General features: G+C 38.2%; 85 protein-coding genes, 30 pseudogenes and 1 riboswitch (1 of these 116 running past the window's edge). Of the genes and pseudogenes, 66 read left to right on the top strand and 49 right to left on the bottom strand.

Translation table 11 applies throughout. The features are described 5' to 3' along the window. The 12 genes and pseudogenes from V3224_RS02940 to V3224_RS02885 form a co-directional block, all read left to right on the top strand. Window positions 1-190 carry the 3' portion of a phage holin family protein gene (locus tag V3224_RS02940; RefSeq protein ID WP_032116003.1) on the top strand. Its footprint begins 110 nt before the window's first position, so the window shows 190 of its 300 coding nt (coding positions 111-300); its start codon lies off the left edge, out of view; its stop codon occupies window positions 188-190. Between the two features lie 187 nt (window positions 191-377). Continuing rightward, entirely contained in the window at window positions 378-1,250 is an 873-nt protein-coding gene (locus V3224_RS02935) for an IS982 family transposase (protein ID WP_334467716.1), read from the top strand. A gap of 501 nt (window positions 1,251-1,751) precedes the next feature. Next, entirely contained in the window at window positions 1,752-2,813 is a 1,062-nt protein-coding gene (locus V3224_RS02930) for a hypothetical protein (protein ID WP_334468419.1), read from the top strand. Window positions 2,814-2,903: 90 nt separating this feature from the next. Beyond that, window positions 2,904-3,944: a hypothetical protein gene (locus tag V3224_RS02925; protein WP_334468418.1), complete on the top strand. Its 1,041-nt coding sequence runs from the start codon at window positions 2,904-2,906 to the stop codon at window positions 3,942-3,944. A 461-nt stretch (window positions 3,945-4,405) separates the two neighbouring features. Then, on the top strand, window positions 4,406-5,143 hold the full coding sequence (locus tag V3224_RS02920) for a DJ-1/PfpI family protein (protein WP_334468417.1): 738 nt from the start codon (window positions 4,406-4,408) through the stop codon (window positions 5,141-5,143). A gap of 82 nt (window positions 5,144-5,225) precedes the next feature. Next, window positions 5,226-5,597, top strand: a complete 372-nt coding sequence (gene aroQ, locus V3224_RS02915) for a gamma subclass chorismate mutase AroQ (RefSeq protein ID WP_334468416.1) — start codon at window positions 5,226-5,228, stop codon at window positions 5,595-5,597. A gap of 262 nt (window positions 5,598-5,859) precedes the next feature. After that, window positions 5,860-6,276, top strand: a complete 417-nt coding sequence (locus tag V3224_RS02910) for a hypothetical protein (protein ID WP_334468414.1) — start codon at window positions 5,860-5,862, stop codon at window positions 6,274-6,276. A gap of 825 nt (window positions 6,277-7,101) precedes the next feature. Further along, entirely contained in the window at window positions 7,102-7,413 is a 312-nt protein-coding gene (locus V3224_RS02905; RefSeq protein WP_334468413.1) for a PsiF family protein, read from the top strand. A gap of 423 nt (window positions 7,414-7,836) precedes the next feature. Further along, window positions 7,837-8,358: a DUF924 family protein gene (locus tag V3224_RS02900; protein WP_334468412.1), complete on the top strand. Its 522-nt coding sequence runs from the start codon at window positions 7,837-7,839 to the stop codon at window positions 8,356-8,358. A 338-nt stretch (window positions 8,359-8,696) separates the two neighbouring features. Further along, the gene (locus V3224_RS02895) at window positions 8,697-9,422 is read left to right on the top strand and encodes a hypothetical protein (protein WP_334468410.1); all 726 of its coding nucleotides are present in this window, start codon (window positions 8,697-8,699) and stop codon (window positions 9,420-9,422) included. Next, the gene (locus tag V3224_RS02890) at window positions 9,368-9,733 is read left to right on the top strand and encodes a glycosyltransferase (RefSeq protein ID WP_334468747.1); all 366 of its coding nucleotides are present in this window, start codon (window positions 9,368-9,370) and stop codon (window positions 9,731-9,733) included. Before V3224_RS02895 ends, V3224_RS02890 begins: the two co-directional genes overlap by 55 nt. A gap of 621 nt (window positions 9,734-10,354) precedes the next feature. Continuing rightward, window positions 10,355-10,729, top strand: a pseudogene (locus V3224_RS02885) (transposase); the annotation flags it as partial. Between the two features lie 66 nt (window positions 10,730-10,795). On the opposite strand, the gene istB reads toward V3224_RS02885, so the two are convergent. Both istB and istA read right to left on the bottom strand, forming a co-directional pair. Then, window positions 10,796-11,557, bottom strand: coding sequence for an IS21-like element helper ATPase IstB (istB, locus tag V3224_RS02880; RefSeq protein ID WP_334467780.1), 762 nt, complete (start codon window positions 11,555-11,557; stop codon window positions 10,796-10,798). Continuing rightward, window positions 11,544-12,584, bottom strand: a complete 1,041-nt coding sequence (gene istA / locus V3224_RS02875) for an IS21 family transposase (protein WP_334468408.1) — start codon at window positions 12,582-12,584, stop codon at window positions 11,544-11,546. The genes istB and istA overlap by 14 nt, the downstream gene beginning before the upstream one ends. A gap of 79 nt (window positions 12,585-12,663) precedes the next feature. Between istA and V3224_RS02870 the strand changes: the two are divergent. Beyond that, window positions 12,664-13,512: pseudogene (locus V3224_RS02870) on the top strand (IS256 family transposase); the annotation flags it as partial. A gap of 10 nt (window positions 13,513-13,522) precedes the next feature. Here the strand turns inward: V3224_RS02870 and V3224_RS02865 are convergent. After that, window positions 13,523-14,083, bottom strand: coding sequence for a glycosyltransferase family 25 protein (locus V3224_RS02865; protein ID WP_334468407.1), 561 nt, complete (start codon window positions 14,081-14,083; stop codon window positions 13,523-13,525). 516 nt (window positions 14,084-14,599) lie between these two features. Between V3224_RS02865 and V3224_RS02860 the strand changes: the two genes are divergently transcribed. After that, window positions 14,600-15,631 (top strand): glycosyltransferase, encoded by a 1,032-nt coding sequence (locus tag V3224_RS02860; protein WP_334468406.1) that lies wholly within the window; start codon window positions 14,600-14,602, stop codon window positions 15,629-15,631. A 100-nt stretch (window positions 15,632-15,731) separates the two neighbouring features. Here the strand turns inward: V3224_RS02860 and V3224_RS02855 are convergent. The 3 genes and pseudogenes from V3224_RS02855 to gndA form a co-directional block, all read right to left on the bottom strand. Next, window positions 15,732-16,687, bottom strand: a pseudogene (locus V3224_RS02855) (aldo/keto reductase). A gap of 144 nt (window positions 16,688-16,831) precedes the next feature. After that, window positions 16,832-18,293, bottom strand: a pseudogene (locus tag V3224_RS02850) (DASS family sodium-coupled anion symporter). A gap of 928 nt (window positions 18,294-19,221) precedes the next feature. Further along, window positions 19,222-20,634, bottom strand: a complete 1,413-nt coding sequence (gndA, locus tag V3224_RS02845; RefSeq protein ID WP_334468404.1) for an NADP-dependent phosphogluconate dehydrogenase — start codon at window positions 20,632-20,634, stop codon at window positions 19,222-19,224. Window positions 20,635-20,867: 233 nt separating this feature from the next. Here gndA and V3224_RS02840 point away from each other — a divergent pair, with 233 nt between their 5' ends. Next, entirely contained in the window at window positions 20,868-22,451 is a 1,584-nt protein-coding gene (locus tag V3224_RS02840; protein ID WP_334468402.1) for a TerC family protein, read from the top strand. 66 nt (window positions 22,452-22,517) lie between these two features. Here V3224_RS02840 and asmA read toward each other — a convergent pair whose 3' ends face one another. From asmA to apbC, 4 genes are all read right to left on the bottom strand, one after another. Then, the gene (gene asmA / locus V3224_RS02835; protein WP_334468400.1) at window positions 22,518-24,326 is read right to left on the bottom strand and encodes an outer membrane assembly protein AsmA; all 1,809 of its coding nucleotides are present in this window, start codon (window positions 24,324-24,326) and stop codon (window positions 22,518-22,520) included. A gap of 140 nt (window positions 24,327-24,466) precedes the next feature. Further along, window positions 24,467-25,069: a dCTP deaminase gene (gene dcd / locus V3224_RS02830; RefSeq protein WP_334468398.1), complete on the bottom strand. Its 603-nt coding sequence runs from the start codon at window positions 25,067-25,069 to the stop codon at window positions 24,467-24,469. 43 nt (window positions 25,070-25,112) lie between these two features. After that, window positions 25,113-25,754, bottom strand: a complete 642-nt coding sequence (gene udk, locus V3224_RS02825; RefSeq protein WP_334468397.1) for a uridine kinase — start codon at window positions 25,752-25,754, stop codon at window positions 25,113-25,115. A 187-nt stretch (window positions 25,755-25,941) separates the two neighbouring features. Continuing rightward, on the bottom strand, window positions 25,942-27,057 hold the full coding sequence (gene apbC, locus V3224_RS02820; protein ID WP_334468396.1) for an iron-sulfur cluster carrier protein ApbC: 1,116 nt from the start codon (window positions 27,055-27,057) through the stop codon (window positions 25,942-25,944). Between the two features lie 414 nt (window positions 27,058-27,471). Between apbC and metG the strand changes: the two genes are divergently transcribed. The 4 genes and pseudogenes from metG to sanA all read left to right on the top strand — a co-directional run bounded on the left by metG (window position 27,472) and on the right by sanA (window position 31,842). After that, window positions 27,472-29,499, top strand: coding sequence for a methionine--tRNA ligase (gene metG / locus V3224_RS02815; protein WP_334468394.1), 2,028 nt, complete (start codon window positions 27,472-27,474; stop codon window positions 29,497-29,499). Window positions 29,500-29,638: 139 nt separating this feature from the next. After that, window positions 29,639-30,019 (top strand): annotated as a pseudogene (locus tag V3224_RS02810) (CidA/LrgA family protein); the annotation flags it as partial. Between the two features lie 76 nt (window positions 30,020-30,095). Further along, entirely contained in the window at window positions 30,096-30,791 is a 696-nt protein-coding gene (locus V3224_RS02805; protein ID WP_334468392.1) for a CidB/LrgB family autolysis modulator, read from the top strand. A 355-nt stretch (window positions 30,792-31,146) separates the two neighbouring features. Continuing rightward, window positions 31,147-31,842, top strand: a complete 696-nt coding sequence (gene sanA, locus V3224_RS02800; RefSeq protein WP_334468745.1) for an outer membrane permeability protein SanA — start codon at window positions 31,147-31,149, stop codon at window positions 31,840-31,842. A 29-nt stretch (window positions 31,843-31,871) separates the two neighbouring features. Here sanA and yeiB read toward each other — a convergent pair whose 3' ends face one another. Next, window positions 31,872-32,996: a DUF418 domain-containing protein YeiB gene (gene yeiB / locus V3224_RS02795; RefSeq protein WP_334468390.1), complete on the bottom strand. Its 1,125-nt coding sequence runs from the start codon at window positions 32,994-32,996 to the stop codon at window positions 31,872-31,874. Between the two features lie 3 nt (window positions 32,997-32,999). Beyond that, entirely contained in the window at window positions 33,000-33,668 is a 669-nt protein-coding gene (gene folE, locus V3224_RS02790) for a GTP cyclohydrolase I FolE (protein WP_334468388.1), read from the bottom strand. 355 nt (window positions 33,669-34,023) lie between these two features. On the opposite strand from folE, the gene V3224_RS02785 reads away from it, so the two are divergent. The 3 genes and pseudogenes from V3224_RS02785 to moeB all read left to right on the top strand — a co-directional run bounded on the left by V3224_RS02785 (window position 34,024) and on the right by moeB (window position 37,807). Next, window positions 34,024-34,784, top strand: a protein-coding gene (locus tag V3224_RS02785; RefSeq protein WP_334468159.1) for an IS5 family transposase whose coding sequence is annotated in 2 segments (ribosomal slippage) — window positions 34,024-34,359 and window positions 34,362-34,784 — 759 coding nt in all. Because the reading frame shifts where the segments join, the coding sequence is not laid out codon by codon here. Between the two features lie 759 nt (window positions 34,785-35,543). Then, the gene (gene moeA, locus V3224_RS02780; RefSeq protein WP_334468386.1) at window positions 35,544-36,782 is read left to right on the top strand and encodes a molybdopterin molybdotransferase MoeA; all 1,239 of its coding nucleotides are present in this window, start codon (window positions 35,544-35,546) and stop codon (window positions 36,780-36,782) included. Window positions 36,783-37,044: 262 nt separating this feature from the next. Next, window positions 37,045-37,807, top strand: a pseudogene (gene moeB, locus V3224_RS02775) (molybdopterin-synthase adenylyltransferase MoeB). Window positions 37,808-37,895: 88 nt separating this feature from the next. On the opposite strand, the gene V3224_RS02770 reads toward moeB, so the two are convergent. Beyond that, window positions 37,896-38,477, bottom strand: coding sequence for a TIGR00730 family Rossman fold protein (locus tag V3224_RS02770; protein ID WP_334468384.1), 582 nt, complete (start codon window positions 38,475-38,477; stop codon window positions 37,896-37,898). 477 nt (window positions 38,478-38,954) lie between these two features. Continuing rightward, window positions 38,955-39,176: a hypothetical protein gene (locus V3224_RS29705; protein WP_442889756.1), complete on the bottom strand. Its 222-nt coding sequence runs from the start codon at window positions 39,174-39,176 to the stop codon at window positions 38,955-38,957. A gap of 180 nt (window positions 39,177-39,356) precedes the next feature. Between V3224_RS29705 and V3224_RS02760 the strand changes: the two are divergent. The 3 genes and pseudogenes from V3224_RS02760 to V3224_RS02750 all read left to right on the top strand — a co-directional run. After that, window positions 39,357-40,022 (top strand): annotated as a pseudogene (locus tag V3224_RS02760) (EamA family transporter); the annotation flags it as partial. A gap of 239 nt (window positions 40,023-40,261) precedes the next feature. Next, window positions 40,262-40,768 carry a DNA starvation/stationary phase protection protein Dps gene (gene dps / locus V3224_RS02755; protein WP_032115360.1) on the top strand — a complete coding sequence of 169 codons (507 nt, stop codon included), beginning with the start codon at window positions 40,262-40,264 and terminating at the stop codon, window positions 40,766-40,768. A 149-nt stretch (window positions 40,769-40,917) separates the two neighbouring features. Beyond that, complete coding sequence (locus tag V3224_RS02750; protein ID WP_334468381.1) at window positions 40,918-41,139, top strand: alkylphosphonate utilization protein; 222 nt, start codon at window positions 40,918-40,920, stop codon at window positions 41,137-41,139. Window positions 41,140-41,178: 39 nt separating this feature from the next. On the opposite strand, the gene dinG is transcribed toward V3224_RS02750, so the two are convergent. Further along, window positions 41,179-43,302: an ATP-dependent DNA helicase DinG gene (gene dinG, locus V3224_RS02745; RefSeq protein ID WP_334468379.1), complete on the bottom strand. Its 2,124-nt coding sequence runs from the start codon at window positions 43,300-43,302 to the stop codon at window positions 41,179-41,181. 188 nt (window positions 43,303-43,490) lie between these two features. Between dinG and sseA the strand changes: the two genes are divergently transcribed. Beyond that, entirely contained in the window at window positions 43,491-44,336 is an 846-nt protein-coding gene (gene sseA / locus V3224_RS02740) for a 3-mercaptopyruvate sulfurtransferase (RefSeq protein WP_334468378.1), read from the top strand. 72 nt (window positions 44,337-44,408) lie between these two features. Here sseA and V3224_RS02735 read toward each other — a convergent pair whose 3' ends face one another. The 3 genes and pseudogenes from V3224_RS02735 to V3224_RS02725 form a co-directional block, all read right to left on the bottom strand. Further along, entirely contained in the window at window positions 44,409-44,660 is a 252-nt protein-coding gene (locus V3224_RS02735; protein ID WP_334468376.1) for a GlsB/YeaQ/YmgE family stress response membrane protein, read from the bottom strand. Window positions 44,661-45,078: 418 nt separating this feature from the next. Beyond that, on the bottom strand, window positions 45,079-46,020 hold the full coding sequence (gene dusC, locus V3224_RS02730) for a tRNA dihydrouridine(16) synthase DusC (protein ID WP_334468375.1): 942 nt from the start codon (window positions 46,018-46,020) through the stop codon (window positions 45,079-45,081). A 7-nt stretch (window positions 46,021-46,027) separates the two neighbouring features. Then, window positions 46,028-47,326: pseudogene (locus V3224_RS02725) on the bottom strand (DEAD/DEAH box helicase). 248 nt (window positions 47,327-47,574) lie between these two features. On the opposite strand from V3224_RS02725, the pseudogene hlyD reads away from it, so the two are divergent. The 3 genes and pseudogenes from hlyD to V3224_RS02710 form a co-directional block, all read left to right on the top strand. Continuing rightward, a pseudogene (gene hlyD, locus V3224_RS02720) lies at window positions 47,575-48,452 on the top strand (secretion protein HlyD); the annotation flags it as partial. A 188-nt stretch (window positions 48,453-48,640) separates the two neighbouring features. Then, a complete protein-coding gene (locus V3224_RS02715; RefSeq protein ID WP_442889752.1) occupies window positions 48,641-48,763 on the top strand; it encodes a hypothetical protein in 123 nt (40 codons plus the stop codon). A 10-nt stretch (window positions 48,764-48,773) separates the two neighbouring features. After that, window positions 48,774-49,685 (top strand): annotated as a pseudogene (locus V3224_RS02710) (ABC transporter ATP-binding protein); the annotation flags it as partial. 17 nt (window positions 49,686-49,702) lie between these two features. On the opposite strand, the gene V3224_RS02705 reads toward V3224_RS02710, so the two are convergent. Further along, window positions 49,703-50,677: an IS701 family transposase gene (locus tag V3224_RS02705; protein WP_334468374.1), complete on the bottom strand. Its 975-nt coding sequence runs from the start codon at window positions 50,675-50,677 to the stop codon at window positions 49,703-49,705. Window positions 50,678-50,746: 69 nt separating this feature from the next. Between V3224_RS02705 and V3224_RS02700 the strand changes: the two are divergent. The 3 pseudogenes from V3224_RS02700 to V3224_RS02690 all read left to right on the top strand — a co-directional run. Next, window positions 50,747-51,577 (top strand): annotated as a pseudogene (locus V3224_RS02700) (ABC transporter ATP-binding protein); the annotation flags it as partial. Continuing rightward, a pseudogene (locus tag V3224_RS02695) lies at window positions 51,574-52,655 on the top strand (ABC transporter permease). The pseudogenes V3224_RS02700 and V3224_RS02695, both read left to right, overlap by 4 nt. Before the next feature lie 9 nt (window positions 52,656-52,664). Beyond that, a pseudogene (locus V3224_RS02690) lies at window positions 52,665-53,770 on the top strand (ABC transporter permease). A 61-nt stretch (window positions 53,771-53,831) separates the two neighbouring features. Here V3224_RS02690 and V3224_RS02685 read toward each other — a convergent pair. The 5 genes and pseudogenes from V3224_RS02685 to moaA all read right to left on the bottom strand — a co-directional run. Beyond that, window positions 53,832-54,497 (bottom strand): Bax inhibitor-1/YccA family protein, encoded by a 666-nt coding sequence (locus V3224_RS02685; protein WP_442889750.1) that lies wholly within the window; start codon window positions 54,495-54,497, stop codon window positions 53,832-53,834. Window positions 54,498-54,972: 475 nt separating this feature from the next. Continuing rightward, window positions 54,973-55,432 (bottom strand): annotated as a pseudogene (gene moaE, locus V3224_RS02680) (molybdopterin synthase catalytic subunit MoaE). Next, window positions 55,433-55,678 carry a molybdopterin synthase sulfur carrier subunit gene (gene moaD, locus V3224_RS02675; RefSeq protein WP_032115348.1) on the bottom strand — a complete coding sequence of 82 codons (246 nt, stop codon included), beginning with the start codon at window positions 55,676-55,678 and terminating at the stop codon, window positions 55,433-55,435. Continuing rightward, window positions 55,675-56,154 carry a cyclic pyranopterin monophosphate synthase MoaC gene (moaC, locus tag V3224_RS02670; RefSeq protein ID WP_334468371.1) on the bottom strand — a complete coding sequence of 160 codons (480 nt, stop codon included), beginning with the start codon at window positions 56,152-56,154 and terminating at the stop codon, window positions 55,675-55,677. The genes moaD and moaC overlap by 4 nt, the downstream gene beginning before the upstream one ends. 32 nt (window positions 56,155-56,186) lie before the next feature. After that, window positions 56,187-56,806: pseudogene (gene moaA / locus V3224_RS02665) on the bottom strand (GTP 3',8-cyclase MoaA); the annotation flags it as partial. Between the two features lie 24 nt (window positions 56,807-56,830). On the opposite strand from moaA, the gene V3224_RS02660 reads away from it, so the two are divergent. Next, window positions 56,831-58,039 (top strand): IS256 family transposase, encoded by a 1,209-nt coding sequence (locus tag V3224_RS02660; RefSeq protein ID WP_334468370.1) that lies wholly within the window; start codon window positions 56,831-56,833, stop codon window positions 58,037-58,039. A gap of 34 nt (window positions 58,040-58,073) precedes the next feature. Here V3224_RS02660 and V3224_RS02655 read toward each other — a convergent pair. Next, window positions 58,074-58,490 (bottom strand): annotated as a pseudogene (locus tag V3224_RS02655) (radical SAM protein); the annotation flags it as partial. Next, window positions 58,480-58,629: riboswitch (molybdenum cofactor riboswitch) on the bottom strand. (Overlaps the previous pseudogene by 11 nt.) Window positions 58,630-58,868: 239 nt before the next feature. On the opposite strand from V3224_RS02655, the gene V3224_RS02650 reads away from it, so the two are divergent. Then, window positions 58,869-59,822 (top strand): gluconeogenesis factor YvcK family protein, encoded by a 954-nt coding sequence (locus V3224_RS02650; RefSeq protein ID WP_334468369.1) that lies wholly within the window; start codon window positions 58,869-58,871, stop codon window positions 59,820-59,822. 73 nt (window positions 59,823-59,895) lie between these two features. Here the strand turns inward: V3224_RS02650 and uvrB are convergent, their stop codons facing one another. The 5 genes and pseudogenes from uvrB to bioB form a co-directional block, all read right to left on the bottom strand. Then, window positions 59,896-61,908 (bottom strand): excinuclease ABC subunit UvrB, encoded by a 2,013-nt coding sequence (uvrB, locus tag V3224_RS02645; RefSeq protein WP_334468367.1) that lies wholly within the window; start codon window positions 61,906-61,908, stop codon window positions 59,896-59,898. 559 nt (window positions 61,909-62,467) lie between these two features. Continuing rightward, entirely contained in the window at window positions 62,468-63,160 is a 693-nt protein-coding gene (gene bioD / locus V3224_RS02640; protein WP_334468366.1) for a dethiobiotin synthase, read from the bottom strand. Beyond that, complete coding sequence (gene bioC, locus V3224_RS02635; protein ID WP_334468365.1) at window positions 63,138-63,911, bottom strand: malonyl-ACP O-methyltransferase BioC; 774 nt, start codon at window positions 63,909-63,911, stop codon at window positions 63,138-63,140. Before bioC ends, bioD begins: the two co-directional genes overlap by 23 nt. Then, window positions 63,880-65,045, bottom strand: a pseudogene (gene bioF / locus V3224_RS02630) (8-amino-7-oxononanoate synthase). The gene bioC and the pseudogene bioF overlap by 32 nt, the downstream one beginning before the upstream one ends. Further along, window positions 65,045-66,076: a biotin synthase BioB gene (bioB, locus tag V3224_RS02625; protein WP_442889839.1), complete on the bottom strand. Its 1,032-nt coding sequence runs from the start codon at window positions 66,074-66,076 to the stop codon at window positions 65,045-65,047. The pseudogene bioF and the gene bioB overlap by 1 nt, the downstream one beginning before the upstream one ends. A gap of 97 nt (window positions 66,077-66,173) precedes the next feature. Here bioB and bioA point away from each other — a divergent pair, with 97 nt between their 5' ends. Further along, window positions 66,174-67,448: an adenosylmethionine--8-amino-7-oxononanoate transaminase gene (bioA, locus tag V3224_RS02620; protein ID WP_334468363.1), complete on the top strand. Its 1,275-nt coding sequence runs from the start codon at window positions 66,174-66,176 to the stop codon at window positions 67,446-67,448. A gap of 12 nt (window positions 67,449-67,460) precedes the next feature. On the opposite strand, the gene pgl is transcribed toward bioA, so the two are convergent. Then, the gene (pgl, locus tag V3224_RS02615; protein WP_334468362.1) at window positions 67,461-68,453 is read right to left on the bottom strand and encodes a 6-phosphogluconolactonase; all 993 of its coding nucleotides are present in this window, start codon (window positions 68,451-68,453) and stop codon (window positions 67,461-67,463) included. 615 nt (window positions 68,454-69,068) lie between these two features. Between pgl and V3224_RS02610 the strand changes: the two genes are divergently transcribed. Next, window positions 69,069-69,623 (top strand): 3'-5' exonuclease, encoded by a 555-nt coding sequence (locus tag V3224_RS02610; RefSeq protein WP_334468360.1) that lies wholly within the window; start codon window positions 69,069-69,071, stop codon window positions 69,621-69,623. A gap of 204 nt (window positions 69,624-69,827) precedes the next feature. Here the strand turns inward: V3224_RS02610 and V3224_RS02605 are convergent. Beyond that, window positions 69,828-70,385: pseudogene (locus V3224_RS02605) on the bottom strand (lytic polysaccharide monooxygenase). Window positions 70,386-71,439: 1,054 nt separating this feature from the next. On the opposite strand from V3224_RS02605, the gene V3224_RS02600 reads away from it, so the two are divergent. Next, window positions 71,440-72,258 carry a pyridoxal phosphatase gene (locus tag V3224_RS02600; RefSeq protein WP_334468359.1) on the top strand — a complete coding sequence of 273 codons (819 nt, stop codon included), beginning with the start codon at window positions 71,440-71,442 and terminating at the stop codon, window positions 72,256-72,258. A 67-nt stretch (window positions 72,259-72,325) separates the two neighbouring features. On the opposite strand, the gene modC is transcribed toward V3224_RS02600, so the two are convergent. The 3 genes and pseudogenes from modC to modA all read right to left on the bottom strand — a co-directional run bounded on the left by modC (window position 72,326) and on the right by modA (window position 74,866). After that, window positions 72,326-73,390: a molybdenum ABC transporter ATP-binding protein ModC gene (gene modC / locus V3224_RS02595; RefSeq protein ID WP_334468357.1), complete on the bottom strand. Its 1,065-nt coding sequence runs from the start codon at window positions 73,388-73,390 to the stop codon at window positions 72,326-72,328. Continuing rightward, a pseudogene (modB, locus tag V3224_RS02590) lies at window positions 73,384-74,075 on the bottom strand (molybdate ABC transporter permease subunit). The gene modC and the pseudogene modB overlap by 7 nt, the downstream one beginning before the upstream one ends. A gap of 17 nt (window positions 74,076-74,092) precedes the next feature. Further along, complete coding sequence (gene modA, locus V3224_RS02585; RefSeq protein ID WP_334468744.1) at window positions 74,093-74,866, bottom strand: molybdate ABC transporter substrate-binding protein; 774 nt, start codon at window positions 74,864-74,866, stop codon at window positions 74,093-74,095. A 478-nt stretch (window positions 74,867-75,344) separates the two neighbouring features. Here modA and cycA point away from each other — a divergent pair. Then, window positions 75,345-76,733 (top strand): annotated as a pseudogene (gene cycA / locus V3224_RS02580) (D-serine/D-alanine/glycine transporter). A gap of 78 nt (window positions 76,734-76,811) precedes the next feature. On the opposite strand, the gene V3224_RS02575 reads toward cycA, so the two are convergent. Further along, window positions 76,812-77,522, bottom strand: coding sequence for a hypothetical protein (locus tag V3224_RS02575; RefSeq protein ID WP_334468355.1), 711 nt, complete (start codon window positions 77,520-77,522; stop codon window positions 76,812-76,814). Between the two features lie 155 nt (window positions 77,523-77,677). Then, on the bottom strand, window positions 77,678-79,186 hold the full coding sequence (gene putP / locus V3224_RS02570) for a sodium/proline symporter PutP (RefSeq protein WP_334468354.1): 1,509 nt from the start codon (window positions 79,184-79,186) through the stop codon (window positions 77,678-77,680). A 472-nt stretch (window positions 79,187-79,658) separates the two neighbouring features. Between putP and putA the strand changes: the two are divergent. Further along, window positions 79,659-83,475 (top strand): annotated as a pseudogene (putA, locus tag V3224_RS02565) (trifunctional transcriptional regulator/proline dehydrogenase/L-glutamate gamma-semialdehyde dehydrogenase); the annotation flags it as partial. 184 nt (window positions 83,476-83,659) lie between these two features. Here the strand turns inward: putA and V3224_RS02560 are convergent. Then, window positions 83,660-84,532 carry an IS982 family transposase gene (locus V3224_RS02560; protein ID WP_334467716.1) on the bottom strand — a complete coding sequence of 291 codons (873 nt, stop codon included), beginning with the start codon at window positions 84,530-84,532 and terminating at the stop codon, window positions 83,660-83,662. Window positions 84,533-84,679: 147 nt separating this feature from the next. On the opposite strand from V3224_RS02560, the pseudogene V3224_RS02555 reads away from it, so the two are divergent. Then, window positions 84,680-84,862 (top strand): annotated as a pseudogene (locus V3224_RS02555) (hypothetical protein); the annotation flags it as partial. 92 nt (window positions 84,863-84,954) lie between these two features. Here V3224_RS02555 and fliZ read toward each other — a convergent pair. The 4 genes and pseudogenes from fliZ to V3224_RS02535 all read right to left on the bottom strand — a co-directional run bounded on the left by fliZ (window position 84,955) and on the right by V3224_RS02535 (window position 88,947). Continuing rightward, entirely contained in the window at window positions 84,955-85,470 is a 516-nt protein-coding gene (gene fliZ / locus V3224_RS02550) for a flagella biosynthesis regulatory protein FliZ (RefSeq protein WP_334468352.1), read from the bottom strand. 47 nt (window positions 85,471-85,517) lie between these two features. Continuing rightward, complete coding sequence (locus V3224_RS02545; protein ID WP_334468350.1) at window positions 85,518-86,240, bottom strand: RNA polymerase sigma factor FliA; 723 nt, start codon at window positions 86,238-86,240, stop codon at window positions 85,518-85,520. Window positions 86,241-86,355: 115 nt separating this feature from the next. Continuing rightward, window positions 86,356-87,330 (bottom strand): IS701 family transposase, encoded by a 975-nt coding sequence (locus V3224_RS02540; protein WP_334468348.1) that lies wholly within the window; start codon window positions 87,328-87,330, stop codon window positions 86,356-86,358. Between the two features lie 388 nt (window positions 87,331-87,718). After that, window positions 87,719-88,947: pseudogene (locus V3224_RS02535) on the bottom strand (flagellin N-terminal helical domain-containing protein). Between the two features lie 193 nt (window positions 88,948-89,140). Between V3224_RS02535 and V3224_RS02530 the strand changes: the two are divergent. Both V3224_RS02530 and fliD (V3224_RS02525) read left to right on the top strand, forming a co-directional pair. After that, complete coding sequence (locus V3224_RS02530) at window positions 89,141-89,734, top strand: flagellar cap protein FliD N-terminal domain-containing protein (RefSeq protein WP_334468346.1); 594 nt, start codon at window positions 89,141-89,143, stop codon at window positions 89,732-89,734. Next, complete coding sequence (gene fliD / locus V3224_RS02525; protein ID WP_334468344.1) at window positions 89,724-90,131, top strand: flagellar filament capping protein FliD; 408 nt, start codon at window positions 89,724-89,726, stop codon at window positions 90,129-90,131. The genes V3224_RS02530 and fliD (V3224_RS02525) overlap by 11 nt, the downstream gene beginning before the upstream one ends. On the opposite strand, the gene V3224_RS02520 is transcribed toward fliD (V3224_RS02525), so the two are convergent. After that, a complete protein-coding gene (locus V3224_RS02520) occupies window positions 90,122-90,994 on the bottom strand; it encodes an IS982 family transposase (RefSeq protein WP_334467716.1) in 873 nt (290 codons plus the stop codon). The two genes, fliD (V3224_RS02525) and V3224_RS02520, sit on opposite strands and share 10 nt — an antisense overlap. Before the next feature lie 62 nt (window positions 90,995-91,056). Here V3224_RS02520 and fliD (V3224_RS02515) point away from each other — a divergent pair, with 62 nt between their 5' ends. From fliD (V3224_RS02515) to fliT, 3 genes are all read left to right on the top strand, one after another. Next, window positions 91,057-91,569 (top strand): flagellar filament capping protein FliD, encoded by a 513-nt coding sequence (gene fliD, locus V3224_RS02515; protein ID WP_334468742.1) that lies wholly within the window; start codon window positions 91,057-91,059, stop codon window positions 91,567-91,569. A gap of 3 nt (window positions 91,570-91,572) precedes the next feature. Further along, entirely contained in the window at window positions 91,573-91,980 is a 408-nt protein-coding gene (fliS, locus tag V3224_RS02510; protein WP_334468342.1) for a flagellar export chaperone FliS, read from the top strand. A gap of 130 nt (window positions 91,981-92,110) precedes the next feature. After that, window positions 92,111-92,308 (top strand): flagellar protein FliT, encoded by a 198-nt coding sequence (gene fliT / locus V3224_RS02505; RefSeq protein ID WP_334468341.1) that lies wholly within the window; start codon window positions 92,111-92,113, stop codon window positions 92,306-92,308. Between the two features lie 1,244 nt (window positions 92,309-93,552). On the opposite strand, the gene fliE is transcribed toward fliT, so the two are convergent. Further along, a complete protein-coding gene (fliE, locus tag V3224_RS02500; protein ID WP_334468339.1) occupies window positions 93,553-93,864 on the bottom strand; it encodes a flagellar hook-basal body complex protein FliE in 312 nt (103 codons plus the stop codon). 471 nt (window positions 93,865-94,335) lie between these two features. On the opposite strand from fliE, the gene V3224_RS29700 reads away from it, so the two are divergent. The 4 genes and pseudogenes from V3224_RS29700 (at window position 94,336) to V3224_RS02485 (ending at window position 97,414) form a co-directional block, all read left to right on the top strand. Beyond that, complete coding sequence (locus V3224_RS29700; RefSeq protein ID WP_442889740.1) at window positions 94,336-94,482, top strand: hypothetical protein; 147 nt, start codon at window positions 94,336-94,338, stop codon at window positions 94,480-94,482. Window positions 94,483-94,497: 15 nt separating this feature from the next. Then, window positions 94,498-95,724, top strand: a pseudogene (gene fliF / locus V3224_RS02495) (flagellar basal-body MS-ring/collar protein FliF); the annotation flags it as partial. A 162-nt stretch (window positions 95,725-95,886) separates the two neighbouring features. Continuing rightward, window positions 95,887-96,341, top strand: a pseudogene (locus tag V3224_RS02490) (transposase); the annotation flags it as partial. 200 nt (window positions 96,342-96,541) lie between these two features. Continuing rightward, window positions 96,542-97,414: an IS982 family transposase gene (locus V3224_RS02485; RefSeq protein ID WP_334467716.1), complete on the top strand. Its 873-nt coding sequence runs from the start codon at window positions 96,542-96,544 to the stop codon at window positions 97,412-97,414. Between the two features lie 29 nt (window positions 97,415-97,443). On the opposite strand, the pseudogene V3224_RS29695 reads toward V3224_RS02485, so the two are convergent. After that, a pseudogene (locus tag V3224_RS29695) lies at window positions 97,444-97,817 on the bottom strand (IS701 family transposase); the annotation flags it as partial. 55 nt (window positions 97,818-97,872) lie between these two features. Between V3224_RS29695 and V3224_RS02470 the strand changes: the two are divergent. From V3224_RS02470 to V3224_RS02390, 17 genes and pseudogenes are all read left to right on the top strand, one after another. Then, window positions 97,873-98,157 carry a hypothetical protein gene (locus V3224_RS02470; RefSeq protein ID WP_334468332.1) on the top strand — a complete coding sequence of 95 codons (285 nt, stop codon included), beginning with the start codon at window positions 97,873-97,875 and terminating at the stop codon, window positions 98,155-98,157. A gap of 37 nt (window positions 98,158-98,194) precedes the next feature. Next, a pseudogene (gene fliG / locus V3224_RS02465) lies at window positions 98,195-99,188 on the top strand (flagellar motor switch protein FliG). 130 nt (window positions 99,189-99,318) lie between these two features. Further along, window positions 99,319-99,537, top strand: coding sequence for a hypothetical protein (locus V3224_RS02460; RefSeq protein ID WP_334468330.1), 219 nt, complete (start codon window positions 99,319-99,321; stop codon window positions 99,535-99,537). Further along, on the top strand, window positions 99,501-99,773 hold the full coding sequence (locus V3224_RS02455; RefSeq protein ID WP_334468329.1) for a FliH/SctL family protein: 273 nt from the start codon (window positions 99,501-99,503) through the stop codon (window positions 99,771-99,773). Before V3224_RS02460 ends, V3224_RS02455 begins: the two co-directional genes overlap by 37 nt. A gap of 20 nt (window positions 99,774-99,793) precedes the next feature. Next, window positions 99,794-99,919, top strand: coding sequence for a FliH/SctL family protein (locus V3224_RS02450; RefSeq protein WP_334468327.1), 126 nt, complete (start codon window positions 99,794-99,796; stop codon window positions 99,917-99,919). Next, window positions 99,916-101,313 (top strand): flagellar protein export ATPase FliI, encoded by a 1,398-nt coding sequence (gene fliI, locus V3224_RS02445; RefSeq protein ID WP_334468326.1) that lies wholly within the window; start codon window positions 99,916-99,918, stop codon window positions 101,311-101,313. Before V3224_RS02450 ends, fliI begins: the two co-directional genes overlap by 4 nt. Then, window positions 101,310-101,750 carry a flagellar export protein FliJ gene (fliJ, locus tag V3224_RS02440; protein WP_334468325.1) on the top strand — a complete coding sequence of 147 codons (441 nt, stop codon included), beginning with the start codon at window positions 101,310-101,312 and terminating at the stop codon, window positions 101,748-101,750. Before fliI ends, fliJ begins: the two co-directional genes overlap by 4 nt. Further along, on the top strand, window positions 101,750-102,166 hold the full coding sequence (locus V3224_RS02435) for a hypothetical protein (protein ID WP_334468324.1): 417 nt from the start codon (window positions 101,750-101,752) through the stop codon (window positions 102,164-102,166). Before fliJ ends, V3224_RS02435 begins: the two co-directional genes overlap by 1 nt. A gap of 146 nt (window positions 102,167-102,312) precedes the next feature. Continuing rightward, a complete protein-coding gene (locus tag V3224_RS02430; protein WP_334468323.1) occupies window positions 102,313-102,489 on the top strand; it encodes a hypothetical protein in 177 nt (58 codons plus the stop codon). 24 nt (window positions 102,490-102,513) lie between these two features. Further along, a complete protein-coding gene (locus tag V3224_RS02425; RefSeq protein ID WP_334468321.1) occupies window positions 102,514-103,167 on the top strand; it encodes a flagellar hook-length control protein FliK in 654 nt (217 codons plus the stop codon). A gap of 377 nt (window positions 103,168-103,544) precedes the next feature. Then, window positions 103,545-103,670 (top strand): annotated as a pseudogene (gene fliL, locus V3224_RS29690) (flagellar basal body-associated protein FliL); the annotation flags it as partial. Between the two features lie 58 nt (window positions 103,671-103,728). Continuing rightward, window positions 103,729-104,703 (top strand): IS701 family transposase, encoded by a 975-nt coding sequence (locus tag V3224_RS02415; RefSeq protein ID WP_334468317.1) that lies wholly within the window; start codon window positions 103,729-103,731, stop codon window positions 104,701-104,703. Window positions 104,704-104,722: 19 nt separating this feature from the next. Continuing rightward, window positions 104,723-104,935, top strand: a pseudogene (locus tag V3224_RS02410) (flagellar basal body-associated FliL family protein); the annotation flags it as partial. A 5-nt stretch (window positions 104,936-104,940) separates the two neighbouring features. Continuing rightward, window positions 104,941-105,958: pseudogene (fliM, locus tag V3224_RS02405) on the top strand (flagellar motor switch protein FliM). After that, window positions 105,951-106,370 carry a flagellar motor switch protein FliN gene (fliN, locus tag V3224_RS02400; protein WP_334468315.1) on the top strand — a complete coding sequence of 140 codons (420 nt, stop codon included), beginning with the start codon at window positions 105,951-105,953 and terminating at the stop codon, window positions 106,368-106,370. The pseudogene fliM and the gene fliN overlap by 8 nt, the downstream one beginning before the upstream one ends. Window positions 106,371-106,840: 470 nt before the next feature. After that, a complete protein-coding gene (locus V3224_RS02395; RefSeq protein WP_334468313.1) occupies window positions 106,841-107,641 on the top strand; it encodes a KilA-N domain-containing protein in 801 nt (266 codons plus the stop codon). Between the two features lie 281 nt (window positions 107,642-107,922). Next, on the top strand, window positions 107,923-108,681 hold the full coding sequence (locus V3224_RS02390) for a Rha family transcriptional regulator (protein WP_334468311.1): 759 nt from the start codon (window positions 107,923-107,925) through the stop codon (window positions 108,679-108,681). A gap of 83 nt (window positions 108,682-108,764) precedes the next feature. On the opposite strand, the gene V3224_RS02385 is transcribed toward V3224_RS02390, so the two are convergent. The 4 genes from V3224_RS02385 to V3224_RS02370 all read right to left on the bottom strand — a co-directional run. Then, window positions 108,765-110,384 (bottom strand): YadA-like family protein, encoded by a 1,620-nt coding sequence (locus V3224_RS02385; protein ID WP_334468309.1) that lies wholly within the window; start codon window positions 110,382-110,384, stop codon window positions 108,765-108,767. 267 nt (window positions 110,385-110,651) lie between these two features. Continuing rightward, window positions 110,652-111,767: a phage tail fiber protein gene (locus V3224_RS02380; protein WP_334468307.1), complete on the bottom strand. Its 1,116-nt coding sequence runs from the start codon at window positions 111,765-111,767 to the stop codon at window positions 110,652-110,654. 371 nt (window positions 111,768-112,138) lie between these two features. Further along, window positions 112,139-113,170 (bottom strand): DUF6453 family protein, encoded by a 1,032-nt coding sequence (locus V3224_RS02375; RefSeq protein ID WP_334468305.1) that lies wholly within the window; start codon window positions 113,168-113,170, stop codon window positions 112,139-112,141. Continuing rightward, window positions 113,170-115,343 (bottom strand): host specificity protein J (locus V3224_RS02370; RefSeq protein ID WP_334468303.1); only part of this gene is annotated, 2,174 nt, incomplete at its 5' end. The genes V3224_RS02375 and V3224_RS02370, both read right to left, overlap by 1 nt.

Genomic DNA, 115,343 nt, shown 5'->3' with positions numbered 1-115,343 from the left:
ATGGATAGCGATGATATTTGAAATGATTATATCTTGCTTTACTGGATTTATTGGAGGCTTATTAGCTATGGAATATGGCTCTAGTGACTATATTGCACTAGTAGTTGCGGGCTTACTAGGATCCATGGGTGGTACAGGATTAAAATTACTATACCAAAAAGTTTTCAATTTAAAGGTTGATAAAAAATAATTTACTTTTATAACTACCATAATTATAGACATTCAATTATAACCAGCTATGTTTTTTTTCACTTTAATTAACCTGAGTTCGGGATAAGAAATAAAGAGAAAGTCTTGATATTCAAATAGTTGAATGAGCCTGTTTTGTTAAAATACTCTAACAGTCTGGTTAAAGAGTAGAGCATTGTTAAACAATTATGGAAAATCTTACTGAACTTTATTGCCTGATGGATGATTTTTGCAAAGACTTCGAGCCAAAAATGCATGAATATTTGCTGACTAACGGTACTAAGCGTCGTAGACGGTCTACTCAGCTTTCGTTGGCGGAAATGATGACACTGGTTGTGTTGTTTCATCAACTCCGATTCAGGCAATTCAAGGTATTTTATCTCTATTATGTCCGCTTATATCTCCGGAAGGAATTTCCTAACTTGCCATCCTATTCACGCTGTGTAGAGTTACTTCCGCGTAGTGCCTTAGCGTTAACGGCACTGTTTGAGTCAATTAAGGGAAAATGCACGGGGCTATCGGTTGCCGATTCTACTCCGATAGCGGTGTGTGATAACTTACGGATCCGCAGACATAAAGTCTTCAATGGGATAGCTGAACGGGGAAAAAATTCAACAGGTTGGTTCTTTGGTTTCAAGCTTCATGTAATTATCAATCATTTGGGGGAAATACTCAGTTTTCGACTCACACCAGGAAACACCGATGATCGGAAACCATTGCCTGAGCTGACAAAGGATCTTTCTGGTTGTTTGTACGCAGATAAAGGGTATTTATCGGCTTCACTGAAACAGCAACTCAAAACGATGGGAATTAGCCTTATAACGAATATCAAGAAGAAAATGAAGCCTATTAAACAGACTTGTTTCGACAAAGCCATCTTGCGTCATCGTTCTGTCATTGAAACGGTATTTGATGAGTTAAAAAATCTTTGTCAAATAGAGCATACGCGACATCGCTCTCCGGCTAACTTTGTAGTGAATTTATTAGGCGGACTGGTTGCATATTGTTTAATGCCATCTAAACCAAAGATACCTGTTGCAGGTACGTATCTTCAAGTATAATTGATAATGCTTATCCCGAACTCAGGTTAATTACCACTAAAGGTAGTGTTGAAATAAAATTCTACTTTTAGTGGATATCTACTATATCATTCTGATAAATAAATTTTTGTATTCACAGCTTATTTACCAAATAGATAATTTTATTTAAATGCGATGTTAACTTTATTATATTATGTGTTTTAAAGATAATAATTATTAACTTATTACATTTAAATAGTAGAAAGAAATTATAATTTTTAATATTATTTCTCCTTTGCATTAATAATACATTATAAAATATAAAATTTATCACATGCATTTATTAATGCGTAATAAGCAAAAAAGATAAAATAAAAAATAACATTTATAATATAAAAAATTTATTTTTTATATATTTAATAATATTAAGCAAAATTAGTTTCATTTTATTCTGTTGAGACATTAAAATCCTTAATCATATTTTTGATAATATTAGCAAATAGTAAATAGAATGACCCAGGAAAAAAATGAATATAAAAAAATATGCAGAAAATAGCAAAAATAGCAAAAATAGCAAAAATAGCAAAAATAGCAAAAATAGCAAAAATAGCAAAAATAGCAAAAATAGCAAAAATAGCAAAAATAGCAAAAATAGCAAAAATAGCAAAAATAGCAAAAATAGCAAAAATAGCAAAAATAGCAAAAATAGCAAAAATAGCAAAAATAGCAAAAATAGCAAAAATAGCAAAAATAGCAAAAATAGCAAAAATAGCAAAAATAGCAAAAATAGTATATATCAATCATAACTTTATACAAGATAATCAAAGCTCCTTAATTAGAACTTTTGTTATTGAAGAAGTAAATGTTGAATTTATACGATTGGTATTTACTTTGGCCAATATATCATCTGGTTCATACATAGAAATTATCGATCGTAAGAGACAACATACACGTATCTTTCCACTAAATGAAGGTTCTACGCTAAATGTAACTTTTTATACTAATTGCATTGATATTAAAGTTATTTTACCAAAAAATTATCACTATAGTAATAATCAAATAATGGAACTTGCTTATTATGAAGCACTTCCGCTTGATCTAACACAAATTGTTGAAGATAGTAATGATGGGCGACAACCCTATATGTGGTATAAAAATACGCCTTTTTTTAACCCAGCTCGCGCTGTACATTTTGTCGCATTTAATGGTTATGGTGGAACTTGCGCATTTAATGGTTATGGTGGAACTTGCTCATTTATAGGTTCAGCTAATCACGTATTAACAAACCGCCATGTCGCTTTAGGTCCCAATAGTCAAATTGATCCGGAAGCGATAAAATCCAGTGAAATGTGGGTTAACAAACATAATATCGCCAACGACTTTACATCACCTGAAACTGATACTATTCATTTTGATGTCGATAAAATATTGACGCACGGAGAATCAAATGGTGGGCTTGGTGATTATGCCTTATTTACTATTGCGGATTTTGATTATCACAATGCTCACGTTAAAACTTTATTTGGTGGTTTAAAACCGCAACAAATATTAAATAAAAAACGCGAAAACATCTATATTCCGCAACATGGTGGCGCAAAGCCTTGACAAATTAGTGCCCGACTTAGGGATTCTATGGATCCTTTTGCATCAATAAATCCTGATGTACCAGAGGGAACATGACTCATTCATGGAGATATGGAAGCAGGATCCTCCGGCTCCCCCCTGGTTGGTCGAGAAACACACAATATATTAGGAATTTTATGGGGTCGTTTTATAATTTTCCAACAAGGTATTTCATCACCATATCTGCTCGATAAGCTTAAAGAATTTATTGCTGATAGTAATACTCAAGTCAAAGCACAGGATAATATTGTGTCCCACAACATTGAAGCCACCCCGGTAGATAACGCTGAAATTAAAGTGATATTTGGCGATAAAGAACAATTAATTCCTTTTGATACTGTTCTAGTTGAAAACCATGACGGCTACTCTATTATTGAAATGGCTGGCTTAGATCTAACAACCAAAACAACTTTGCCAGTAAAATATAAAGTATTGGTAATTATGTCTAATAATCAGGCGACACATCTCAATGATCCTGCCTTAACTGGTGAAGTAACTCTGCGATTTATCCCTTATCAACATCCACAAGATACTGTTATTAAAAGCTGGTTTGTTGCTCGAATAGAACGAAATGGCGAAATTGTAAATAATTATATTGCACGTATATTAAGCTATAACTACGATATTTTCGAAATACCATTCGATGTTAAAAAAGCAGATTGCATGCCATTAATATTTGATGCCAAACAAGCTAATACTGTTCTACATCCATTTACTGAAACCAATCCTAATCTATCATTTTATACTCTACGCCATGGACAAGGACCAGAAAATATCGGTGAAATTAATGATGGTTACTCAATTTTAAAAACACAAGTTATCAATGAAAAAGGTGAAAAAGAATTAGTTACTTTCCAGGCATATCGAATTAAATCCATAACAAAAAGTGAGCCCTACCCTTATATCTCTATGCCAAGCAGAATTAATGTGAAATGTAATTATAACATTGAAGGACCATCATATTTAAGAGTCTGTTATTACCCAGAGGATAATCAGAATTTAATTGGTAAAGAAACATTCAAAGACATTATTGCTCTCCATGCAAGCGATGAAAGCGGTTCTGCTGAGCGATTATGTAAAAATACTCTATTAGATATTACGATAAACGAATAATTTAATAATGTTGTAACAGCAATAAATAGTAACACTCATTTAAATTAACTGGGTATTACTTATAATAAAACCATAATAAATAATATTAGATATTCGCTCAATTTTAAGTGGCAAAAATAAGCTGTTATCAATACCGCTGAGCTCTATTTTGTTGCTGTTAATAAAACTAAATATTTAAGATTAATACACGAGTTTCGCACGGGCATATAAAATTCTAGAAATGGCTTCAGAACAATAATTAATCTGTAACTTGCTAAGACGTATAAATTTACTTAAATTACAATAAGTTATTTTTAATTTATGAGATTTTTTCTATTTATATATTATGCTGAATTAAACTTAAAAATAGAGCGTTTTTTTATTGGTGCGAAACTCGTGTAATAGTAATAAATTAAGTTAACAGCATAAAAGTATTAACTTGGCATTTAACTTTCTCTTTATAAAATTAAATAGGTCATAATATGAAAGAAGAAAAAATTACTACCGAAAAAAAAGATTTAGTTTTTGCATTTGTTCTTTTTCCAGGAATGACACCATTAGATATTATTGGTCCTGCCACACTATTACAAAATCAAGGATTTACAATAGAATATGTTTGGCATGATAAACAACCAATCTCGACAGAAATTAATTGTGTAACACTCACACCTACCACAACATTTGATGAATTAGATGCTATAGATATCTTATGCATTACAGGTTCACATCATCCTTTCCCAGCACTTAACGATACTAAAATGTTAAAATGGATACACAAAGTTGGCCAAAATGCTAGGTATATTACTAGTGTATGTAATGGCTGTATGTTTTTAGCCGCGGTAAATCTTTTAGATAACTATAGATCTTCAGTACATTGGGGTTACAATGAATTTTTAGCAAAATTAGGTGCTACTGTTTCTAACGAACGGGTTACCATTGATAAAAATAGAATTTCGGGTGGTGGCGTAACCGCTGGTATTGATTTTGGACTGCGCATATTATCAATTATAAAATCAGAAACTGATGCAAAGGTAATGCAACTACTTACCCAATATGATCCTCAACCCCCCTTTCAATCAGGAAACCCGGCAACAGCTGAACCAGAAATAGTGAATATAGCGTGTAATAAAATTAAAACATCATTTGAAACAGAAACACCTGATTATCTTGAAATACTTGAACGTGCTATTGAAAGAAAAAAAGACTTTATAAATAATTAAATTATATATTCAATAATGTTGAATATTATTTAATTTATTGATACATTTAAGTTATTTTCACAATATAGCATCCGGATGTATTATGATTAATAAGCTTAAGTGCCATAAACCCTGTGCAGTTATATTGAAGTACTCTTTATCTACGCTTTTTTTCATTTCATTTACAGCTACGGCTCATCAATACCAAGAAATTGCAGCACTTATTGAGCAACGTGTTTCTTACATGAAATATGTTGCTAAGTATAAATTTGAAAAACACCTGTCAGTCGAAGATCGTACTCAAGAAAATAAAGTTATTTTAAACTCTATTAATAAAGCAGAAATTTTAGGCCTGGATAAAAAATCAATAAAGCCTTTTATAATATCCCAAATAAATGCCGCTAAAGCTATTCAATATCGCTATAAGGCAGACTGGCTAGCTATGCCAGAAACGATCTTCAACATGATGATTTAGCAGTTATCCGTTTAAAAATTAGCAAATTAACTGATGACATCATACAATTAATTGCCAAAGAATTAAAAAATAACGGTCAAATAAAAAATCAGATCTGTTCATATATAAATAAAATCCAACTGCATAATCTTAAAGCCGCTGATAAAAAAATAATCTGCTCATCACTTGAGCAAATATCTTTAAAAAATACAAACTCAAAAGAATAATCTGGCAATCGGCAAAATTGTCTATTTAGTTAATTATACTCTTGAGAAAAATTAATATGCCTATATCACCATTAACTTCTGCTCCAGCATTTCCATCTGAACAATTAAATTATAAAGAATATAATATCGACAATTACAATAATATATTATTAGAATTTGATAAAAAAATTAATGATTCTATGAATATATCATTGAAACAAAAAATAGAATTTAACAATGAAATTATAGGATTAATTAATGAAATTAAAAAATTGCATGATAGTCATTTGGAATCAAGTGAAAAAAACAACGAAAATTTTATAGCAGAGTTACAAATATTAAAAATAAAATTTGGGATGGTCGCCATAAAATATGCTGATACTGACTGGGAAAGTTTTGGCCTTTCCGAAGAAATATTTAAAAATAATCATCAATTTTTGAACTCGCATTTATGTCGATTATCATTAGATCACGAGTTTCGCACAGGCCTATAAAATTCTAGAAATGGCTTAAAAGTAATGATTAATCTGCAAGTTACTGAAATGCATAAATTCACTTAATTTACAATAAGTTATATTTAATTTATAAGGTTTTATCTATTTACATATTATGCTGAATTAAACTTAAAAATAGAGCGTTTTTTTATTGGTGCGAAACTCGTGTAGATGAGCAACAACGGCAAAACATAACCGACAACGATATAAATCAAGTTTGGTATTGTTGTTTATATAATTTTGCCTATGAATTAGCTCACAATAAGGTTGCCCCTCCAGCTGATAAAAATCATACTGAATATTATTCCATAGTAGATAAATTAAAAGCAGAAAATTTACCAGAAGATAAGATTTTTGCGATAGCAAATGCGCGCAGTGCGTTAATTCTTTGCAGGGATTCTTTTGTTACTAAAAGTCCTAAAGACAATGCTTTATTTATAGCACTAAAGGAAGTTAATAAGTTTTATGATAATTATCTCAACATTAATGAAAATACTAATATTGAACAATTAGAGCTCGAATGCGAGGTGCTAATGAAAGAAAAATCACTTTATATAGCCGAATCAATAAAACAGGAACTCCAGGAATTCAGAAACAATTGACTCAACCAACTTAATTCTAAATAGCAAAATTCAATATACATAACTACTATATAAGTGAGTACTCCAGCTTATACAACCAAAGAAGCAAGATAGTTTAGCTCACTAAAATAGCAGAAATTATTTTATAGAGAATACTATTCTAATTATTTGATGACTATTTTCTCCAGAAATCATAATTTACTGCTATTGTTGTATTGATATCTTGTAAATTCGGAGTTCTACTATGAAATTGAAAATATTATTTATTACATTAATCAGTGTGTTATTAATAAATCCTGTTTTAGCTGCCGAAAAAATGTCAAAAAAAGATATGTCAGAGCAACAACGTAAAATGGGGAGTTGTCATTTTAAAGCTAAACAACAATCATTAACGGGTGAAAAAAGAAAATCCTTTATGCAATCCTGCCTTCGTAATAAAAAAAATCAGCAAAATGAAAGAATGAAAAATTGTAGTAAAAAAGCTAGCAACATGAAATTTAAAAAAGATGAACGGCAAGAATTTATGCAGGAATGCCTAAGTAATAAAAATAATTAATTTAATATATCAATAAGGCCACTTTCTTTTTAGTGACTTATTTTTTTATTTCTAGAATATTGCTTTATTTTAATTAAAATAGAAATGACACCATTGAATATTTAATAAAAAATAAAATAGTAAATTATTTATCAAAAACTGTCACTTTTGATATATTAAAAATAATAATTAGAATTTAAAAAAATTAACATTTTCTAAACGAAATATAATTTAAAATAATAACGTTATTCATTTTACTCATACTAATGACGTGACATAAGATTACATTATCGTCACATATCAAGCAAATTTATAAAATAATTTGCTTCATTTAACAGAATTTTTCTTATAAAGTAGCTATATTATATTTTCATCTTCATTTTACTATTCAGAATTATAGATGGTTTACAGCAGGAAAATTGCTAACCTAAAGAGATAAATATAATGCATAATGAATGGCAAAAAGTTTTAGATTTCTGGTTTAAGGAATCTACCAATAAACAATGGTTCGAAAAAAAACCACAATTTGACGCTATCATCCGGGATAGATTTAAACTTACTACTGAAAAAGCGAGTCGTGGTGAACTTGCTCATTGGCGTTGCTCAATAAAAGGGAGATTAGCTGAAATTATCGTGCTTGATCAGTTTTCTCGTAATATTTGGCGTGATACAGCAAAAGCTTTTTCACAAGATAATATGGCGCTTATGTTAGCTCAAGAAGCAATTAAACAACCAGATTATACACACTTACCAATAAAAGAACGTAAATTCATTTTAATGCCATTTATGCATTCAGAATCACCTTTCATTCATCAACAAGCTGTTCCTCTTTTTACTGCATTAAATGATAAAATAACACTTGAATTTGAAATGCGGCATAAAGAAATTATTGATCATTTTGGCCGCTATCCACACAGAAATGGAATTCTTAATAGAGTTTCTACTCCTGAAGAAATATTATTTTAAAAAAAATCGGGTTCAAGTTTTTAGCTTATAAGAAGAGCAGTAAAGTATATATTTGCAATATGTACTCTATTTTGTGAATTAACAAAACAATGATCTTTTTGCAACTTTTAAATTAAGTTATTGTTCAATTATTTTTTAAATATTACACTGAAATAACCGCAATATTTCGATAAAAAACGCGTCATAACCACCATTCAAACTATTTTATTAATGAAATAGTATTTCTTTAAAATAGATAAGATTGGCAGATATTATTTTAACCAAGAACTTGATGAGATTAGCAGACGATACCAAACAAAATATTAATAACCAGCTACAACATTAGTGGTTTTGGTGGTATGGAAACCGTTTGTCGTGAATTTATTTTGTTATTAAAACAGCGGCGACCAGATATAACTGTCAGTTTTGTCTTTTTTAATGCTAAACAAACGCAACCGAATGATGATTGGTTAGATAACATAAAATATAGTCGATTATATTCCAATATTAAAAACGGCAAGCTGCGACGTATTCATTATGCTTTGCAGCTACGACAACTACTTAGCGAGCAAAAAATTAACGCAATTATCGCCTTGGATTCTATTGCCTGTTATAACTCAAACATCAGTAGAAAACTTATCTTAGGCAGACAAATACCACTAATTTCCTGGCCACACTTTACCATTAATGGAAGTTATAAAAAAGAATATTTTTTAAAAGCAGATTACTATTACGCGATAAGCTCAGGTATAGCGAGGCAATTAGTTGCCCTCGGCGTCGATGAAAATAATATTTTTACTTTATTTAATCCAATAAAAAAACAAGACATTGTTATCCCGCGACCTAAGGACAAAACTGTTTTTCTCTATTTAGGGCGAATATTTTTTGCGGGACAAAAACAACTGGCTTTTCTATTTACTAGCTTGGCAAATATCAGCGGTGACTGGCAACTCAATATTGTCGGTAGTGGCGAAGAGCACGAAATCAATCAATTAAAACAGCTAGCTAAAAAACTAAATATTGAAAAAAAATTAACTGGCATGGCTGGCAGCCAGATCCATGGTTTTATATACGCAATAATATAAAAACAGTTTCGGCCCTATTACTAACTTCAAGCATTGAAGGCCTTGGCATGGTTCTTCTTGAAGCCATATCCTATGGCATTTATGCAATAAGTTCAAATTGCCCAGCTGGGCCGGAAGATATCATTAAAAACGATATTAATGGAGAATTATTTCCTGTTAATGATCTACCCTGTTTCGTTAATATATTGCAGAGTATTGTTGATAATAAAACCTTACCCTCACAGGTTAGCATAAAAAATTCTATCTCAGATTTTTATGAAGATAGCTATTTTGACAGAGTTAATTCATCCCTTAAGAAAATTCTAGCGTGATAGCATTTAGCGGATTAATCATTATGATTAATCCGTGCAAAAACAATATTAGATGGCAACCTCTCAAAACGACATAAACCCTATTTTTGCCAAAAAATTAAACTACGTAAAACACGCCTTATTTGTAGCAAAATATAAGCTAAAGCAGACTCAAGATTGCCCCGCGTTCTTCTTTTTTCTTTAATAACATACTTTCTTCTATCAGCCTCCAAATTGCTATTTTCAACGGAAACAATCGGATGCTTAATAATTTCGGCTAAATAATATCCACGAGTTTCGCACGGGCATATAAAATTCTAGAAATGGCTTCAGAACAATAATTAATCTGTAACTTGCTAAGACGTATAAATTTACTTAAATTACAATAAGTTATTTTTAATTTATGAGATTTTTTCTATTTATATATTATGCTGAATTAAACTTAAAAATAGAGCGTTTTTTTATTGGTGCGAAACTCGTGATATCCTTTAATTGCCTGTTTTTTATATAACAGGCCCCACGAATCAGCAACAAAAAATTGTCTTTCAAATTCAGTGATTATTCTTTTACGAGCCTGTACATAAATTTGTGTAATTGCCTGATTTTGATATGTTCAATCCAGCATCAAATGAAGGTTAATTTATGGACGAAAAACAATTGCAGGCTCTGGCTAATGAATTGGCCAAAAATCTCAAAACCCCTGACGATCTCAGCCAGTTCGATCGTCTGCTGAAGAAAATCAGCGTTGAGGCGGCTCTCAACGCCGAAATGTCCCACCATCTGGGCTACGATAAAAATCAGCCCAAACCGGGTGCCAACTCCCGCAACGGCTATTCCACAAAGACCGTTACCACCGGCGATGGTCCTCTGGAACTACGCACTCCGCGCGATCGTGACGGTTCTTTCGAACCGCAACTGGTGAAGAAAAACCAGACCCGGATCTCCGGGATGGATAACCAGATTTTATCGTTGTACGCCAAAGGGATGACCACCCGCGAGATAGCGGCTGCGTTCAAATGTCAACGATCACCGAAAACTGATCCACTTTTTAGCTAAATCCGATCAATCAAAATTGATCCACTTTTACTCAGTCATTGCTCCTGAGCGCCGCTTATCTTTCAATCGATAGCTTTCACCGCTTAATTGCAGTACATGCGAATGATGAAGTAAACGATCAAGCATAGCGGCAGTTAATGTTGCGTCATCAGCAAAAGCATTTGGCCATTGCCCAAATGATAAGTTACTCGTCAATATGACACTGCCATGCTCATAACGCTTGGCAATCACATTGAAAAACAGGTTTGCTTCTTCTCGCCCAAACGGCAGGTATCCAATCTCATCGATAATCAACAATTTCGGGGCCATCACCGAACGTGATAGATATTGTTTGAGCTTATTTTGTCGTTTGGCAGTTGAGAGTTGCAACATCAGTTCAGCTGCCGTGGTAAAGCGGGTTTTCTTCTTGGCCTGTACTGCTTTTAATCCTAACCCAATAGCTAAATGCGTTTTGCCTACACCGCTTGGGCCAAGCAACACGACATTTTCATTACGTTCAATAAACGTTAATGCGCTTAATTCCTGTATGTGTTGTTTGGGGATCCCCGTTGCAAACTTAAAATCGAACGTATTAAGTTCTTTATGTGCTGGGAATCCTGCCATCCGACTCAAAAGATTACGGGTTCGTTCATCTCGTTGTTGTTGCTCACATTTTAATAGGGACAGTAAAAACTCTCCGTAGCTTTTGTCTTGGGCAATGCATTGTTCGGCAAGTGATGACCAATGAGTCGGAATAGAATTTAATTTCAATGACTCACACAGGTGTTCAATTTGTTCATGCAATAACATGTTCACCTCCCAGCAATGCTTCGTATACGCTGATTGAGTGTTGCAAACTGACAGATTCAAGGGGCGGTACGATACGGATATTAAGCGTATCAGTCTGCGGGATAGATTGGCAAACCCTTGCTGGTAAGGGTAGAAGATACTTAACTTCCTTAGCTAGTCTATCTGCTGGCTTCTCTAACGTTGTTCCATGAATCCGCTGATGGGCAACGCGTTGTAACCAGGGCCCCACTCTTGCATTAGCTATCTCAATATCCAGTTCAAGATTATGAGCACGAAGGTCGGTATTTAATGGTACGATAAAGCTGTTTTTTAAATAGTGGTTAAAGCGCTCTACTTTCCCTTTAGTTTTTGCCCTGTAGGGCTTGCAAGCACACAATTTAAACCCGTAATCTTTCGACATTTGAAGCATTTCGACATGTAATTTATGTTCACCTTCTGCATAAGCATCCCGTTCGATGATGAGGGATTTTGCGTTATCACACAATATTTCGTGTGGTACACCACCAAAATAGTCGAAAGCTTCTCGTAAACCTTGTTGCCAGGATTCTGCTCGTTCATTATCAAAGAACTTTACATAACTCGCACGCGAATAGCCTAGCGTTGCAACAAACGCTTTTAGTGATTTTTTACCTCGCCGGATGCTGGTGAAGTCGATTTGCATTTGTTGACCTGGCTGTGTTTCAAAACGGACGACAGCTTCGGGAACAATGCTTGGTTTAAATTGACAAATAAATCGGCGTAATTGAGCAATACCTCCTTGATAGCCGCTTTCAACTACTTCATCAAATAAGACTGTTGCAGGGATCCAATCAGGTTTAGCCAGTTCAATTCGCTGAAGCAAATAAGGTTTAAAGGGTGCTAATTTAGTCGGTTGTTGACTTCTTTTAGCATAAGTTGGCATTGTCTGTTGTTGTAAATGATGTTTTACGGTGTTACGGGATATGCCCAATTCACGGGCAATTTTTCGAAGGCTTTGTCCTTGTGCAAAGCGAACATGAATATCCACAAATATCTCCTTGGTTAACATAAATTATCCGTACAAAAATGTGCGAATAATACCAAGTGGATCAGTTTTAGATGATCGTTAGTGGATCAGTTTTGCATGATCGGTGACATTCAAAAAACTGTATGACGCGGATGTCTCACCGGCGCTGGTCTCGAAGGTCACCGATTCCGTGATGGAGCAGGTTACCGAATGGCAAAATCGCCCACTGGATGCAGTCTATCCTATTGTTTATCTTGACTGTATCGTCCTGAAGGTCCGGCAGGACAGTCGCGTTATCAATAAATCCGTGTTTCTGGCCCTGGGTATCAACATCGAAGGTCAGAAAGAACTGTTGGGTATGTGGCTGGCCGAAAACGAGGGCGCGAAGTTCTGGCTCAGTGTGCTGACAGAACTAAAAAACCGTGGTCTGAACGATATCCTCATCGCCTGTGTCGACGGTCTGAAAGGCTTTCCGGACGCCATCAACACCGTGTATCCGGAAGCCCGCATTCAGCTGTGCATCGTGCATATGGTGCGTAACAGCCTGCGGTTCGTCTCCTGGAAGGACTACAAAGCCGTCACACGCGACCTGAAAGCCATCTATCAGGCTTCCACGGAAGAAGCAGGCCAGCAGGCGCTGGAAGCGTTCGCCAGCGCATGGGACAGCCGCTACCCGCAGATAAGCCGGAGCTGGCAGACAAACTGGGCCAACCTGGCGACGTTCTTCGCTTACCCGGCAGACATCCGCAAGGTGATCTACACAACGAATGCCATAGAGTCGCTGAACAGCGTGATCCGGCATGCCATCAAAAAGCGTAAGGTGTTCCCGACGGATGACGCAGTGAAAAAGGTGGTGTGGCTGGCAATCCAGGCGGCGTCACAGAAATGGACAATGCCACTGAGGGACTCGCGTATGGCGATGAGCCGCTTTATTATCGAGTTCGGTGACCGCCTGGACGGTCACTACTGAGAAAAGGCATTTACACAGAATCGTGTACAGGGTCTCTTTTACAGGTGTTACGATGAATTAAGTAACAACAAGCCCGAAAAATTTTATCCGGACTATAAGTTAATAGACGAAAGGTCACATTAGCGATGGTTATTTTATTAAAAAAACTTAACGAAATTCGCTTTCTTGAACTCAGCCCTTCTTGAGCACCTAGCAAATAAACATAATCTTTTTTTAATAAATTACTTTTACCCTGTTCCAGCGCTTTGATTAGATGGAATAATTTTTTATCAATGATAACATCGTCCTCTAGGATCAATGCCCATTCGATATCATTTTTTACAATATGTTGATAAATTGATTGATGGCTCAAGCTACAAGCAATTTCATTCATTCCGCTTGCTTTCACATCAAACTTACCTGAATTAGCGGATTCAAACCAAGGCATGTCACCCTGAGTTAACTTAGCACCTTCGATGACATCAACTATCGTGAAAGGTAAAGCTTGTGACGACAAAGCTTTACTAATTTGTCTTCTTCTATCTGTATCCTTTTTTAATGAAACAATAAAAATAGGGCAAGATTTACTCATTAACGCCACCAAAACTTTATATTCAATAATATGTTAACTAAATTATAACTAATCAATTTTATTTTACTACCTATTTTATCAGCAGAATAATATCATTTATTCTAGTATTTATTGTAATATAAGCATAATAATTGCAAAAAAAACACAAAATAATTTTTTATGTTGAAATTTAATATAAATTGTTATTTACTTTGTGTAAAAAATAATTAATTAATTTAATTACTATATTTATCCATTATGATAGATAAAAATCAAAACAGAAACTAATTCATCTTATATTTTCAAATAATGATTTAATTTAACATAAGAAAAAAACTGATTAGCAACAGATCAGAAACCATTTTAAAACATCTCATCACTAAAAAATATTATATTTACTTTCAATAAGATATAAATTTTTCTTCATTTCTAAAAAATATAATGATTATTAATCAATTTTTATAAAGTATAATGGTTATAGCAATGGTTTTTTCTTTCCACTAACGCTAGAATCAGTAACAATTTACGATAAAATTAATGCCAGCTTTGCCAAAAGGAAACTTAATGTATTTCAATAGTAAGGAGATGATACTAACAAGCTATGAATTTTCATCTGCTAAAGTAAAAAATTGCCAGTTTCATATTGCTTACGGCGCAGATATGAATTTCTCTCTTGGTACTGCGATCTCTATCTGTTCGATTCTACATTTTAATAAAGATTATACCTTCCACTTTTATATCTTCACTGATATGATTTCTGCAAATGAACTGAAAAAATATGATGAACTAACAAAAATATATAATACAAAAATAACAATATTACTTATCGACACTCTGCAGCTAAAAAAATTACCAACCAATAAATTGTGGTCTCATGCAATCTATTTTCGCTTTATCATTGCAAATTATTTTCACCAAAAAATAAATAAAATATTATATTTAGATTCAGACATTATTTGTTCGGGTGATATATCAGAATTATTCACCATCAATTTAAGCCATCATATTATTGCGGCTGTTGCTGACCGAGACCAATACCTATGGAAAAAACGGGCTGAAATGCTAGCAACACCAGCAATAGCTAATGGCTACTTTAACTCTGGCGTTATGCTGATCGATACCGATAAGTGGTATAAAAATAAAGTAACTGAGAAGACGATAAATGTATTACTTGATGATAAGACAAAAGCAAAATTTATATTTTATGATCAGGATGCATTAAATATATCTCTGGTAAATCAAGTTTTATTTTTAGAGAAAAAATTTAATACCCAATTTAGTATTAATTATGAATTAAAAAATAGAACATTATTCCCTACCATTGATAATGTAAAATTCATTCATTATATTGGCCCAACCAAGCCATGGAATCATTGGTCTGAATATCCCAGTACAGATCTGTTTATTACAATAAAAGAAAAATCTCCTTGGAAAACGACCCCTCTTATTGCGGCATCAACCTCCAACCAATATCGATATACAGCTAAACATATGTTTAATAAGAAAAAATATATTCAATGGCTATTGAATTATCTCTATTATTTTGTTATTAAAGTTTTATATAAATAGCAAATGGCATAAACCGTGAAATTGGATAATCGTCATTTGATGATAGACAATCATCCATTTTTACAGCTAAATTTTCAATCTATAGATATAAAAAAAATTTTCAATTTAATTTACTTTCATAATCTATATATTCGAATTGCGCTTTAGTCAATGTTAAATTAATGGCTTTAACAAAACTTTCAACCTGAGCAACAGTAGTTGCACTAGCAATCGGTGCGGTGATCCCATTAAAAGCCATTAACCATGCAAGGGCGACTTCGGCTAAGGTAGCTTGATGAGCATCAGCAACTACCTGCAACGCCTTAAGAATTCTTTCACCTCTTTGATTAAGATATTTATCGATATCACTTTTTCTAAGACTATTATTTAAATCACTTTGACGACGATATTTTCCGGTTAAAAAACCAGATGCCAAACTATAGTAAGTAACAACCCCAATATTTTCTTTGATACAGAGTTTCTTCAACTTATCATCAAAAGCGGCGCGATCGTAAATATTATATTCTGGTTGTAATACCTGGTATCGCGGTAAATTCTGACTATTCGCCACATCTAACGCTGTTTTCAATTGCCCTGCATCCAAATTGCTCCTATAGCGCGAATTTTGCCTGTTGTTAAAAGCTTCTGATAAGCGTTTAACGTCTCTTCATAAGGTGTATTGATGTCAGGCCAATGAGAAAAATAAAGATCAATGTAATCTGTTTGTAAACGCCGTAATGAATCTTCAACCGCGTTTATAATCCAGCGAGCAGAAAGCCCACGCTTACCAGGCGAACCTAAATCTGCGCCCACTTTGGTAAAAATAATTAATTTATCTCTGGCAATGGAATGTTTAGTTAGCCAATTTCCAATGATAGTTTCAGATTCTCCTCCACGATTACCTGCTGCCCAACTTGAATAAACATCTGCCGTATCAATTGCAACTAAACAGTTATCATAGAGAGCATCTAAGATGGTAAAACTCTCTTTTTCATTGATAGTCCAACCAAATACGTTACCACCAAAAACAAGTGGTGGGATAACAAATCCAGTTGAACCTAACCTACGCAATTGCATATTTCCTCACTTGTTTTTAAATAAAGCGAATGTAATAGCTAGAAGATTTTAGTGGTACTTTTACAGCAAGATTGCACTTATTAAATGTTAAACCCTATTTAACTTACAGATATAGTACAGCAATTTAGATATGTTAATTATAACTTACCAATAGCCCAATAACTTCCACCATAAACCACCAATGACTAACCAAATTAAAAGGTTAACCACACTTAATATAAACCCCACTTTCCACCATTCAGCTAAGGTTGTATAACCAGAACCAAAAATAATCGGCGCAGTACCTGTAGCATAATGGGTTAACGACATCATTAATGATGAAGAGAAAGCCAGAATCAAACCAAGCAAAATAGGTGGCGCGCCCAATGCTAATCCAGCAGTAAAAAATGCTGCAAACATTGCCATAATATGGGCTGTGGTGCTGGCAAAAAAGTAATGGGAATAGACATATATTAAAACAAGTAACAACATGCCACCAATCCAGCCGATCAATAGCGTTTCCAACTGTTTGAGAAAACCAATTAGTCAACCCAAGCTTACTTAGAAAAGATGCCATCATGACCAGTGCAGCAAACCAAGTAATTGTATCCTATACCCCCTTGGTTTTCAAAATATCATCCCAAGCTAATACCCCGGTACAAAGTAAAACGGAAAGACCGATAAATGCCGCAGCGGTAGGGTTAATAGTAAAAGCGCTACCAAAAATAAGCCCAGGCACACCAGCCCACATCAGCAAAAGCATGGCAAATACCGCTAAAGTAATTTTTTCTGCTACTGAAATAGGCCCTAACTTGTGTAATTTTTGTTTCGCGAAATTTGGTGCATCGGGTGTTACTTTAATTTCAGGTGGATAAATCCAATAGATAATTAATGGCATAATCAATAACGAAATAATACCTGGTATAAAAGCGGCTATTGCCCACATTCCCCAACTTATCTCAAATGGAGGTGTGGTATTTTCCATAATCAAACTAACAATCAATGGATTAGGGGCAGTTGCCGTAATAAACATCGCAGATGTAATTGGATTGATATTAAAATTAACCAATGAAAGATAACGGCCAATTTTGTGTGTGCTACCTGATTCGGGATCAGAGCCGAAACTCTTTGCAATTGAGCGCATTATAGGATGAATAATACCACCACCCCGCGCAGTATTACTTGGTGTAACTGGTGCTAATATTGTCTCTGCAATCGCCAATGAATAAGCGATGCCTAAGGTCTTTTTGCCAAATAAAGAAATAAAATAATAACCAATACGGGCACCTAAGCCGGTCTTATTTAGACTAACAGAAATCATTATTGAAATACCTATCAACCAAATAAGTTGATTTGAAAAACCGCTCAATGCATCATTAATGGCTTCCGTCGGATTATTAGAATTAGTTACCCCCGTAATAGCAATTAATGCAATTGCGATAATGGAGATTGCACCTATTGGTAAGGCTTTACCTATGATAGCTATTATAGTCCCAATAAAAAGCGCAAATAATTGCCAAGCATTTACCTCAACACCGTCAGGAATAGGAATAATAAACCAGATGATGAGAGTGATTGTAATAGCAATTATGGTTGGTAAAGGTTTGAATGGGGTCAATTTATCCATATTGTATTATCCAATTGGTGAAATATATCTACACAAAAAATAATTAATAACTTATAAATTAAAAAATCACGCTAACAAATCATACAACTACTTATTATATAAATTTATAGATTAGTAACTATATTTATTTTTATCAAGCTTAATAATAAATATTAATTTATAAATATTAATTTATAACTTTATAACTTTATAACTTTATAACTTTATAACTTTATAAGTTTATAAGTTTATAAGTTTATAAGTTTATAAGTTTATAAGTTTATAAGTTTATAAGTTTATAAGTTTATAAGTTTATAAGTTTATAAGTTTATAAGTTTATAAGTTTATAAGTTTATAAGTTTATAAGTTTATAAGTTTATAAGTTTATAAGTTTATAAGTTTATAAGTTTATAAGTTTATAAGTTTATAAGTTTATAAGTTTATAAGTTTATAAGTTTATAAGTTTATAAGTTTATAAGTTTATAAGTTTATTAAATTATCCAATTTATTCTTTTAATTTTTATCTCTTTATTGTAAGAATAAGTTATTTTCATATGTTAAAACTGTGATTTGTATTACAAAAATCACAATGAATTTTATTCATTAATTCACTAAGATAAACTATTTCTTTTAGTCTTAGTGATTTTCATAATATAGCAAATTAATCATAATTATTTATGGTTAATTTTATCAAATAACAAATAAGTTTATTTGTTTTATTAAAAAACAATAGATTTATTTGAAAATCAGAATTACTTTATAAAAAATAATATATTTTATATTACAATATAATGTGTAAATCTATTTATTTTTGAATAGATATAAAATTAAAGTCAAAAAAAGCAGCAAATCAATATGTCCATTTGTGCTAACCCAAAGCCAAGAAAGATGGTCTTTATCGTTAATGATAAAGACCATCCAATATGATTTTATATCAGTTCAGCTAGACCTATTTCTCTATCCATTCAGTATGAAAGATACCCTCTTTATCAATCCGCTTATAAGTATGAGCGCCAAAATAATCACGTTGTGCCTGAATTAAATTTGCCGGTAAAAAAGCAGAGCGATAACTATCATAATAAGAAATTGCTGCTGTAAGCGTAGGTAATGGAATACCATTTTGTATACCAAAACAGACAATATCCCGTAATGATTGCTGATATTCATCAGTAATATTCTTAAAATAAGGCGCTAACATTAAGTTTACTAAAGATGGGGTTTGGCTATAGGCATCGGTAATTTTTTGCAAAAATTGCGCCCGAATAATACAACCAGCGCGGAAAATCCTGGCAATTTCACCATAATTTAGCTGCCATTGATATTCATCCGATGCTGCTTTTAATTGCTGAAAACCCTGTGCATAGGAAACAATTTTACCTAAATAAAGTGCCCGACGAACTTTTTCAATAAATTCCTGCTTATCACCTTTAAATGAATTAACAACCGGTCCAGTCAGGATTTTTGCTGCTGCCACCCGCTGCTCTTTTAAAAAAGAGAGATAACGCGCAAATACTGATTCAGTAATAAGCGTAACAGGTACTCCCAAGTCTAAAGCACTTTGACTGGTCCATTTTCCAGTTCCTTTATTAGCGGCTTCACCCAATATGACATCAATCAAATAATTACTAGTCTGGTCTTCTTTTTTACGAAAAATATCGGCCGTAATTTCGATTAGATAACTACTTAATTCCCCTTTATTCCATTCAGTAAAAATATCAGCTAATTCTTCATTATTTAATTTTAATGCGTTTTTAAGTATTGAATATACTTCAGCAATAAGCTGCATATCACCATACTCGATGCCATTGTGCACCATTTTTACATAATGACCTGTACCATCGGGACCAATATAGCTGACACAGGGCTCACCATCGGCCTTAGCTGCAATTTGTTGCAAGATAGGCGCCACTAAATCATAAGCCTGTTTCTGTCCACCAGGCATGATAGAAGGCCCTTTTAATGCACCTTCTTCACCACCAGAAACGCCGGTTCCAATAAAGTTAAAACCTTGTGCTGAAAGTTCTTGATTACGTCGAATAGTATCCTGAAAATAAGTATTACCACCATCGATTAGGATATCACCTTTATCCAGATAGGGTGTTAAGGAAGCTATGGTTTTATCTGTCGCCTCACCCGCTTTTACCATTAATAAAATACGACGTGGTTTTTCTAATGAATCAACAAATTCTTCAATTGTATGACAGGGGATTAATTTTCTACCTGGATTTTCTGCGATCACTTCATCGGTTTTTTCTTTAGAACGATTAAAAATCGAAACAGAGTAACCTCGGCTTTCAATATTGAGCGCTAAATTACGTCCCATAACAGCCATACCAACTACACCAATTTGTTGTTTTGACATGAAAAACTCCTGTCTGACAATTCATTACCCACAATTAACGAGCAAATATATTTTTACGTATTGATATATTAACTTACTCTATAGTTTGGTGATAGTGATTTCATGCCTTCAAGGACACGATATTTCGGCTAAAAACGATTAAAAAAACGTTATTATATTGAAATTTTTGTTCAAAGTGCCCATTATTCTAAAGGTCGGCATAAGCCGTCATATTAGAAGGTAAAATAAATTTTATGGAATGGATCACTGATCCTACGATGTGGGCGGGGATTCTTACTCTTATCGTACTCGAAATCGTGCTTGGCATTGATAATTTAGTCTTTATCGCTATCTTAGCTGATAAATTACCGGCTAAATTACGTAATAAAGCAAGAATAACTGGTTTAACCTGCGCACTCTTTATGCGCATCATCTTATTGTTTAGTCTCACTTTACTCGTTTCACTAACCAACCCTATCATTAATATTTGGGGTCACCCATTTAGTGCGCGGGATATTCTGATGCTTGGTGGCGGGCTGTTTCTGCTTTTTAAAGCCACTATGGAGCTTAATGAACGATTAGAAGGTAAAGATGAACGATCTGGCAAGCAACGAAAAACGGCTAAATTTTGGGCTGTTGTCGCGCAAATTATTGTATTAGATGCTATTTTTTCACTTGATTCAGTAATCACTGCGGTAGGTATGGTTGAACATATTGGCATTATGATTGCCGCAGTCACTATTGCTATGATCTTAATGATTATCGCTAGTAGACCATTAATCCTGTTCGTTAATACCCATCCAACGATTGTTATTCTCTGTCTCAGTTTCTTACTGATGATCGGTTTTAGCTTAGTTGCTGAAGGATTTGGTTATTTGATACCGAAAGGCTACTTATACGCTGCTATTGGTTTCTCTATTATGATCGAATCACTTAACCAATTTGCATTATTTAATCGACGCCGTTTTTTAAAAGGCACCAAATCACTGCGGGAAAGAACCGCTGAAGCAGTATTGCGGGTTTTAGATGGTCAACATGAACACGCTGAATTAGATCATCGCACCTCTGATTTAATCGCTGATAATAATGGTATTTTTGATCCACAAGAACGACAAATGATTGTTCGTTTATTAGGATTCGCTCAACGTAATGTTAGTAGTATTATGACTTCGCGCCATGACGTTGAATACATTGATATCAACAAGCCTGCGGATAAACTACTTTCATTGCTAGAAAAAACACCACATACCCGTCTTATTGTTACAGATGAATCGATAAGCGATGAACCAGTCGGGGTTATACACGTTATCGACATATTAAATCAACAATTAAAAAAGCAAAAACTTAACCTACATGCCTTAATTACCCAGCCACTAATTTTCCCTGAAGGCTTATCACTACTTCAGGCATTAGAGCAGTTTCGTAAAGCTCATACCCATTTTGCCTTTATTGTTGATGAATTTGGCTCTGTCGAGGGAATTGTTACGCTGACGGATATTATGGAAACTATTGCCGGTAATATGCCAATCAGCGAAGCAGAGGTGGATTCTCGTCATGATATTCAACAATTAGAGGATAGCCGTTGGGTTGCTAATGGCTTTATGCCTTTAGAGGATCTGATCCTGTATGTGCCAATTACGCTTGATGAAAAACGTGAATATGAGACGATTGCCGGATTATTAATGGAGCATCTACAACGAATGCCTGTGGTAGGTGAACGTATCAAAATTGAAAATTGGATTTTTGAACCGTTGGAAGTCACCAGCCACCGCCTTAAAAAAGTGTTGATTACTCCCCTGCAACTGGCTAAAAATGATGTTAAACAGAATATTCCTTAACATAAAACATAACGTAATCATGGCGCGTTACATTTGTTGAATTTAAGCTAAAACTAATTTTTCGATTTAACTTCTTTTTCTAACCAACTCTAGTGCTTTTTTAGCTTGCGATTGAAACTCATCACGCAGCAATTTTTCAATATTCAATTGATATTGTAAATTTTTCCACTTACCATGAATACGCAGAGGAATGGCCAATTGATTAATTTTATTAATAAACTTATCATTTCCATGCCAGCCTTTATTGATATTAACCAGCAATTTGACGTCTGCTGATTTCCCGGCTAAATTTAGCCAACCGTTGCCATCGATACTCATAGCGTCTGAAGAAGCAACCAGATTTGAGAACGATAGCATGCCTTTATTAAGTTTTGTATCAACGGTTAAATTTTCAATTTGGGTATTATCGTCAAGATTTTGCGGGGTATCAATTTTATTAGTAAGGCGTGAAAAGGCGTGTTGGATCAGTGAAGCTATATTTAATCCTGTTAACTGTGCCTTGGATAACATTACATTAGCGTTACCGGACCAAAAATTTAGCAGCGCAAATTTATCGTATCCAGGCCCTGATAAATTTGCTGCTAACATCAATGAACCATCTAGTTTGGTCGGCATGTCAAAGGATTGCAGCAAAGGAGCCAACCTAACATGATTAAATTTGGGCTTAGCCGTGACAATAACCGGACTATTTTGATAATTTAAACTAATAGGTAATTCAAAATTTCCACCTAATAATCCACCTTCTAGCTGACTAACATTTAATAACGCTTTTTTATTGGTTATCTTAGACTTAAAGCTATCAACAACTAAACCTCGATATATAAGTTTATCGGCAGAGATTGTTGCTTGAAATGGGAATTGCTTTAAATAACTTAAATCATAACTATCGGTTTCAATCGTCGCAATAACAGGCTTAGGACTTACTTGAGGCGTTATCTTTGTCTCTGTTAAAGGTTGTAATAAAGATTGCCAACCTAAAATCTTATCTAGATCCAGTTTTGTGGAAGTAATATTTAATTGATAATCTGGTGATTTACCTAAATGAGCAACTAAATTTCCAGTTAAATTACTATCATTGACGTCAATAGCTAAATTAGACAGGGTTAATATTGGTTGCTGATCATGCAAATAATCAAACAATAAAGTTGCATTGCCGCTAATGCCATCTGTTGGTAAATTAATACCACTAATTTTATATTCTAATTGATTAATTTCCCCAGCAATCTGATGCGGATAATCTGAAATATTTAACTTACTTTTTAAAGAAAAAGTGAGATCTTGCTGATCCTTACTCACATTGCTACTAAAATTAACGCTAATGAAATGATCATCTTCCCTGCTGAGCGACAACATAATATTACGCATATTTAGCTGGGTATCATTATCCAACTGCCAAATTAACAAACTATCAGTTAGTTTTATTTTATTAATCTCAAATAACCATTTGCTATCATTATTATTTTTCCTACTAATACGGTTAAGACCTTCTGGAGCAATCGGGGCATCTGGATTTGATTTTGCTTCACTATCTGGAGTAGCGCGCAAAACTGCATTACTGATTACAATCTGTTCAACAGACAGTTTGTGGGAAATTAACGGCCATAAGGAGACATCAAGCCGCATGTTATCTGCACTAATGGCCGGCTTAGTCGCGCCCGGCGCAGTGAGTGAAATCGGCCCAGTAATAATACTTAGCCTAGGCCATACATGCCAACGCATTTCGCCTTGAAAAACTAAATGATAGCCGCTTTTTTGTTCAACTTTATCAATTAAATAGTGACGAAAATCATTGGGATTAACGAGCAACACTAGCGCCGTTAAGCCTGCTAAAATAACCACCATCAGAATAGCTAATGTGGTCAAAAATCGTTTCATCACTGTCTCCATCAATGGTATTCAAACAAACAATTAATGACTTCATCTTTAGATAGCTTATTTTCCGTGACCTGAGAAAATAAAATTATTTTGGTTATAGCATAATTTCAGCTAAATACCGAATTAATTAACTTAAAATATCACAATTTATGATTACTTTTATCATCTTCACTAATTCTACTCCCTACCGCACCTTGTTGATTTTTATATTTTGCATCCTGACGGCGATTATAGGGGCGCTCAGCTGAACCGGATAAAACTTCAAAACTTAATGCACCAATAACCATACCCGGCCGTAGTGCCAATGGTAGCTTACCTGAATTATAAAACTCTAGCACAATCTGACCGCACCAACCGGGATCAATACGGTGCGCAGTAACATGCACCATTAATCCCAAGCGAGCAAGAGAAGAACGGCCATCAAGCCAACCAACAGCATTATCAGGCAAAGTGACTGATTCTAAAGTGACCGCCAATGCTAATTCACCTGGATGCAAAAAAAACGCATCATCATGGCTTAAGGTAATTTCATCACTCATCACCCGATCTAATGCAGCATTAACTTCATTTTGGGGCCCACTAAGATCAATATAAGGTGCAGTATAGCCCTGAAATATTCGAAATTTATTGCCTAAACAAACATCAACGGTTACCCCATTGATCCGTTCGATTGATGGGCGTGGTTCAATAACCAATTTCTTTTCATCAAGCCATTTAACTATATCACGGTCACAAAGTCGCATTTTTCCATCTCCTTGCGAGAATGCCTAATCTATTTATAGATAATTATTGGCAGAACTCCCCTATTTTAGCTTTTAGAATATCAATCGCCACTCGATTTTTTCCGCCACGAGGAACAATAATATCTACATATTGTTTCGATGGCTCAATAAATTGAAGAAACATTGGACGAACAGTTTTAGTATATTGTTCAATAACAGAATCTAATGTTCTTCCTCGTTCATTGACATCCCGTTTAATTCTTCTTACTAAGCAAATATCCAGTGGCGTATCAACATAAATGGCAAAATCCATATTACTACGTAAGCGCTTATCGGTTAATAATAAAATACATTCAATAATAATCACTTTTTTAGGCTGAAAAAAAATGGTCTCTCGCTTACGTGTATGCTGAGTATAATCATATTGTGGCAGATCAATACCTTTTCCTGCCTTCAACAATTGAAGATGATGAAAAAGCAAATCATGATCCATTAAGTTGGGATGGTCGTAATTTACTTTCACTCGTTCTTCCATCGGCATGTCATGTTGATCTCGATAGTAACAATCCTCAGTAATCACACCAATATTGTGGTTACCCACTTGAGTACGTAATTCATGATAAAGCGTTTTCGCAATAAGACTTTTACCCGATGCTGAAGCACCTGATATACCGACAATAGCGCACTTATGTGCTGGATCAGCCATTTTAAATAACCTGAGTTTAAATAATAGAAATTAATATAATTAAATATTATGAGCGCCGGAATTATAAGGGGTTATTGTAGTATCTGCCAGCATTTAAAATTAGGTCTGGCTAATTTTCATAACAAGACCTAATAATAATTATCACTACATATTTATTTTCAATCAATAAGCTATGGAGTTAATCAGTTTAAATAGCTCGGAAAGCAATTTCAGTGGGAATTTTTTCTCCTGCCCAATACATCTGAGCAGAAATTGTCGATGCTATTTCTCGATAAATATCAGCGAACTCACCATCAGGATCGCGCATTACTGTCGGTTGGCCTTGATCTAAATCCTCACGCAGAGAAATATGTAATGGGATCTTACCTAACAGCTTGCACTGGTATTTTTCAGCCAATATTTCTGCTCCACCTGAACCAAAAATAGGATCTACGTGACCACAATTACTACAAATATGTAGACTCATATTTTCAACAATACCCAATACCTGCACTTTTACTTTGTCAAACATCGCGATGCCTTTCATAGCATCAAGCAAAGCAATATCTTGTGGTGTGGTAACGACAATCGCCGCGGTAACGGGTATATTCTGTGCTAAGGTTAATTGAATATCACCAGTTCCAGGTGGCATATCAATCACTAAATAATCTAAATCTGGCCATTCGGTATCCTGTAACATTTGCATCAAAGCCTTGCTAGCCATTGGACCACGCCATATCATCGCATTATCATCATTAATCAAATAACCAATTGAATTAGTCGCTAGCCCATAATAAGCCATTATAGGTACCATATGATGCCCATCAGGTGATGTGGGCCGCTGATTTTTAGTTGCCAACATAGTCGGAATAGAGGGACCATAAATATCAGCATCCAGAATACCTGCCTTCGCTCCTTCTTGCGCTAATGCCAACGCCAAATTCACTGTCGTGGTTGATTTGCCAACCCCTCCTTTACCTGAACTGACAGCGATAATATTACGCACTCCATTAATACCAGGCAAATTATTCGCTCTACGTAATGTATTGATATTATGACGTAATTCCCACTCTACTGTTTGCGCGCCAGTTATTTTTCGTAATTGCGGTGTCAGCTGCTCAATTAATAACTTAAAAGGTGTTTTCCAGGCAAAGGGCATGACTAATTCAATATGTAAAACATCATCGAGTAATACACAATGACATAATGCCTTTAATGTACTCAGATTACTTTGCAGTGTCGGATGAGAAAATGTGTCTAAAACTTCAGCGACTTGCTGAGTTAACTTTTTTGCTTTTGTTTGTTTGAAGGATCCTGAATTCATCGCAGCTCCTTTATTTAGTATTAAATTATCAACAATTAATCACTACATCATACCAGAGAACAATTTAATTAAGATAAATAGATAATAAAAACGACACTTATCAAGCAAAATTACGATAAAATAATGACACGAGTTTCGCACAGGCGTATAAAATACTAGAAATGGCTTAAAATCGATGATTAATCTTCAAGTTACTAAAACACATAAATTTTATTAAATTACAATAAGTTGCTTTTGATTTATAAGATTCTGTCTATTTATATATTATGCTGGATTAAACTTAAAGATAGAGCGTTTATTTATTGGTGCGAAACTCGTGAATGATTGATTATTCATGTTCAGGCCTAGCCGGAAAAAACGCAATCAGTTAACATCAAATTATTGTTCAATTTTTATGGGAATTAGATCCTTACTATGTCTCAAGTCGCGAAAAAACTTTTGGTAACCTGTGCGTTACCTTATGCTAACGGTTCAATACACCTTGGCCATATGTTAGAGCATATTCAGGCCGATATTTGGGTTCGTTATAAACGAATGCGCGGCAAGCAGGTTTACTTTATTTGTGCCGATGATGCCCATGGCACTCCAATTATGCTAAAAGCTCAGCAATTAGGTATAACGCCTGAGGAGATGATTAGTAAAGTAAATCAGGAACATCAACACGATCTTGCTGACTTTGCCATTAGTTATGATAATTACCATTCAACTCATAGTGTAGAAAATAAAACATTATCTGAACAAATTTATTTAACACTAAAAAAGAGTGGCTATATCAAAAACAAAACTATCTCGCAACTTTATGATCCTAAGCAAGGTATGTTTCTACCCGATCGCTTTGTTAAAGGGGGTTGCCCAAAATGCCAAGCCGCTGATCAATACGGTGATAATTGTGAGGTCTGTGGAGCAACTTATAACCCAACAGAACTTATCAATCCCCACTCGGTGATTTCTGGTGCAACGCCTGAAATGCGTGAAACAGAACATTTTTTCTTTGATTTACCCGCATTTAGTCATATGCTGCAAACTTGGACACGCTCAGGGGCTTTGCAACCACAAGTGGCAAATAAAATGCAAGAGTGGTTTGAGGCGGGTTTACAGCAATGGGATATTACTCGTGATGCCCCCTACTTCGGTTTTGAAATCCCTAATGAGCATGGCAAATATTTTTACGTCTGGTTAGACGCTCCTATTGGTTATATGGGGACATTTAAAAATCTATGTGACAAACAACCCAATATTGATTTCGATAGTTATTGGCACAAAGATTCTACTGCCGATCTTTATCACTTTATCGGTAAAGACATTGTCTACTTCCATAGCCTATTTTGGCCAGCAATATTAGAAGGTAGTGGTTATCGTAAGCCTACCAATATCTTTGTTCACGGTTATATCACTGTAAATGGCGCAAAAATGTCCAAATCACGGGGTACATTTATTACCGCGCGCGCCTATTTAGATCAGCTGGATGCTGATTGTTTACGTTACTATTATGCCGCTAAGCTTTCTTCCCGCATTGATGATATTGACCTTAACTTAGAAGACTTTGTCCAACGGGTAAATAGCGACATCGTGAATAAAGTCGTCAACCTCGCGGCTCGCAATGTTGGATTCATCAATAAACGCTTTGATGGTAAGTTATCATCGCAACTTGCAGCTCCTGAGCTTTACCAGCAATTTATTGCCGCAGCAGACAAAATTGGTCAACAATTTTGTCATCGTGAATACAATAAGGCGATTCGTGAAATTATGTTACTTGCCGATCTAGCCAATCGTTATATCGATGAGCAAGCACCCTGGGTAGTTGCTAAGCAGGAAGGTCGCGAACAAGATTTACATGATATCTGTTCGATGGGTATCAATTTATTTCGCGTGCTAATAACTTATTTAAAACCTATATTACCGGGACTCACCAACCGGGCAGAAACTTTTTTAAATATTTCACTAAACTGGGATGATATTAGCGACCCTTTGCTAAATCATGAAATTACGCCATTTAAAACCTTATTCCAGCGAATCGAAATGAACAATGTAACCGCTATGTTAGCGGCATCTAGCGAAAATATAACGGCGCAAACAATGACTAATCAACAAGATTGCGAAAATTCTTTCCAAGATGTCATCAGTTTTGATGACTTCAACAAAGTCGACTTACGAGTTGCTTTGATTAAGCAAGCTGATTTCGTCGAAGGCTCCGATAAGCTGCTAAAACTCCAATTAGATTTAGGTGATAGCAGCCGACAAGTTTTTTCTGGTATTCGCGCGGCTTATCCTGATCCAAAAGTACTTGAAGGGCGCTTAACGATCATGGTCGCTAATTTAGCACCACGAAAAATGCGTTTTGGCGTTTCAGAAGGGATGGTATTAACCGCCGGTCCTGGTAACAAAGATATCTTTCTATTAACTCCAGATGCTGGCGCCAAGCCCGGTATGCAAGTAAAATAGATTCACAATAAAAAGCATTAAATTAAAATGGCGACAATTAATTGCATTTTCGCCATTTTTAATCCCAGTGACTACACCAGCCTAGCACATTAAGTGGGCTAATTGTATTATCAGTATGTTTTGTTATAGGACTGGTATGATGTTGTTTTGCAAAAATATCTTTTATATTAGTTGGCAATATTTACGCGCTTTTTTACTCATTTATCTCTGCCTAATAATAGGAAACCTAATATCAAATTTACTGCCTTTTTCTCTGCCAGGAAGTATAATTGGCATGCTGGTGTTGTTTAGCTTATTAACCGTCCAAATCATACCTGTCCACTGGATACAACCTGGCTGTCATTTGCTACTCAAAAATATGACATTGCTATTTATTCCAATCGGGGTAGGCATAATGAATTATTATGATATGCTTAGCCAACAAATTATCCCTATTTTACTCTCCTGCATTATTAGTACCTTAATTATTATGATTATTGTTGCTTATAGCTCACACTGTATTCATCGTGACCCTAATATAAATACCTCGGATGCTGGTAAGCAGCAGCAGAAAAAACAAATTAGGCAAAAAATAGGCCAAATAACGAGTAACAACAATGTTAAATCATATCTGGTGGTCACTACCTTTTACCATTATCGTTTTCTTATTAGCGAGAAAATTATCCCAAAAATACCGATTAACTATTTTAAATCCGCTATTAATTTCAATCACTATCATTATTGCTACTTTACTAATAACACATACTTCATATAGCCATTATTTCTCTGGTAGCCGTATTCTCAATGATTTGTTACAGCCGGCAGTTATCGCCTTGGCTTTGCCATTATACGAGCAATTACATCAAATTCGTGCCCAATGGAAATCCATTATTAGTGTTTGTTTTATTGGGAGTCTGATTGCTATGGTCACAGGAACCGCTATTGCGTTATGGACAGGCGCGAGCGTCGAAATGGCTGCTTCAATATTACCAAAATCTGTTACAACACCGATTGCGATGGCGGTTTCACAAGGGATTGGCGGCATACCAGCCATCAGTGCAGCTTGTGTGATTTTAGTTGGCATTTTTGGTGCTATGTTTGGGCATTTACTGTTTAATTTTTTGCGGATAAAAAACCTTATTGCTCGAGGATTAGCGATGGGAGCAGCCTCACATGCAGTAGGTACTGCGCGTAGCGCCGAGATAAACTACATTGAAGGTGCCTATAGTTCTCTCGCATTAATGACGTGTGGCATAATCACCTCATTAATTGCCCCTTTCATTTTTCCTTTAATAATCGATTTATTACATTAAATGATTAGCTATAAAAAATGAATCAACAACATAGTAATCACTTTCTGTCTATTTTATGTAGAAAAATTAATCTCACTGGCGGGCGGTAACTTTAATTTTTAGGTTATTTTGGCTGAATAAATTTAAATCAAATCTAGCCAGTTACCACAGTAGCATTGAACAATGTGTTAAAGCAACTAATTGGAGGTAATTTCAGCTAGTCTGAATATCGTATTTACAAACTTGCTGCCTTCTGACTATTATAAGTCTTATCTAGCAATAAGCTGTTGAATTAATCAGGAGCCGCGCATGATAATAAGTAAAATAGCCCTTATTAAGCTGACTTTCTCTATCCTGTAATCTATAGGCATAAATGATGAGGAAATTCATTATTTATAGCTTACTTACCATTATAGTAACAGCAATCGTTGCTACTCTAGCATTCGATCGTTGGATTAGTTGGAAAACTGCTGACTATATCTATGATGATGTAAAAAAATTACCACCTCGCAGCGTTGGTATGATTTTAGGTACGTCAAAATATTATTCTGCTGGTTTACCTAATGAGTACTATAAGTATCGAATTCAAGGTGCCCTTAACGCTTATAATAGCGGTAAAATAAAATACTTACTGGTTAGCGGTGATAATGCCCATTACAATTATAATGAACCTATCTCCATGCGTAGAGATCTGATCTCAGCTGGTATCCCAGCGGCAAAAATTGTGTTAGATTTTGCAGGCTTCAGAACATTGGATTCGGTTGTCCGAACTCACCAAGTGTTTGCCACTAACAATTTTACTATTATTACCCAACGTTTCCATTGTGAAAGAGCATTATTTATCGCTATGAAAAAAGGGATTGATGCACAGTGCTATGCAGTTTCCTCACCCAAAAAAATCATTAAAGTTCGTTTACGCGAGGTTTTTGCCCGTATTAATGCCCTAATTGATCTCTATATATTAAAAAGTGGACCCCGCTTTTTGGGACAACAGGAATCTATTCCCGCAGCGATAAAAATGCCTGATGGTATCAACGGATATCCTGCCGTTTTACCTGAAGAGCTGAAATAATTTCAGCTAGCAAGTAGCGAATTTATTGGTTAAATAACGCCATAACCCTCTATTGGCCCTTGCTTAAAATATTTCAACCAGCTGATGGCAAATATAATATTAATGAACCAAATCAGCGGCAGAAAGCTAAGTAATGCTAAACGGCCAAATTGAGCAAAAAAACCAAACCGATAAAAAATAGTGGTACAGATCAGCGTCTGTAATAAGTAGCTAGTTAAAGCCATACGGCCAACTGATTGCAGCCATTTAATAATGAAGATATTTTTTATTTGTGGCCAAAAACCATAAATAATAGCAATATAGCCAATAACTTGAACCGGAATAATAATCTGATTAATAATAAAACCTAATAACCCAGTTACAATATAACTCCAGTCATAGTAATACTGGATGGCAATAGAACAGAGTTGAATAAAAATAGTTAATGGGATTGTCCAATAAGCAACATAGCGATAATGAAACAAAGAAAAATTTCCCGTTAACCAGCCAATTCTCAATAATGCTGCGCCAGCCATCATTAATGCCAATAACTGCCAACCATAATCGATCACTAACATAATTAATCTTTGTGCTACCGATTCAGCCCGATATAAGAACGCTTTCCATCCGCCCGCTATTTTAATGTTGATCTCATTAGTAAAATCATTTTCTGCTGGATACCAAAATGATGAAACATCGGTAAAATAACTAAAACTGCCAAAAATAATTAAGCCGGATAAATAAATAACAATAGATTTATAATAGAGCTGCCTAGTGTTATTAAAATGAATAAATTTTATTGCCAATAGCCCCGTCAAAGCATAAGGCAATAGAATATCCCCATCCCATAACCCAATGCCATGCAGCAGACCAATAATAGCCAATACAAACAGACGAATTTGATTCCAATATAAACCCTGCTTAGACAAAAATTCAAAACTTGCACCAAATAACAAACTAAAAATTGCCAGAAATTTTCCCTGCACAAAGATATTCAAAAATACCCAGCACCAAATATCCCCGGCTGTTGTGCTAGCAATATAAACTGGATTCACATAAGCTAATTCAGGTAGCGCAAAAGCAAAAATATTAACCAGCAAAATTGCAAAAATAGCGCTTGCACGCAGCAGATCAATTTGTTCAATCCGCTGCCGTCTGGCTTTAATAACAAACATTAATTAGCGGTAACGCAGGCGAGAAATATTGCGTAAAAACTCCTGACGGGTATTGTGACTTGATTTAAATAAACCACCTAGCGAGGTTGTCATAGTGCTGCTGCTTACATCACGAACGCCTCTGGCTTTCACACAATAATGAACAGCATCAATTGAAACCGCGACATTACTTGTACCTAATAAAGTTTGTAGCGCAATTAAAATCTGCTGGGTCAAGCGCTCCTGAACTTGTGGCCGTTGAGAAAAAAATTGAACAATACGATTAATTTTAGATAAACCAATCACTTTATCCTTTGGAATATAGGCCACTGTCGCCTTACCATCGATAGTGACAAAATGATGCTCACAAACACTAGTTAACGTAATATCACGAACCGTTACCATTTCGTCGAAATCCATTTTATTTTCGATCAAAGTAATTTTAGGAAAATTATTATAATGGAGGCCTGAGAAAATTTCGTCAACATACATTTTAGCAACGCGCTTAGGTGTTTCCACTAAGCTATCATCTTTAAGATCGAGATTAAGTAAACGCATAATTTCACTCATGTGCCCTTCAATCTGTTGTTTACGCTCATTTGAGGAAAGAGATTGACCGCAAAGAGGGGTTTCAAGACCACTAGCTTCTAGTGCTTTACGAACAAGATGCGCTTCTTGACTGAGCGATGACATGCATTTCTCCAACAATAAAATTCAACATTAATTTAACTAAACATTCAATAAATGGATACCATTATCCCATTACAATAGCCTATCCTAACAAAATATTTTTTATATCGCGCTAATTTTCATATCAGAGTCACTATTTATTCTTTGTTTTTTCTGTTCATTTATATAAAAACATCAATTTATATTACTACAAATAATCGATTTACTGACTATAGCCTCATTTTAAACCCATCGAGTTGCGACTAAATATTTTATCAAAAAAGATGAGCCTGTTAGCTAGGGCCTGTCATCAAATGTCGGGATAAACGTGTATGATATGCCCCATATATGATTATCCACTTCGGCCAAAGAGAAAGAGATGACGCGTCGCTATGCACTTCGAGATGATCAATGGGCTCGGATTGAGACATTCCTTCCTGGACGGAAAGGCCATGTGGGCATGACCGCACGTAACAACCGGTTGTTCGTAGAGGCGGTGATCTACCGTTATCGAACAGGTATTCCTTGGAGAGACCTGCCCGAACGTTTTGGCGACTTTCGTATTGTGCACTTACGTCACTCACGCTGGAGCAAGACTGGCGTATGGGAGCGCATTTTCAACGCCCTGGCGCAGGATGCTGACAACGAGTATGCGATGATTGACTCGACTATAGTGCGGGCCCATCAGCATAGCGCTGGAGCAAAAGGGGGGATACAGACAAACAAGCTATCGGGCGTAGTCGCGGTGGGTTAAGCACCAAAATTCATGTCACAGTCGATGCTCTCGGTAACCCTACAGGCTTTCATCTTACGCCGGGCCAGGCCCACGACCTAGAAGGTGCCGATGTGTTGCTTGAGGATACACAAGGCCAAACGATTATTGCCGATAAAGGCTACGATGCTCAAGAGCGCCTTGTCCAGCCATTGAAAGACAAAGGCAAGGCGGTAGTGATCCCATCTCGCTCGAACCGAAAACAACACCGCACGTATGACAAACACCTCTACAAAGCTCGCCATTTAGTCGAAAACTTCTTTGCTCGACTGAAGCAGTATCGCGCTATTGCTACCCGTTACGATAAAACCGCCATCAACTTTCTTGGCGCTATCCATCTGGCCGCTGCCGTCGTCTGGCTTATTTGATGACAGGCCCTAGCAAAATTGATTGCTTTAATATCACAACACAATAAATAGTGGCCGTCGTTTTTGTATATTTATATTGTTATTTATTGTGGGTGACAGCAAAGAAATTATTTTAACCATAGCGTTCAGATTTTTAATAGCCTATTGTTTAAGCATATAAAGATTAAAAAATGTTCGGTGATGGTTTTCCTGTTATGAAAGACTGGCTGATCGATCATTAAGAACGCAAAATCGATAAGAACGCAAACAATAGGCGAAATTGAATAATTATTTAAAAAAGATCGGCATTATTTAGACTATTTTGTATTTTTGTTAGTATTTCTATCAGATTATTAATTTCTTTTTCAGTTGATCCATAACTGATTTTTTAACATGTTGAATTAACTTATCAGAAATAATGGTTTAATTGATTCCATCCTCTTCCGATAAATATTTCATAATTAATAACTGTTCTGGTGATAAATTAAACGGACTCAGTATCTCTTTTATTTTACATGTTTGTAACAGATCGGTTTGATGAATGAATTTATAAAAAACATTTTGCTTGATGCACGCCTAATATAAAAATAATTTGCTGCGGCAAATTTTAATATTAAGCGTGTAATTTCAGTCAGCTCTATTTTTTATCTAATATTTTATTATTTTTTATAGTAGATAACTTCTTTGTTAATAAGTGAGATTGTTGTCATAATGCACTGAAAATATTTGGCAAAATTATGCCAATATCAGTCAAAACGGTAGTATTATTTGGAGCCAGATATGGAGCATTATCATACCGACCAATTATTATCGCTGAAGGAAGTATTAAATAATATATTTACCCTAATCACCCCAATTGCAGAAAAAGAAATTATCCCACTAACAGAATCAATTAATCGCATTACTGCCAGAGAAATGATATCCCCAATTAATGTCCCTCCATTCGATAATTCAGCCATGGATGGTTATGCAATACGCTTTAATGATTGGCATGACGCCGCCCCATTGGTTGTTGCGGGTACAGCGCTAGCTGGTTCTGCTTTTCGCGATCCGCTGCCAGCCAAGTCTTGTATTCGCATTATGACAGGAGCGCCGATCCCCTCTGGCGTTGATACGATCATCATGCAAGAAAACACCCAGTTAGTTGATAATGCCATTAGTTTCATTCAGCCAATAAAACCAGCTAGTAATATTCGTTTTGCCGGCGAAGATATTCGACAAGGTGATACAGTCTTAACAATAGGCAGCAAACTTTCCGCCACTCAGATATCCCTTGTTGCATCATTGGGGGTCAGCGAGATTGAAGTTTTTCGCCAGTTGAAAGTGGCTATTTTCTCTACTGGCGATGAACTACAAACTATTGGCCAGCCATTGGCTGCCGGTCAAATCTATGATACCAATCGGCTGGCAATACGCTTAATGTTAGAAAAAATGAACTGCCAAGTGATTGATTTAGGGATTATTGCCGATAAGCCTGACAAACTCTATCAAGCGTTTGAACAAGCGGACCAACAAGCCGATCTGGTTATTAGCAGCGGTGGTGTGTCGGTGGGGGAAGTTGATTATACCAAGCAGATCCTTAATGAAATAGGCAGCATCAATTTTTGGCAACTGGCAATCAAACCCGGTAAACCATTTGCCTTTGGTAAACTAAAATCTGCCTGGTTTTGTGGTTTACCCGGTAATGCTGTATCCGCTATAGTCACCTTTTATCAACTGGTACAACCCATTATTAATCACCTTTCCGCTTTTAGCCAATGGCAAAGAACGCCCTATTTAAAAGCGCGCACCACCAGCCTGATAAAAACATCACCAGGACGCCTTGAGTTCCAACGAGGAGTTGCCAGGGTAAATTCTCAAGCCGAATTAGAGGTAACCCCCATGCCACAGCAAGGTTCACACATTTTGAGTTCATTTAACCAAAGTAACTGTTTTATCGTTTTAGAGCAAAAATGTGGCACGGTTAACGCAGGTGAATTAGTTGATATTGAGTATTTTAATCATTTATTAATAACCTGAGTTCGGGATAAGGAATATAAATTTTTTCATTATATATTCAATTACTTAAATTAAAATTATTACATAAAACAGTGCTAAATTTTGGCTTTTTTCATGATTTTAGCAGAGAAAATAGCTTATTTTTTAACCTACAACCAACTAAAAATATTCCTTTTTTTATCATTTTATTGATTTTAAAAGGTTTTTATTGATAAATGAGCTATTTTTATTTTCTCATAACTAACGCTTATCCCGAACTCAGGTTATTAATAAGTGAATAAATATGGCTATTGAATTATCTGACCAAGAGTTACTCCGTTATAATCGCCAAATTATTTTACAAAATTTCGATTTTGACGGACAAGAAAAATTAAAAACAGCAAAAGTATTAATTGTCGGAATGGGTGGTTTAGGTTGTGCCGCCGCTCAATATTTAGCCGCAGCAGGCATTGGGCAACTAACACTATTGGATTTTGATACCGTCTCTCTATCAAATTTGCAACGGCAAATCCTATATAACGACCAATCTATCGGTAACGCAAAAGTTGACTCGGCCAAAACCGCATTACATAAAATAAATCCGCACATAGAAATTTCTACGGTTAATAGAAAACTGGCAGAATATGAACTGAATACTTTAATCAAACAACAAAATGTAGTTGTTGATTGTACCGATAATGTGACTATTCGCGAACAGCTTAAACGCCTATGTTTAACGTTAAAACGCCCATTAGTATCAGGTGCAGCTATTCGCATGGAAGGACAACTGGTGGTATTAACTTATCAAGATAATACCCCCTGCTATCACTGTTTTAAGCCGTTTATTTGGTGAAAATAATCTCTCTTGCATCGAAACCGGCGTTATGTCTCCACTGGTTGGTATTATTGGTAGCTTGCAAGCGATGGAAACATTAAAATTACTCACTAACTATGGTAAAATTATCAGCGGAAAAGTGCTATTTTATGATGCTATGTCAACAGAATTTCGAACGATTAATTTAATGCCTGATCCTAATTGTGAAGCCTGTCAGGCAACCAACATATAGAGCTAACTTTTATAGCTGTGAAACCAATATATCACTTTTTAATTATTTATTTTATTAGTGCTAACCAAGTGATGGAAACTTAACACAGCTATAGATCATCATAAGTTTTTACTGAAGGTGCCGTATAGTGTAAAAAACGATCAAGTAAATTGGCCGCCTTATCTTCAACAATCGCCATATGTCGATATTTTTCTTGTAAAAACTTTTCATCAGCCATTTTTTCTATCATAGCAACTAACGGTGCCCAATAATTATTAACATTTAGTAAGCCACATGGTTTTGTATGTAAGCCAATTTGACCCCAAGTAAAAACTTCACTAAATTCTTCCAGGGTACCAAATCCCCCCGGTAGCGCAATAAACCCATCAGCCAAATCAATCATTTTCTGCTTACGTTGATGCATAGTATCGACAATATGGATTTCACTCAGACCAGTATGAGAAATCTCACGTTCAACTAATAAATTAGGCATTACACCAACCACTCGACCACCTTGCTCCAATACCGAGTTAGCTAAAACACCCATAATACCGACGCGGCCACCGCCATAAACCAGCGTTATTTTTCTGTTAACCAGTTCGGATGCCAATGCAATTGCCTGCTGTTGATAAATATCACTGGCTCCTACACTAGATCCGCAATAAACTGTTACACTATTTATCTTATCCACATTAACTTAAATTTACTAATTTCAGCCTTAGCAGACATTAATCAAATCTAACAAACGCATAAATATTTTTCATGTCATTTCTTTTTTAAAATTAACAATTATTATAGTGAATATCCTATTTACAATCGGCATTGAAAAGAATATTTGTTTACTTATCTTTTATGTAATAATTACACAATATCATTAAGCAAATCTTGCTGTTACTGAGTTATTATTTACACGAGTTTCGCACCAATAAAAAACGCTCTATTTTTAAGTTTAATTCAGCATAATATGTAAATAGATAAAACCTTATAAATTAAATATAACTTATTGTAAATTAAGTGAATTTATGCATTTCAGTAACTTGCAGATTAATCATTACTTTTAAGCCATTTCTAGAATTTTATAGGCCTGTGCGAAACTCGTGATTTAGTTTCCTAACATTTATTTTGTTCTCTATTTTTGAGGTTACCTCCAGATGTCATTTGTCTTAAATCAAAAGCGTAAAACGCTGTTGCCCGTATTGTTGTTGCTATGCGCAATGATATCAATACAAAGTGGAGCTTCATTAGCAAAAAGTCTATTTCCAACTATCGGTGCACTTGGCGTAACAGCTTTAAGACTATTTTTGGCAACGATTATTCTTTTTATAATTTTTAAGCCTTGGCGAAAAAAGTTACGCGGCCATTCATTAAAACATTTACACGAGTTTCGCACCAATAAAAAAACGCTCTATTTTTAAGTTTAATTCAGCATAATATGTAAATAGATAAAACCTTATAAATTAAATATAACTTATTGTAAATTAAGTGAATTTATGCATTTCAGTAACTTGCAGATTAATCATTACTTTTAAGCCATTTCTAGAATTTTATAGGCCTGTGCGAAACTCGTGATTTAGTTATTTATGGTATCTACTTAGGCTCAATAAATTCGCTGTTTTATCTATCGCTAGAAAGGATCCCATTAGGGATCGCTGTGGCATTAGAGTTCACCGGCCCTTTAGCCGTAGCAATGTTCTCATCTCGCCGCGCGATTGACTTTGTTTGGATATTAATGGTTATTGTTGGATTAGCCTTTCTACTACCTTTTAGAAACAATATTAATAGTTTAGATCCAGTTGGTGTTACATATGCTTTAGCTGCCGGTATTTGCTGGGGAACGTATATCATCTTTGGTCAGCGGGCTGGGGCGGGTTATGGTACAGCAACAGTGGCTTTAGGTTCGTTTATCTCGACATTGATTTTTTTTCCGGTCGGTCTTCTTACCGTTGGCATTGAACCGCTATTTGATCTGTCAATTCTACCAATTGCACTTGCGGTGGCTATTTTGTCAACGGCCTTCCCTTACACGCTTGAAATGTTTGCCCTAACACGTATGCCGGCGAAAACATTTAGTACCTTAATGAGTTTGGAACCCGCAATGGGGGCCTTTATGGGCATGATATTTCTTAATGAACACTTAACATTAACCCAGTGGTTCGCGCTATTTTGTATCATTGGCGCATCAATTGGTTCAGCATCTACCATGAAAACAAAAAACGAAACGGTTGAAATCAATTAAGTCGTTTTTCACGCTTAAACAGTGTGAATTCAAGCCTAAATTCACACTGTAACTTGTTGCTAATTTCCCTTGCATTCCTATTTTTTATCACCATATTTATAATTGTAAGTAATAAAATAACGCTTACATCAATATTACCTATCAATTTAATAGGATCAAATGATAAGACTATTGATTAATAATAAGTTATTGTTTAGATAAAGTATTAATACATTATTTGATATAACGGGAGCGTAATAATGAGCACAGCTAAATTAGTTAAAGTACCGAAAATTGATTTACTTTATACCCGTAATGATATTAGTGATAGTACTAAAAAACACGCTATTTCTGTTTTAAACCCGCTAGTTGCACAACTTATTAATCTGTCATTGATGACAAAACAAGCACATTGGAATCTGCGCGGTAGAAACTTTATTGCTGTTCATGAATTATTAGATGAATTTAATTCCTCTATTTTAGAACATCAAGATGAATTAGCGGAACGCGTGGTACAAATGGGTGGTACAGCTATGGGCACAATAGAGAGTGTTCATGGCCATACACCATTAAAAGCATACCCAACCAATATTCACGATGTACAAGATCATTTGAAAGCCTTGGCCGATCGTGCTGCGGTGGTTGCCAATAATGTTCGTAAAGCAATTGATGAAGTTGGTGAAGTGGATGCTGAAGATATTCTCACGGGCGCTTCTCGTGATCTGGATAAATATCTCTGGTTTATCGAAGCCAATATTGAAAAATAACCGTTGTATCTCTCGATAACTATATAAAAACAAAATGTCGTCATTTAGCCACACAGGAGTGTGGCTTTTTTATGTTTATTTATCCACTTAATATTAATCAATTTTTTTACTATAATTGTTAGCATTGTTTGCAATTAATAAGGATTTTCATGGATATTGTCGTTAAAGATGCTAATGGCGCACACTTAAGCGATGGGTATAGTGTGCAAGTTATAAAAGATCTCAAAGTTAAAGGAACATCAAAAACCCTAAAACGAGGCACGGCAATAAAAAACATTCGCCTAACCCAAAATAAAGATGAAATTGAGTGTAATGCAGAAGGAATTAAAGGTTTAGTGCTAAAAACCTGCTTTCTGAAAAAAATCAGCTAATTTCAATAAGGAGTAATAAGTAGCAGATAAAAAGGCTTATTACTCCGTTTCTTTAGGAAGTGTCGAGGATATTTCTGGTTCAACTATCGGAAACACCGGTAATGAAGCTAATAAACGAGCACCATACTGCTTGGTTCTTAGTCGTTTATCATAGATAACAATCTCACCATAACAATCATGGCTACGGATCAAGCGACCGACTTGCTGAATTAACGTGAATGAGGCAGTTGGCAAACTTTGTACTTCAAATGGATAAAGATTTAATGTTTTTAACCATTCATTTTCAGTAATAATGATCGGGTTTGTGATCGGTGGAAAAGAAATTTTTTGAATATGTACCTGCGATAAATAATCGCCTTTAAGATCCAAACCTTCAGCAAAGGATTGTAATCCAACTAACACACTAGTGAGTCCTTGATCCACACGTTGACAATGAGTTTCGACCAACCGATAACGCGGTTTATCACCCTGAACCAACAATTGCTCGCGTAACTCGTTAATTTGATTCAAAAAGCCTTCCATTGCTCGTTGACTACTAAACAAAAATAGGATGCCACGATGTTTGCCAGACTGGAGTTGTTGTTTAAAATAATCAGCCATTTCCGCTAAGTGTAATATTTCATTTTGCCAAGTCGGTTCGATTGACATTTTAGGGATCACTAATTGCCCTTGTTTAACATGATTAAAAGAAGCTTCTAAACTAACAAAGCGATCATCTTCACGCTCATTTAACCCGGTTAACTCCGTGAAACGAGCATAACTATCTAATGAACGTAAAGTGGCTGAAGTCACTATGATGTGTGGAATATTTTGCCATAACAGCTGATTTAACTGTTCATTGACCCGTATTCCCGCACAATGAAAATAGTAATGTAACTGATTTTTGTCATAATGACGGCTCAACCATTTGGATACTGGCGCATTTGATGACGTTTCACAGCCAGCTAAACGCCAAAGTTTAACCATATTTTGCCAATAACTGAGCATCTTACTGCTGATTAACAGGCTACGATGCAAAGTAGCAGCATCATGTTTGCCAGTTTGTTCAGACAAGCGCTCGACTATTTTTTCAGTAAGTACAACAAAATCATGGCTGAGTTGCAAAAGTTGTTGGCAACAAACATCTAATTCCTCTGGTAATTGGCCTAATTTAAACAGATAAATCGGATCCTGACTATTGTCAGGTAATAAATGCTGAGTAATAGCCATAACCTGACTAAAGCAATCAATTAATTTTTGTCTGTGCCGGATTAAATGATTAGTTTTGGCGAGTTTTGGTGGTTTAACTGGGCAGTAGTGGCTCAAATAGTGCTCTATGTGACGTACAAAATTATCTAACTGCGCGGTCAGATGAGGTAAAGTAATATTCGCTTCAACTTCTAAGATATCTCGGGCTACATCTGCGATATGATGCCCTTCATCAAGGACTAACAACATCTTTTTAGCCTCAGGTAAAACCGAGCCACTTTCCATCGCTGCCATCACCAATGCATGATTAGTAACGATGACATCAACTTGCTCAATTTTCCATCTGGCCAAAAAAAATGGACAGCAATGATAAAACTGACAATTTCTGGCTAAACATCCAACTTTATCGGTACTGATTTTTTGCCATAAACTATCATCTAACGCTGTTTTATAATGATCTCTTACCCCATCCCAATGACCGGCGATAAAATCAGCATGTAGCTGCTGACAAACTGTGCGCTCTTGTTGACTGGTTACCGCCATCTCCTGCTGCAATAACAACATCAAGTCAATCTGCGGCTGATCTGCCGCACAAATAGCAGTCAAATTGTGTGGGCACAAATAACGCCTACGGCCAAAAATAGCAATAAATCGTAGATCAGGAATAATTTTAGCCAACAAAGGGAGATCTTTATGTAAAATTTGATCTTGCAAGGCAATATTGGCCGTACTGATGACTAAGTGCTTGCTATTTGCCCGACTAATAGCAATACCCGCAATTAGATAAGATAGGGTTTTCCCCACTCCGGTTGGTGCTTCAATAACCAGATGACGGCCTTGTTCACCTGATAATGTCTTAGCTACTTCGGCGATCATTTGCCGTTGGGCAATACGTGGAATAAAGCCGTCAATATAAGTCGATAGCGATTTATACCAAAGACTTATCTGATTTTTAATTGTGTTAGATAGCGCCATAGAAATCTTATATAAAAATATCAACCATTTTGATGAGTATAAAACGATAAAAATATTAAATTTATCATAGTGTTTTATCAATAAGATAAAAATTTAATCCAGATTTAATTTCTCACAAAAAATAGATATACTAGTTTTAGTTAACACTCAACCCCAAGTTAAATTATTGCTTATTATAGAAGGGTATTATGTACGAAGCATTTTTTGTTAGCCCGCAATGGCTTCATCGGCATTTAACGGATGAAAATATTGTCCTAGTTGATGCTTCTGCGCCGCCACCTACCGATCCAACTGATTATCAACAACGATATTATCAAGAACATATTCCCAGTGCGCAATTTTTCAATTTGGATACTGTTGCTGACCAAAGTAATAATCTGCCTCATATGCTACCTGATGAAATAACTTTCACTCAAGCGGTTGAGCAATTAGGCATCAGCAATCATCATAAAGTTGTTATTTATGATCAAGGCGCACTATTTTCCGCCCCGCGCGCCTGGTGGACCTTTAAAACATTAGGCTGTAATAATGTTAAAATTTTAGCCGGAGGGCTATGCGGATGGAAAAAAGCGGGCTATTCGCTAGACTCCGGTATGTCTGTGGTACGTGAAAGACAGCAGTTCATTGCTAAATGTATTACTGATCAAGCTTTATCCCAACAACAAGTCATCACCCTTCTTCAACAACCTAATGTCCAATTTATCGATGCACGCCCCACTGCCCGTTTCAGTGCACAGCAGCCAGAACCGCGCCCAGGATTACGGATGGGACATCTGCCAGGCAGTAAGAATGTTCCTTGGGATTGGTTAGTCAAGGAAGGTTGTTATAAATCACCGGCAGAGTTAAAAGCTATTTTTGCCAAACAACAGGTTGACATTATGCAGCCCACAGTCATTAGCTGTGGTTCTGGTATGACTGCCGCTGTAGTGTTACTTGCTGCTTTAATACTTTTGGGTAATAAGAATGTCAAACTTTATGATGGCTCATGGGCTGAATGGGGCCAAGATAATGGATTACCGATTGAAACGAAGTAAAATAAAAACATAACTGCTAAGCTGGCAGTTATGTTTTTATATGAGAAATGCTTATTATCTTTAGATAGTGGGCTATGGGCGACCGACCATTCCGGCGATAAAAAGGACAACGATAGCACCAATTACGGCAACAATAAAACTGCTTAAATTAAAGCCATCCACTTTGCCTTTACCAAAGAAGTTACTGATATAACCGCCGACAACTGCGCCGACAATACCGAGGATAATGGTCATGATAATCCCCATATTGTAAGCACCTGGCATGACCCACTTAGCAATAATACCAGCGATCAAACCAAAAATAACCCAGGACAAAATACCCATACACACCCTCCGAAATATCCAACATATCAAATAAGTTAAAAAACTAACTTGCTAACATTTCAAATATATGAACACTTTTTAATAAAGAACCTAACCGCCAGAAATGCAAATAGATAAGCTATTTTTTATCAAAAATTTGTGATAATCATTTTATCACGAGTTTCGCACCAATAAAAAAACGCTCTATTTTTAAGTTTAATTCAGCATAATATGTAAATAGATAAAACCTTATAAATTAAATATAACGTATTGTAAATTAAGTAAATTTATGCATTTCAGTAACTTGCAGATTAATCATTACTTTTAAGCCATTTCTAGAATTTTATAGGCCTGTGCGAAACTCGTGTTTATATTAGTCGATTAGGTGTCTTATAATATGTTGTATTTTATACTGTTTTTTAACTATGGTTGTGACAAGTCAACAAAAAGTATGACGTTCAATTATATTAGCAATAGCGGCTGATTTTTTCTCTACTCTGATCTGATTAAATAACTCAGCCGCTTCAACATACTTTTTACGCAAATAACCTAACCACTGTTTAATACGCGCTGCGTGATATTGACCTCTATCACCTTGTTTTTCCAGCTGAATATATTTAAACAGAATTTGCATAACCTGCGGCCAAGCCATCGGTTCAGCTTGATATTTGATCACTTGAGCCAGGTTAGGAACATGTAATCCACCTCGGCCAATCATCAACGCGTCACAGCCGGTTATCGCCCTGCACTCATTTGCACTATGCCAATCCCAAATTTCGCCATTGGCGATAACCGGTATAGTTAATTTTTGGCGTATCTGGCCGATGGTTAGCCAATCGATTTTTTCTGCCCGATACCCCTCTGCCTTAGTTCGACCATGAATGATAATTTCTGTCGTGCCAGCCTGTTGCACCGCATCGGCAATTTCAAATGCCAGACAACGATCATCCCAACCTAACCTGACTTTTACTGAAGTAGGTAAATTCGTAGGTACTGCCGCCCGAATCGCCTTAGCTGCCTGATATATCCGCTCAGGATCCTTTAGTAGTGTCGCCCCACCGCCATGGCCATTAACTGTCGGAGACGGGCAGCCACAATTGAAATCCACCCCCCAAGAGCCTAACTCTACTGCTCGTGCCGCATTTTCAGCTAACCATTGCGGATGCTGACCCAGTAATTGAATACGTACTAATGTACCTGATACAGTTTTACTTGCTTGATATAATTCAGGGCAAATTCGATAAAATGTTTTGGTTGGCAATAAACTATCCACTACCCGCAAAAATTCGGTGATACAAAGATCATATTCGTTAACTTCAGTTAATAGCTGACGCACCAAAGAGTCGAGAACCCCTTCCATCGGGGCGAGTAATATTCGCATTTATCCTCTACCTGGATTTTTTTGGTGCTAAAGCTTTAGTATTAACGTTGCTGGTTGTCGGTTGTTTTAGTGGTTTACTCTTAGCATGAGAAGCTTTTGCTACCGATTTATGTCTGCGTTGTTTGCTTGCTGGGCTCTTTTTTGGCGTTGGTTCTGGCTTAATAGTCGGATCAGGTTCATAGCCTGCGAGTGCCATACGCGGGATACTCTGTTTTAACAATCGCTCAATCGCTATTAATAAACTTTGCTCATCAATAGCAACTAGCGAAACTGCTAAACCGGTCGCTGCCGCCCGCCCAGTACGCCCAATGCGATGGACATAATCCTCTGCTACATTGGGTAATTCGTAATTCACCACATAGGGTAGCTGTTCAATGTCCAATCCCCTGGCAGCAATATCGGTTGCTACCAGAACTCTAATCGCGCCTGATTTAAAATCTGCCAGCGCCCGCGTTCGCGCGCCTTGGCTTTTATTACCATGGATCGCCATCGCTTTAATGCCATCCTTAATCAGATGTTCAGTTAAGCGATTAGCGCCAAATTTAGTGCGGGTGAAAACCAATACCTGCTGCCAGTTTTCACTGCCAATCAGATAAGAAAGCAATTCAGCTTTACGTCTCTTATCAACAAAATGAATAAGCTGTTTGACCTGCTGTGAAGCGGAATTACGTGGTGCCACTTCCAATATGGTCGGATTATGCAGTAAGCCATTTGCCAACTGTTTAATTTGGTTAGAAAAAGTGGCTGAAAAAAGTAAATTTTGGCGTTTTGCCGGTAATTTATTTAATATCCGTCGAATATCATGAATAAATCCCATATCTAACATTCAATCAGCTTCATCTAATACTAAAATATCAACCTTTGACAAACTAACGGCATTTTGCTGCACTAAATCAAGCAAACGACCTGGGGTTGCCACTAAAATGTCAACTCCTCCCCGTAATTTCATCATTTGTAGGTTGACACTAACACCACCAAAAACCACCAGCGATTTTAAGCGCAAAAATTGGCTATATTCACGCACATTTTCTCCAACCTGAGCGGCTAATTCACGAGTTGGTGCCAAAATTAACGCCCTGACCGGTTTTTTGCCTTTTACAACAACAGGCGTATGACTAAGATGCTGTAATATAGGTAAAACAAATCCGGCGGTTTTACCTGTTCCTGTTTGCGCGCTGGCCAACAGATCTTTTCCAGCTAATATGGCTGGGATCGCCTGCTGCTGAATTAAAGTCGGCTTTTCGTATCCGACCGCTTTAATCGCCGATAAGATCTCTTCAGATAAACCCAATGAGTTAAAACACATAAATATAAAATACTCCAAGTTTCAGTTGACTTAATTTCAGTCAACTGAATATAAAAACCATCACTATAAGCTATTAAAAATGGCGGTTAATGACAGTAAAATAACTGATTACTGGCAACCGCTATCACCAACTAATAAAAACGAAATAAAATAATTAACATAAATTCATCAAATAACCATTAACCTGATAAAATTAAATATGCATAACCTTATTTTATTCCATATTATTGAACTATTTTAAGGATGCTATGAAAAAAAATCGGCGCTTATTATCTATTGCTATCATCTGCCTACTTATCGTTATTATAGTGGCTGGATATTACTACTATCAACCCTATCAGAATAAAACGCTCATGCTGTATGGTAATGTTGATATTAGAACGGTCAACTTAAGTTTCAGAGTCAACGGTAAACTTCAGACACTGAATGTCGATGAAGGGGATAAAATTAGCGCTGGTCAGATCTTAGCTTCTCTTGATAATACTTCAAAATAGCCTGCAACGCGCGACAGGTATTCTTGCTAGCGCAAAAGCCAAATTAGATATGTTAGAAAGTGGTTATCGTAGCCAAGAAATTGCTCAGGTTGAAGCCGAAGTGGCGCAACGGCAAGCAGCCTGGAAGTATGCTAATAGTTTTTACCAACGCCAACAAGGGCTTTGGACACAACGGGTGATTTCCGCCAATGACTTGGAAAATGCGAAAAATAATCGAAACCAAGCGCTTACAGCGCTAAATGCAGCAAAAGATAAATTAAATCAATTTCAGACCGGCTATCGTACTGAAAAAATAGCCGCCGCGCGAGGTGAATGGGAACAGGCGGTCGCTGCATTAGCGCAAGCAAAGCTGGATCTGCCAGATACGATACTAACCACACCCTCGCCGGGTACTATCCTAACCCGTGCCATTGAGCCAGGGACTATTCTTACTGCCGGCAGCACTGTTTTTTACCGTTTCATTGATCCGACCTGTCTGGGTTAGAGCTTATGTCAGTGAACCTTATCTCGGCGAAGCAATACCTGGGCGAGAAGTATTACTTTATACCGACAGTCGTCCAGATCAACCCTATCATGGCACTATCGGTTTTGTCTCACCAACCGCAGAGTTTACGCCTAAAAGTGTACAAACCACGAGTTTCGCACAGGCCTATAAAATTCTAGAAATGGCTTGAAAGTAATGATTAATCTGCAAGTTACTGAAATGCATAAATTCACTTAATTTACAATAAGTTATATTTAATTTATAAGGTTTTATCTATTTACATATTATGCTGAATTAAACTTAAAAATAGAGCGTTTTTTTATTGGTGCGAAACTCGTGCAAACCACCGACTTACGTACCGATTTAGTTTATCGTATTCGGGTCATTGTTAATGATGCTGACGATATGTTGCGCCAGGGTATGCCGGTGACGCTTCATTTTGCAGAAAAAAAACACTAAGGCTTAATGAATGGTCAATACTGTTCATAAGATTACATTGACTGAGGTCGAAAAACGCTTTTCTGGTTTAGCTTCACCTGCGGTGGCAAAACTCACCACTGAGATCACCGGAGGTTCAGTGACCAGCTTAGTTGGACCTGATGGTGCAGGAAAAACAACGCTAATGCGTATGCTGGCTGGTTTATTAAAACCCGATAGCGGTAATATCACTATTATGGGCTTAGATCCGATTAGTCAAGGTGTTGACGTCCGTCGCCATCTTGGTTATATGCCACAAAAATTTGGTCTTTATGAAGATCTCACCGTACAAGAAAATCTGGATCTATATGCCAGTTTATGTGGCGTGATAGGAGAAAGCCGCCAACAAATCTATCAGCAATTACTAGATTTTACCGACCTTAGCCGTTTTACCCAACGACTGGCAGGTAAACTGTCCGGGGGCATGAAACAGAAGCCTGGCCTGGCCTGTACATTAATCAGTCGGCCAAAAATCCTGTTGCTAGATGAACCTGGCGTGGGTGTTGATCCTATTGCACGTCAAGAGCTTTGGCGAATGGTTCATGAACTGGCAAGCGATGGTATGCTGATCCTTTGGAGTACATCCTACTTAGATGAAGCTGAACAATGCCGAGAGATTTTACTGTTAAATCAAGGGCAACTACTTTATCGGGGGATACCGCAGGCATTAACTAATAAAATGGCTGGACGCTCATTTTTACTGCAAGTTCCAGCATCAAAACGCCGCGCATACTTACAAGATGCACTATTATTACCACAAACTACCGATTGTGTTATCCAAGGGCACTGTATTCGCCTGATCTTAAAACAAAACAACCAGCAAACCGATTTCCTTGCCAGTCTGAATTTAGCGGATAGTAAACTTATTACCGCTAAACCCCGTTCCGAAGATGCTTTTATTGACACGAGTTTCGCACAAAACTAATTTGGGTACGCTAATAAAACACGGATTTGCTCAGTAATAGCACTTTTGATTACGTCCCAATTTTGTTGATAAAGGGTTATTTTTTCAGATATACGACGTTTATGTTGTTCAAACCACGCAGAAATAGCGAGAAAAATATGATTTCTTTGCGCTCGGCTCGTGCGAGCCTGACAGCGTTCAATACCACAGTTTTGTTTAACTTCTCGATGATAAACTTCAACAGACCAACGGGCATCCATGATAGATTTGAGGTATTGACGGGTGGGATTCTCTTTGTTTGTTACTATGTAATCAATACGGCCGTTTTTGGCTGTAAATTTGAAAACGGTTACCCAACCATATCCTCGCAAGTGTATTGACGTTCCTTCTTCTGAGATGTCTAACTTGTTCAGTTGTTTGTTATGGTTAACAATCCTATTTTTCCTCAGCGTGGTTACCCAGATCCAACCATGAGAGCGAATTGATTTCAGGTTATCCAGGCTAGAATACCAAGCATCCATCACTACGGCTTCTGGCATGATCCCTCTTTTTTTAGCAAGAATGAGCATTTCGGAAAAGTGCGTGTTTTTTGTTTTTCTATCAGAATCTTTATCATAAATACGATAATTGATAGGAATTGATTCAACCTTCGTCAGATCATGCCAAAGCAAATTAACTAAACCTATGCCAGCAATAACATCATGTTCATTACCTGAATATTGATAATGGACCATCACTATTTTTTTACTACGTGTTTTGGCAATCAATGTATCATCGGCAATTAGTACGCAAGGGCTTTTTTTGTCTATAGAAGGTTCAACTAATCGCCATAGGTCTTTAGGTCTAAAACATCTACTTTTTAGCCATCGGCTAACAGTGTCATGAGATAAAGGCGATGGGCTTACTTCTGATAACGCTAAACCAGAGTATCTTAAACTGCTTACTTGTAAGAATGTTTTATAGATATCTTTAATACATGGATAACCCGACAAAATATGAACACCCTGATTTTTTCTTGTTTTTAAATTTATACTTCTTTTTTGGAGATTGCGAAACTCGTGATTGATTTATTAGGTGGTAGCCCATCGCAACGTTCTGAACTTGCGGAAATTATGCCGCAAATTCCAGCTGATCCGACTGAAACCGTCATTGAGGCACAAAACCTTAGCAAACTATTCGGTGACTTTGCCGCTACGGATAATGTTAACTTTACGGTTAAACGCGGTGAAATTTTTGGCTTGCTAGGTCCTAATGGCGCCGGCAAATCAACAACATTTAAAATGATGTGCGGATTAATGGTACCAAGCACAGGCAGGGCATTAGTCTTGGGGATGGATCTAAAAATAAGCTCGAATAAAGCCCGCCAACATCTTGGCTATATGGCGCAAAAATTTTCACTGTACGGTAATTTAACAGTTGCTCAGAACTTAAAATTTTTCTCTGGTATTTATGGCCTTAGTGGCAATCAGCAACAGCAAAAAATCAGTAACATGATCAAGGCCTTTAATTTAAATCCAATACTGCAACAAACCACCGATGAATTGCCATTAGGCTTCAAACAGCGACTAGCCTTAGCCTGCTCGTTGATGCATGAACCGGACATACTTTTCTTGGATGAACCCACTTCAGGTGTGGATCCCCTGACGCGAAGAGAATTTTGGTTACATATTAACGGCATGGTAAATAAAGGCGTTACAGTAATGGTTACCACTCACTTTATGGACGAAGCGGAATATTGCGATCGAATTGGCTTAGTTTACCACGGTAAAATTATTGCTGCTGGCACACCAGATGAATTAAAAAGCCAAATCGTCACGGCAGAAAATCCGGATCCGTCGATGGAACAGGCTTTTATTAGTTTGATAGTTAACTATGACCGAGGGAAACAATGAGCCAAACAGAAAAAAAATCAACCCACGAAGCGCAGTTTTCCTGGCGTCGTTTACAGGCCCTGTGTATTAAAGAAAGTAAACAGATTTTACGTGACCCCAGTAGTGCGCTGATTGCCGTCGTTATTCCATTAATGCTGCTATTTATTTTTGGCTACGGCATTAATCTGGATTCAAGTAAATTACGGCTTGGCATTTTGGTCAATCAACAAAATAATCAAGTGCGAGAATTTGTCGCTACCTTTACCAGGTCCCCTTTTATTGATGCAACAATTAGCGATAATCGAAAATTGCTAATAGATGAAATGCAAACAGGCGAAATCCGCGGTATGGTAGTGAGCCGAATACCGCCTATTTTGTACAGGCTTATGCTAAAGGCATTTGGCAAACCTGGCAGCAGCAGCAAGGTGAAAACGCCGGTTATGCTACTCAACCATTAATTGTTACTGAATTACGCTTCTGGTTTAATCCAGCAGCCATTAGCCAACATTTTATTATTCCAGGTGCAATCAGTATCATTATTACCGTAGTCGGTGCCATTCTGACTTCATTGGTGGTTGCCCGCGAGTGGGAACGCGGCACAATGGAAGCACTACTTGCCACCCAAATAACCCGCACAGAATTGCTGCTTTCCAAACTATTACCTTATCAATTGTTAGGCACCTTTGCCATGCTTCTTTGCATGTTAGTCACGGTCTTTATTTTGCATATTCCTTATCGTAGTTCACTCTGGTTGTTATTTATTATTACCAGTCTCTACCTGGCTACTGCCCTTGGTATGGGATTACTGATATCTACCTTAACCCGTAACCAATTTAACGCCGCTATCGTTGCATTAAATGCCGCTTTTTTACCTGCCATCATGTTGTCAGGGTTTATTTTTGAAATTGATAGTATGCCGATAGTTATTCAATGGGTAACCTATTTGATCCCAGCTCGTTACTTTGTTAGTAGTTTACAAACTCTATTTCTGGCCGGTGACATTTATGTTGTCCTGTTGACCAATCTTCTTTTATTAGCCACCACCGCCATCATCTTTATTGGGCTAACTGCATTAAAAACGCGTCGCAGACTTGATTAGGGAGAGAATATGCTACACCGTCTCTATACACTGATTATCAAAGAATTACAGTCACTACTACAAGAGCCTCAAACCCGCGCAATATTGATCCTACCGGTTATTTTCCAAATGATCTTATTTCCACTGGCCGCTACTTTAGATGTCACTAACACTACAATAGCTATTTTTAATGCGGATAAAGGCCAAGATTCGATTGAATTAACACAACGATTGGCAAAATCGACGACTTTCTCTAAAGTCTTACTACTTAATAATAATCAACAAGTTGCTGAAACAATCAATAATCGTAAAGCACTTTTAGTGGTACATTTTCCGCAAAATTTTAGTGCTCAACTGGCACAAAGAAAATCGACGCCGGTTCAACTAATACTTGATGGTAGAAATTCTAATAGTGCTCAAATCGCCGCTAACACAGTTAGCCAGGTTATTGAAAATTATCAACAACAATTAACAAACCAGCAGATAGCGCATAATAATAGCGAATTAATTATTCGTCATTGGTATAACCCTAATCTTGATTACAAATGGTTTATTGTTCCATCCTTGGTAGCATTAATTACTACCATTGGTGTATTAGTTGTCACTTCATTGTCAATTGCCCGTGAGCGTGAACAAGGCACACTGGATCAGTTACTGGTTTCACCCCTGACTACCTGGCAGATCTTTATCGGTAAAGCAGTGCCAGCATTACTTATTGCCACCTTTCAGGCAACATTGGTGCTGATTATCGGGATTTTCTGTTACAAAATTCCATTTTCCGGTTCATTGTTTATTTTTTATACTACGATGGCAATTTATGGTTTGTCATTAGTGGGTTTTGGTTTATTGATCTCCGCTATATGCTCAACTCAGCAACAAGCGTTTATTGGTGTGTTTGTCTTTATGATGCCGTCAATATTGCTATCAGGTTACGTCTCACCTATAGAAAATATGACGGTTTGGTTACAAATGTCACCTGGATCAATCCTATTCAACATTTTACTGATATTACTAAACAAATTTATTTAAAAAATGCCGATTTGGCCGTACTATGACACAATTTGTGGCCATTACTGATTATTTCATTATTTACCACAAGCCTGGCTTATTGGTTATTTCGCCGAAAAATTGCCTAAATGGTAAAATAAAAAATCCCGCTAACATTATCAGCAGGATTTTTTTAACAAACAGATTAAATTAACGACGATCGCCTAGAATACGTAACATCATTAAGAACAAGTTAATAAAATCTAAATAGAGTGTCAATGCACCAAGAATAGCGTATTTACGCATACCTTCTTGATCACGACTATCAATTTGGCTACCCATGTCTTTCAGTTTCTGTGTATCATAAGCCGTCAAACCTGCAAAAATTAATACACCGGCGTAGGTGATAACCAACGTTAAGCCAGAACTTTGCAGCCAAATATTGACCAATGAAGCAATAATTAGCCCGATTAGTGCCATAAATAAAAAACTACCCATACCACTTAAGCTACGTTTGGTTGTATAACCATAAAAACTAAGTGCCCCAAACATAGCAGCAGTGATAAAGAAGGTGCTGGCAACCGAAGCGCCAGTGTAGGCAACTAATACGAGAGAAGTGGTTAAGCCTGTCAGCGCCGAGTAGAGCATAAACATGGCCGTTGCCAGCGCGCCACTCAATTTGGGCAACAGAAATGATAATCCTATGACTAATGCAAATTCAGCAACAATGAGGCCTATCAATACCCAACTATGCGTCGCCAGATACATAATAATATTACTATTATTAATCGCATACCAAGCAACAAACGCAGTTAATAACAAACCTACCGTCATCCAGCCGTATACTTGCGCCAGCGCGCTGGACGATCGAATCATTTTGATGTTCAAATCGATCCATGATGATTACCCTCATCACTTGCGTTAAAGATAAAGCTATTTAGTAAACTAAATAACTCAGTAAACTTAAGTTAACCTGAGTTCGGGATAAGGAATGTAAATTTTTTCATTATATATTCAATTACTTAAATTAAAATTATTACATAAAACAGTGCTAAATTTTGGCTTTTTTCATGATTTTAGCAGAGAAAATAGCTTATTTTTTAACCTACAACCAACTAAAAATATTCCCTTTTTTTATCATTTTATTGATTTTAAAAGGTTTTTATTGATAAATCAGCTATTTTTATTTTCTCATAACTAACGCTTATCCCGAACTCAGGTTAAGTTAAGTCTATCATAATTTCTGGCTAAAACCATGGTTTGATATGCGCAAATAAGAGAAGGTTTTACATTACTTTTACTTTATTTAGCTAAATTTCAATAAATTGAAATAAATTCAATAAAAATTGTGTTACCAACGCTGAAATGCGGCTTGATCACTCGCTCTGGCCTCAACCCAACGACTGTTTTGTCCTTGCGCTAAATGCTCTTTTTTCCAAAATGGCGCTTTTGTTTTCATATAATCCATAATAAATTCTGCCGCTAAAAAAGCGCTACTACGATGACCGCTAGTAACACCCACAAACACGATTTCCTCACCTGGCTGTAAAAGTACCAATCCGATGAATAATACAGATACGTTGCAACTGCCAGCGACCACGCGCTTCATTGACAATATCCTGTAACGCTTTCTCTGTCATGACGGGATAATGTTCAAGAGTGAGGGTGTTAATACTATCACCCAAGTTGTGATTACGCACTTTACCAGTGAAAGTAACCACCGCACCATCATCATAACATTGTGCTAACCATTCATATTGTTCACCAACATTAAAATTCGCTTGTTGAATAAGCAATCGTGTATTTGTCATTTATCCTCCCGTTACCGGTGGAAAAAATGCGATTTCATCGCCAGCAGTTAATGGATGATCTGACTGTACAAAGGTATGATTGACCGCAAAAAGCAGTTTTTTGTGATCTAGTGCTAATGCCCAGCGCTCTCCACGTTGGCTTAATGCATCACGTAATTCTTCTACGGTGGAATAACGATTTTCTAACTCTAACCTATCAGTGCCTGTCAATTCACGGACTTGGGCAAAGAAAAGCACTTTAATCATGGTGTTACCTTAAAATCACCGGATTTACCACCCGTTTTTTCCAATAATCTAACCGCACTAATCACCATATCTTTCTGCACCGCTTTACACATATCATAAATGGTTAATGCGGCAATTGATGCAACGGTCAACGCTTCCATTTCAACGCCAGTCTTACCGGATAACCGACAATATGACTCAATTCGAATGCTATTATTGCTTGTTTGTGCTTCCAGTAAAACTTCCACTTTACTTAGTAATAGTGGATGGCAAAGCGGGATCAGATCCCACGTTTTTTTGGCGGCCTGAATACCAGCAATCCGAGCGGTAGCAAAAACATCACCTTTATGATGACTACCATTGATAATCATATTAAGCGTCTTAGCATTCATTGTTATAAATGCTTCAGCCCGCGCTTCACGTATGGTTTCCGCTTTAGCAGCCACATCCACCATATGCGCCTCACCCGCTGAGTTGATATGGGTTAATTGAGACATTTTAAGCTCCTTGAGATCGCTAAAAATCGCATTTATCCCCCAATAATTGAAAGATTTGACGTGATACCACTATCTCCTTGATGAAGAAAATGGCTTGCACGTTTTAACTGTAATTCTGCCCGAATACGTGCTTTTAATGCCTCAGATTGGGATGCATCAACCAATAGATCGCGTAAAATAATACTGCGCTCGCCAAACAGACAGAGATGAAGATGACCGAGAGAAGAGACCCGTAAGCGATTACAACTTTGACAAAAATTCTGCTCATAAGGCATGATTAAACCAATTTCACCATAGTAATCAGGGTGCTTAAAAACCTGGGCCGGTCCATCAGAACGACAGCGTGGTATTTGCTGCCAATTTTGCTCTAATAACCGCCGCCGGATCTTTTCGCCTGAGACATGGTGACGACGAAATATTTTATCACTCTCGCCAGTTTCCATTAATTCAATAAATCGTAGTTGGATTGGCCACAGTTTGATCCAGTTGATAAAACTCCCTAAATTACTGTCATTGATGTTTTTCATCAACACAACATTGACTTTTATTTTGTCATAACCTGCCTCTAAAGCAGCATCAATCCCGGCCATGACTTGAAAAAATTGAGCCTGTACATAAATTTGTGGAATTGCCTGATTTTGATATGTTCAATCCAGCATCAAATGAAGCTTAATTTATGGACGAAAAACAATTGCAGGCTCTGGCTAATAAATTGGCCAAAAATCTCAAAACCCCTGACGATCTCAGCCAGTTCGATCGTCTGCTGAAGAAAATCAGCGTTGAGGCGGCTCTCAACGCCGAAATGTCCCACCATCTGGGCTACGATAAAAATCAGCCCAAACCGGGTGCCAACTCCCGCAACGGCTATTCCACAAAGACCGTTACCACCGGCGATGGTCCTCTGGAACTACGCACTCCGCGCGATCGTGACGGTTCTTTCGAACCGCAACTGGTGAAGAAAAACCAGACCCGGATCACCGGGATGGATAACCAGATTTTATCGTTGTACGCCAAAGGGATGACCACCCGCGAGATAGCGGCTGCGTTCAAAGAACTGTATGACGCGGATGTCTCACCGGCGCTGGTCTCGAAGGTCACCGATTCCGTGATGGAGCAGGTTACCGAATGGCAAAATCGCCCACTGGATGCAGTCTATCCTATTGTTTATCTTGACTGTATCGTCCTGAAGGTCCGGCAGGACAGTCGCGTTATCAATAAATCCGTGTTTCTGGCCCTGGGTATCAACATCGAAGGTCAGAAAGAACTGTTGGGTATGTCGCTGGCCGAAAACGAGGGCGCGAAGTTCTGGCTCAGTGTGCTGACAGAACTAAAAAACCGTGGTCTGAACGATATCCTCATCGCCTGTGTCGACGGTCTGAAAGGCTTTCCGGACGCCATCAACACCGTGTATCCGGAAGCCCGCATTCAGCTGTGCATCGTGCATATGGTGCGTAACAGCCTGCGGTTCGTCTCCTGGAAGGACTACAAAGCCGTCACACGCGACCTGAAAGCCATCTATCAGGCTTCCACGGAAGAAGCAGGCCAGCAGGCGCTGGAAGCGTTCGCCAGCGCATGGGACAGCCGCTACCCGCAGATAAGCCGGAGCTGGCAGACAAACTGGGCCAACCTGGCGACGTTCTTCGCTTACCCGGCAGACATCCGCAAGGTGATCTACACAACGAATGCCATAGAGTCGCTGAACAGCGTGATCCGGCATGCCATCAAAAAGCGTAAGGTGTTCCCGACGGATGACGCAGTGAAAAAGGTGGTGTGGCTGGCAATCCAGGCGGCGTCACAGAAATGGACAATGCCGCTTAGGGACTGGCGTATGGCGATGAGCCGCTTTATTATCGAGTTCGGTGACCGCCTGGACGGTCACTACTGAAAAAAGGCATTTACACAGAATCGTGTACAGGGTCAAAAAATTTATCTTGCCCGGTAATGGCTAAAAACTGTCGCGGATCAAGACTATCAACACTGACATTAATGTCCGTTAAACCGGCATTTTTCCACTGACTAACATTTTTGGCTAGTCGATAACCATTAGTAGTTAGGGCAATTTTCTTAATCGCATGGTTTTGTTTGATGGTAGCAATAACGTCAATAAAATCACGGCGCATGGTGGGTTCGCCGCCGGTTAAGCGAATTTTTTCGGTACCAAGCTCAGCGAAAGCTTTAGTCAGAAAAGCAATTTCCTGCAACGATAAAAAGGCTTGATCACCATTCGATTTATATCCATTAGGTAGACAATATGTGCAGCGAAAATTACATACATCCGTTATGGATAGCCTTAAGTAGTAGAATTTACGGGCAAAAGTATCAATAAGTTGAGTCATAATAACGCCTTTCCAAATACGGGAGATGCAGGCATTTCTACCTTGCACCCTGGTGGCTAATAAATGCCACAGCCTCAATACCCTATTTAAATGTTAAGTTCACAAACTTAGGTAAAAAGGCTAGGAGTTAATAACACCACATATAATAATAGCGTAATGTGATGATTGCTATAAATCTTATTGCTAAATATTTAAAAAAGCGATTAAGCACTCAAATCTATAGTTTGCAATTCAACAAGTTAATCAATTAGTGGAAAATAATGTAATATAAAAGAATGACAAAGTTATTGTTTAATATCACCTTAATTCAATAAGGTCTGATATTTGATAATCAATTATGTCAAACCGCTATCAGCAAATAATAAAATAGGGGAAGTAATGCATAATCGCAGTATTCTTAATAATTTAGGGCAAGTTGTCGCGCTGGGTGGTGATCATGGCTTGGGTCGGGTGATGTCATCCCTTGCCTTTCTAAATTCTCAATTAACAGGGATTGTCACTACAACTGATGATGGTGGCTCTACCGGTCGAATTCGCCGTTCTGAAGGTGGTATTGCCTGGGGAGATACGCGCAACTGTTTAAACCAATTAATTACGGAACCGTCGATTGCATCAACTATGTTTGAATATCGTTTTGCCGGTAACGGTGAACTTGGTGGCCATAATCTGGGTAACTTAATGCTAAAATCACTTGATCATCTCAGTGTTAGACCGTTAGATGCGATCAACTTAATCCGTAGTCTATTAAAAGTGGAGGCGCATCTTATTCCTATGTCCGAGCAACCAGCTGATTTACTGGCAATCGATTTGATGGGCAATAAAATCTATGGCGAAGTTAATGTTGATCAACTCACCTCACTACCACAAAAATTAATGTTATCTCCTCAGGTAAGTTGCACGCCAGAGGCTCTCGATGCTATCCATAATGCTGATTTGATCATCATTGGCCCAGGTAGCTTTTTAACCAGCCTGATGCCTTTATTTCTAATGAATGACCTAACGCAAGCATTACAAGCATGCCGGGCAGCAATCATCTATATTGGTAATCTTGGTAAAGAACTAAACCAACCCGCGGCCAATATGCAACTAACCGAAAAAATTGCAATGATTGAAAAACACATTGGCCAACAGAAAATTGATGCGGTTATCGCTGTTCCAGTAACCGATACATCAAGCCTACCAGATCGAATCGTGCTCCAAAGAAAACTGGCTGACCAAAATGTCTTTTACCGTCATGATCGAGACTTATTGCGCCAGGCTATTGAAGACATGGCACACAAAATTCATCAACTTAAACCTTTTAACTTATCTCCTTACCCGAATGCCAGCTAACGGCTTGCTTGACACCCACCCCGCCTTAGAGGGCGTGGCTGCACCGCACTGCGGATAAAAATTGTCTAATGCTTTAAGAATTAGCAATAAACTGTTCACGTAGCAATTGAATTTGATCGCGTAAACTGGCTGCTTGTTCAAATTCAAGATCTTGTGCATAACGATACATTTGTGCTTCTAACGCCTGAATTTTAAGCTCCAATTCTTTGGTCGAAAGTTTCTGATAATCTTCGATAATCGGTAATACTTGCGGTTGTTTATGTTTACCTTTTGCCGATACTGGTACACCGACTTGTAAAATATCGCCAACTTTTTTATTTAAACCTTTAGGTACAATACCATGCTGTTGATTAAAGGCGATTTGCTTTTCGCGACGACGTTCCGTTTCTTTAATCGCTTTTGCCATTGAATCAGTAACCTTATCGCCATATAAAATAGCTTTACCTTTCGGGTTACGCGCTGCACGCCCAATCGTTTGAATTAATGAACGCTCTGAACGTAAAAATCCTTCTTTATCTGCGTCTAAGATAGCAACTAGTGATACCTCTGGCATGTCCAACCCTTCACGCAACAAGTTGATGCCCACTAAAACATCAAATACGCCTAATCGCAAATCACGAATAATTTCGACCCGTTCAACGGTATCAATATCTGAATGCAAATAACGAACCTTTATGTCATGTTCTTGCAGATAATCGGTCAAATCTTCTGCCATTCTTTTGGTTAACGTTGTTACTAGTACCCGTTCATTTACCGCTGTACGCAAATTGATTTCAGATAACAGATCATCAACCTGAGTGGCTACCGGACGAACTTCAATTTCGGGATCGAGTAAGCCAGTTGGCCGCACAACTTGCTCAATAATTTCATTTGCCGATTTTTCCAATTCATACTTACCTGGCGTGGCAGAAATATAAATTGTTTGTGGGGAAAGTGCTTCAAATTCCTCAAAACGTAATGGGCGATTATCCAACGCAGAAGGTAAGCGAAAACCATATTCTACCAATGTCTCTTTACGCGAGCGATCACCACGATACATACCGCCAATTTGTGGGATGGTGACATGCGATTCATCAATAACTAATAAACCATCTGCGGGTAAATAGTCAAACAACGTTGGTGGTGGTTCACCGGTTGCACGGCCAGAAAGATAACGTGAATAATTTTCAATACCAGAACAATAACCCAATTCATTCATCATCTCTAAATCAAACTGGGTACGCTGTGTTAACCGCTGCTCTTCAACAAGTTTACTATTTTCCAGTAGTAATTTACGTCTTTGTGCCAATTCAGTTTTAATCTGCTCCATGGCTTCAAGGATACGCTCACGCGGAGTTACATAGTGGGTTTTAGGATAAATGGTAAATCGCGGTACATTATGTTGGATCTGTCCGGTTAAGGGATCAAAAAGCGCTAGCCGTTCTACTTCCTCATCAAATAATTCAACTCTTAACGCATATTGATCTGATTCGGCAGGAAAAATATCAATCACTTCCCCCCTAACTCTAAATGTACCTCGCTGAAATGCTTGATCATTGCGGCTATATTGCAAATCGGCCAGACGGCATAAGATAGCTCGCTGATCAATAATCATACCTTTGGTTAAATGAAGCATCATTTTTAGATAGCTATCAGGATCACCTAAACCATAAATCGCTGATACCGAAGCAACAACAATAACATCACGTCTTTCAAGCAATGCTTTAGTGGCAGAGAGTCGCATCTGTTCAATATGTTCGTTAATAGAAGCATCTTTTTCAATAAAGGTATCGGAACTTGGAACATACGCTTCTGGTTGATAATAATCATAATAAGAAACAAAATATTCCACAGCATTGTCAGGGAAAAAAGCCTTCATCTCACTATATAATTGTGCAGCCAACGTCTTATTGTGAGCCATTACCATTACCGGGCGGTTAACCTGCTCAATAACATTAGCGATAGTGAATGTTTTACCCGATCCAGTGACACCAAGTAAGGTTTGATGAGCCAATCCATCATTAAGACCTTCGATTAATTTCTTTATCGCTGCAGGCTGATCACCGGCAGGTTGAAATTCAGCATGCAATTTGAAGACTTTACTCATCTAAGCCTCTCTACTAAAAATATTTCTTTATCATACTGGATAAAAAAACAGTTTCAATGACAGCAGAAATAAAAACCCAGTTTCATCCACAACCAATTATTTACATATATCTATCATTTTGATAACTTAGTTATCCCCAAGCTTTTTTTACCTTGAATTATATTTTATGCTAATCAGCCAATGTAAAACTTTATTATATATCATTTCAGACTTGATTTTATATAACATGTTAATATTTATAAAATTTTACTTCAGAGCCGAGAATGGCATCAACTGCTCGCCAAGCCTGATCCCATCTCGGTTAGAGTAACTTTTCTAGATCTAATACACAAGGTTATCCACAGGAATAGTGGATAACTCAAGAAATTCTTTTCAGCACCAATAGTTGTAAGATTTTCACTTGAGCATTGGCAAAAATTTTTGCCAAAAAAATAATCACAAAAAAAAATTTTTTTATAAGCAAAAAAAAGAAAAATAGCATTTCATTTGTTGCAATTAAGCTAATTCAAGCAAAATATGGCTAAAGCGGTATAACGCTTTAGCCCCAAAATTACTCCTATTACAGTAGGTTATCTAAATTGACAAATTTGCCAATCGAATGAGATTGCCAATTCGGCAAATGCGGAATCACGCCTAAACATGGTGCTGACAGCCGTTGCTGTAATGTTAACAAATAATCCTGCTGATATTGACCCGGTAAAATAATTTCATTAGCCACCCAGCCTGCCAATAATAAGCCACTTTGCTCAATGGCCTGTGCGGTTAATATTGCATGGTTAATACAACCCAATTTAATGCCAACTGTTAATATCACTGGCAATTGCTGTTGTATAACCCAATCAGCCAAAGTGTGCTCAGCACAAAGCGGTGTATACCATCCACCAGCACCTTCGACAATAATCCAGTTAGCAGATTGTGTTAATTTATTTAATCCTGTATGCATTATTTGCCAATCGATAAACTCCCCTGTTAGTTGACTAGCAATATGGGGTGAAGTTGCTTGAGCAAAAACGATCGGATTAACATCATGGTAATTCAGTTTCACGCTACTATTTTTTCTTAATAATTGAGCATCTGAATTTCTTAAGCCAATGGTTAACTGTTCACTGCCTGAGGCTACCGGTTTATAGCCCGCTGTTTGATAACCCTGATCGGCAGCCGCTTGTAGTAGCGCACAGCTGACGACAGTCTTACCCACATCTGTGTCAGTTCCGGTGACAAAAAAACATCTATTCACGATATAACATTCCATAAACCAGTTGATAAGTTAAAGGAAATTGCTGATTAATATGAGGATAATGATCAACCAGTTTAGCTAACTGATTTTTTGTCATTAGACCCTGCTGCTGACGCCCATCCGTTAGATAAGTCGCGCCAATACCCTTTATAGATTGAAGTAAACAGGCAAATGTAGGGTAAGTTAAATGCCAGCAACGCTGTTCTAAACTATGCGGCCAATCACGACAAGCCTGCTTAATTTGTTCAAAAGTCATAAAAGAATTAATGTGCCGGTTATTATCAACTTTTTGCCAACACTGTTGTAGCTCTTGTAATGAGCCATCGACTAAAGTAGAAAAAGCAACGACCCCACCCTTTTTAGTAACACGATATAACTCACTTAATGGGGTAGATAAATTACTACACCACTGAATAGCAAGATGACTAAAACAGAGATCAACACTTTCATTGGCCAGTGGTAACCTCTCCATATCTGCTTGGATATAGCTCATAGCCGCTTGCTTTTGTTGAGCAATGGCTAACATTGATGCCGACAGATCGAGGGCAATAACCCGTTTTCCGGCTAACTGCCACTGCGCACTGAAATAGCCGGTACCACAGCCCGCATCCAGCACTTTTTTACCAGGTATTGCAGATAAGCAATTAAACAGATGTTGGCCACTTTGTTGTTGAAATAAGGCAATATTGTCGTAATTTTTGGCCGCCCGCCCAAAAGCATGAGCAATCGCTTGCTTATTCATCGGCGTCGTTGTTGAAGAAGTCATTTAATGTTTCCATTAACTGTGCAATATCGGTTAATTGATGATTTGCCATTAAAGTGATCCTTAATCTTGCACTACCCGCTGGTACCGTTGGCGGCCGAATAGCTTGCACCCAAAATCCTTGCTGGCGTAAAAATTGAGATAACTGTAAACAACGTTGATTACTACCAACAATAAGTGGCTGAATTGCGCTAGTTGAATTTAATAGTGGCAATTGAAAGTGGTTAGCTAATTGACGAAAATAATCGATATTGCGCTGTAAATTGGCTCTTAATTCATCTGCTTGACGAATTTGTCTAACCGCCTCAGTTAATGCCACTGCTTGAGCCGGAGGCATTGAAGTACTATAAATCAAATGGCGAGCATATTGCAGAAAATAGTCAGCGGTGTTTTCATCACAAAGCAGTGCCGCACCACTAAGACCAAAAGCTTTACCAAATGTCACCACCAGCAGTTCAGGCTTTATCTTATGTAGATAACAACTACCTCTGCCTTCATGGCCTCTTACGCCAATACCATGGGCATCATCCACTAATAACCACGCCTGCGCTTGCCGCGTCACTGCATGTAATTGAGCTAAAGGGGCACTATCGCCATCCATACTAAATATACCTTCAGTGGCAACCAGTGTTTTACCATTATGATTGGTCGCCAAAAGATGCCTTAAGGTGTCAGGTTGATTGTGGGCAAAACGTTGTAATCTAGCTGGCGATAACATCGCAGCTTCCAGCAAGGATGCATGACTGAGTTTATCGGCCACAATATGATCGTTTTTGTTCATTAAGGCCGTTATTACACTTTGATTTGCCGCATAGCCGGAAATAAATAACAAAGCACGGGGATAACCTAACCAATCGGCAAGCTGTTGCTCTAATTGGGCGTGAGCGCAATTAAAACCGATAACATGACCAGAGCTTCCACTACCTGTTCCATATTGGCTTAATCCTGTTTGCCAGGCTTTAATAATTGCCACATGATGACTTAATCCCAGATAATCATTACTTGAAAAATTGACATACTGCTGTTGTTCAAAGATTAGCGTACACGCATCATTTTTTTTATTAGCTGCCGCTGCCGCCACAATGCTTGCTGCTTGCGCATATCAAGTTGACGAGTTAAAAATGTTGACCAATTCATTATAGTGCCGCGTTATAAAACTGTTCCGTATCCACTTGCATCATCGCTTCTTCCAGCCGCTCAATTTGCTGGTGGTGAGTCAAGGCGGTTGCAAGCGGTTGAGGATTAATATTTAGCTTGCGAAAAAGTTGCTGATCTTTATCTTCTTTGGGATTAGCCGCCGTCAATAACTTACAGCCATAAAAGAGGGAGTTAGCCCCGGCCATAAAACAGAGTGCTTGCATCTGTTCATTCATCTGTTCACGGCCAGCAGAAAGCCGGACAAAGGAGGTTGGCATCATAATACGGGCAACAGCGATGGTGCGAATAAAGTCAAAAGGATCGACATCTTCATTATCTTCAAGGGGCGTGCCTTTTATTTTTATTAGCATATTAATCGGCACACTTTCAGGAGCCTGCGGTAAATTAGCTAATTGAACCAATAGCGCCGCCCGATCAGTCAACTTTTCACCTAAACCAACAATTCCACCAGAGCATACCTTCATGCCTGCCTGACGAACTACATCAATCGTATCCAGCCGTTCTTGATAGGTTCGAGTGGTAATAATACTGCCATAAAATTCAGGTGAGGTGTCCAAATTGTGATTGTAATAATCAAGTCCAGCCTCCGCTAACCGGTGTGCTTGCTGATCATTTAATTTACCCAGAGTCATGCAGGTTTCTAGGCCTAACGCTTTGACTTCTTTCACCATGGTTTCGAGATAAGGCATATCGCGTTCATGGGGATTACGCCAGGCAGCGCCCATACAAAAACGGGTTGAACCGGCTTTTTTGGCTTGTTTAGCCGATTCGATCACTTGCTGGACTTCTAATAGTCGCTCGGCTTTTAATCCGGTTTTATAGCGAGCACTTTGTGGGCAATATTTGCAATCTTCCGGGCAGGCGCCGGTTTTAATGGAGAGTAAAGAACTAATCTGGATCTGTTGCGGATCAAAATGTTGACGAAGAACTTGCTGAGCTTGAAAAAGTAATGCAAAAAAAGGTAAATCAAATAGTGCTTGTGCCTGGCTAAGTGTCCATGGTTTTTCCATCTTCACCATTCTCTCTTCTGAAACAAAAAGTATTGCCAGTTTAAATAACTGCGTTATCATGTCAACTAAAATAAATATAATTAGTTGACTATGGATAATGAAAATCGACGATCTTAATTTTGATGCGAAACATATTTGGCACCCATACACTTCAATGACCAAACCAATACCAGCCTATCCTGTCGTACGCGCTTCAGGTGTCGAACTTGAATTAGCTGATGGCAGAAAATTGATTGATGGTATGGCTTCCTGGTGGGCAGCAATTCACGGCTATAACCATCCCGTACTCAATCAAGCCGCTACAGAGCAATTAACGAAAATGTCCCATGTAATGTTTGGCGGCATCACACATCCAGCAGCGACTGCTTTGTGCCGACAATTAATCGATATAACTGATGATAAATTAGAGTGTATTTTTCTGGCTGATTCCGGCTCAGTTGCGGTCGAGGTGGCATTAAAAATGGCATTACAATATTGGCAGGCACGAGGCGAAGCGCGCCACCAGTTTATTGCCTTACAACAAGGATATCATGGTGATACCTTTGGTGCTATGTCAGTTTGCGATCCCGAAAACTCGATGCATAGTCTTTATCGAGGCTATCTACCCGAACATATTTTCGTGCAAGCGCCTCAATGCGGTTTTTATCAACAATGGCAAGCTGACTTTCTGATCCCATTACAAAAAATACTAACCGAACGGGCAGACAAAATTGCTGCCATTATCGTTGAGCCGATCGTTCAGGGAGCGGGCGGTATGCGAATTTATCACCCTAATTATTTGACGGCTGTGAGAGAATTATGCGATCGCTATAATATTTTGCTGATTGCCGATGAAATCGCCACCGGGTTTGGCCGTACCGGCAAATTATTTGCTTGTCAACACAGCGGCATTACGCCGGATATTTTATGTTTAGGTAAAGCGCTAACCGGTGGTTATGTTACTCTGTCAGCCACTCTGACCAGCCGTTCTATCGCAGAGACTATCAGCCTAGGTAAAGCCGGCTGTTTTATGCATGGGCCCACTTTTATGGGCAACCCACTAGCCTGCGCGATCGCTGATGCGAGCATAACATTACTAAGGAATAGCCCATGGCAGAAATGGGTGAAAAACATTGAAACTCAATTAATGGCTGAACTCTACCCACTGCGAGATCAACCGCAAGTTGCTGACGTGCGAGTTTTAGGCGCAATTGGTGTTGTTGAAATGAAAAGCCCCGTCAATGTGCCTGAATTACAACGTCATTTTGTTGCTGAGGGAGTCTGGATCCGGCCATTTGGTAAATTAATTTATTTAATGCCACCCTATATTATTACCGCTGAACAGCTGACTAAGTTAACGCAAGCGATAAAAAAAATAGTCATCAAGCTGTAAATTAAAAATAATTTAGTTTTCAATTATATGGGTCGTGATCCACATCGGCCCTTTGCCAACCGGATACCGATCTAATGCTTGTAGCACGCCAGTCACCGCATCTATTTTATAAACCGCAATATGATCGGACTTTTGGCCTGCAGCCAGCAAAAAATGACCGCTTTGATCAATATTGAAGCCACGCGGTTGAGTTTCGGTTGCATAAGCTGCCATCGGCGTTAATACTAACCCCTCTGCTGTCACCTCGAAGTGGCGAATAATACTGGCAGAACGTTCACTAGTATAAAGATGACGACCATTTGGCGTAATGTGGATATCGGCAGCCCAAGGTTTACATGCCGCTCCGGCAGCTAAAATGTTACAATTTTGCTTTTGCTGATAAGGTTCAAATGCAGAATAAACATTAATGGTGGCATCTAGCTCATTTAAACAATAAAAAGCGGTGTGGTTGGGCGAAAATGCTAAATGGCGGGGCCCTGCGCCTTCGTTAGTTGTGATCCGATAGGCAACCTGTTCGGTTAAATGTCCATTGTCATTGATGGTATAAACGCGGATCTGATCTTCCCCTAGACAAGGGACAAACAAGTGTGAATTATCAAAACTTACTCCCGATGCATGGGGATGTTTTAAATCGCCAATAACTTGAATTGGTGATTGAGCGATCCCCAGTTGATCAACCGGTAACACCATTAAATTACCTTGATGGTAAGAGGGAATAAATAACCAACGCCCCTGATTATCAGTTTCAATATGGGTTGGCGTGGCAGGAATAGCGGTAATGGCCTGTTGGCTGAGTTTTCCTTCAGCTGAAATAAGATAAGTAATAATCGCAAAATCAGGACGGATACCAACATAAAGGTGTCGACCATCACGACTAATCTGCATCGGCTGTACTTCACCTGGTAATGTCAACTGTTGCAATAATGTCAGTTTGCCCTTTTCATCCATTGACCAAACATGAATTTGCTTGCTTTCTGGACTGGCAACATACACCACCTGTTTCATTGCTTAACTCCTCAGAAATGATTCGACAAAATAGCCTCAGTTATCATATCCGATTTGCTGCTAAATAATGACAAAAATAGCCGAATGGTTAATAAAAAAATTTATGCATCAGCTGACTGATGTCACTATATTGCAGGTTTTTATAAATTATCACTGTGTGACTAAAGTTTATATTTACCGATAATAATTACTTGACTGTTGAGAGCCATTGAATATAGCCTTATTCAACTAAATTTAGTATTCAGATTATCACCAATTAAATTAAATCCTATAAAAAATCTGTTGTTAAAAAGTAAAAAAATAATATTATATAAATATATAAGATATTTTTTTGTTAATAAAAATATTTTAACAAAAACGCAATACAATCAATATAGCCATTAAATATTTAATATAAATTTCACATTATTGTTTACTGTAAGCAACATATAAGCCGAGTTTATTTGACCAATCGCTTTTTTGACCAATCGCTTTATATAAATTTTATCAGTCTCGCATAATTAAGTCATAAATAACATCAGAAAGCCGTGAGCAAAATTTTAAAATAATAAACCGAAAATATCAGGATGAGCAGATTAACACCATTAAGTGTTAACAAAAAGTTAAGGAATAGTAATGAAACCCCGCGAAAATTTAATGGTAGACTTAGAAACCATGGGCATGGGCAGTTGCGCCGCCATTGTAGCAATCGGTGCGGTTTTTTTTGATCCAACAACCGGTGAAACCGGTGCTGCCTTTTATCAAGCTGTCGATCTCTCTTCATCAATGTCTGCCGGTGGAACAGTTAATGGCGAAACCATAAAATGGTGGTTATGCCAATCTAATGAAGCTCGAGCAACGATTGCCAAAAAAAGTTTACCGCTAATTGATAATGTTCTGCGTGAATTACATTTCTGGGCGCGCGAAAATGCACAAGAACGAATGGATGGTTTAAAAGTCTGGGGGAAAAGCGCTAATTTTGTCTTAAGAGGCGCTTATGAAAGATCAAATTTAACCCCTTTTTGGCATGTCGGTAATGATCGTGATGTACACACTATTATCGATATGGGAATGAACCTTGGCTTTAATCTACAAAGTGAGCTGTCAATGGTTAAAACGCAAGATAATGCGCTTTATCAAGTGAACCATGTTGCCAATATTTGGCAAAAAATTATCCAACATGAGGGGTGAAAATTTATTCCTGCTAATGAAAATTACCAATGATTAATATCAAATACCAATAAACTCACATTACACTAAATTATTTGATAAAAGCTAGCTAAGTAGAAATAGCTAGCAATTAATAATAGTAAATATTGCATAATACAAAAGTTTGCAAATCTGATTTGAAATTATAATATTGGTTACTTCACACACTAAAAATGACTATTAATATTATTTAGCTTGCATATCCACATCGACAACTTGATAAAAAGCATTTGCCGTATCACCAATTGACCAAACACCTAAAATAACTTGATAACCAGTGCGTTGTGGAACATCAAAATAAATCTGATCTTTAGCTGGCATCTCACCACCGTCAAAACGCTCACAGAATGGTTTTAAATCAAAAGAGGCACGGGTTAATGGTGCATTGGGATTCCAATCCTGTTTAGTAATAAAAAACTCCCATTTTTCTGTTCTGTGTGCCTGAGTTAGCGACCAACGAAAGGTGTTTTTGCCTGAAGTTAGCGGTACTTTTTTTCAGCGATCAACACTTTGTTCGTTGAGTTTATAAAATGATGAATTATCACCACTGGCTATCTTACCATCACGAGCACCGCCTTGCGGAAAACCTTTCGGCCCTTCAATAGACATAGGATCATATTCAACAGCGCCACAATTATTATTTTCATGTATCCAACATAAAACTGCCCGGCTCTTAGGTTCAAAAATAAAACCATGCTGTGGTTCCGGTTTTGCAGATGCAGTTGCAATATTGGCAGCACACATGAGTGCTAACGGAGCTAATAGTAATTTACTTTTCATTTAATACATCCCTTAAATAATTTCTACTTTTAATAATTAACACTATTTTTATATAACATTACTTACAGCAGGCTAAATTATTATGCCGATAAAACTAAAATATCAATTTAATTAATCTATTTTTTGCTTAAAAAAACATTTCACTTAAATATAACCTGAGTTCGGGATAAGCGTTAGTTATGAGAAAATAAAAATAGCTCATTTATCAATAAAAACCTTTTAAAATCAATAAAATGATAAAAAAAGGAATATTTTTAGTTGGTTGTAGGTTAAAAAATAAGCTATTTTCTCTGCTAAAATCATGAAAAAAGCCAAAATTTAGCACTGTTTTATGTAATAATTTTAATTTAAGTAATTGAATATATAATGAAAAAATTTATATTCCTTATCCCGAACTCAGGTTAAATATAAATAAAATAAAAAATTAATATATTGGCCTTTATGTAAAAAATTATGACCATCAAATAACAAATAAAATAATATATTAAATAGGATATAAATATAATTTCAGCAAATCTTAGTTAAATTATTCTAACGTTATATTTAATAATAATAAGAATTTTAATTCATAAATAATCCATTTTTATAAAATATAATAAATTAATATCTAATTTATCATCTAACCAAAATATCAGTTAAAATTAACAACCATCAGCATAATAAATTTAAATACTAATATTAAAATACGCTGTTCAGATAGAAGCATTTATTGTTAAAAAAGGCAATAAATATCGATTTAAAATTAACAACATTGACATTAAATTAAAAAAAATGTCCATTTATTAACTCAACGGGCCAAAAATTTTGCTGCTTATTAATATTCAATTATGTTGCTAGTTTATTGTCCCCTAGGGTAATTATTTATTTTTTCTGGTTTAGTTAACGTCTATTATTCGATATGATTAGATTTGGAAAAATTTATCGGTTTGCACCTGTAAAATAAATAATTTACTAAGTTACATTGTTTAAAATTACTAGCTAGATTAAATGCTATATCACTATTTAATGAGGCTGATTTATGTCATATCGCGTCATCGCTTTAGATCTCGATGGTACCCTATTGGATCCACAAAAACAGATCTTGCCACAATCTTTAGCAGCTATAAACCAAGCTCGTCGCCAAGGGATCAAAGTTATTATTGCTACCGGCCGCCATCACGTTGCTATTCACCCATTTTATCAAGCACTGAATTTAGATACGCCGGCAATTTGTTGCAATGGTACTTATCTCTATGACTATCATGCTAAAAAAGTGCTGGAATCGGATCCGTTATCAGCAGCAGAAGCGACTAAGGTAGTTGCCTATTTACAAGGTACCGATATCAACCACTTGATGTATGTTGATGACGCCATGCTATATCAACAACATAATGATGCTATTGAACGAACATTGAAATGGGCAGATTCTTTACCTGAAAATCAACGTCCGAATATCCATAAAATTGACGATTTTAATACAGCAATCCAACAGCTTACGGCTATTTGGAAATTTGCCACTTGTACGCCTGATATCGAAAAATTACGTACTTTTAGCCAAACTATTCAACAAGAGCTGGAGCTTGCTTGTGAGTGGTCATGGTTTGATCAAGTTGATATTGCTAAAAAAGGCAATAGCAAAGGTTTGCGTTTACAACGTTGGGTCGAATCACAAGGTTTGACGATGAAAGATGTGATAGCTTTTGGTGATAATTTCAATGATGTCAGCATGCTGACTGCCGCAGGCCTCGGCGTTGCAATGGGTAATAGCTGTGATGAGGTGAAAAAACATGCTGATATAATTACCGATCAAAATAGCGCGCCAGGGATCGCTCAAGTGATCGAAAAATATGTGTTATAAAGGCTGTAAAGCTATTTGCACAACTGACTAACAATCTTTGTTAGCAAATATTGCATCATCATTAGAATTAAAGCCGCCGAGTTAGCGATAGACTCTTGATTTGGGCATAAACCCATTTACCCGGCTTTATTTCTAGCTCATCTCTTGCCCAACGCGTGATCCTGGCCCAGATAAAGTGGCTATCTATTGCTAACTTAACATCTACTTGCTCGATGTCATCAATGCACTCCACTACTTTAACTCTTAATATATTACGAATCGTCGTTTGCATTGACTTATGTAAGGTTAAAGAAACGTCTGCAGCATCAATACGGCTCCGAACCGATTGACCTAATTGAAATTGCAACTGGGGAAGCCCCAATCGTTGATCCGATATAGCAACCGATGACATGGTATAAAGGCTATGATGCTCGATCACCTTAACATTTAAGATACTACTTAATGCATCAGCTTGTAGCCAGGGACGGAAAATACTGCTTGACCAAATATCAGCTAATGGCGCGACTGCTTCAATTTTACCTGCTGACATAACAATTACATTATCAGCCAACCGGACTATTTCATCCAGATTATGACTGACATAGAGAATAGGGATTTGGATATCTTGCGATAACTTTTCCAAATAGGGAAGTAACTCTCTTTTGCGTGGTAAATCTAACGAAGCTAATGGCTCATCCATTAGTAATAATTCAGGCGCGGTTAATAATGCGCGGCCAATAGCCACTCGTTGTTTTTCGCCACCTGACAACATAGCTGGCAAGCGCGGCAATAATGTTTCAATACCGAGCAATTGAACAATATCATCAAAGTGTAATTTCATTGCGCCAGACATGCCATATTGCAAATTACCTTTGACGATATAATGTGGAAACAGGCGCGCATCTTGAAAAACATAACCCATTTTACGCCTTTCTGGTGGTACAAACAGACCTTTATCCGTATCGACTAAAACCCGATCATTAAAAATAATCTGTCCTTTATCAGGTTTGGTAAGCCCACCTATCAGGTTTATCAGGGAGGTTTTGCCAACACCGGAAACGCCAAAAATAGCGGTGATGCCTTGAGTCGAAAGTGTGGTATCAGCATAGAGAGATAAATCCCCTAGCTGCTGTTGCAGACGCAAAGCTAACACATTGCCCCCAAGCGTTTTCTGCTACAACGAGTTAACCATTCAGAAAAAAGTAACGACAGCAAGGCTAAGATGATAGCAATAATACACAAACGAGCCGCGGCTATTTCTGCGCATGGTGTTTCAATTAGAGTATACATGGCTAATGGAATGGTTTGGTTTCACCTGGAATATTAGAAACAAAGGTAATCGTGGCACCAAATTCACCTAATGAACGAGCAAAAGCCAAAACCATACCGACAATAATTCCCGGTAAGATAAGCGGTAAGGTGATGGTAAAAAAACCCGTAATGGATTAGCGCCTAAGGTTCGGGCGGCCTGCTCAAGGCGTCTATCAACCCCCCTCCAATGCTAATCTTATTGCTCTAACCAACAATGGAAAAGCGATGATGGCAGAAGCTAAAGCGGCACCTCGCCAACTAAAAGTAAAACTAAATCCAAACCAATCGTATAGCCATTCACCTATTGCCCCATGGCGACCAAATGACAGTAAAAGGAGATAACCTACCACTACTGGCGGTAATACTAGCGGTAAATGGATCAGACTATCGAGTAATGTTTTGCCCGAAAAATGACAACGCACCAAGATCCAGGCCATTAATATTCCTAAAGGCAGACTCACCAATACCGCAACACTCGATACTTTTAAGCTTAAAATAATAGCTTGCCACTCATATTCACTTAGCATCTGCAAAAATTAATTTCCTATAATGGCCTAAAACCATAATGTTTAAATATTGCCGCTGCGGCCGGCGTTTTTAAATAGGCAAAAAAATCGTTAACCTGATTAGTCTGATGATTTTTGACAATCGCCATCGGGTATTCGATAGCGTTATAACTGTTCTCTGGAAATATGCCAACTACTTTAACCTTTTTACTCACCCCCACATCAGAGCCATACACTATGCCTAATGGTGCTTCATTCAACTCAACTAATGCCATACCACTGCGAACATTATTGGTTCTGGCTAACATTGTATCAACGGTTTTCCAGGCGCCTAAAGCAACTAGTGCCTGTTTAGCATAGATACCAACCGGGACATGATCAGGATCACCGACAGCAATTCGTTCACCATTGGCAAGTGTGCGCCAATCAGTTTTTTGGCTAATTGTGATTGGTTTTAGTGTTGAATTTATTGGCGCAATAAGAACTAAATTATTACCTAACAAAGTATGGCGACTGGCATTAACCATAAGTTGTTTCTGTTGCACATAATCCATCCATTGTTGGTCAGCAGAGATAAAAATATCGGCCGGAGCACCCTGTTCAATTTGTCTGGCTAACGTTGAGGAGGAAGAATAAGCGGCAATAATTTTAGTATTATGATCCTTTTCATATTGCGTTACAATATCATTTAAGGCATTGGTTAACGATGCGGCAGCAAAAACGGTCACTTTATTCTCCGCTGCCCAATTTTGGCCAATGACCAACAAAAAAAGTGCAACCGCTGCCACTATTTTGGCAATATATTTTTTCATCATTGATACCTTTTTCATTATTTTTATCGTTATATATATCAGGATATAACGAATAATGAAAGCCGTATGATATCGATAAAATTAAATTGTCCTAGTTAGTTAAAAACAGTGGTAAACGGAATAAATGAGCGGTATAACAATTGCTAAACATCTGTTGTTAAAAGATAATTAACAACAAAATAAAAATAATTATATCATCTTGATAGTTAATAAAAAAAATCAGCTTAAAATTTCAATGGCTGGAATTAGCTGATAAAAAACCGTTATTTTGCTTATCATTTAAATAAAGTTATTTATACAAATTTTATTTATTAAAGAATATAAAAAATTGGCAATTAATTATTAGAAGCCTAGCCAATTAAATCAGTATTATCTTCCACCCTGCTATAATTGTGTCACCATAAGTTAAATAATGATATTTTAAAAATAATAACCCGCTAACCCTTGCTGAATAAAATAAAACAACATTTGACAATCTATGAACGACAAACCATTATCATCGGCAACAAACATAGATCAAGGACAACTCAAACGAGGTTTACAAAATCGCCATATTCAACTGATTGCTATAGGTGGTGCCATAGGCACAGGATTATTTATGGGCTCAGGCAAAGCTATCTCTTTAGCTGGCCCGTCGCTTATTATTATTTATCTAATTATCGGCTTTGTTTTATTTTTCGTAATGAGGGCCATGGGGGAACTACTCCTTTCCAATTTAAATTATAAATCCTTTAGTGATTTTTGTGCTGAACTTTTAGGCCCATGGGCCGGCTTTTTCGTTGGCTGGACTTATTGGTTTTGTTGGGTAATCACCGCAATCGCAGAAATTGTTGCTATTACTGCCTATATTGGTTACTGGGCACCTGATTTTCCGCCCTGGCTGACTTCATTACTTTGCATACTCTTGTTATTAACCCTAATCTGGTCTCGGTTTCATTATTTGGTGAAACAGAATTTTGGTTTGCGATTATCAAAATCATTGCCATTGTCTTTCTTATTTTGATTGGCGTAATATTAGTGATTATCGGCTTCAAAACGCCTACCGGTCATATTGCATCCTTCAGTCACCTGTGGAATGATGGAATCTTTCCCATGGGCATTAACGGTTTTTTTGCCGGTTTCCAATTAGCCATCTTCTCTTTTGTTGGTATTGAAATCGTTGGCGCCACGGCTGCCGAAACGCGCGATCCAAATCGCGTGTTACCAAGAGCGATCAGTGCCATTCCGTTTAGATTTATCGCCTTTTATATCCTTTCTTTAGTGGTTATTATGTCAGTCACCCCTTGGCATGAGATTGCTGCCGATAAAAGCCCATTCGTCGAATTGTTTGTCTTAATTGGTGTACCGGCTGCGGCCAGTATTGTCAACTTTGTGGTGCTGACTTCAGCCGCTTCCTCTACCAATAGTGGCGTCTTTTCCACCAGCCCGGACGTTATTTGGGCTAGCCAAGGAAGCCAATGCCCCAAGCCAATTTAGTCAATTATCCAATAAAGCAGTGCCAGTTAAGGGATTATTTTTTACCTGCTGTTGCCTTAGTATGGCAGTGGTATTGATCTATTTTATTCCCGATGTTATGCGGGTTTTTGTACTGATCACCACCGTAGCTGCGATCCTTTTTATGTTTATCTGGAGTATGATCCTGTGTGCTTATCTAGCTTATCGCAAAAAACAACCGCATCGCCATCAAACTTCGATTTATAAAATGCCAGCTGGCATTGTTATGTCTTGGGTTTGCCTACTATTTTTTGTGTTCGTTTTAATATTGCTAACCTTAGAAAAAGATACTCGCCAGGCGCTACTAGCGGTACCCATTTGGTTTGTAATATTGCTAATTGGTTATCAAATCGCTAAAAATCGTAAAACTTGATACTAATTAAACTAAACATGGTGGTTTACTCCACCATTTTATTCATTTTACCTGGTTATATTAACTCTTAGCATTAAATCATCTAAATAGATAGTGAACACTTTTTCCGTTATTGGCTAACATATCAGAAATTGTAGGCCATTTCTCTAATACATCATGTATCATATAGTGTATTTCATTTTTATATTTTTCATATTCTTTAGCTCTGGTTTCAGGGTATTGAGATAATTTATCTATAAAAAAATTATTTTTCTCGAATACATACTCCATATCTTTCCACATAATCAATTTATTATCATAAAAATCACCTTCTAACGATAAATATAAATAGGCTAATGTATCAAGAATTGTGATGAAATCATTTTTACCAGCATATTTATCTAATTGATGTATATTATATTGTTCAGCAGATTTACTGTCATATATATCAAAAAATTCCATATTACAATCCTTCATATACAAACTTTGAATAAGATGTTTATATAATCTGGCATCAGATACAGCATTAAGATTCTGCAATTCTTTAGCACTTATTCCTGGTACAATATTAGCGTTAACCTCTTTATCTTCGTAATAATAAATATTACTATTATCTATTCTTTTTTTTATTTCTGAGCACAATAAAGTAATAGATGATTTTACTCCTTCTTGCTTGCTATGCTCATCTGCAAAAAAAAATTCAACCGATTGATTACAAACACCCTTTAGCTTATCGATGATAGCATGATTAATATTACTCTTGACTTTTCTATAACATTGACTAATAGAATTAATATTACCTATACACATAATTTGTTATTTCAACCATCCCAAAAACAACAAATATCAATAATTTCATTATTAATTAATATAACAAAACCACCTAAAATAAAAATAATCTACTAAACCAAATAGTGAACAAATCTCAGATTAAATAATAAAATGGCTGCTGATTAATCGGTGGATCAATCAGCAGTCGTTAGCGTGTTATTGGCTGGCTTTATATTCGCTTCCGCTTTAATAAAGCGTTTCACGGCGCTCTGGCTAGGTGCGGTAGTTAACAGGCTAACGACAACAATGGCGATTGAGGCAAAAATAAAACCGGGAATAATTTCATATAAACCAAACCACTTATATTGCATCCATATCAATACCGTTAAAGCACCGACCAACATACCGGCTAAAGCACCATAGCGATTCATACGTTGCCACAAGACAGAAATCAAGATCACTGGACCAAAGGCCGCGCCAAAGCCTGCCCAGGCGTTGCTAACTAAAACCAATACTTTATTATTGGGATCACGAGCAATAAAAATAGCCATTGCAGCCACCACTAACACTATGGCACGACCAACCCAAACTAACTCTCGCTGGCGAGCTTTAGGTCTGATAAACGGTTTATAGAGATCTTCAGTCAACGCACTGGCACAAACCAATAATTGACAACTTAAGGTACTCATCACAGCAGCTAAAATGGCTGATAACAATATCCCGGCCAGCCAAGGATTAAATAAAATAATGGCTAATTCCATAAATACCCGCTCAGGATTAGCCATAACCGCACCGGCAACGGCAGGATGCAGATCAAAATAAGCAATGGCAAAAAAACCAACCGCAATCGTGCCTGCTAAACAGAGTACCATCCAGGTCATACTAATACGCCGTGCCCGCTTAATGGTTTGCGCTGATTCAGCTGCCATAAAACGTGCTAATATATGCGGTTGACCAAAGTAGCCTAAGCCCCATCCCAATAAAGAGATAATGGCAATAAAATTTAATCCTTTAAACATATCTAGATATGCGGGATCTTTATTGTTAATGAATGTTACCGCGCTGTCCAAGCCACCGACAGCAAAGATCACCATGATTGGTGTTAATAATAAGGCAAAAATCATCAAAGTAGCTTGTACCGTATCCGTCCAGCTAACGGCTAGAAAACCGCCCAAAAAAGTATAAATAATGGTGGCTAATGCACCTAGCCACATCGCTTGCTGATAGCTTATGCCAAAAGTATTTTCAAACAGTAATCCGCCGGCAACCACACCGGAAGCACAATAGATAGTAAAAAAAACCAAGATCACCAAGGCCGAAACAATACGCAACATTTTACTTTTATCTTCAAAGCGGCTGGTAAAATAGTCAGGTAATGTCAGCGAATTATGATTATTTTCGGTTTGCACGCGTAATCGCCCAGCGACTAATCGCCAATTTAAATAAGCGCCTAAAGATAATCCGATCGCAATCCAGCTTTCCGCTATTCCGCTTAGAAAAATAGCGCCCGGTAATCCCATTAATAACCAACCACTCATATCTGATGCACCAGCAGAAAGCGCCGTTACTACCCCACCTAAACGACGTCCGCCTAAAATGTAATCATCAAAACTGGTTGTTGAACGATAGGCCCAAAAACCGATTAACAACATCACAAAAATATAAATCACAAACATAATTATCATTGGGTAGCTTAATGTCATCTGTCCCTCTCCATCGTTTTTCTCTTTTTTAGTTTTGTTAGTATGCAGGCATGTAAGTTATAATTTTGAATTAACGAAAATTAGACTTATTTTTAACGCATAAACTGACTTTTTATTTTCCTATTCTTCTTGAAATTTTATTTTGATGAAAATATAATCAACTCAATAAATAAACCATAAAATAACAAAAAATTAATAGTTATTGGGCCAATAATCAGAAAACTAGCCACAAATGTTAATTTGTTTGGTGATATACTTAGTTAAATAATTATAACATTAATTAATTTAATATTTTTTTATTTATGTTTCAGCAAGATATAACAATACTTATAATAAAATCTATTTTAATTAATACAAAAATAGATTTATTTCACATTTCTCACACTTTCATTAGTTAACAATATTGCACCAAATTAAAACATAAAGGATATTGTTAAATTACCGACTTCTAACAATCAGCAAAAGAATAAGAATGAGTCGCCGCATAACTGCAGTCATTCTTTCTGTTGATAAAGTAACCAGAGAAGGTATTGAAACAACTTTACAACACCTGGAGCTTAGATCGATTAGTTAACAGGACAGGCAATATTTAATTATCTTAGACACTTTGATAATGAGGAAACTATGGTTCAATTCCCGGCTACCAAAGTTAATGAAAAAGAAAATTCATCTAGTGACATCGCAATATGCCCTAAAACAGGAAAGCCCTCCTTTTTAAATTTTGCACAGCATATTTTACCTCAATCCGCAAAACGCTCAGCAATCACTGCAGCCTATCGATTACCTGAAACACAGCTATTACCTCTATTAGTGCAACAGGCACAGCTACCAGAAACTGAGACACAAGCGGCTTATCAACTAGCCTATCAGCTAGCAAAAAATCTACGTCAGCAAAAAAAGAGTGTTGGCCGTTCTGGTTTAGTCCAGAGTCTATTACAACAATTTTCTCTCTCGTCGCAAGAAGGGATTGCGCTTATGTGCCTGGCTGAAGCACTGCTGCGCATCCCCGATAACGCTACCCGTGACATATTGATCCGCGACAAAATTAGTGGTGGTGACTGGCAGTCACATATTGGACAGAGTTCATCATTATTTGTTAATGCCACCACCTGGGGTTTGCTAATTACGGGCAAATTAGTTGCCAGCCATCATGAAACTAAACTGACTAGTGCTCTTAACCGGATCATTAGTAAAAGTGGTGAACCCATTATTCGTCAAGCTGTGAATATGGCAATGCGGCTAATGGGTGAACAATTTGTCACTGGTGAAACCATCACAAAAGCACTAAGTAATGCGCATAAAATGGAAAATGAAGGTTTTAGCTACTCGTATGATATGTTAGGTGAAGCGGCCTTAATCGATGAAGATGCCAAAAGCTACATGGCTGCTTATCAACAAGCGATTGATGCTATTGGTAAAGCTTCCGACGGCAAAAGCATTTATGCCAGTGCCGGAATTTCCATTAAACTGTCTGCCCTCCATGCAAGATATTGCCGGACTCAATATGAACGGGTGGTGTCTGAGCTTTACCCTCGTCTGTTAACATTAACCTTACAAGCAGGTCATTACAATATTGGCATTAATATTGATGCTGAAGAAGCCGATAGATTGGAAATTTCCCTAGATCTGTTAGAAAAGCTGTGCTTCGAACCGCAACTAGCCGGCTGGGATGGAATTGGCTTTGTCATTCAGGCATATCAAAAACTCTGCCCCTATGTTATCGATGAAATTATCGATTTAGCGCAACGCAGTCAGCACCGTTTGATGATCCGACTGGTAAAAGGCGCTTATTGGGATAGTGAAATTAAACGCGCGCAAATAGATGGTCTTGAAGGTTACCCGGTCTATAGCAGAAAAATTTATACTGATATCAGTTATCTGGCTTGTGCGCGTAAATTGCTGTCGGTGCCCAATTTGATTTACCCCCAATTTGCCACCCATAACGCCCATACCTTAGCCACGATTTATTATATGGCTGGTGAAAATTATTATCCTGGCCAATATGAATTTCAATGTTTACATGGCATGGGCGAAGAGCTATATCAACAAGTTGTCGGCGCCATCGCCGAAGGTAAACTTAATCGTCCCTGTCGTATTTATGCGCCAGTCGGTAGTCATCAAACCTTGTTGGCTTACCTTGTGCGCCGCTTACTGGAAAATGGCGCAAATACGTCATTCGTTAATCAGATTGCCGATCCTAATATTCCATTAGATAAACTGGTAGCCGATCCAGTGCAACAAGTGCTGGTGGCGGCTAAAACGGCAGGCCAACTGGGTTTGCCACATCCACAAATCCCTCTGCCTCGTGCGCTATATGGCAGCAAGCGCCTCAATGCTATTGGTATTGATTTGACTAACGAACATCACCTGGCGGCACTGGCGCAGACCCTACTGACCACCCCTCTCTGTTATCAGGTTAAACCTTTACTGGCAGGAGAACCGCCCTCGCCGGCTGAAATTTCAGCCCGACAGCCGATCACTAATCCGGCTAATTTTGACGATATCGTCGGCTATGTCCATGAAGCAAGTCTAACCGACGTCGAGCATGCGTTGGAAATTGCTACCGACGCAGCTACTTTCCCGTCATAGAACGAGCGGCCATTTTGCAACAAGCGGCTAGCCTGATGGAGCAGCAATTCTCCCGTTTAATTGGCGTATTGATCCGTGAAGCCGGCAAAACCTTTAGTAATGCCATTGCTGAAGTGCGCGAAGCGATCGATTTTTTGCGTTACTACGCCGTACAGATCAGTGAAAATTTCAATAATGAAAGCTATTCGCCACTGGGTGTGGTGGTTTGGTGGTTTGCATTAGTCCGTGGAATTTCCCACTGGCGATTTTTAGCGGCCAAATCGCTGCCGCTTTAGCGAGCGGTAATAGCGTATTGGCCAAACCGGCAGAGCAAACACCGATTATTGCCATGCTAGCGGTTGAGTTACTGCACCAGGCGGGCATTCCCCGCGATGTTCTCCAGCTGCTGCCCGGTAGCGGCGAGCGAGTGGGTAGCAAACTGATCAGTGACAAGCGGACGGACGGTGTGATGTTTACCGGTTCAACCCAGGTGGCCAAACTGATCCAGCATAATCTTGCCGGCCGACTCAATGCTCAGCAACAGCCCATTCCACTGATAGCCGAAACCGGCGGCTTAAATGCCATGATTGTTGATTCATCCGCATTGACGGAGCAAGTTGTCAATGACGTTATCATTTCAGCCTTCGATAGTGCCGGTCAACGCTGCTCTGCCCTACGTATTATTTGTATCCAGGAAGAGGTCGCTGAACGCACACTGTCGATGTTAAAAGGCGCGATAGCCGAATACCGAATCGGTGATCCTAGCCAGCTGGCAACCGATATTGGCCCGGTCATTGATAGCGAAGCACAGCAGAATATCGAACAGCACATTGCCCAGATGCGTCAAGCAAGGAAAACCCTGTATCAGGCTGAGCAAACTAGCCAACAGCATGATAATCAATGGCAACAAGGCACTTTTGTCCGACCCACCTTAATTGAAATTGACCATTTTAATGAACTGAAAAATGAAATTTTTGGCCCGGTACTACATATTTTACGCTTTAAGCGCCATCAACTAACCAGCCTGATCAAACAAATTAATGACTCAGGTTATGGCTTAACTTTAGGGCTGCATAGCCGTATTGATGAAACTATCGCCGACGTTTGCCAGACGGCCAAAGTAGGTAATATTTACGTTAACCGCAATATGGTCGTTGCGGTAGTTGGGGTACAACCATTTGGCGGAGAAGGACTATCGGGTACCGGGCCAAAAGCCGGTGGCCCACTTTATCTCTATCGATTGCTCAGCCAAAGGCCAGCTACCATCATGGATAAACTGTTTACGCCACCAGATAATCGCTATCCAGTTAAACATGGCCAACCATCATTGCAGCCATTAACGCCCTTTGCTGCCTTCTGTGATTGGGTAAAAAATCTCCATCATGCAACTGTTGCTGCGGTTATTGACCTCTATCAGCCATTGACCGCAACCGGCATCTGCCATCAGCTGCCCGGCCCAACCGGAGAGCATAATAGTTATAGGCTAGTGCCACGCGGGCGGATTTTGTGTCTGGCGGAAACAGAAGCGGATGCAGTCATCCAGCTTGCAGCAGTGTTAGCGATGGGATGTCAGGTGCTATGGCCAAAATGCCATCCAGCAGCAATTGCAGGCAGAGTTGCCTGCTTTAGTCAACCAGATGATCAGGCTAGCTGATAATTGGCAACTAACCGACTGCCAATTTGATGGGGTTATTTTTCATGGCGATCGCAATCAGTCACGAGTTTCGCACAGGCGTATAAAATACTAGAAATGGCTTAAAATCGATGATTAATCTTCAAGTTACTAAAATACATAAATTTTATTAAATTACAATAAGTTGCTTTTGATTTATAAGGTTTTATCTATTTATATATTATGCTGAATTAAACTTAAAGATAACCTGAGTTCGGGATAAGCATTATCAATTATACTTGAAGATACGTACCTGCAACAGGTATCTTTGGTTTAGATGGCATTAAACAATATGCAACCAGTCCGCCTAATAAATTCACTACAAAGTTAGCCGGAGAGCGATGTCGCGTATGCTCTATTTGACAAAGATTTTTTAACTCATCAAATACCGTTTCAATGACAGAACGATGACGCAAGATGGCTTTGTCGAAACAAGTCTGTTTAATAGGCTTCATTTTCTTCTTGATATTCGTTATAAGGCTAATTCCCATCGTTTTGAGTTGCTGTTTCAGTGAAGCCGATAAATACCCTTTATCTGCGTACAAACAACCAGAAAGATCCTTTGTCAGCTCAGGCAATGGTTTCCGATCATCGGTGTTTCCTGGTGTGAGTCGAAAACTGAGTATTTCCCCCAAATGATTGATAATTACATGAAGCTTGAAACCAAAGAACCAACCTGTTGAATTTTTTCCCCGTTCAGCTATCCCATTGAAGACTTTATGTCTGCGGATCCGTAAGTTATCACACACCGCTATCGGAGTAGAATCGGCAACCGATAGCCCCGTGCATTTTCCCTTAATTGACTCAAACAGTGCCGTTAACGCTAAGGCACTACGCGGAAGTAACTCTACACAGCGTGAATAGGATGGCAAGTTAGGAAATTCCTTCCGGAGATATAAGCGGACATAATAGAGATAAAATACCTTGAATTGCCTGAATCGGAGTTGATGAAACAACACAACCAGTGTCATCATTTCCGCCAACGAAAGCTGAGTAGACCGTCTACGACGCTTAGTACCGTTAGTCAGCAAATATTCATGCATTTTTGGCTCGAAGTCTTTGCAAAAATCATCCATCAGGCAATAAAGTTCAGTAAGATTTTCCATAATTGTTTAACAATGCTCTACTCTTTAACCAGACTGTTAGAGTATTTTAACAAAACAGGCTCATTCAACTATTTGAATATCAAGACTTTCTCTTTATTTCTTATCCCGAACTCAGGTTAAAGATAGAGCGTTTATTTATTGGTGCGAAACTCGTGTCAGTTACAAACTGTTTGTCAAGCAGTGGCTGAACGTGACGGGCCAATTATTTCCGTGCAAGGATATCGATCCGGAGACCAGCATTTATTCCTTGAGCGTTTAGTCCATGAACGAGCTGTCAGTGTCAATACTGCGGCGGCCGGCGGCAATGCCAGTTTAATGACACTAGAATAATTGTTCATTGCCAACAATAAAGCCTTAGCGATTTGCTAAGGCTTTATTTATCTAATAACTGTGAAATAATTTAGTTTCTATCCATAGCAACCTTATGCTGAGTGATCTGCCTGCCAGTCTAGGAATTGCTCATATTTACGCAACGCAATATTGTAATTACTAAAGGCAGAGTCGGTCATTTTATCCTGCATCTGAGCCTGAATTTTTTCAATCTCCAATTCAGCGAGCGGAAATTGTATTTCACTTAACAACTCATCCAGTCGACGCAGCCGCACCACATATTCACGTACGGTACTATGGCTCATTTCAGTCTCATTAAACAGATACTGTTTAAACGACATAATATCAAAATAGCCAGTATCACTATTACAATAGATTTCACTACAAAAACGACATAACGCGGTAAATTTATGCTGTAACTCGGCCCAAGCTTGCCCATCAACCAGCTCGGTCATCGCTGAAATCGCTTCTTTATTCAGAATTTGATCATTAAACACCAATGAAATCCGATCAAGGGTTTTGTTACAGTGTGCGCAGTGAATTTGACTATGTTTATAGTCTTTAATATAACGGCTCAGCGGCCGCTTCTTTTGGTTAGAAACAGACATATTAGATAAGCCCTGTGTGTAAATCGTAAACAAAAAAATAAAAAATATTATTTATCTGGATTTAAGCGCGCTCGTAGCCGTTTTATCGCCTGGCTATGTAGCTGGCTGACGCGGGATTCCCCGACATTCAACACCGCGCCTATCTCCTTCAGGTTCAGATCTTCTTGATAATAGAGCGTCAAAACCATTTTTTCCCTTTCAGGCAAACATTCTATCGCCTTTATAATATTTTTGCGAATATCAGTTGCTATTAAAGTTTGCAGCGGATTTCGCTCGTCGTCAACCTCAATAATCAGTTCACAGCTCTCACCATGCACTTCATGCCACTCATCATAAGAGCATAATTGACTATTGTTGCTATCCTGCAATAACTGCTGATACTCTGACAGACCGATGTGCAACTTATCAGCAATCTCCTGCTCGCTCGCCGGTCGGCCTAGCGCTTGCTCAAGCTGCTGCATCACTTTGGCCGCTTCCCGCGCCAGGCGGCGCACACTACGCGGCACCCAATCGCGGGCGCGTAATGCATCTAACATCGCGCCACGCACCCGTTGCACGGCATAAGTAGCAAAAGCGGTACCTTGCGTCATATCAAATCGCTCGATCGCATCGAACAAACCAATACCGCCAGCCTGAATTAAATCATCCAGTTGCACGCTAGCAGGTAATCTCACTTGCAGTTTTAATGCTTCATGACGTACTAAAGGAAGATAGCGCTCCAATAGTACATCTTTTTCAATTATCCCATCCTGGGTGTAGAGATCGTTCACCGTAAGCACCTGTCATTGATAACAGGCGCTTATTATCCGAAATTGAGGCGGCAAATAATGGCGTAAATAGTGCTATAAAACGGGTTTTTTTTACTTACACGAGTTTCGCACAAAACTAATTTGGGTACGCTAATAAAACACGGATTTGCTCAGTAATAGCACTTTTGATTACGTCCCAATTTTGTTGATAAAGGGTTATTTTTTCAGATATACGACGTTTATGTTGTTCAAACCACGCAGAAATAGCGAGAAAAATATGATTTCTTTGCGCTCGGCTCGTGCGAGCCTGACAGCGTTCAATACCACAGTTTTGTTTAACTTCTCGATGATAAACTTCAACAGACCAACGGGCATCCATGATAGATTTGAGGTATTGACGGGTGGGATTCTCTTTGTTTGTTACTATGTAATCAATACGGCCGTTTTTGGCTGTAAATTTGAAAACGGTTACCCAACCATATCCTCGCAAGTGTATTGACGTTCCTTCTTCTGAGATGTCTAACTTGTTCAGTTGTTTGTTATGGTTAACAATCCTATTTTTCCTCAGCGTGGTTACCCAGATCCAACCATGAGAGCGAATTGATTTCAGGTTATCCAGGCTAGAATACCAAGCATCCATCACTACGGCTTCTGGCATGATCCCTCTTTTTTTAGCAAGAGTGAGCATTTCGGAAAAGTGCGTGTTTTTTGTTTTTCCATCAGAATCTTTATCATAAATAAGATAATTGATAGGAATTGACTCAACCTTCGTCAGATCATGCCAAAGCAAATTAACTAAACCTATGCCAGCAATAACATCATGTTCATTACCTGAATATTGATAATGGACCATCTCTATTTTTTTACTACGTGTTTTGGCAATCAATGTATCATCGGCAATTAGTACGCAAGGGCTTTTTTTGTCTATAGAAGGTTCAACTAATCGCCATAGGTCTTTAGGTCTAAAACATCTACTTTTTAGCCATCGGCTAACAGTGTTATGAGATAAAGGCGATGGGCTTACTTCTGATAACGCTAAACCAGAGTATCTTAAACTGCTTACTTGTAAGAATGTTTTATAGATATCTTTAATACATGGATAACCCGACAAAATATGAACACCCTGATTTTTTCTTGTTTTTAAATTTATACTTCTTTTTTGGAGATTGCGAAACTCGTGACTTATCTATTATTTTTAACCACCTCAATTAACCGAACACGGAACCTAGCGGCAAATTATGGCCAGTGTCAAAAGCATTGACTTAGGCTAATTGATCGCCATTTAGGGCAATACTTTGTTGCTTGAGGATGGTGCCGTCAGGAGGGATGTCAGTGAATCAGGCAGGATAGCTTGCGACGATCACACCATATTACAATTAATTGCTATTAATAATTATTGATTTTAACAGTGATGGCGATAATATCTTAGCCTATTTTATAATACAGGCCGGCAAAAGCCGGCCTGCAAAATATTACCAAAATAATGACTAATTAAACTATTAACGCAGTAAAGAAAGCACTGACTGGTTAGACTGATTAGCCATTGCCAATACTGTAGTGCACGCTTGTTGCAAGATTTGGGCATTACTTAAGTTAGACACTTCTTCGGCAAAATCGGCATCCAAAATACGGCTACGGGCAGCAGATAGGTTGTTAACTGTATTGTTAAATTCTCAACCGCTGATTCCAACCGGCTCTGTATGGCACCCCATTGGCTACGTTTAGCAGAGACATCATCCAAGGCTTTATCAAGTTTTGCAAAAACTTGATCCGGTGTTACCGAACCTGCACCTTGACCTGTACCTTGGCCACCTGGTAAGGCCGTACCTACAGTACCGGCATGGCTAGTGTTGATTTTAGTACCAACTGTGATACCCACTTCTTTATCAGCACCACTAGCATCCGCTGCTAAAGTCACCTCGTAAACGTCGCCTGCAGTCGTTTTCAATACATATTGATCAGCAACCGCAGCACCCACATTATCCAGCTTTTGATGCAACTCATACCCTGAGCTTAATGCATTACCTACCGTAAGACCAGAAGCACCAGCATTAGTTATTGTAACCTTAGTTGCATCCAAGACACCTGTGGCAGTATTTCCGGTGAAAGTTAGATCGGCATCAAGTCCAGCTGCTGTTGCTGCAGTTGAGTTATACTGCATTGTCGCTGCTGTTCCCGATGACGCAGTTACTGCGAATACATTTAAATCAATATCTTTAATATCTAGATTAGCGATAGTGGTTGCCGTTACATTTACCCCAATTTGTTCACCATGGTTGGCACCCGTTTGCAGCATTATCGTGCCATTAGTATCTAATGTTTTATTGCCGTTAAATTCGGCTTGGTTAATAATACGGCCAATTTCCTCTATACGCTGTGCTGCTTCAGCTTGCAGCGTCGCAATATCTTTGTTTGAGTTAGTACCGTTACTGGCCTGCACCGCTAAATTACGAATCGCCTGCAAGTTATCATTCACCTGTGACAACGACCCTTCGGCGGTTTGTGCTAACGAGATACCATCATTGGCGTTACGCGTCGCCTGTTTCATACCCATAATGTTAGAGGTCATGCCATTGGCAATTGACATGCCGGCCGCATCGTCTTTGGCACTGTTAATGCGCAGGCCAGTAGATAGACGTTGGATAGTGGTGCCCAAGTTATTTTGGGTTTTATTTAATGCTTTTTGCGCATTTAACGCAAACATATTGGTATTGATAACCAGAGCCATAATAATTCCTTTATTTAAATTTAACTTTTTAATTGGCCAAAACGTTTGGCTGTTTTGATTATCGTCACAGCGGTTTGATACTTTAATTTTTTGTGGCAACAAATTAATTTGGCCTGATTATTTAACTTCTATTAGCTGAGGCCGATAATCATGGTAATCAGGTTTAACTAATCAAATAGGATAGGGAAAAATCATGTCAAACATGACTTCGTTGGGTGTAGGATCAGGCATGCCAATTGATCAATGGCTAGAGAGTATAGAGGCCAATGAAAATCAAAGATTACGGCCGTTAAAACAGAAGCAACAAAAATATAATCAAAAGATCAGTGCTTATGGTTCATTGCGGGCTCAGTTGGATAAATTACAACAAGCCGCTGAATCATTAATGAAGTTTGATAAAATTAGTACCACTTCAGTCAGTAAAAATCATAACACGGTAACTGTTACCAGCAACGAAAAAGCAGTGGCTGGTAATTATGAAGTGAAAGTTGAGCAACTGGCGCAGGCCCAATCGTTAGCCACCACTAAGGTTGATGATGTAAAGAAAAAATTGGCTGGCCCTGTTGCGGCAGGCCAAGAGCGGATATTAGTTATCAAGCAAAACAGTGAAAAACAACCGCTGGAAATTAAATTAAGCGAGCAGCAAACATCACTGATTGAAATCCGCGATGCCATCAATAAAACCGATAGCAATGTCAGTGCCAGCCTGGTGAAAATAAAAGAGGGGGAACACCAATTTAGTACTCACTTCAAAAAAAACCGGCACCGATTGGGCGATGGAGATTGAAGTTAAAGGTGATAGCGAGCTAAATAAGATCCTAAATAGTAGCCAAATGCAACCAACCGTTGCTGCTGAAAATGCTAAAGTTACCATTAATGGTATCGAAATTGAGCACAGTAGTAATGAAATTAAAGACGCGCCCGAAGGGATCACATTTACCCTGGTTAAAACGGCAGAAAAAGATAAAGCTGGCGGATTAATATCAGAAACCGTCACTGTAGCTCGCGATATCGAACCGACTAAAAAGGCGATCAAAAACTGGGTTGATGCTTACAATAATCTGCATAGCTTTTACAAAACACAAACCAAATATGAGCCAACCAAATTAGGTGAAGCGCCTTCTGCCAATAATGGCGTACTATTAAAACCTGAGTTCGGGATAAGCATTATCAATTATACTTGAAGATACGTACCTGCAACAGGTATCTTTGGTTTAGATGGCATTAAACAATATGCAACCAGTCCGCCTAATAAATTCACTACAAAGTTAGCCGGAGAGCGATGTCGCGTATGCTCTATTTGACAAAGATTTTTTAACTCATCAAATACCGTTTCAATGACAGAACGATGACGCAAGATGGCTTTGTCGAAACAAGTCTGTTTAATAGGCTTCATTTTCTTCTTGATATTCGTTATAAGGCTAATTCCCATCGTTTTGAGTTGCTGTTTCAGTGAAGCCGATAAATACCCTTTATCTGCGTACAAACAACCAGAAAGATCCTTTGTCAGCTCAGGCAATGGTTTCCGATCATCGGTGTTTCCTGGTGTGAGTCGAAAACTGAGTATTTCCCCCAAATGATTGATAATTACATGAAGCTTGAAACCAAAGAACCAACCTGTTGAATTTTTTCCCCGTTCAGCTATCCCATTGAAGACTTTATGTCTGCGGATCCGTAAGTTATCACACACCGCTATCGGAGTAGAATCGGCAACCGATAGCCCCGTGCATTTTCCCTTAATTGACTCAAACAGTGCCGTTAACGCTAAGGCACTACGCGGAAGTAACTCTACACAGCGTGAATAGGATGGCAAGTTAGGAAATTCCTTCCGGAGATATAAGCGGACATAATAGAGATAAAATACCTTGAATTGCCTGAATCGGAGTTGATGAAACAACACAACCAGTGTCATCATTTCCGCCAACGAAAGCTGAGTAGACCGTCTACGACGCTTAGTACCGTTAGTCAGCAAATATTCATGCATTTTTGGCTCGAAGTCTTTGCAAAAATCATCCATCAGGCAATAAAGTTCAGTAAGATTTTCCATAATTGTTTAACAATGCTCTACTCTTTAACCAGACTGTTAGAGTATTTTAACAAAACAGGCTCATTCAACTATTTGAATATCAAGACTTTCTCTTTATTTCTTATCCCGAACTCAGGTTATTAAACGATCGCAGTTCAGCAATGAGCTTCTCGCAAGTGAAAAATTTGACATTAAATGTGCAAAATCTGCCGGATATGAATCATTTGAACCATTTTGGTATCGGCTTTAATCATGAAGGCAAACTCACTATTGATGATAAAAAACTGGATAAAACGCTAAAGGATAACCCGGCGAAAGTTAAACAATTTTTTATGGGCGATGGTGAAAAAACCGGTTTTGCCACTGAAACCTTTAATTATCTTAAAAAGACGCTGGATACCCTGGAAGGCCCACTACATCTCACCACAGAGTCACTGAATAAACAGATAAAAATACTCAATAAAAAAATGGAAAGTGCGCAAAAGAATATTGAAACCAAACTTAAAACTCAGCGGGACAAATTTATTGCCATGGATAAAGCCATCAGCGAGATGAAACAAAGCAGCAACTCTTTAATAGCCTTACTGACGAAATAAATTATGAATACATCAGCAGCTGAAACTTTATATACTCAGGTTGATATAGAAAGCCAGGTTTTAAATGCTTCCCCTTATCAGCTAGTACAAATTTTATTTGATGGTGCCTTGAGTGCCTTAAAACGGGCGGTAATTTATATTGAACAAAATAATATTCAGCAAAAAAGCCGTGCTATCTCAAAAGCGATTGCTATTATTAATGAGGGATTAAATAGTGGCGTTGATCTAGAGCATGGCGGTGAAATTGCTGAAAATATCTCGTTACTGTATGACTATATGATCCGCCAGTTGCTATATGCCAATCTTTATAATGATGTTGACAGAATTCAACAGGTAATTAAATTATTGACTGACTCGGCAGACACATGGGCACAACTTAACGATCCGGCAACACAATCTAATGAACAGTGAGCAACAGATCTTTTTGCCTGCTTACCATCATTTGCTGACGATTAGTCAGCAAATGTTAATGCTGGCACAACAAGCGCAGTGGGAGGAACTATTAATTGTAGAACCGGATTATCGCCAAGCGGTTGGCTAGGTGACGGCGTTAGACCCCATTGCCGGATTGCCTGAGCCTTTACAGCATAAATTACCCAAAATGTTGCAAAAAATATTGCGTGAAGAAAGTGAAATTCGGCAATTAATGCATAGCAGAGTGCATCAACTGACAACCTTTATTAGACAGACCGCTCAACAGCAACAGCTGGAATGCTATTATAATCCAGTCGAACAATAAGTTTATGTGACTTAAATTATCAACTTTATTATTAAGCTAATCATCAATATTGAGCCAGTTTTATTCACTCAACAAGGGTCAATTTTATCTGTATAAAACAAAAAAAGACCGCTATAAGCGGTCAAAACATAATACCAGAGTAGGTAAATGATACATATTTTACTGTGGGAAATAATAAATCGGCATGCTTTTGGATTGGCAGTTTAGCAAATAGTTAAGCCCAAATGCCCCTTGCTTACTCCAAAAATCTCCTTTGCTTGTTGCTATAATTTATTCTCCTGAATAATAGGTTCTTTTATGGTTGATATTGGCTGATGATTTAAAGTTTTATTACATTTTTGCGCTGTAATTATGCTTAGCAGGCAGTTTAAACCATCATAATTGTTTATTTTATTAATAATTATTTAATTTATTGTCTGTCATATTTTAATAAAGAAAATACGCAACACGATTTATAAGTTCAAAAAGTTTTTTTCCAGCAAAGATTAATATTAATATAATTATCTTTAAATTTAATCAGTTACCATAAACAACAACCCCCAAATTTTTTATTTATAATTTTAGCTGATCATTATTAAAGACCAGCAGATAAATAACGCTAAAAAATGTTAATTGAAAATTCAACTTTACTTACGCTATTGGCAGAAATATTTGTCGCCAGCTAGCAAGATGCCGATATTAAATACTGGTAACATTATCTTATAAACAACATGACTAATTTTTTACAAAAAAGATTGAAATATATAATTATCAACATAAAATAATTATACCAATTATCAACAACCTAAGTCGATATGAATACTTTGATTAAAATTTTTTGCCCGGTAGTGATTTTTTGTTTATTTTCAAGTGAATCAGTTTCTACTGATCTTTTTACCGATCACGGCTGCCAATTAAATCCAAACATTACACCAACACGGCCCGGTAATGTATGCTGTCCGGCTGCTAATCCAGATGAATACTACTGCTATTTTTCATCTAAACAATCGGTTCAAGATAAAAATAACCACTAATCGTTGATTAAAGGCAACTGCTGGTTAATATCAAATAAATTTTTCATTTTCTAATTAGCAAATTGAATTTGATATTTCCAGCTTGAAAATTTAATTACTAGTGATAATAGATTACAATCGTTCGCTTTTATCAACCAGTAATTCCGTTGCTATTATTTATAATAGTATTTATTAGCACCATATAATAAAAAATAGCCACTGATTGGTGGCTTAGTATTAATAAATACCCATCTAAACCGGCATATTCATGATTTCCTGATAGGCGCCAACTAACTTATTTCTCACCTGAATGCCAAACTGCAGTGATAAACTGGCCTTTTGCAGATCGACCATCACATCATTGAGCTCAACCCCGGGAGTTTCCAACGTTAATGCCTGGGCTTTCTGGCTGGCGTTGACCCGTGTCTGATTAATTTTAGCTACCGCATTTAATAAATGGCTGGCAAAACCAGTTTGGGGTGCCGCTGCCAGTTGGCTATTATTGATGCTAACCATTTTTGTTGTTATTTGCGCAATAACAGACTGAATAGCCGGAATTGACATAAAAACCTCAACCTATTTTTTCCAATAATTCACGAGTTTCGCACCAATAAAAAAACGCTCTATTTTTAAGTTTAATTCAGCATAATATGTAAATAGATAAAACCTTATAAATTAAATATAACTTATTGTAAATTAAGTGAATTTATGCATTTCAGTAACTTGCAGATTAATCATTACTTTCAAGCCATTTCTAGAATTTTATAGGCCTGTGCGAAACTCGTGTAATTTTCTCTAAGTCGTGCCATCGTATTGATTCATCTTTTGGCACTAATCGGAAAACAACCCTATCACAAGCTAAATAAATCAAAACCAACAATTAGCGTCGAACTAAAAGTCTATTTCGGCCATTAAACCGAGGGCAAAAAACGATAATAGCAGGATGAAACTGGAAATACTTTATCAGTATGGGGAAGCCACTTTGTTACGCCACGTTATAAATCTTGATCAAGAACAAGAAGGCAAGGATTGTTTATGAATGCCATAAATACGAATGGAGCAAATCCGCTCAAGGGATTAAGTACCATTTTCGAAAAAATAAAATCTGATCCTAAAGTGCCGCTGATCGTTGCCGGTGCTTTGGCTATTACTTTTTTCATAGCTGCTATGTTTTGGCTATAGGGAACCGACTATCGACCGGTTTATACCAATCTTAGCGATAAAGATGGAGGAGAAATTGTTACTCAACTAAGCCAAATGAATATTCCTTATCAGCTGTCTGACTATGGTAATATGGTTAAGGTGCCGGCTGATAAAGTGCATGAGGTGAGACTAAAGTTAGCGCAGCAAGGGTTGCCCAAAGGCGGCAATGTCGGTTTTGAACTACTGGATCAAGAAAAATTTGGTTTGAGTCAATTTAATGAACAAATCAACTATCAACGAGCTTTGGAGGGCGAATTAGCCCGAACTATTGAATCACTCGGTATTGTACAACGCGCCCGGGTACATTTAGCTATCCCAAAACCGTCACTATTTGTTCGTGAGCAAAAAGATCCCACCGCGTCAGTCACCCTCAACTTACAAAACGGCCGTAAACTGGATGATGGTCAGGTTGCCGCTATTGTGCATATGATTTCCAGTAGTGTCAGTGGCTTATCTGGCAACAATGTCGCCATCGTTGATCAATCAGGTAATCTATTAACTCAACCCGAGGGTATTAGCCGTGATCTTAATCTGACACAGCTCAACTATGTTCAATCGATCGAAAATCGTTATAAGCAGCGTATTGAATCGATTATTACGCCACTGGTTGGCCGGGGTAACGTACAGGCGCAGGTTACTGCCCAAGTTAATTTTGCCCGTACCGAAGAGACCGCAGAAGAGTATAAACCTAATCAACCGCCTAGTGAATCAGCCGTGCGTTCAAAACAGAGCAGTCGCAGTGAACAAAATGGCCAATCACTGATTGGTGGTGTGCCTGGTGCGCTGTCTAACCAGCCAACACCTGAGCCAAAAGCACCGATTGACAGAGCTAATGATAAGAATAACCCTCGCCCGCTGAATAATAATCATAATAGTCGGGTTGATGAAACGACCAATTATGAAATCGATCGGCGCATTCGTCATACCCAACATCAAATAGGCTCGCTACAGCGACTGTCGGTGGCAATCATCGTTAATTATGCTGATAGCGACAGAAAAGAAAATGATGATAGTTTACCTCTGACAAATGAAAAATTGGCCCAAATAAAAACATTAGCCCAGGAAGCGATGGGGTTTTCTGAACAGCCTGGTGATAGCCTGTATGTGGTAAATGCACCATTTGAATCGCAGGATGCAGAACTAAAACCGCTTGAATTTTGGCAGCAACCTATTGTTATCGCCAATCTATCACGAGTTTCGCATAGGCATATAAAGTTCTAGAAATGGCTTAAAAGCAATGGTTAATCTGTAAGTTACTAAAACACATAAATTTTATTAAATTACAATAATTTGTATTTAATTTTATAAGGTTTTGTCTATTTATATATCATGCTGAATTAAACTTAAAAATAGCGCGTTTTTTTATTGGTGCGAAACTCGTGTCATGGTTGGATCTGGGTAAACACGCTGAGGAAAAATAGGATTGTTAACCATAACAAACAACTGAACAAGTTAGACATCTCAGAAGAAGGAACGTCAATACACTTGCGAGGATATGGTTGGGTAACCGTTTTCAAATTTACAGCCAAAAACGGCCGTATTGATTACATAGTAACAAACAAAGAGAATCCCACCCGTCAATACCTCAAATCTATCATGGATGCCCGTTGGTCTGTTGAAGTTTATCATCGAGAAGTTAAACAAAACTGTGGTATTGAACGCTGTCAGGCTCGCACGAGCCGAGCGCAAAGAAATCATATTTTCTCGCTATTTCTGCGTGGTTTGAACAACATAAACGTCGTATATCTGAAAAAATAACCCTTTATCAACAAAATTGGGACGTAATCAAAAGTGCTATTACTGAGCAAATCCGTGTTTTATTAGCGTACCCAAATTAGTTTTGTGCGAAACTCGTGCAAGAGTGAGCATTTCGGAAAAGTGCGTGTTTTTTGTTTTTCCATCAGAATCTTTATCATAAATAACCTGAGTTCGGGATAAGAAATAAAGAGAAAGTCTTGATATTCAAATAGTTGAATGAGCCTGTTTTGTTAAAATACTCTAACAGTCTGGTTAAAGAGTAGAGCATTGTTAAACAATTATGGAAAATCTTACTGAACTTTATTGCCTGATGGATGATTTTTGCAAAGACTTCGAGCCAAAAATGCATGAATATTTGCTGACTAACGGTACTAAGCGTCGTAGACGGTCTACTCAGCTTTCGTTGGCGGAAATGATGACACTGGTTGTGTTGTTTCATCAACTCCGATTCAGGCAATTCAAGGTATTTTATCTCTATTATGTCCGCTTATATCTCCGGAAGGAATTTCCTAACTTGCCATCCTATTCACGCTGTGTAGAGTTACTTCCGCGTAGTGCCTTAGCGTTAACGGCACTGTTTGAGTCAATTAAGGGAAAATGCACGGGGCTATCGGTTGCCGATTCTACTCCGATAGCGGTGTGTGATAACTTACGGATCCGCAGACATAAAGTCTTCAATGGGATAGCTGAACGGGGAAAAAATTCAACAGGTTGGTTCTTTGGTTTCAAGCTTCATGTAATTATCAATCATTTGGGGGAAATACTCAGTTTTCGACTCACACCAGGAAACACCGATGATCGGAAACCATTGCCTGAGCTGACAAAGGATCTTTCTGGTTGTTTGTACGCAGATAAAGGGTATTTATCGGCTTCACTGAAACAGCAACTCAAAACGATGGGAATTAGCCTTATAACGAATATCAAGAAGAAAATGAAGCCTATTAAACAGACTTGTTTCGACAAAGCCATCTTGCGTCATCGTTCTGTCATTGAAACGGTATTTGATGAGTTAAAAAATCTTTGTCAAATAGAGCATACGCGACATCGCTCTCCGGCTAACTTTGTAGTGAATTTATTAGGCGGACTGGTTGCATATTGTTTAATGCCATCTAAACCAAAGATACCTGTTGCAGGTACGTATCTTCAAGTATAATTGATAATGCTTATCCCGAACTCAGGTTAAATACGATAATTGATAGGAATTGATTCAACCTTCGTCAGATCATGCCAAAGCAAATTAACTAAACCTATGCCAGCAATAACATCATGTTCATTACCTGAATATTGATAATGGACCATCACTATTTTTTTACTACGTGTTTTGGCAATCAATGTATCATCGGCAATTAGTACGCAAGGGCTTTTTTGTCTATAGAAGGTTCAACTAATCGCCATAGGTCTTTAGGTCTAAAACATCTACTTTTTAGCCATCGGCTAACAGTGTCATGAGATAAAGGCGATGGGCTTACTTCTGATAACGCTAAACCAGAGTATCTTAAACTGCTTACTTGTAAGAATGTTTTATAGATATCTTTAATACATGGATAACCCGACAAAATATGAACACCCTGATTTTTTCTTGTTTTTAAATTTATACTTCTTTTTTGGAGATTGCGAAACTCGTGTCTATTAGAAATTGGCCGTTATCTGTTGTTATCGTTTTTGGCGTGGCTATTTTGGCGTCTGATAATCCAACCTCAATTACGCAAAAAACGTGAAGCGGCGGAGAGTGCTAAAACGGCCGCTGATCTTGCCATAATAAGAGAGGCAAAACGCGCCGCTCAACAAAAAATTGAACATGACGAAGCCATGCGCCAGGAGCAGAAGCGTCAGCGTATCAACGCAGAAATGCAGACCAAACGGTTACGTGAAATGGTGCAAAAAATCCCCGCGTAATGGCGATGGTTGTTCGTAATTGGATGAGTGAAGAACTATGAGTTTTAATGGAATTGAAAAAAGTGCAGTTATGTTAATGTCTGTAGGTGAAGAGCTGGCTGCTGAAATTTTTAAACATTTGAATAGCGGTGAAGTACAAAAATTAAGTGTCGCCATATCAAATTTAGGCCAAATTTCTAACCATCAATTGACAGATATATTGTCTGAATTCGAAGAAAATGCCACCCAATATGCTGCAATTAATGTTAATACCAAAGATTACCTGAATTCAGTATTAATCAAAGCACTGGGTGAAGAACATGCTAATAGTTTATTAGAAGATATTTTTGAGACCAAGGAAACCGTCACTGGTATCGATAAACTGAACTTTATGGCACCCGAAGTAGCAACAGAGATGATCCGGGATGAACATCCGCAAATTATTGCCGCTACTTTAGTTCATTTAAAGCGCACCCAAGCTGCTGAAATTTTAGCGCTGTTGGATGAAGAATTACGTCATGATGTGGTATTGAGGATCGCAACCTTTGGTGGCATACAACCTTCCGCTTTAGCTGAGTTAACTGAAGTGCTTAATAGTTTACTCGATGAGCAAAATATTAAGCGAAGTAAAATGGGTGGTATCCGTACTGCAGCCGAAATCATCAATTTGATGAAAAGCCAGCAAGAAGAAATGGTTATTAGCGCCGTTAAAGAATATGACGATGAATTGGCGCAAAAAATCATCGCTGAAATGTTCTTGTTTGAGGATCTTATCGAAATGGACGATCGTTCGATGCAACGCCTGCTACAAGAGGCGGAAAACGATTCTCTGGTTATTGCATTAAAAAGTTGTTCACAGACTTTACGCGATCATTTCCTCAATAACATGTCACAACGTGCAACTGAAATCATGCGTGATGATCTCGATTCACAGCTCCCTGTTCGCCTATCTCAAGTGGAAACAGAACAAAAAAACAATCCTTTCTATTGTTCGCCGCTTGTCTGAAAATGGTGAGATTGCGTTGAATGGTGGTGATGATCGTTATGTCTAAAAAATCTCAATCGCGATGGCAGCCCTGACTGCCCGATGAAATTACCATTTGGGCAGATTTAAATCCTGCGATTAATCGCCTGCATGAAGAAGATGAAAATTCATCCGTTGAAGATAATGAAAAAGATGTTTTGAATAAAATCAACCAATTGGATGAATTAAAAGCGCAAGCTAAAGAAATCGGCTATCAGGAAGGGCTATCTGCAGAGCATCAAGCCGGCTTGGTGAAAGGCCAGCAAGAAGGTTATCAGATTGGCTATCAACAAGGTTTGACTGAAGGTCACCAGGCAGCGACTAATGAGGTCAAAAAAGAGTGGCCGCTATCACCCAACAATGGCAAGCACTACTAATTGAGCTTCGCCATTGTTTAGAAGGCTTAGACAGTATCATTGCCTCACGCTTAATGCAGATTGCCCTGCAGGCTGCCGGTCAACTATTAGGACAGCCGGCGGTTTGTGACGGTAGCGCGTTATTGAACCAAATTAGTCATTTTCTGCAACAAGATCCGCTATTGTCAGGCACTCGTCAACTGCACGTTAACCCTGCTGATCTGGCACTGATTGAATCACAACTAGGTATAACCTAACCACCAATGGCTGGCGTTTGATGCCAACGCCAGAATTACATCGATATGGTTGTAAAATTAGCACGGAAAACAGTGAGCTAGATGCCAGCATAGAAACCCGCTGGATTGAGTTTTGTCAGTTAATTATGCCAGAGAAATGCGCATGACGGCAAAACTTGCCCGCTGCTTAAGCCGAATAGATAGCTTTGAAAAGCAGATCAGCCAACTACAGTCAGTGCGTCACTATGGCAAATTAACCCGCGTAACGGGTTTAGTATTAGAAGCAACCGGTCTGCAAATGCCGTTAGGCGCCAATTGTTTAATAAAACGGCAACAGCGACAAGCCAGTGACGAAATTAGCTGTGAAGTGGTGGGTTTTAATGGCGACAAAATGCTGTTGATGCCTTACCAGGATCTAGAAGGGATTGTGCCTGGCGCTCAGGTTTATCAACTATCGGCGTCAGATAAGCAGCAAAATAGTGGTCAACAATTTCCCCTTGGCCCTGCGCTACTAGGTCGTGTGCTGGATGGTTTTGGTCAGCCATTAGATGGTAAGCCCTTGCCTACCATAGATACTTTCTCTTCTCTGGTTACCCCTCCTATTAATCCACTACAACGCGAACCGATTAATCACCCGCTTGATGTGGGAGTAAGAGCGATTAACAGTTTGTTGACGGTTGGTCGCGGCCAACGAATGGGACTATTTGCTGGTTCAGGGGTAGGAAAAAGTATTTTATTAGGCATGATGGCGCGTTATACCCAGGCTGACGTGATCGTTGTTGGCCTGATTGGTGAACGAGGTCGGGAAGTAAAAGACTTTATCGAAAATATTCTTGGTTCTGAAGGTTTACAACGCTCAGTGGTTATCGCTGCGCCGGCGGATGTCTTTCCCCTACTACGCTTACAGGGCGCCACTTACGCCACCCGGATCGCGGAAGACTTTCGTGATCGTGGTTTGCAGGTATTACTGATTATGGATTCGCTCACCCGTTATGCTATGGCACAACGTGAAATTGTACTAGCGATCGGTGAACCTCCTGCAACTAAAGGTTACCCGCCTTCAGTATTTGCCAAATTACCTTCGCTAATAGAGCGTGCCGGTAATGGTACTGAAAGTAGTGGTAGCATTACCGCTTTCTATACCGTGCTAACCGAAGGTGATGATCAACAAGATCCGATCGCTGATTCAGCGCGTGCTATTCTTGATGGACACATAGTACTATCACGTAGCCTGGCAGAAGCAGGGCATTATCCAGCTATTGATATTGAAGCCTCAATTAGTCGAGCAATGAATAGTCTTGTTGCTAAAAGCCATTTTTACCAGGCGCAACAGTTCAAACAGCTATTATCCCGTTATCAACGTAATCAAGATCTGATTAATGTTGGCGCTTATGCTACGGGTAGTGATCCGATCCTGGATCAAGCCATTCAGCTTTATCCCCATTTGCAGCAATTTTTACGCCAGGATTGCGATCAATACTGTTCAAGGGAGACTTCCCACCAACAGCTTTGTCAGTTATTTCCTGCGACTAGTTCTGAAAACCCTAGTGAGGAACCATGAAGCAAACAAACTCCTTCGCACTATTACATAATTTAAGCCATAACGACAGCCACCAGGCGGCGCTACAGTTATCGCATATTCAGCGGCAACATCAACAAATGCAACAACAGCTAATACAATTGCTACAGTACCAAGATGAATATCGCCAACAGCTTAATAGCATACTCCACCAAGGAACTTCTTCCGCAATATTACAAAATTATCAGCAGTTTTTACTGACGCTTGAACAAACGATCACGCAACATCAACAACAGGTAGTTAGCTGGCAGCAGCGTGAAACGATCGCCAAAAAAAATTGGCAGGGAAAACAGCAAAAAACTAACGCCTTCAATAAGCTACAACAACGTAGTGAACGTTTACAGAAAAAACAGGCTGATTTTATTGAACAAAAACAAATAGATGAAATAGCACGACGTGCCGTTTTAAGGACATCATAATGATAAATACATCGGTAACATTTAGCGCTGGCGCGCACTCATCTAAGCAACAGTTATCATCACCAACAGAACATGCTGCCAATTTTGCTCACATGCTAACTAACTATTCATCACCAGCAAAAGAGAAAAACCCACCAGACAGCGCTAACTCAGATCTGGCCCAACAAGAAAATGAATTATCGGCTATCAATGGCTTTTTAGCGGATGAAGTCACTGCACAAATCAACGACAGCGCCGACTTATCCCTTGAGCAAGAATTGACAATGTTAACTGATAATCAACTTATTGATCAACTACCGATTTCACTGACAACCATAGCCTCGCAGCTAAAGCAGGAAAATAGTCCCGCATCTTTATCAGAAGAATTACCCGAGCAGACTAATACACGAGTTTCGCACAGGCGTATAAAATACTAGAAATGGCTTAAAATCGATGATTAATCTTCAAGTTACTAAAATACATAAATTTTATTAAATTACAATAAGTTGCTTTTGATTTATAAGATTCTGTCTATTTATATATTATGCTGGATTAAACTTAAAGATAGAGCGTTTATTTATTGGTGCGAAACTCGTGTAATAGCGAAACATTAACTGATGATATTGAGCAGCGGGATAAAAACCTTAGTTTAAAACATCTTACTCTGCTATCAACCACAAATAATCCCTCAATTGACTTTCCTCTGTCCAATATATCATCGCCGTTTGTTAAACCGGACGCCACCCAATCTCAGTCATAATTGACTAAACAGGATATAGCGCCATTGCAGTCATTACTGGCAAAACAAGGCGTCTCGCCATCTGAAGCATTATTACCACCAATTCAGGCTAATATCGCTGCCACAAGCCAGACTCTGGCAATAGAAAACCCAGCACTAGCTACTGGATCGATAACCAATAATACCACGATATCATTAACATCCTTAATCCCAAACTCAACAACATTAAGTCACTCAATTTCACCTACCATCAATTCTATTACCTTGGCTACCCCGATTGATCATCCTGAATGGGGACAAAAATTTAGTGAGCAGATCTTATTTCTCAGTCGTCATGGTTCACAACAAGCGGAGCTACGGCTTTATCCCGAAGAATTAGGCAACCTACAGATCCAACTTAAAGTTTTCGATGATAAAGCTCAACTCTCTATTGTTGCGGCTAACCAACAAGTCCGTCAGGTTATTGAAACAAATCTGCCTCAGTTACGTCATGCATTATCAGAACAAGGCATAGAACTGGGTCAAACACATGTTGGTGATCAGCATAATAAGCAACATAGTGATGAAAATAGTCAACCGTTCACATCACCATCATCAATCGCTGATGATCGACAGCAACAGACAAAAGATGATGCATTAGTCAGATCCCAACCAATTATGCAGACCGCCATAACAACCGGTATTGATATATTTGCTTAAATTTATTAGCCATCTTTATTATTTTGACAGGGGAAAATTTCCCCTACTATTTTCAACATTTATCAATGGCAAAATAACCTCCCATTTTTATTGTTTTATTCCTCCGTCAAAATATTCATTGAGCAGGATAATTATATCGAAATGCAGAAACAGGGATAACACGTTAATTGATAATAGTTTCATTATCCCAAGTAAAATCAAAAGGAATTACCTGTCTATGTCCAAGTCTCAACGTCAAGGAAAACGCATAAGTCGGATCATGCTAACCATTATCGCGTTACTCTTAAATATTAAGTTGTTTTATTGCTGGCTACTGTTGGTGACTATACCAAATAAAAAAACAGGATGAATATCAACCAGCAAAAAGAACCCTGGTGATCCCGGTATTTATGTCCCTAGGGGCGTTTACGGTTAATCTGATTGATAATGATAAACGCGATCGCGTGTTGTATGTGGAAATTACTTTACGCCTTACCGATGAAGAGACACGTACACGAGTTTCGCAATCTCCAAAAAAGAAGTATAAATTTAAAAACAAGAAAAAATCAGGGTGTTCATATTTTGTCGGGTTATCCATGTATTAAAGATATCTATAAAACATTCTTACAAGTAAGCAGTTTAAGATACTCTGGTTTAGCATTATCAGAAGTAAGCCCATCGCCTTTATCTCATGACACTGTTAGCCGATGGCTAAAAAGTAGATGTTTTAGACCTAAAGACCTATGGCGATTAGTTGAACCTTCTATAGACAAAAAAAGCCCTTGCGTACTAATTGCCGATGATACATTGATTGCCAAAACACGTAGTAAAAAAATAGAGATGGTCCATTATCAATATTCAGGTAATGAACATGATGTTATTGCTGGCATAGGTTTAGTTAATTTGCTTTGGCATGATCTGACGAAGGTTGAATCAATTCCTATCAATTATCGTATTTATGATAAAGATTCTGATGGAAAAACAAAAAACACGCACTTTTCCGAAATGCTCACTCTTGCTAAAAAAAGAGGGATCATGCCAGAAGCCGTAGTGATGGATGCTTGGTATTCTAGCCTGGATAACCTGAAATCAATTCGCTCTCATGGTTGGATCTGGGTAACCACGCTGAGGAAAAATAGGATTGTTAACCATAACAAACAACTGAACAAGTTAGACATCTCAGAAGAAGGAACGTCAATACACTTGCGAGGATATGGTTCGGTAACCGTTTTCAAATTTACAGCCAAAAACGGCCGTATTGATTACATAGTAACAAACAAAGAGAATCCCACCCGTCAATACCTCAAATCTATCATGGATGCCCGTTGGTCTGTTGAAGTTTATCATCGAGAAGTTAAACAAAACTGTGGTATTGAACGCTGTCAGGCTCGCACGAGCCGAGCGCAAAGAAATCATATTTTTCTCGCTATTTCTGCGTGGTTTGAACAACATAAACGTCGTATATCTGAAAAAATAACCCTTTATCAACAAAATTGGGACGTAATCAAAAGTGCTATTACTGAGCAAATCCGTGTTTTATTAGCGTACCCAAATTAGTTTTGTGCGAAACTCGTGACGTAAACGCCTACATGATTTTATGCCTGAAGTACGCAGTCGAATATTACTGTTGTTATCCCGCCAAAAAGCGACTGAGTTAGTAACAGAAGCCGGCAAGATCCACCTAATGTCTGAAATTAAACAGGCATTAAGACCGACTTTTGAATCTGAATTAGAAGAGTCTAAGCAAATTATTACCGATGTATTATTCACAACATTTATTTTACGATAAATCCCATGAGCGAGAATTTTCTTTCACAAACAGAGGGTGATGCCCTGTTAAATGATGCTCCAGCTGGTAATCCTGTTGTCAGCAACGCGAAAAAAATCATCTACAGCTAAAATGGATATCCATCCTTACAATGCGAATACCCAAAGACGTACTGTCCGCGAGCGACTGCAATCCCTGGAAATGATCAACGAGCATTTTGCCCGTCAATTTCGGATGAAATTATTTAATCTCATGCGCTACAGCCCGGATATTACAGTCGGTTCAATAAAAATTGAGCCTTTCTGTGATTTTGCCGACAATCTGCCTGCGATGAGTAACTTTAACCTGATCCAACTAAAGCCACTGAACGGAACCGCCCTTTTCACTTTTGAAACTAATTTAGTTTCTATTGCGGTTGATAATCTGTTCGGTGGAGATGGCCGATTTACCACCGCTATTGATGAGCAGGAATTTACCCATACCGAACAGCGCATTATTGATAAAATGGTAGAGTTAGCACTCGATGCCTATAGTGATGCATGGCAAATTGTTCACAAAATCCAGGCAATCTATATTCGTTCTGAATCACAGGCAAAATTTACTAATATTACCTCTTCACCTAATGATATCGTCATTACTACTCCATTTTTAATGGAGATTAACAATATGATCGGTGAATTTAATATTTGCATTCCTTTTTCTATGATCGAACCTCTTTATGAACAATTAACCAACCCGCCAGTTGAAAAGATGAAACAAGATGGCGGCGTCTAGATGAACGGTTGGGTTAAACAGGTTAAATATTCTGAATTAGAGTTAATTGCTAATTTAGTTGAACATCCAACGCGACTGTCTAATATCCTCAAACTGCAAGAAGGGGATGTGATCCCTATTGAAAAACCTGAACGTCTTATGGTCCATGTCGATGGTGTGCCCGTGCTAACCAGTAAATATGGAACATTGAATGGGCAATATGCTCTTCGTGTCGAACATCTTATTAATCCAGTTTTAAACGCTCAGGAAGAGGAGCAAAACCATGAGTGACACCAACGATTTTACTGAAAATCAAGCTAACACTTCTGCTGAAGATATCTGGATAGAAACCATTGCTCAGCAATCTAAACCGCCGAAACCAGGCGATAATGGGCCGGCTATCTTTGATAATTTGGAAATGCAAAATATTGAAAATCAATTTTCAGATATCAACATGATTATGGATATCCCGGTAAAACTCACTGTTGAGTTAGGACGTACCAAAATGACTATCAAAAAACTATTAACCTTGACGCAAGGTTCGGTTGTTTCACTCGATGGTTTGGCTGGTGAAGCGTTAGATATTCTGATCAATAGCTATTTGATCGCACAAGGTGAAGTGGTAGTGGTCTCAGAAAAATATGGCATTCGTATTACTGATATTATTACTCCATCAGAACGCATGCGTAGGTTGAGTCGATAAATTATGCCAGCCTATTCGTCTTTTTTCATATCTGGCGCGGCTGATAGCGTGGCCCCTTTATTAAAAGGGGGCGCTACGCCCAATAGTCCAATGCTTTCAGGCAGTAGCATGTTAAATGAAATGAGCAGTTCCTTATTACTAATTATTGGCTAATTACGTTATGGCTAGTGCGCCGTTTTTTACCTAAGCGTTATCTACTCACTGGCACAAACGCCATCAAGGTAATAGATAACTATTCATTAGGTAGTTACCTAACAAAAATAAAATATTTATATATCAATTGCTTAAAAAAATATAGCTCATTTAATATACGTATTTACACGCGAAAATAAGCGATTTCACTCACTATAAATCAATTACTTGCAGCTTATAGTGAGTTCCTAATTTTGACTGAAATCTCAGTTTAAATTTACCCTCTTTTTTAATCCCCAAACCACTTTAACCATTCGTTTCATTACGGAGAAATAGTTATGTCTAAATTAGTTGTTATTGAAAATACCGTTGTTCGTCAAGATGCTTTCGGGCGGTATTGTCTGAATGATTTACATCGTGCTGCCGTTGCGCAAGGTAAAGCGACAGAATCTCAGCGCCCATCAAACTTCCTTAAATCAGAAGGAGTAAGTAATTTTGTACAAAAAGCAAGCGAAGCTACGAAAATAGCTTCGGTCAATATCATCAAAGGTGGCCTTGAATCTGGCAGCTGGGCTGTTGAAATTATCGCCATTCGATATGCAGCATGGATAGACCCCGCTTTTGAAGTTCAAGTTTATGAGCGGTTCAGGGATTCGGTAAAAAGCAATAACGGGGTACTTGTCGAAAAAGTACAAGCTGGCTTGGCCATGATCGCTTTTTACAAGCAGGAGCTACGTATCGCCCCTTCTGGTCTACTTGGCGCGATGAAAAAGCTACAGTCATCGCTTGGTATGCCGGATATATTGCCAGCTTACGTTATTGATGCACCAGAAGGGAGTTTAACGGGTTCAAGCGAAGTGACGCATTCTTTTACGGAGCTTTTATTGCTTCATGGCAAACCCTATACGGCACAATCTGGTTATCGGCGGCTACAACTGCTAGGACTTGCTGAACGTAAATCACGCCCGAGCGGTAAGCATCCTGATAAAGAAAAACTATTCTGGTCATTGACAGAAAAAGGATTACAGTTTGGTAAAAATCTAACTGACCCTAATAATCCCCGTCAGACTCAACCCCATTTCTACGATAACCAGTTTCCTAGATTGTTAGGTGTAATGATGAACGGGATTGCAGCATAATAACCATTGACGAAAGAAGAAATCATGCGCTATAGTTTATTTGCATCTGATAAATCAGATGTCGGGATTGGAAACCCCGTGTTAGTAACCGCGACATGTACACACCGCGAGCGCGCTTTTTAGTGTCGTAAATCTAGCCACAATTCAATGGTGGGCTGGATGGGGCAGCTGAAAAGCTGGCCGGCGGTTACTCCGGTAGTTTCCAACCCTGTTCAGTTCACCACCCAACGAGATTGGAAACCTCTAGGTGGTGGTAAAATAAAGTAACCATCGGAGGTCTTATGACACTTCAATTATCTACTATTAATCCAAAAGTTACTGTTCACAATGGCAAAGCTATTACTAATTCTAGAGATGTCGCCGATTACTTTGGCAAACGTCACGATGATATTTTAAAGAAACTGCGTAACATTGACTCTTCAGCAGAATTTAACGCCCGCAATTTTGCGGAGGTTAATTATATCGACGCAAAAGGTGAAAAACGTCCCATGTACCAAATGACCAAAGATGGCTTCGTATTCTTGGTTATGGGATTTACTGGCAAAAAAGCAGCTGCATTTAAAGAAGCCTACATTGCTGAATTTAACCGCATGGAAGCAGAGTTACATTCTGTACCAAAATACCAACCCGAAGCTCACGAAAAGTTCAGTAATAAAGATACGCAAAATCTCGCTCGTATCATTGCGCTGATGACTCAAAACTTTCGTTTCAGAGATGCATGGAATAATGCTATCTGGTATGCACTAAGAGAAGTCACCGGCATTCCCTCACCCTATCCGATGGAAGTACGGCTAGTCCCTTCTATCGCTTCTGAGTGTGAGCGTATCTGGCATGTAACGGAAGAGCTTCAAGATAAAATAGCCGATGCAGAGAAATTAGCAATTAAACAGATTATCCGCAAACGCGAAAATGCAGATAGAGTTATTGCTGAGATAGAAACTCTGTTATCTCAGACTACACAGGATAACCAGTTAATGCTAAATGGTGCCCTTTCAAACTGGCATAAAGCGGAATTGACCCATTTCCTCCAACGCTGCTAATAGGATGCCCCTTGAATGGGGTAATTGAGAAAAGATAAAAGTCCCCAGCGTTTTTCTGGGGACTGTTGTAAAACTTAACAGGATTACCACTCAAAATTAAATGACGAGTTATACATCACATGATTACCGCCAGAATAAGCAACCCCCGCTTTAACGGCGGCATTTTCAGTGATACGGTAGCCTGTACCAACCGCCAGGGCCTGAGAAGCACCATATCCCCCAATACTTGCCGTCAAATTCACTTTACCGACCCCATAAGGCTGGAAAAGTCCGGTCAGCGCCGCAGAGGTCGCGAGTCCTCGTTCAATTTTCGTGTTAGTTTTCGATAACTTATCCTCAAGATGATTTATCCGTGAGCTGTTTTTTTGCGCCAGTTGGCTTGCATAATTGGCAGCTGTTCTGACCGTGTTTAATTGAGAAACATTCACTGCATCACTGTTTCTTGCACCACTAGCCACACCGCTTATCACTCTGTCACCCTGCTTGCCAGAGACAAAAATTTGACTGCCTTCTAACTCCTTGCCAATATACATTGTCCCATCGGAACTCTGAGTAATTTTCCCGTCTACCAATGATGCCTCTCTTTTTAGTCGTTTAACGAGTAAATCAGCGCTATTTTCATGCATTTTTACACTTGTCAAGGCACCATAAACATTATCACGGTGTTTCTCAGTTTCCTTTAGCGCTAGATTAGCATTATCACGGTGTTGAGTTGTTACATCCAATGCATCCTTAGCATCATTTTTGATTTTGTCTACTTCGCCGATTCTCTCATCAACGTCCCGTTTTACTTTATTTAATTGATAAAGATTAACCGCATCAGTGTCTTCAGTACCAGATGCAACATTAGTGATTTGACTCAATATTACATTCGTGCCAGCAGTGCTACTCTTATTATCTTGAACAACAGAACCCATAGAGAACTCTCTAATTAATGCATCTTTATAAGGAAGTTGTTTTCTTAATGTATCAGTTATATCTCTGGTATATTCTCTTTGTGCTATTGATTTTGAGCCAACTGCAATTGAGTCTTTACCAGTTGCCTTACTTGCTCCACCAATAGCAGTGCTTGCGTATCCGGAAGCTTCGGCTGCTGAACCTAATGCAGATGAAAGGTGATTGGCTGCTTTACTGTTTACGCCAATGCTGGTACTTTCTTCACCGTAAGCTTCGGCTCTTCTACCTAATGCAGATGAAAAGTGAGCGGTGGCTTTACTTCCTTCACCAATAGCAGTGCTTGCGTATCTGGAAGCTTCGGCTCTTGTACCTAATGCTAATGAAAATTTACAGGTGGCTTTACTTCCTTCACCAATAGCAGTGCTTGCGTATCCGGAAGCTTCGGCTTTTGCACCTAATGCTGATGAAAACTTACCGGTGGCTTTACTTGCTTCACCAATAGCAGTGCTTCCGGGTTGGGAAGCTTCGGCTCTTTCACCTAATGCTGATGAAAACTTACCGGTGGCTTTACTTTGCCTACCAATAGCAGTGCTTGCGAATCCGGAAGCTTCGGCTCCTTCACCTAATGCTGATGAAAACGTACCGGTGGCTTTACTTTCTTCACCAATAGCAGTGCTTGCGTATCCGGAAGCTTCGGCTGTTGTACCCAATACTGATGAAAACTCACCCTTGGTTTTAACTTCTTCAGCGTTAACATTTGCCAGAATTCCCATAATCGCACAGGCTAGTATAGTCGTTTTCTTCACTTTATCTCCATTTTTTGATTTATTTAACTAAATAAAACTGATATTTAGAAGTAAATGCCGCATGGGTATTTAGTTTTCCATAAATCTAATACAAAAATAAAATGAATTATTTTGATCGATTCGATCGATTTTTTAATGTGAAAAGTTGTTTACCACACCCGCTATCCCATGATAGGGTTTAATCAACTAACGAAATTTTCGAGTAAGAAGGAAAGTCTTTTTGATGTTCAATGTATCCGATTTTCAGATAAAAATTTTTGTGAAGGGCTATTTCGCTTTCAATCTTTGCTGCTGCTCCCAAATTGAATCAACGGGCATTTGCACCCGCACGTCTAACCATGTCGAGGGTGGGATATCAACTTGCTCACCGTCAGCGTAATAAACTGGTTTGCCGTCAATAATTTCTTTAATTCGCCAGTTTTGAAAATCTTTAGGTAAATGGGTGTGTTGTCGGTGAAATGTTTGAATCTCAATATCACCATTGGATAAGATTTTGTCTCTGACGTAGATAAGTTCTAATCCATTAATATCTTTAGGGATTGATATTCCGCCATTCACACCCCATGCTCCATCAGCGTTATAACCCATGACGCCGGAAATAAAATAGCTGCCAATTCCAGTTCGTCGGACTCTTGCCCCTTCTGATTCTTCGTTGGTTTCAAAACTACCATCGGGATGGATTTTTACTATCGGCGAGGCTCTTTTAAAAAAACCGTTAGCATCCGCTATCATTTTTGGAATGTCTGACAATAAAGCAAATGTTCCATCTTTATCTGGAAAATAAGTGGCTACGCTAAGCCTATTATTACGTATAAAACCACGTTTAGATGAACGGACATAGACTAAATCATAACCCTCTTTAGCATCGCCTAACCATATAACTGAGTCACCGGTAGAATGTGAGACACTTATTTTTCCAGCTCTAAGTTGTTCATTTGAATCTTTTTTCGCAAGAATATCAGTGGATGCTTTTTGACTCATGACTTTATCAGTAGCATTACCTACTGCTTGCAAAACGCTATTTTTATCAAATTTATCTGCGACGGTTTTGTTTATGTCTTCTACGCTTTTTTTGTCCGCGGGACTTTCTAGTGCTGTTTTTATCTCTTCAACACTGCTTGCATCAGCTTTTCCTTCCACTAGCGCTTGTAGCGCTTTAATTGACGCTAACTTGACTGTTTTACCGCTCGGCAACGTGATTTCAACGACACCATTATCCCCCATCCACAAATCCATGTTTTGCAAAAAATAGAGGATGTAAGTGTTAGCGGCAACCAGTGCGCGTGCAGCGTCAGAATTATTATTGGGTTCAGTGAGATTAATGCTGTAAGTGGTCTCTGTTGCGCTAAAAGTCGGCTTATCTGCTAACGTTAATTCAGTCACGAGTTTCGCACGGGCATATAAAATTCTAGAAATGGCTTCAGAACAGTAATTAATCTGTAACTTGCTAAGACGTATAAATTTACTTAAATTACAATAAGTTATTTTTAATTTATGAGATTTTTTCTATTTATATATTATGCTGAATTAAACTTAAAAATAGAGCGTTTTTTTATTGGTGCGAAACTCGTGTCAGTATCACTGTTGACTGCCAATATCATGTAAGGATAATTCACGTCACCATTTTTAATCAACATTAACATGCCGGGTGATATGAGTGGATTATTGCTATTCCATTTGGTGCCTGAGCCTTTTACAATAGAAGACCCTGACACTATTGTGACTGTGCCATCTGAATAAATCATAATTTTTCTCTAGAAGTAAAGATCGAAGTCAATAACGTATGAGGGAGTGCTATAAGTGATATCATCAATGGCTGATGTATCCACAAATACCCATTCAAGATTTCTTCCCTGCTCAATAGTTATTTTATTTCCTTGAAAACGATAACCGCCTGCTTTGCAATATGTCCAGCCCTGATAGACGCGATCTATCATTTCTGCACATTCATTTGCTTGTAACATTGGGCGTGCAAATGGCGCCGTTACTCCCCATTGGGTTAATGTTATATTAGCGCCTACTAAAAACGGCAAATAATGCGATGAATAACTTAGTGTGCCTTTTGTATTATAAATATGTAGGCCGTAATCCGCGGGTACTAGCGTAAAATCCGTCGTGAATACCAGTACGTAAACATCTGTTTTCGCATTGCTATAAATATTTTTATTGTCTCTAGCGATAGAAACAACTGCATTTTGATTTGTTGGTCTAATAAAAACGAGACTTTTACCAATACTTGGAACAGTGTTAGGGATTTTATAAGTGCCATTAGCACTTATCGATATTTTCTTTCTAAAAACACAATACCCTAACTTTGATTGCTGAGTTATTGCTACTGCATTGCCTAAACCACCCATAAATAATCCATAGTCACCCCTCGTTGCTTGTTTTGGATAGCCATAAACATCTATTTTATACACATTTTCGTACTGTTCACCGTACAAAAATGTTCCTCGCTCTGAAACCCCTCCGCCTCTGCCACCCCAAAACCAGTGAATACCCCAACGATCCCAATTGCACTTTAATTGATTTCCTTCAACTCCTATATTTTCAAGTCTCAGTTGACGTACAGCATAACTCCTGGATACTTGATAAAGTCTAGATATGACTTTAGGGACGATGATTAGATTATATTTATCTGCCTCAGGAATGGTGAAGCTATGATCTCTTTTTTTTAGATCGTGGTTATTTGTACTTAAAAGTTTTGTCAGTATTCGACTTTTACTGGTTATTTCAAAGGTTTTAAAACCGTCTTTCAAATCAACAAACAAACCGTAATCTGACATTATGGCCTCCTGCCTAATTTTATTACGCCACCAGAAGTGGGATAAACGGCAAGCCCTGTGTTATCCAACACAATTTTTGAGGCGTCACCCATAATTTTAAAGTCTTTATTAATGAGTAAGCGATTAAACTCTGCGATACCTGTTTCACTATCTATCTTGAAACCCGTGTTTCCCGCCTGATAATTTTTTGACTGAATAACAGAGCCGATTAATAATTCTTCAATCGTTCCTTTATCAATAAATATTGTGCGTAAAAAAACCTGACCGTTTTTGATGGCAAAAACCGGCTCCATCTTGCCATTAGCCGGATTGTATACGATGAATGTTTGGGCGCTAAAGCCAATTTGTGTGCTGACTTTACCGTTTTTAAGCTCAGCACCAATCACCATGCCTGCATCATAAGAGACGCCGTCATAAACAATCTTGACTAACGATGTCCAGGTTGCAGAAGCCTCACCCTTTTTCATGTCATATTTGGCTTGTAGCGAGTTTTGCGCGGCTGCCCAGGACTTATCTGCTGTCGCTCTGACCTGATGGATAGATTCAGCCAAGGCTTTAGTCTCGGTTACCACATAATTGTCAACCCTGACAATTTCCGCCTTAATCTTGCCATTTTGACGCATGAAATACTGCGTATTGCCGTTAAGTCCCTTCGCGTTTTCCAGTATCGCTTCTGTGCTACTGTCTATCCCTTTCTTTAGCTGCTTAATCGCTTCCGTATCGTTAATTTTTTTATCAATTTCATCAATGATACTGCTGGCATCGAATTCTGACTCACCCCGCACAAATTCTGTCCACGGTGACGGGTTACCGGATTTATCAACGAGTCTTGCGCGAAAATAAAAGACTGTCCCTGCGGCCAACCCTGACATTTCATGGCTTTTTGACGGATAAGGGATATCAGCCAGTAACATCAAGCCTTCACCGTCATTCGTTTCGCTGTACTGAATCTCTGTTTTTAACGTATCTTCCGTATTTTCGTTGAATCCCCAGTCTAACTTAATCCCAAACACCAACGTGGAAGCTCTGAAGTTAACAGGTGTAGGGGGTTCGCCTTCCTTACCTTTCAGTATTGTCTCAGGCGCATTCGCCCAGATTGATGAGATATCCGATGAGTTTATGGCTCTTACCCTTACCTGATAACGTCCGGCATATATCCCTTGAACTTCAAAACTGGATGTAGATGTTCGAGGTATACTTACCCAGTTATTATTTCCTCTTCGCCATTGCGCCTCATAGGCAATCGCATTTTCTGTGGCATCCCAGTCAGCGCTTAACGTTGTAACAGCAATCCCTTGACTGATTTGGGTATAAGCAGAGATATGTACGTTCTTCGGGGGTAATTGGACACCAGGGGGGATAACAGTAATTGGTCTTTTATCAATCCTGACGCCCGAATCAACATGCGCATATTTATCTGGATTATGGAAAGTCCCCGTGAGGGTATATGTATTATCGGCGTTGTCCTGAAGGCTAATTACGCGATAAAGCTGAATCGCCAAGTCATTGGCATCTACTGTCCAAACCGCATTTTTTTCAATCGGTTGAGAATAACGGGCTGTTACAGTGATAATATTGTCGTTAACCGTCTGGACGGTTCTTGCTTCTGATTTTCCATCGGGTAAGTTAATGATAAGTCTGTCACCCGATTTAACATCTGCCTGCCTGTCGAGCGTAATTTTTCTCTCATCAACAGATGAAATCCTGCCACCAATAATTCGCCCTGCAAGATTTGCATCCGCTACCCCTATAATCTGTCCAGGCGTTGGAATAGCCCCTTCAAGCCCTGTTGAAAAGGTAATCGTCCTGTCATAAGCATTCGTTAATAATATCCAGCGTCCACGTCGGTTTGCTTCTGATTGCCGAGTGCAACCCATCGCCGAAATATCCGTTTTACGCACACCATAACGGCGCTGCAGTTTGCTATCAGAGACCGCCTCAATCCCATCATGACTGTGATTATCGGCATCCGAATAGGAAACCAGCACCTGCGTATAACGGTTTTGCTGACTACCGCCTGAATATGTCACCTTTCCATCGACGATATTCGCTTGCGTGAAAATCCGAAAGACATCCGAGGGCATATCAGCCACCGCTTTGACAGAATTATCCGCCCAAAAAGTCATGCCTCTAAAAATGCCCGCAATATCACGCAATACCTGATAAGCCGATT

Source organism: Arsenophonus sp. PmNCSU2021_1 (assembly GCF_036919435.1).
Lineage (GTDB): Bacteria > Pseudomonadota > Gammaproteobacteria > Enterobacterales > Enterobacteriaceae > Arsenophonus > Arsenophonus nilaparvatae.
The sequence above is the reverse complement of the archived record's forward strand: the minus strand, read 5'-3'. Positions and strand labels throughout refer to the sequence as shown.

Bases quoted from the DNA above. Each gene is read 5' to 3' on its own strand.
- fliZ (WP_334468352.1), bottom strand. From the start codon at position 85,470: ATGTCTGTTTCTAACCAAAAGAAGCGGCCGCTGAGCCGTTATATTAAA.
- V3224_RS02395 (WP_334468313.1), top strand. From the start codon at position 106,841: ATGTCTAAATTAGTTGTTATTGAAAATACCGTTGTTCGTCAAGATGCT.
- moeA (WP_334468386.1), top strand. From the start codon at position 35,544: ATGGAGCATTATCATACCGACCAATTATTATCGCTGAAGGAAGTATTA.
- V3224_RS02805 (WP_334468392.1), top strand. From the start codon at position 30,096: ATGTTAAATCATATCTGGTGGTCACTACCTTTTACCATTATCGTTTTC.
- fliE (WP_334468339.1), bottom strand. From the start codon at position 93,864: ATGTCAATTCCGGCTATTCAGTCTGTTATTGCGCAAATAACAACAAAA.
- V3224_RS02735 (WP_334468376.1), bottom strand. From the start codon at position 44,660: ATGGGTATTTTGTCCTGGGTTATTTTTGGTTTGATCGCTGGTATTATT.
- uvrB (WP_334468367.1), bottom strand. From the start codon at position 61,908: ATGAGTAAAGTCTTCAAATTGCATGCTGAATTTCAACCTGCCGGTGAT.
- V3224_RS02935 (WP_334467716.1), top strand. From the start codon at position 378: ATGGAAAATCTTACTGAACTTTATTGCCTGATGGATGATTTTTGCAAA.
- fliN (WP_334468315.1), top strand. From the start codon at position 105,951: ATGAGTGACACCAACGATTTTACTGAAAATCAAGCTAACACTTCTGCT.
- istB (WP_334467780.1), bottom strand. From the start codon at position 11,557: ATGTTATTGCATGAACAAATTGAACACCTGTGTGAGTCATTGAAATTA.
- V3224_RS02390 (WP_334468311.1), top strand. From the start codon at position 107,923: ATGACACTTCAATTATCTACTATTAATCCAAAAGTTACTGTTCACAAT.
- dinG (WP_334468379.1), bottom strand. From the start codon at position 43,302: ATGGCGCTATCTAACACAATTAAAAATCAGATAAGTCTTTGGTATAAA.
- asmA (WP_334468400.1), bottom strand. From the start codon at position 24,326: ATGAAACGATTTTTGACCACATTAGCTATTCTGATGGTGGTTATTTTA.
- dcd (WP_334468398.1), bottom strand. From the start codon at position 25,069: ATGCGACTTTGTGACCGTGATATAGTTAAATGGCTTGATGAAAAGAAA.
- V3224_RS02435 (WP_334468324.1), top strand. From the start codon at position 101,750: ATGATAAATACATCGGTAACATTTAGCGCTGGCGCGCACTCATCTAAG.
- V3224_RS29700 (WP_442889740.1), top strand. From the start codon at position 94,336: ATGAATGCCATAAATACGAATGGAGCAAATCCGCTCAAGGGATTAAGT.
- V3224_RS02575 (WP_334468355.1), bottom strand. From the start codon at position 77,522: ATGTGTATAGGTAATATTAATTCTATTAGTCAATGTTATAGAAAAGTC.
- V3224_RS02860 (WP_334468406.1), top strand. From the start codon at position 14,600: ATGCCAGCTTTGCCAAAAGGAAACTTAATGTATTTCAATAGTAAGGAG.
- bioA (WP_334468363.1), top strand. From the start codon at position 66,174: ATGAAAATCGACGATCTTAATTTTGATGCGAAACATATTTGGCACCCA.
- yeiB (WP_334468390.1), bottom strand. From the start codon at position 32,996: ATGTTTGTTATTAAAGCCAGACGGCAGCGGATTGAACAAATTGATCTG.
- V3224_RS02485 (WP_334467716.1), top strand. From the start codon at position 96,542: ATGGAAAATCTTACTGAACTTTATTGCCTGATGGATGATTTTTGCAAA.
- V3224_RS02610 (WP_334468360.1), top strand. From the start codon at position 69,069: ATGAAACCCCGCGAAAATTTAATGGTAGACTTAGAAACCATGGGCATG.
- V3224_RS02930 (WP_334468419.1), top strand. From the start codon at position 1,752: ATGCAGAAAATAGCAAAAATAGCAAAAATAGCAAAAATAGCAAAAATA.
- V3224_RS02685 (WP_442889750.1), bottom strand. From the start codon at position 54,497: ATGATTCGATCGTCCAGCGCGCTGGCGCAAGTATACGGCTGGATGACG.
- sanA (WP_334468745.1), top strand. From the start codon at position 31,147: ATGAGGAAATTCATTATTTATAGCTTACTTACCATTATAGTAACAGCA.
- dusC (WP_334468375.1), bottom strand. From the start codon at position 46,020: ATGCGAATATTACTCGCCCCGATGGAAGGGGTTCTCGACTCTTTGGTG.
- putP (WP_334468354.1), bottom strand. From the start codon at position 79,186: ATGACATTAAGCTACCCAATGATAATTATGTTTGTGATTTATATTTTT.
- V3224_RS02925 (WP_334468418.1), top strand. From the start codon at position 2,904: ATGGAAGCAGGATCCTCCGGCTCCCCCCTGGTTGGTCGAGAAACACAC.
- V3224_RS02905 (WP_334468413.1), top strand. From the start codon at position 7,102: ATGAAATTGAAAATATTATTTATTACATTAATCAGTGTGTTATTAATA.
- dps (WP_032115360.1), top strand. From the start codon at position 40,262: ATGAGCACAGCTAAATTAGTTAAAGTACCGAAAATTGATTTACTTTAT.
- fliI (WP_334468326.1), top strand. From the start codon at position 99,916: ATGACGGCAAAACTTGCCCGCTGCTTAAGCCGAATAGATAGCTTTGAA.
- modA (WP_334468744.1), bottom strand. From the start codon at position 74,866: ATGAAAAAATATATTGCCAAAATAGTGGCAGCGGTTGCACTTTTTTTG.
- udk (WP_334468397.1), bottom strand. From the start codon at position 25,754: ATGGCTGATCCAGCACATAAGTGCGCTATTGTCGGTATATCAGGTGCT.
- metG (WP_334468394.1), top strand. From the start codon at position 27,472: ATGTCTCAAGTCGCGAAAAAACTTTTGGTAACCTGTGCGTTACCTTAT.
- V3224_RS02650 (WP_334468369.1), top strand. From the start codon at position 58,869: ATGCATAATCGCAGTATTCTTAATAATTTAGGGCAAGTTGTCGCGCTG.
- bioD (WP_334468366.1), bottom strand. From the start codon at position 63,160: ATGGAATGTTATATCGTGAATAGATGTTTTTTTGTCACCGGAACTGAC.
- V3224_RS02375 (WP_334468305.1), bottom strand. From the start codon at position 113,170: ATGTCAGATTACGGTTTGTTTGTTGATTTGAAAGACGGTTTTAAAACC.
- V3224_RS02840 (WP_334468402.1), top strand. From the start codon at position 20,868: ATGGAATGGATCACTGATCCTACGATGTGGGCGGGGATTCTTACTCTT.
- V3224_RS02910 (WP_334468414.1), top strand. From the start codon at position 5,860: ATGCCTATATCACCATTAACTTCTGCTCCAGCATTTCCATCTGAACAA.
- aroQ (WP_334468416.1), top strand. From the start codon at position 5,226: ATGATTAATAAGCTTAAGTGCCATAAACCCTGTGCAGTTATATTGAAG.
- istA (WP_334468408.1), bottom strand. From the start codon at position 12,584: ATGTTAACCAAGGAGATATTTGTGGATATTCATGTTCGCTTTGCACAA.
- sseA (WP_334468378.1), top strand. From the start codon at position 43,491: ATGTACGAAGCATTTTTTGTTAGCCCGCAATGGCTTCATCGGCATTTA.
- fliD (WP_334468344.1), top strand. From the start codon at position 89,724: ATGGAGATTGAAGTTAAAGGTGATAGCGAGCTAAATAAGATCCTAAAT.
- V3224_RS02920 (WP_334468417.1), top strand. From the start codon at position 4,406: ATGAAAGAAGAAAAAATTACTACCGAAAAAAAAGATTTAGTTTTTGCA.
- V3224_RS02450 (WP_334468327.1), top strand. From the start codon at position 99,794: ATGCCAACGCCAGAATTACATCGATATGGTTGTAAAATTAGCACGGAA.
- bioB (WP_442889839.1), bottom strand. From the start codon at position 66,076: ATGGAAAAACCATGGACACTTAGCCAGGCACAAGCACTATTTGATTTA.
- V3224_RS02520 (WP_334467716.1), bottom strand. From the start codon at position 90,994: ATGGAAAATCTTACTGAACTTTATTGCCTGATGGATGATTTTTGCAAA.
- V3224_RS02560 (WP_334467716.1), bottom strand. From the start codon at position 84,532: ATGGAAAATCTTACTGAACTTTATTGCCTGATGGATGATTTTTGCAAA.
- V3224_RS02900 (WP_334468412.1), top strand. From the start codon at position 7,837: ATGCATAATGAATGGCAAAAAGTTTTAGATTTCTGGTTTAAGGAATCT.
- moaC (WP_334468371.1), bottom strand. From the start codon at position 56,154: ATGTCTCAATTAACCCATATCAACTCAGCGGGTGAGGCGCATATGGTG.
- gndA (WP_334468404.1), bottom strand. From the start codon at position 20,634: ATGTCAAAACAACAAATTGGTGTAGTTGGTATGGCTGTTATGGGACGT.
- V3224_RS02895 (WP_334468410.1), top strand. From the start codon at position 8,697: ATGGAAACCGTTTGTCGTGAATTTATTTTGTTATTAAAACAGCGGCGA.
- fliS (WP_334468342.1), top strand. From the start codon at position 91,573: ATGAATACATCAGCAGCTGAAACTTTATATACTCAGGTTGATATAGAA.
- V3224_RS02865 (WP_334468407.1), bottom strand. From the start codon at position 14,083: ATGAGTAAATCTTGCCCTATTTTTATTGTTTCATTAAAAAAGGATACA.
- bioC (WP_334468365.1), bottom strand. From the start codon at position 63,911: ATGACTTCTTCAACAACGACGCCGATGAATAAGCAAGCGATTGCTCAT.
- V3224_RS02750 (WP_334468381.1), top strand. From the start codon at position 40,918: ATGGATATTGTCGTTAAAGATGCTAATGGCGCACACTTAAGCGATGGG.
- moaD (WP_032115348.1), bottom strand. From the start codon at position 55,678: ATGATTAAAGTGCTTTTCTTTGCCCAAGTCCGTGAATTGACAGGCACT.
- V3224_RS02660 (WP_334468370.1), top strand. From the start codon at position 56,831: ATGGACGAAAAACAATTGCAGGCTCTGGCTAATAAATTGGCCAAAAAT.
- V3224_RS02530 (WP_334468346.1), top strand. From the start codon at position 89,141: ATGTCAAACATGACTTCGTTGGGTGTAGGATCAGGCATGCCAATTGAT.
- pgl (WP_334468362.1), bottom strand. From the start codon at position 68,453: ATGAAACAGGTGGTGTATGTTGCCAGTCCAGAAAGCAAGCAAATTCAT.
- fliJ (WP_334468325.1), top strand. From the start codon at position 101,310: ATGAAGCAAACAAACTCCTTCGCACTATTACATAATTTAAGCCATAAC.
- V3224_RS02600 (WP_334468359.1), top strand. From the start codon at position 71,440: ATGTCATATCGCGTCATCGCTTTAGATCTCGATGGTACCCTATTGGAT.
- apbC (WP_334468396.1), bottom strand. From the start codon at position 27,057: ATGAATTCAGGATCCTTCAAACAAACAAAAGCAAAAAAGTTAACTCAG.
- folE (WP_334468388.1), bottom strand. From the start codon at position 33,668: ATGTCATCGCTCAGTCAAGAAGCGCATCTTGTTCGTAAAGCACTAGAA.